This window comes from Rhizobium sp. 05L429 (assembly GCF_056397645.1).
Map to the genome: position 1 here is coordinate 1 of NZ_JBFTNV010000010.1, position 115,343 is coordinate 115,343.

Annotated in this window: 102 protein-coding genes and 10 pseudogenes (1 of these 112 running past the window's edge); 48 read left to right on the top strand and 64 right to left on the bottom strand. The window is 58.9% G+C overall.

Going from position 1 to position 115,343, the window contains the following annotated elements:
• Positions 1-149 precede the first annotated feature (149 nt).
• Positions 150-1,970, top strand: a complete 1,821-nt coding sequence (locus AC1DNW_RS12455) for a methyl-accepting chemotaxis protein (RefSeq protein WP_477852859.1) — start codon at positions 150-152, stop codon at positions 1,968-1,970.
• 111 nt (positions 1,971-2,081) lie between these two features.
• On the opposite strand, the gene AC1DNW_RS12460 is transcribed toward AC1DNW_RS12455, so the two are convergent.
• Positions 2,082-2,972, bottom strand: a complete 891-nt coding sequence (locus AC1DNW_RS12460; protein WP_477852861.1) for a LysR family transcriptional regulator — start codon at positions 2,970-2,972, stop codon at positions 2,082-2,084.
• Positions 2,973-3,068: 96 nt separating this feature from the next.
• On the opposite strand from AC1DNW_RS12460, the gene AC1DNW_RS12465 reads away from it, so the two are divergent.
• On the top strand, positions 3,069-3,326 hold the full coding sequence (locus tag AC1DNW_RS12465; RefSeq protein WP_477852862.1) for a helix-turn-helix domain-containing protein: 258 nt from the start codon (positions 3,069-3,071) through the stop codon (positions 3,324-3,326).
• 221 nt (positions 3,327-3,547) lie between these two features.
• On the opposite strand, the gene AC1DNW_RS12470 is transcribed toward AC1DNW_RS12465, so the two are convergent.
• Positions 3,548-3,805: a hypothetical protein gene (locus tag AC1DNW_RS12470; protein ID WP_477852864.1), complete on the bottom strand. Its 258-nt coding sequence runs from the start codon at positions 3,803-3,805 to the stop codon at positions 3,548-3,550.
• A gap of 83 nt (positions 3,806-3,888) precedes the next feature.
• Entirely contained in the window at positions 3,889-4,182 is a 294-nt protein-coding gene (locus AC1DNW_RS12475; protein ID WP_439019095.1) for an HdeA/HdeB family chaperone, read from the bottom strand.
• A gap of 465 nt (positions 4,183-4,647) precedes the next feature.
• On the opposite strand from AC1DNW_RS12475, the pseudogene AC1DNW_RS12480 reads away from it, so the two are divergent.
• The 3 genes and pseudogenes from AC1DNW_RS12480 to AC1DNW_RS12490 all read left to right on the top strand — a co-directional run.
• A pseudogene (locus tag AC1DNW_RS12480) lies at positions 4,648-4,765 on the top strand (non-homologous end joining protein Ku); the annotation flags it as partial.
• Between the two features lie 932 nt (positions 4,766-5,697).
• The gene (locus AC1DNW_RS12485) at positions 5,698-6,216 is read left to right on the top strand and encodes a hypothetical protein (protein ID WP_477852866.1); all 519 of its coding nucleotides are present in this window, start codon (positions 5,698-5,700) and stop codon (positions 6,214-6,216) included.
• Positions 6,212-6,337, top strand: a pseudogene (locus tag AC1DNW_RS12490) (hypothetical protein); the annotation flags it as partial. The gene AC1DNW_RS12485 and the pseudogene AC1DNW_RS12490, both read left to right, overlap by 5 nt.
• Positions 6,338-6,392: 55 nt before the next feature.
• Here AC1DNW_RS12490 and AC1DNW_RS12495 read toward each other — a convergent pair.
• A pseudogene (locus AC1DNW_RS12495) lies at positions 6,393-6,698 on the bottom strand (transposase); the annotation flags it as partial.
• A 562-nt stretch (positions 6,699-7,260) separates the two neighbouring features.
• On the opposite strand from AC1DNW_RS12495, the gene AC1DNW_RS12500 reads away from it, so the two are divergent.
• Together AC1DNW_RS12500 and AC1DNW_RS12505 are read left to right on the top strand one after the other, a co-directional pair.
• Positions 7,261-8,589: a DUF2254 domain-containing protein gene (locus AC1DNW_RS12500; RefSeq protein ID WP_477852867.1), complete on the top strand. Its 1,329-nt coding sequence runs from the start codon at positions 7,261-7,263 to the stop codon at positions 8,587-8,589.
• A 280-nt stretch (positions 8,590-8,869) separates the two neighbouring features.
• Positions 8,870-9,013: pseudogene (locus tag AC1DNW_RS12505) on the top strand (IS5/IS1182 family transposase); the annotation flags it as partial.
• Positions 9,014-9,460: 447 nt separating this feature from the next.
• Here the strand turns inward: AC1DNW_RS12505 and AC1DNW_RS12510 are convergent.
• Positions 9,461-9,690: pseudogene (locus AC1DNW_RS12510) on the bottom strand (DUF2171 domain-containing protein).
• Between the two features lie 461 nt (positions 9,691-10,151).
• Positions 10,152-11,339: an MFS transporter gene (locus tag AC1DNW_RS12515; protein WP_477852869.1), complete on the bottom strand. Its 1,188-nt coding sequence runs from the start codon at positions 11,337-11,339 to the stop codon at positions 10,152-10,154.
• A gap of 212 nt (positions 11,340-11,551) precedes the next feature.
• Between AC1DNW_RS12515 and AC1DNW_RS12520 the strand changes: the two genes are divergently transcribed.
• Together AC1DNW_RS12520 and AC1DNW_RS12525 are read left to right on the top strand one after the other, a co-directional pair.
• Positions 11,552-11,890: a hypothetical protein gene (locus AC1DNW_RS12520; RefSeq protein ID WP_477852871.1), complete on the top strand. Its 339-nt coding sequence runs from the start codon at positions 11,552-11,554 to the stop codon at positions 11,888-11,890.
• Positions 11,891-12,005: 115 nt separating this feature from the next.
• Positions 12,006-12,101, top strand: a pseudogene (locus AC1DNW_RS12525) (IS6 family transposase); the annotation flags it as partial.
• Positions 12,102-12,244: 143 nt separating this feature from the next.
• On the opposite strand, the gene AC1DNW_RS12530 reads toward AC1DNW_RS12525, so the two are convergent.
• Positions 12,245-12,829, bottom strand: a complete 585-nt coding sequence (locus tag AC1DNW_RS12530) for a hypothetical protein (protein WP_477852873.1) — start codon at positions 12,827-12,829, stop codon at positions 12,245-12,247.
• 152 nt (positions 12,830-12,981) lie between these two features.
• Positions 12,982-13,101, bottom strand: a complete 120-nt coding sequence (locus AC1DNW_RS12535; protein ID WP_024324033.1) for a hypothetical protein — start codon at positions 13,099-13,101, stop codon at positions 12,982-12,984.
• Between the two features lie 139 nt (positions 13,102-13,240).
• Between AC1DNW_RS12535 and AC1DNW_RS12540 the strand changes: the two genes are divergently transcribed.
• The 3 genes from AC1DNW_RS12540 (at position 13,241) to AC1DNW_RS12550 (ending at position 15,030) form a co-directional block, all read left to right on the top strand.
• Positions 13,241-14,023 carry a DeoR/GlpR family DNA-binding transcription regulator gene (locus tag AC1DNW_RS12540; RefSeq protein ID WP_477852874.1) on the top strand — a complete coding sequence of 261 codons (783 nt, stop codon included), beginning with the start codon at positions 13,241-13,243 and terminating at the stop codon, positions 14,021-14,023.
• A 210-nt stretch (positions 14,024-14,233) separates the two neighbouring features.
• Complete coding sequence (locus AC1DNW_RS12545) at positions 14,234-14,569, top strand: hypothetical protein (protein ID WP_477852875.1); 336 nt, start codon at positions 14,234-14,236, stop codon at positions 14,567-14,569.
• A gap of 14 nt (positions 14,570-14,583) precedes the next feature.
• Positions 14,584-15,030 carry a GNAT family N-acetyltransferase gene (locus tag AC1DNW_RS12550; RefSeq protein ID WP_477852877.1) on the top strand — a complete coding sequence of 149 codons (447 nt, stop codon included), beginning with the start codon at positions 14,584-14,586 and terminating at the stop codon, positions 15,028-15,030.
• Positions 15,031-15,524: 494 nt separating this feature from the next.
• Here AC1DNW_RS12550 and AC1DNW_RS12555 read toward each other — a convergent pair.
• Positions 15,525-16,094, bottom strand: a pseudogene (locus tag AC1DNW_RS12555) (SDR family NAD(P)-dependent oxidoreductase); the annotation flags it as partial.
• Positions 16,095-16,780: 686 nt separating this feature from the next.
• Complete coding sequence (locus AC1DNW_RS12560; protein WP_477852878.1) at positions 16,781-18,355, bottom strand: winged helix-turn-helix domain-containing protein; 1,575 nt, start codon at positions 18,353-18,355, stop codon at positions 16,781-16,783.
• Positions 18,356-18,474: 119 nt separating this feature from the next.
• On the opposite strand from AC1DNW_RS12560, the gene AC1DNW_RS12565 reads away from it, so the two are divergent.
• The 4 genes from AC1DNW_RS12565 (at position 18,475) to AC1DNW_RS12580 (ending at position 21,792) form a co-directional block, all read left to right on the top strand.
• On the top strand, positions 18,475-18,909 hold the full coding sequence (locus AC1DNW_RS12565; RefSeq protein WP_477853123.1) for a cupin domain-containing protein: 435 nt from the start codon (positions 18,475-18,477) through the stop codon (positions 18,907-18,909).
• A gap of 19 nt (positions 18,910-18,928) precedes the next feature.
• Positions 18,929-19,117: a hypothetical protein gene (locus tag AC1DNW_RS12570; RefSeq protein ID WP_477852880.1), complete on the top strand. Its 189-nt coding sequence runs from the start codon at positions 18,929-18,931 to the stop codon at positions 19,115-19,117.
• 208 nt (positions 19,118-19,325) lie between these two features.
• The gene (ilvD, locus tag AC1DNW_RS12575; protein WP_477852881.1) at positions 19,326-20,999 is read left to right on the top strand and encodes a dihydroxy-acid dehydratase; all 1,674 of its coding nucleotides are present in this window, start codon (positions 19,326-19,328) and stop codon (positions 20,997-20,999) included.
• A 283-nt stretch (positions 21,000-21,282) separates the two neighbouring features.
• Positions 21,283-21,792 (top strand): nitroreductase family protein, encoded by a 510-nt coding sequence (locus tag AC1DNW_RS12580; protein ID WP_477852883.1) that lies wholly within the window; start codon positions 21,283-21,285, stop codon positions 21,790-21,792.
• A gap of 104 nt (positions 21,793-21,896) precedes the next feature.
• On the opposite strand, the gene alaE is transcribed toward AC1DNW_RS12580, so the two are convergent.
• Together alaE and AC1DNW_RS12590 are read right to left on the bottom strand one after the other, a co-directional pair.
• Positions 21,897-22,340 (bottom strand): L-alanine exporter AlaE, encoded by a 444-nt coding sequence (gene alaE / locus AC1DNW_RS12585; RefSeq protein ID WP_477852885.1) that lies wholly within the window; start codon positions 22,338-22,340, stop codon positions 21,897-21,899.
• A gap of 132 nt (positions 22,341-22,472) precedes the next feature.
• The gene (locus tag AC1DNW_RS12590) at positions 22,473-23,930 is read right to left on the bottom strand and encodes an NAD-dependent succinate-semialdehyde dehydrogenase (protein WP_477852886.1); all 1,458 of its coding nucleotides are present in this window, start codon (positions 23,928-23,930) and stop codon (positions 22,473-22,475) included.
• A 168-nt stretch (positions 23,931-24,098) separates the two neighbouring features.
• Here AC1DNW_RS12590 and AC1DNW_RS12595 point away from each other — a divergent pair, with 168 nt between their 5' ends.
• A complete protein-coding gene (locus AC1DNW_RS12595; protein WP_477852888.1) occupies positions 24,099-25,610 on the top strand; it encodes an aminotransferase-like domain-containing protein in 1,512 nt (503 codons plus the stop codon).
• On the opposite strand, the gene AC1DNW_RS12600 is transcribed toward AC1DNW_RS12595, so the two are convergent.
• The 13 genes from AC1DNW_RS12600 to AC1DNW_RS12660 all read right to left on the bottom strand — a co-directional run bounded on the left by AC1DNW_RS12600 (position 25,567) and on the right by AC1DNW_RS12660 (position 39,695).
• A complete protein-coding gene (locus AC1DNW_RS12600) occupies positions 25,567-27,267 on the bottom strand; it encodes an IlvD/Edd family dehydratase (RefSeq protein WP_477853125.1) in 1,701 nt (566 codons plus the stop codon). The two genes, AC1DNW_RS12595 and AC1DNW_RS12600, sit on opposite strands and share 44 nt — an antisense overlap.
• A gap of 44 nt (positions 27,268-27,311) precedes the next feature.
• Positions 27,312-27,950, bottom strand: coding sequence for a class II aldolase/adducin family protein (locus tag AC1DNW_RS12605; RefSeq protein WP_477852890.1), 639 nt, complete (start codon positions 27,948-27,950; stop codon positions 27,312-27,314).
• Between the two features lie 76 nt (positions 27,951-28,026).
• On the bottom strand, positions 28,027-29,550 hold the full coding sequence (locus tag AC1DNW_RS12610; protein WP_477852892.1) for an amidohydrolase family protein: 1,524 nt from the start codon (positions 29,548-29,550) through the stop codon (positions 28,027-28,029).
• The gene (locus tag AC1DNW_RS12615; protein ID WP_477852894.1) at positions 29,547-30,587 is read right to left on the bottom strand and encodes a s-methyl-5-thioribose-1-phosphate isomerase; all 1,041 of its coding nucleotides are present in this window, start codon (positions 30,585-30,587) and stop codon (positions 29,547-29,549) included. The genes AC1DNW_RS12610 and AC1DNW_RS12615 overlap by 4 nt, the downstream gene beginning before the upstream one ends.
• A 44-nt stretch (positions 30,588-30,631) precedes the next feature.
• Entirely contained in the window at positions 30,632-31,462 is an 831-nt protein-coding gene (locus AC1DNW_RS12620) for a nucleoside phosphorylase (RefSeq protein ID WP_477852896.1), read from the bottom strand.
• A gap of 30 nt (positions 31,463-31,492) precedes the next feature.
• Positions 31,493-32,242 (bottom strand): ABC transporter permease, encoded by a 750-nt coding sequence (locus AC1DNW_RS12625; protein ID WP_477852898.1) that lies wholly within the window; start codon positions 32,240-32,242, stop codon positions 31,493-31,495.
• A complete protein-coding gene (locus tag AC1DNW_RS12630) occupies positions 32,239-33,021 on the bottom strand; it encodes an ABC transporter ATP-binding protein (protein ID WP_477852899.1) in 783 nt (260 codons plus the stop codon). The genes AC1DNW_RS12625 and AC1DNW_RS12630 overlap by 4 nt, the downstream gene beginning before the upstream one ends.
• A gap of 5 nt (positions 33,022-33,026) precedes the next feature.
• Positions 33,027-34,034 (bottom strand): ABC transporter substrate-binding protein, encoded by a 1,008-nt coding sequence (locus AC1DNW_RS12635; RefSeq protein ID WP_477852901.1) that lies wholly within the window; start codon positions 34,032-34,034, stop codon positions 33,027-33,029.
• 195 nt (positions 34,035-34,229) lie between these two features.
• Entirely contained in the window at positions 34,230-35,051 is an 822-nt protein-coding gene (locus AC1DNW_RS12640) for a carbohydrate ABC transporter permease (RefSeq protein WP_477852902.1), read from the bottom strand.
• A gap of 3 nt (positions 35,052-35,054) precedes the next feature.
• Entirely contained in the window at positions 35,055-35,921 is an 867-nt protein-coding gene (locus AC1DNW_RS12645; RefSeq protein ID WP_477852903.1) for a carbohydrate ABC transporter permease, read from the bottom strand.
• 56 nt (positions 35,922-35,977) lie between these two features.
• Positions 35,978-37,309, bottom strand: a complete 1,332-nt coding sequence (locus AC1DNW_RS12650) for an extracellular solute-binding protein (protein ID WP_477852904.1) — start codon at positions 37,307-37,309, stop codon at positions 35,978-35,980.
• Between the two features lie 50 nt (positions 37,310-37,359).
• Complete coding sequence (locus AC1DNW_RS12655; protein ID WP_477852905.1) at positions 37,360-38,877, bottom strand: putative N-acetylmannosamine-6-phosphate 2-epimerase; 1,518 nt, start codon at positions 38,875-38,877, stop codon at positions 37,360-37,362.
• A gap of 68 nt (positions 38,878-38,945) precedes the next feature.
• Entirely contained in the window at positions 38,946-39,695 is a 750-nt protein-coding gene (locus AC1DNW_RS12660; protein WP_113300473.1) for a GntR family transcriptional regulator, read from the bottom strand.
• A 188-nt stretch (positions 39,696-39,883) separates the two neighbouring features.
• On the opposite strand from AC1DNW_RS12660, the gene AC1DNW_RS12665 reads away from it, so the two are divergent.
• Genes AC1DNW_RS12665 through AC1DNW_RS12700 form a run of 8 tightly spaced genes read left to right on the top strand, consistent with a single transcriptional unit; the run spans position 39,884 to position 47,991 of the window.
• A complete protein-coding gene (locus tag AC1DNW_RS12665; RefSeq protein WP_477852908.1) occupies positions 39,884-40,627 on the top strand; it encodes a FadR/GntR family transcriptional regulator in 744 nt (247 codons plus the stop codon).
• The gene (locus AC1DNW_RS12670) at positions 40,611-42,209 is read left to right on the top strand and encodes an ABC transporter substrate-binding protein (RefSeq protein ID WP_477852910.1); all 1,599 of its coding nucleotides are present in this window, start codon (positions 40,611-40,613) and stop codon (positions 42,207-42,209) included. Before AC1DNW_RS12665 ends, AC1DNW_RS12670 begins: the two co-directional genes overlap by 17 nt.
• 54 nt (positions 42,210-42,263) lie before the next feature.
• Positions 42,264-43,223 (top strand): ABC transporter permease, encoded by a 960-nt coding sequence (locus AC1DNW_RS12675; RefSeq protein ID WP_477852912.1) that lies wholly within the window; start codon positions 42,264-42,266, stop codon positions 43,221-43,223.
• A gap of 1 nt (position 43,224) precedes the next feature.
• Positions 43,225-44,103: an ABC transporter permease gene (locus AC1DNW_RS12680; protein ID WP_477852913.1), complete on the top strand. Its 879-nt coding sequence runs from the start codon at positions 43,225-43,227 to the stop codon at positions 44,101-44,103.
• A 19-nt stretch (positions 44,104-44,122) separates the two neighbouring features.
• A complete protein-coding gene (locus AC1DNW_RS12685) occupies positions 44,123-45,040 on the top strand; it encodes a dihydrodipicolinate synthase family protein (protein WP_477852915.1) in 918 nt (305 codons plus the stop codon).
• 8 nt (positions 45,041-45,048) lie between these two features.
• Complete coding sequence (locus tag AC1DNW_RS12690) at positions 45,049-46,065, top strand: ABC transporter ATP-binding protein (protein ID WP_477852916.1); 1,017 nt, start codon at positions 45,049-45,051, stop codon at positions 46,063-46,065.
• On the top strand, positions 46,066-47,019 hold the full coding sequence (locus tag AC1DNW_RS12695) for an ABC transporter ATP-binding protein (RefSeq protein WP_477852918.1): 954 nt from the start codon (positions 46,066-46,068) through the stop codon (positions 47,017-47,019).
• A 24-nt stretch (positions 47,020-47,043) separates the two neighbouring features.
• Positions 47,044-47,991, top strand: coding sequence for a dihydrodipicolinate synthase family protein (locus AC1DNW_RS12700; protein ID WP_477852920.1), 948 nt, complete (start codon positions 47,044-47,046; stop codon positions 47,989-47,991).
• A gap of 69 nt (positions 47,992-48,060) precedes the next feature.
• Here the strand turns inward: AC1DNW_RS12700 and AC1DNW_RS12705 are convergent, their stop codons facing one another.
• Positions 48,061-48,354: a type II toxin-antitoxin system RelE/ParE family toxin gene (locus tag AC1DNW_RS12705; RefSeq protein ID WP_477852922.1), complete on the bottom strand. Its 294-nt coding sequence runs from the start codon at positions 48,352-48,354 to the stop codon at positions 48,061-48,063.
• Complete coding sequence (locus AC1DNW_RS12710) at positions 48,354-48,608, bottom strand: type II toxin-antitoxin system ParD family antitoxin (RefSeq protein WP_477852923.1); 255 nt, start codon at positions 48,606-48,608, stop codon at positions 48,354-48,356. Before AC1DNW_RS12710 ends, AC1DNW_RS12705 begins: the two co-directional genes overlap by 1 nt.
• Before the next feature lie 500 nt (positions 48,609-49,108).
• Here AC1DNW_RS12710 and AC1DNW_RS12715 point away from each other — a divergent pair, with 500 nt between their 5' ends.
• Positions 49,109-49,855, top strand: a complete 747-nt coding sequence (locus AC1DNW_RS12715) for an SDR family NAD(P)-dependent oxidoreductase (protein ID WP_477853126.1) — start codon at positions 49,109-49,111, stop codon at positions 49,853-49,855.
• Positions 49,856-49,910: 55 nt separating this feature from the next.
• Here AC1DNW_RS12715 and AC1DNW_RS12720 read toward each other — a convergent pair.
• The 7 genes and pseudogenes from AC1DNW_RS12720 to AC1DNW_RS12750 form a co-directional block, all read right to left on the bottom strand.
• Positions 49,911-50,502: pseudogene (locus AC1DNW_RS12720) on the bottom strand (LysR family substrate-binding domain-containing protein); the annotation flags it as partial.
• Positions 50,503-50,537: 35 nt separating this feature from the next.
• Positions 50,538-51,506, bottom strand: coding sequence for a cyclase family protein (locus tag AC1DNW_RS12725; RefSeq protein ID WP_477852925.1), 969 nt, complete (start codon positions 51,504-51,506; stop codon positions 50,538-50,540).
• A gap of 222 nt (positions 51,507-51,728) precedes the next feature.
• Positions 51,729-51,959: pseudogene (locus AC1DNW_RS12730) on the bottom strand (LysR substrate-binding domain-containing protein); the annotation flags it as partial.
• 58 nt (positions 51,960-52,017) lie between these two features.
• Positions 52,018-53,148 (bottom strand): NAD(P)/FAD-dependent oxidoreductase, encoded by a 1,131-nt coding sequence (locus tag AC1DNW_RS12735; protein WP_477852927.1) that lies wholly within the window; start codon positions 53,146-53,148, stop codon positions 52,018-52,020.
• Between the two features lie 41 nt (positions 53,149-53,189).
• Entirely contained in the window at positions 53,190-54,197 is a 1,008-nt protein-coding gene (locus AC1DNW_RS12740; RefSeq protein WP_477852928.1) for a Gfo/Idh/MocA family protein, read from the bottom strand.
• 18 nt (positions 54,198-54,215) lie between these two features.
• On the bottom strand, positions 54,216-55,724 hold the full coding sequence (locus AC1DNW_RS12745; protein ID WP_113334948.1) for an amino acid ABC transporter permease/ATP-binding protein: 1,509 nt from the start codon (positions 55,722-55,724) through the stop codon (positions 54,216-54,218).
• Positions 55,725-55,784: 60 nt separating this feature from the next.
• Positions 55,785-56,618: an ABC transporter substrate-binding protein gene (locus tag AC1DNW_RS12750; RefSeq protein ID WP_477852930.1), complete on the bottom strand. Its 834-nt coding sequence runs from the start codon at positions 56,616-56,618 to the stop codon at positions 55,785-55,787.
• A 226-nt stretch (positions 56,619-56,844) separates the two neighbouring features.
• Between AC1DNW_RS12750 and AC1DNW_RS12755 the strand changes: the two genes are divergently transcribed.
• Positions 56,845-57,930, top strand: a complete 1,086-nt coding sequence (locus AC1DNW_RS12755) for a LacI family DNA-binding transcriptional regulator (RefSeq protein ID WP_477853128.1) — start codon at positions 56,845-56,847, stop codon at positions 57,928-57,930.
• Positions 57,931-58,015: 85 nt separating this feature from the next.
• Here AC1DNW_RS12755 and AC1DNW_RS12760 read toward each other — a convergent pair whose 3' ends face one another.
• The 6 genes from AC1DNW_RS12760 to AC1DNW_RS12785 are packed head-to-tail and all read right to left on the bottom strand — an operon-like array spanning position 58,016 to position 64,001.
• Complete coding sequence (locus tag AC1DNW_RS12760; protein ID WP_477852932.1) at positions 58,016-58,690, bottom strand: flavin reductase family protein; 675 nt, start codon at positions 58,688-58,690, stop codon at positions 58,016-58,018.
• Position 58,691: 1 nt separating this feature from the next.
• Positions 58,692-60,116, bottom strand: coding sequence for a M24 family metallopeptidase (locus AC1DNW_RS12765; RefSeq protein WP_477852934.1), 1,425 nt, complete (start codon positions 60,114-60,116; stop codon positions 58,692-58,694).
• Positions 60,117-60,149: 33 nt separating this feature from the next.
• A complete protein-coding gene (locus tag AC1DNW_RS12770) occupies positions 60,150-60,968 on the bottom strand; it encodes an ABC transporter permease (protein WP_477852936.1) in 819 nt (272 codons plus the stop codon).
• Positions 60,961-61,788, bottom strand: a complete 828-nt coding sequence (locus AC1DNW_RS12775; protein WP_477852937.1) for an ABC transporter permease — start codon at positions 61,786-61,788, stop codon at positions 60,961-60,963. The genes AC1DNW_RS12770 and AC1DNW_RS12775 overlap by 8 nt, the downstream gene beginning before the upstream one ends.
• 10 nt (positions 61,789-61,798) lie before the next feature.
• Positions 61,799-62,842, bottom strand: coding sequence for an ABC transporter substrate-binding protein (locus AC1DNW_RS12780; RefSeq protein ID WP_477852938.1), 1,044 nt, complete (start codon positions 62,840-62,842; stop codon positions 61,799-61,801).
• A 46-nt stretch (positions 62,843-62,888) separates the two neighbouring features.
• Positions 62,889-64,001 (bottom strand): ABC transporter ATP-binding protein, encoded by a 1,113-nt coding sequence (locus tag AC1DNW_RS12785; protein WP_477852940.1) that lies wholly within the window; start codon positions 63,999-64,001, stop codon positions 62,889-62,891.
• A gap of 577 nt (positions 64,002-64,578) precedes the next feature.
• Here AC1DNW_RS12785 and AC1DNW_RS12790 point away from each other — a divergent pair.
• From AC1DNW_RS12790 to AC1DNW_RS12805, 4 genes are all read left to right on the top strand, one after another.
• A complete protein-coding gene (locus tag AC1DNW_RS12790) occupies positions 64,579-65,508 on the top strand; it encodes an ABC transporter substrate-binding protein (protein WP_477852941.1) in 930 nt (309 codons plus the stop codon).
• Positions 65,509-65,512: 4 nt separating this feature from the next.
• Positions 65,513-66,388: an amino acid ABC transporter permease gene (locus tag AC1DNW_RS12795; protein WP_477852942.1), complete on the top strand. Its 876-nt coding sequence runs from the start codon at positions 65,513-65,515 to the stop codon at positions 66,386-66,388.
• Between the two features lie 68 nt (positions 66,389-66,456).
• Complete coding sequence (locus AC1DNW_RS12800) at positions 66,457-67,587, top strand: sugar phosphate isomerase/epimerase family protein (protein WP_477852944.1); 1,131 nt, start codon at positions 66,457-66,459, stop codon at positions 67,585-67,587.
• A gap of 153 nt (positions 67,588-67,740) precedes the next feature.
• Positions 67,741-68,484: a GntR family transcriptional regulator gene (locus AC1DNW_RS12805; protein ID WP_477853130.1), complete on the top strand. Its 744-nt coding sequence runs from the start codon at positions 67,741-67,743 to the stop codon at positions 68,482-68,484.
• A 943-nt stretch (positions 68,485-69,427) separates the two neighbouring features.
• Here AC1DNW_RS12805 and AC1DNW_RS12810 read toward each other — a convergent pair.
• The 8 genes from AC1DNW_RS12810 to AC1DNW_RS12845 form a co-directional block, all read right to left on the bottom strand.
• On the bottom strand, positions 69,428-70,177 hold the full coding sequence (locus AC1DNW_RS12810; RefSeq protein ID WP_477852945.1) for an ATP-binding cassette domain-containing protein: 750 nt from the start codon (positions 70,175-70,177) through the stop codon (positions 69,428-69,430).
• Positions 70,174-71,244: an ABC transporter permease gene (locus AC1DNW_RS12815; protein WP_115038270.1), complete on the bottom strand. Its 1,071-nt coding sequence runs from the start codon at positions 71,242-71,244 to the stop codon at positions 70,174-70,176. Before AC1DNW_RS12815 ends, AC1DNW_RS12810 begins: the two co-directional genes overlap by 4 nt.
• Positions 71,245-71,349: 105 nt before the next feature.
• Positions 71,350-72,309, bottom strand: coding sequence for a sugar ABC transporter substrate-binding protein (locus AC1DNW_RS12820; RefSeq protein WP_477852947.1), 960 nt, complete (start codon positions 72,307-72,309; stop codon positions 71,350-71,352).
• Between the two features lie 47 nt (positions 72,310-72,356).
• Positions 72,357-73,961 (bottom strand): ribulokinase, encoded by a 1,605-nt coding sequence (locus tag AC1DNW_RS12825; protein WP_477852949.1) that lies wholly within the window; start codon positions 73,959-73,961, stop codon positions 72,357-72,359.
• Between the two features lie 4 nt (positions 73,962-73,965).
• Positions 73,966-75,972 carry a transketolase gene (tkt, locus tag AC1DNW_RS12830; RefSeq protein WP_477853138.1) on the bottom strand — a complete coding sequence of 669 codons (2,007 nt, stop codon included), beginning with the start codon at positions 75,970-75,972 and terminating at the stop codon, positions 73,966-73,968.
• A gap of 58 nt (positions 75,973-76,030) precedes the next feature.
• Entirely contained in the window at positions 76,031-76,816 is a 786-nt protein-coding gene (locus AC1DNW_RS12835) for a sugar ABC transporter ATP-binding protein (protein ID WP_113334940.1), read from the bottom strand.
• A complete protein-coding gene (locus tag AC1DNW_RS12840; protein ID WP_477852950.1) occupies positions 76,813-77,895 on the bottom strand; it encodes an ABC transporter permease in 1,083 nt (360 codons plus the stop codon). Before AC1DNW_RS12840 ends, AC1DNW_RS12835 begins: the two co-directional genes overlap by 4 nt.
• Before the next feature lie 148 nt (positions 77,896-78,043).
• Complete coding sequence (locus AC1DNW_RS12845) at positions 78,044-79,108, bottom strand: substrate-binding domain-containing protein (RefSeq protein ID WP_477852952.1); 1,065 nt, start codon at positions 79,106-79,108, stop codon at positions 78,044-78,046.
• A gap of 375 nt (positions 79,109-79,483) precedes the next feature.
• Here AC1DNW_RS12845 and AC1DNW_RS12850 point away from each other — a divergent pair, with 375 nt between their 5' ends.
• Positions 79,484-80,614 carry an ROK family protein gene (locus tag AC1DNW_RS12850; protein ID WP_477852953.1) on the top strand — a complete coding sequence of 377 codons (1,131 nt, stop codon included), beginning with the start codon at positions 79,484-79,486 and terminating at the stop codon, positions 80,612-80,614.
• A gap of 823 nt (positions 80,615-81,437) precedes the next feature.
• On the opposite strand, the gene AC1DNW_RS12855 is transcribed toward AC1DNW_RS12850, so the two are convergent.
• Together AC1DNW_RS12855 and AC1DNW_RS12860 are read right to left on the bottom strand one after the other, a co-directional pair.
• Positions 81,438-81,602 carry a hypothetical protein gene (locus AC1DNW_RS12855; protein WP_477852954.1) on the bottom strand — a complete coding sequence of 55 codons (165 nt, stop codon included), beginning with the start codon at positions 81,600-81,602 and terminating at the stop codon, positions 81,438-81,440.
• A 151-nt stretch (positions 81,603-81,753) separates the two neighbouring features.
• Complete coding sequence (locus AC1DNW_RS12860; protein ID WP_477852955.1) at positions 81,754-82,644, bottom strand: LysR family transcriptional regulator; 891 nt, start codon at positions 82,642-82,644, stop codon at positions 81,754-81,756.
• Positions 82,645-82,763: 119 nt separating this feature from the next.
• Between AC1DNW_RS12860 and AC1DNW_RS12865 the strand changes: the two genes are divergently transcribed.
• Positions 82,764-83,027, top strand: a complete 264-nt coding sequence (locus AC1DNW_RS12865) for a helix-turn-helix domain-containing protein (RefSeq protein WP_477852957.1) — start codon at positions 82,764-82,766, stop codon at positions 83,025-83,027.
• A gap of 191 nt (positions 83,028-83,218) precedes the next feature.
• The gene (locus tag AC1DNW_RS12870) at positions 83,219-84,109 is read left to right on the top strand and encodes a TIR domain-containing protein (RefSeq protein ID WP_477852958.1); all 891 of its coding nucleotides are present in this window, start codon (positions 83,219-83,221) and stop codon (positions 84,107-84,109) included.
• Between the two features lie 9 nt (positions 84,110-84,118).
• Here AC1DNW_RS12870 and AC1DNW_RS12875 read toward each other — a convergent pair whose 3' ends face one another.
• The 3 genes from AC1DNW_RS12875 to AC1DNW_RS12885 all read right to left on the bottom strand — a co-directional run bounded on the left by AC1DNW_RS12875 (position 84,119) and on the right by AC1DNW_RS12885 (position 86,434).
• On the bottom strand, positions 84,119-84,982 hold the full coding sequence (locus AC1DNW_RS12875; protein ID WP_477852960.1) for a pPIWI-associating nuclease domain-containing protein: 864 nt from the start codon (positions 84,980-84,982) through the stop codon (positions 84,119-84,121).
• A gap of 143 nt (positions 84,983-85,125) precedes the next feature.
• A complete protein-coding gene (locus tag AC1DNW_RS12880; RefSeq protein ID WP_477852961.1) occupies positions 85,126-86,085 on the bottom strand; it encodes an ImmA/IrrE family metallo-endopeptidase in 960 nt (319 codons plus the stop codon).
• A gap of 4 nt (positions 86,086-86,089) precedes the next feature.
• Complete coding sequence (locus tag AC1DNW_RS12885) at positions 86,090-86,434, bottom strand: helix-turn-helix domain-containing protein (RefSeq protein ID WP_477852963.1); 345 nt, start codon at positions 86,432-86,434, stop codon at positions 86,090-86,092.
• Between the two features lie 230 nt (positions 86,435-86,664).
• Between AC1DNW_RS12885 and AC1DNW_RS12890 the strand changes: the two genes are divergently transcribed.
• The 3 genes from AC1DNW_RS12890 (at position 86,665) to AC1DNW_RS12900 (ending at position 89,155) form a co-directional block, all read left to right on the top strand.
• The gene (locus AC1DNW_RS12890) at positions 86,665-87,417 is read left to right on the top strand and encodes a multiubiquitin domain-containing protein (protein WP_477852965.1); all 753 of its coding nucleotides are present in this window, start codon (positions 86,665-86,667) and stop codon (positions 87,415-87,417) included.
• Entirely contained in the window at positions 87,339-88,814 is a 1,476-nt protein-coding gene (locus tag AC1DNW_RS12895; protein WP_477852966.1) for a HesA/MoeB/ThiF family protein, read from the top strand. Before AC1DNW_RS12890 ends, AC1DNW_RS12895 begins: the two co-directional genes overlap by 79 nt.
• A gap of 89 nt (positions 88,815-88,903) precedes the next feature.
• Complete coding sequence (locus AC1DNW_RS12900) at positions 88,904-89,155, top strand: ubiquitination-like system serine protease family protein (protein WP_477853140.1); 252 nt, start codon at positions 88,904-88,906, stop codon at positions 89,153-89,155.
• 6 nt (positions 89,156-89,161) lie between these two features.
• Here the strand turns inward: AC1DNW_RS12900 and AC1DNW_RS12905 are convergent, their stop codons facing one another.
• The 5 genes from AC1DNW_RS12905 to AC1DNW_RS12925 form a co-directional block, all read right to left on the bottom strand.
• Entirely contained in the window at positions 89,162-91,384 is a 2,223-nt protein-coding gene (locus AC1DNW_RS12905) for a S8 family peptidase (protein ID WP_477852968.1), read from the bottom strand.
• A complete protein-coding gene (locus AC1DNW_RS12910) occupies positions 91,384-92,508 on the bottom strand; it encodes an AAA family ATPase (protein ID WP_477852970.1) in 1,125 nt (374 codons plus the stop codon). Before AC1DNW_RS12910 ends, AC1DNW_RS12905 begins: the two co-directional genes overlap by 1 nt.
• 332 nt (positions 92,509-92,840) lie before the next feature.
• Entirely contained in the window at positions 92,841-93,977 is a 1,137-nt protein-coding gene (locus AC1DNW_RS12915; RefSeq protein ID WP_477852971.1) for an RHE_PE00001 family protein, read from the bottom strand.
• A 157-nt stretch (positions 93,978-94,134) separates the two neighbouring features.
• The gene (locus tag AC1DNW_RS12920) at positions 94,135-94,653 is read right to left on the bottom strand and encodes a hypothetical protein (protein WP_477852973.1); all 519 of its coding nucleotides are present in this window, start codon (positions 94,651-94,653) and stop codon (positions 94,135-94,137) included.
• Positions 94,650-98,090 carry a tetratricopeptide repeat protein gene (locus AC1DNW_RS12925; protein WP_477852975.1) on the bottom strand — a complete coding sequence of 1,147 codons (3,441 nt, stop codon included), beginning with the start codon at positions 98,088-98,090 and terminating at the stop codon, positions 94,650-94,652. Before AC1DNW_RS12925 ends, AC1DNW_RS12920 begins: the two co-directional genes overlap by 4 nt.
• Positions 98,091-98,581: 491 nt before the next feature.
• Between AC1DNW_RS12925 and AC1DNW_RS12930 the strand changes: the two genes are divergently transcribed.
• Genes AC1DNW_RS12930 through AC1DNW_RS12950 form a run of 5 tightly spaced genes read left to right on the top strand, consistent with a single transcriptional unit; the run spans position 98,582 to position 101,740 of the window.
• Positions 98,582-99,796: a Nal1-like putative serine protease gene (locus tag AC1DNW_RS12930; protein WP_477852976.1), complete on the top strand. Its 1,215-nt coding sequence runs from the start codon at positions 98,582-98,584 to the stop codon at positions 99,794-99,796.
• Between the two features lie 33 nt (positions 99,797-99,829).
• Positions 99,830-100,780, top strand: coding sequence for a hypothetical protein (locus AC1DNW_RS12935; RefSeq protein ID WP_477852978.1), 951 nt, complete (start codon positions 99,830-99,832; stop codon positions 100,778-100,780).
• Between the two features lie 34 nt (positions 100,781-100,814).
• Entirely contained in the window at positions 100,815-101,180 is a 366-nt protein-coding gene (locus AC1DNW_RS12940) for a hypothetical protein (protein WP_477852980.1), read from the top strand.
• On the top strand, positions 101,177-101,332 hold the full coding sequence (locus AC1DNW_RS12945) for a hypothetical protein (RefSeq protein ID WP_477852981.1): 156 nt from the start codon (positions 101,177-101,179) through the stop codon (positions 101,330-101,332). The genes AC1DNW_RS12940 and AC1DNW_RS12945 overlap by 4 nt, the downstream gene beginning before the upstream one ends.
• A 36-nt stretch (positions 101,333-101,368) precedes the next feature.
• Positions 101,369-101,740, top strand: a complete 372-nt coding sequence (locus tag AC1DNW_RS12950) for a hypothetical protein (protein ID WP_477852982.1) — start codon at positions 101,369-101,371, stop codon at positions 101,738-101,740.
• 72 nt (positions 101,741-101,812) lie between these two features.
• Here the strand turns inward: AC1DNW_RS12950 and AC1DNW_RS12955 are convergent, their stop codons facing one another.
• From AC1DNW_RS12955 to AC1DNW_RS12980, 6 genes are all read right to left on the bottom strand, one after another.
• Positions 101,813-102,862 (bottom strand): phospholipase D-like domain-containing protein, encoded by a 1,050-nt coding sequence (locus AC1DNW_RS12955; RefSeq protein WP_477852984.1) that lies wholly within the window; start codon positions 102,860-102,862, stop codon positions 101,813-101,815.
• Positions 102,863-103,130: 268 nt separating this feature from the next.
• Positions 103,131-104,411, bottom strand: a complete 1,281-nt coding sequence (gene repC / locus AC1DNW_RS12960) for a plasmid replication protein RepC (RefSeq protein ID WP_477853142.1) — start codon at positions 104,409-104,411, stop codon at positions 103,131-103,133.
• Between the two features lie 155 nt (positions 104,412-104,566).
• Positions 104,567-105,574: a plasmid partitioning protein RepB gene (gene repB, locus AC1DNW_RS12965; protein WP_477852985.1), complete on the bottom strand. Its 1,008-nt coding sequence runs from the start codon at positions 105,572-105,574 to the stop codon at positions 104,567-104,569.
• A gap of 4 nt (positions 105,575-105,578) precedes the next feature.
• Complete coding sequence (gene repA / locus AC1DNW_RS12970) at positions 105,579-106,772, bottom strand: plasmid partitioning protein RepA (protein ID WP_477852986.1); 1,194 nt, start codon at positions 106,770-106,772, stop codon at positions 105,579-105,581.
• 667 nt (positions 106,773-107,439) lie between these two features.
• Complete coding sequence (locus tag AC1DNW_RS12975) at positions 107,440-107,748, bottom strand: hypothetical protein (RefSeq protein WP_477852988.1); 309 nt, start codon at positions 107,746-107,748, stop codon at positions 107,440-107,442.
• A gap of 407 nt (positions 107,749-108,155) precedes the next feature.
• Complete coding sequence (locus AC1DNW_RS12980) at positions 108,156-109,235, bottom strand: nucleotidyltransferase family protein (protein ID WP_477852990.1); 1,080 nt, start codon at positions 109,233-109,235, stop codon at positions 108,156-108,158.
• 1,230 nt (positions 109,236-110,465) lie between these two features.
• On the opposite strand from AC1DNW_RS12980, the gene AC1DNW_RS12985 reads away from it, so the two are divergent.
• From AC1DNW_RS12985 to trbJ, 6 genes and pseudogenes are all read left to right on the top strand, one after another.
• Positions 110,466-111,092, top strand: a complete 627-nt coding sequence (locus tag AC1DNW_RS12985; protein WP_477852991.1) for an acyl-homoserine-lactone synthase — start codon at positions 110,466-110,468, stop codon at positions 111,090-111,092.
• A gap of 10 nt (positions 111,093-111,102) precedes the next feature.
• A complete protein-coding gene (gene trbB / locus AC1DNW_RS12990; protein ID WP_477852993.1) occupies positions 111,103-112,062 on the top strand; it encodes a P-type conjugative transfer ATPase TrbB in 960 nt (319 codons plus the stop codon).
• Positions 112,052-112,285 (top strand): annotated as a pseudogene (locus AC1DNW_RS12995) (TrbC/VirB2 family protein); the annotation flags it as partial. The gene trbB and the pseudogene AC1DNW_RS12995, both read left to right, overlap by 11 nt.
• Before the next feature lie 133 nt (positions 112,286-112,418).
• On the top strand, positions 112,419-112,718 hold the full coding sequence (locus AC1DNW_RS13000) for a conjugal transfer protein TrbD (protein WP_477853144.1): 300 nt from the start codon (positions 112,419-112,421) through the stop codon (positions 112,716-112,718).
• Positions 112,719-112,726: 8 nt separating this feature from the next.
• Positions 112,727-115,156, top strand: a complete 2,430-nt coding sequence (locus AC1DNW_RS13005; RefSeq protein WP_477853146.1) for a conjugal transfer protein TrbE — start codon at positions 112,727-112,729, stop codon at positions 115,154-115,156.
• 7 nt (positions 115,157-115,163) lie between these two features.
• Positions 115,164-115,343, top strand: partial view of a P-type conjugative transfer protein TrbJ gene (gene trbJ / locus AC1DNW_RS13010; RefSeq protein ID WP_477853148.1) — the 5' portion only. 594 nt of this gene lie beyond the right edge of the window; 180 of the gene's 774 nt are visible here — the first part of the coding sequence; it begins with the start codon at positions 115,164-115,166; the stop codon falls past the right edge of the window.

The following is a 115,343-nucleotide window of genomic DNA, read 5'->3' on the forward strand; positions in this document are numbered from 1 at the left end:
GACGCCGGACTGCAGGACAATGCCCTTAACCTCGGACAGGAGCTGCTGACCTGCAGGACAATGCCCTTAACCTCGGACAGGAGCTGCTGACGGCGCTGGAAACCGGCTCGACAGCAATCGAAGCCCGAATCCGCGAAAGCGATCCGTCGATGACGGCAATGATCCAGATCCGCTCATTGGCGTGGTCAACGCGTGCGCTTGCGGGGGCAGCGAACCTCCAGCTCAATATCACGCTTGGCGCAGGCGTGACGATGACAGCTGCTGAGCTCGGCAAGATCCAGCTCAACGATTATGCCGTAGCCTTTGCCTGGAAGCAGGTCAGCGTCCTCGTGAACCACAAGGACACGCTTCAAATCATAAAGGACGCCTACCAGGCTACACAGACCGGCTATTTCGGGGGCGATTTTGCTCCCATGCGCGCGGCACTTCTCGAAACATTTTCTGCAGGCCAAAAGGCGCCGATGACCCTCGACGTTTGGCGGCCGATGGGCAATGACGCCCTTCTCTTCATCACCAATACTGCGGCCGCTGCAGCGGACGGCATGGTGGCTGCAGCCGCTGCCAGTCAGTCTCAGGCATTCGCCCAGTTCATTCTCTATACGCTGATCTTCCTCATCGCTGCTACCGTCAGTGTTGTCGGCATCTGCGTCATCATCTTCCGCGTCACCAAGCCGATCGGCGTCATCACGCAGTCGATGGCGGCCTTGGCGCAGGGCGATCTGAAGATCGAGGTGGCCGGTATCGCTCGCCGTGACGAAATCGGCGAAATGGCTCGCTCCGTCGAGGTCTTCCAGCAGGCTGCTATCCGCAATAAGGCACTAGAAGAGCAAACGGCAGAGGCACGGGTTTCCGCAGAGCGCGAGCGTATCGAGATGCAGCGGCGCGCCGAGGCCGAAGCCGAAGAACGYTTGATACAGGCAACAGGCTCGCTCGCTGCAGGCCTGCGCCGTCTCGCAACCGGCGACCTCGTCTGTGAAATCGATACGGCTCTCGCGYCGCAGTTCGAGGCACTCCGTCACGACTTCAATACATCGGTCAAGCAGCTTCGCGACGCCATGCGGGGCGTCGGTCAGGCTGCGTCATTGGTCAGCAGCGGCAGCGTCGAGATCTCGCAAGCGTCCGACAAYCTCTCCAAGCGGACTGAACAGCAAGCCGCTTCGCTCGAGGAAACSGCCGCTGCACTGGAGGAGGTCACAGCCAATGTGCGATCGACCTCCCAGCGKGCCGGAGACGCCCGCGATCTCGTGCGCGGTGCCCGSTCTCGCGCGGAAAACTCAAGCCAGGTCGTTAACAATGCGGTCAGCGCCATGGGCAAGATCGAGCAGTCTTCCAGGCAGATCAGCCAGATTATCGGCGTCATCGACGAAATCGCTTTCCAGACCAATCTGCTGGCCTTGAATGCCGGGGTGGAAGCTGCACGTGCCGGTGAAGCCGGCAAGGGYTTTGCCGTCGTCGCTCAGGAAGTGCGCGAGCTGGCGCAGCGCTCCGCCGGTGCCGCGAAGGAGATTAAAAGCCTGATCGGCAATTCAGAGGTYGCTGTCAGCGAGGGCGTACGCCTGGTCAACGACACCGGCGAAGGCCTTACCGCAATTGCAGAACTCGTGCAGCAGATCAACCARCACATGGACGCTATCGCTACTGCCGCCCAAGAGCAGTCYATGGGATTGTCGGAGATCAACAGCGCAGTCAATCATATGGACCAGGCGACGCAGCAGAACGCCGCAATGGTCGAGCAGATGAACGCCGCCGGCACAGGTCTCGCGCAGGAAAGCAGCCGTCTGGGCGAATTGCTYGGCACTTTCCAGACCGGCGATGGAGGAACAGCGMCCGCCGGACACCGTGCGTTGGGTCCTTCCAGGACATTGGCGCCAGCCCCGGYTAGAGCGTCAGCGCCTGTCTCTCGCCCGGCGGCTGCCGCACGTGGCAATGCAGCGCTCAACAAGCTGCAGCAGGAATGGTCGGAATTCTGATCAGAGCCAAAACCGCGCCAGCCCGGGCAGTGATGCCCGGGCTGTGTTCGTTTCAGCAAGCGCCATAGTGGCGKATCCGCCGCTCTCGTATTCGCCTTAAGTAAATTCTCTTCACCTGCCCGGCCGTACCAGTGACCTTGCGATATCGATGATGTCGTCTCGTGCTGCGGTCGGGTCTTCCCTGTTCCAGGCGACACCGAGCCCGATCTTGAAGTCGATCCCCCTCACCTTCTTCAGCTCGAAGCCGCGGTTCGGCAGATCCTGCGTCCATTCCGGCACGAAGCCGATGCCGAGGCCGGCCGAAACCAGCGACACCAGCGAGAAGGTGTCGTCGCAGGTGTAGGCGACATTGTCCGTCAGATCATGCTCCTCGAACTTCTCCGCGAAATAGCGCTCGCTGTAGGAAAGGTTCTGACGGGAAAAGGAGATGATCTTCTCACCTCGCAGATCCTCAAGATCGATCTCGCTCTTCAATGAGAGCGAGCTCTCCTTGGCGACGGCCAGCAGATAGCGCTCATGGGCAATCGAGAAGAAGCGCAAGGAGCCGATATTCTCCACCGGCCGGATGAAGCCGAGATTGATGCGGCCTGCCTCGATATGACGGATGATGTCATCGGTGGTGCCGCTTTCGATATGCATGCGGATATCGGGATATTTGCGGGCAATGCGCGCAAGGAACGCCGGCAGCACGCCGATCGTGGCGGGATAGACGGTGCCGATCGCAATCCTCTTTGTCGTCTTGCCGGCCACCGAGCGGGCGATCTCTCTCGACAGGTCGACCTCGCTCAAGACCCGGACAGACCGCTCGTAGAAAGCCGCCCCTGCCCTCGTCAGCTCCACCCGCCGGGTCGATCGGATGAAGAGCTGCACGCCGAGTTCCTTCTCGAGCGCCATGACCTGGTTCGACAAAGCCGGTTGGGCGATATGCACCTTGGCTGCAGCCCGACCGAAATGGAGTTCCTCGGCCACTGCAACGAAATAGGATAGCTGGCGTAGTTCCATGGATACTCACCGATCAAATAGCGATATCGCGATATTACCCATTTCCGTATAGAGTAGCCAGTTATTTAATTCCAAACGTAATGGTCGTGTGTGCGCATGAAGCCACGTGATCTGCTAGCTTGGAATGTGCGGAAGTTGAGGGTCGCTCGCGGCCTCTCGCAGGAGCGCCTTGCGCTCGAAGCAAACCTAGAGCGTGTCTCGATCTCACAGATCGAACGGAAGCAAATCAACCTCGGCATTGACTCACTGGGAAAGATCGCTGGCGTCCTCGAATGCAAAGTTTGCGAGCTTCTTGCGGAACCTGCTGAAGGGGAACAGCCTCCTGCAAATCTGCGTCCTGGCCGTCGGGGTTAGTAACGCTCACCGAATAGATTGGCCGCCTTGAACGGATCTGAACCGCCGCCTCTCTGATTGCGAACCACTTTAAGTTTGGCGCTTTGATATTACTGAGCTTTTGAGGCTATCTCGACATGCAGACCGTGCATCAACGGCGTTTACTATCACTTTGACAAGGACGGCTATGCGCAGAGCCGCAGCCCGGCGTTCCGCGTCGTCGATACGCGTGACTTCAAACCTTAGTATTTGATGTCTCGTCCTGTTTGACGTCCTTTTTGCTTGGTGGCGCGTTTATCCTGCCGGCATGCAGCATTGCTTTGGTCATTGGCCGCGCGGCAGTCCTGCTTTGTATCCCGCGCGCCCTGGCGGGTGTCTTGGCGGACATCACGCGCAGATTTGCGCTGCTGTCCCTGCTCTGTCGCGACGGACATTACTGGCATGCCCAAGAGGAATATTGCAGCCATCGAGGCAGCGGTGAAAGACTTGAGTCCGAACATGGTCCGTCTCCCGTTGAGAGGCCATAACTATAGCCTTGATGCTCTCAGTGGCGGCGTGAATGCCGCCACTGTCACAGGTTCTGCTACATTTTAGAGACCGCTTCCATGGCGTCTGCCAGCGTAGAGCCGGTGTTGCTCTTGCAATAGGCGGCGACCTTCTCCGCGTTGGCGTGAGCCTTTTCGCCGTCGATCATCGCACTGCCAGCTTTTCCGTGAACGTACCCGTTCACCCACATGGCCACGCCGATGGTTTTGGCGGCAGACATGTCGCCAACTTCCTTACAGGTAACCTTTGACATGTCCACTTCCGCGGCCAAKGCCTGGCCTGCCAAGCCAAGACCTGCAAATGCTATTGCGATTGAAACTAGGCGCATCATAGTCGTCCTCCCAAACACCCTTGCCCCTTACCAGAGCGAGGGTTCGTGTGTGCAGTGATATGTTTGGAAACCACAAGGGGCCGCGGTCAACTCTGATCGCGGCAGGTCGCAATTTAGAAACAACTAATAATAGCACGATACGTTGAAGGATACACGTAGTTTTTAATATGCGAAGGATGCCTCGCCTTCTCGGTAAACCACGCGGCCTGCTCAGGCGCCACCGAACGGTGCAAGCACTACCGTGATGGCGACCCGCCACGGTCAGCAAAGGTGGCGAGATCTTGTTCACGATGCGCAAGAAAATATCGATGAGACCTTTCAAAGGTTTGTTCTTCTCTGGCGTGCTGGCCCGCCCAGAAGGCGAGGTCGCGCTCTCGGAGGATTGGAAAGCTCGAAGTGCCCGGTGCTGCAATTCTTAAGGCAAGGCGCCCGGTTCGTTTGCGGCATTAACTGCACCGGCGCGGGAAGAAGGCTGCGAAGGGCAAGGCCGAAGATGCCATTCCCGTCTTCCAACGTCGTGAACATCATGGACGCGCTGCGCAAGTCGGTAGAGGCCGACCTCAAGAGTAAAAGGGCTTCATGACGGGCCACCCAGTTGTGCGAGCGGAAGTGCATCGTCGCAACAAACAAGAAACGCTCTTCGCAGGGCTCGGCCTTAGGGGAAATTTCGGCTCTTCACCTTCAACGTATCAATGTGAAGATCCCGCACATATCCCGAGCGGGAGACTATGCCGAGCCTGTTTCCTAAAGCACGCGATTTTCCGATAAATCCTGACAGCAAGCTCGGTATATTTTTCAACTGCCACGCCCTAAGAGCCGTCACCGATCTCCGCGAACGCGCTTCCCTGAGGTGCTCCCCGATTATGGCTTAGCAGGAGATGGGATTTTCCGGGGCTATAAGCGCCTCATCACGCTCCTCTCCGTCGGCGATGTGGCGAGAATGCGCCTCAAGGAGGCGTACAGCGTGCGGACTTGTTCGAACAAGTTTCATGCTTTCTCCCCGTAGCCGGATATCGGCTTGATACCCTCGGCGCCAAGATGGCCCACATGATCGAGAACATCGGCGCAACAATAGACATCTTCGGATTGCTGAACTGAATGCGTTCAGTCGCGACCGTGCAAAGCCAAGGCGAAAGATGCCGCGATGCAGCGCAAGTTTACTCGGACCCAGAAGTCCTAGTGAAATCGCGACCATGACCGAACGCTTATGCGAGGTGGCAAATTCCAAAAGTTTGGAGATACTTTCTTTTTAGGATAGTCTAATATTTTATCTTTCTTATTTGTCGATTACATATACGATTGCGTTCGGACGCGATGATTGGAATGGAGGTTCCAAATATCCAGATCCGCCATCGGCGGTATGCCAATCGGTCAGAGAGTGCCCGAAGGATTTCACGACCGCCTTGCATTTGGATATTTTACTGACGCCGATTTTTTCGGGTCATCCCGTTGGGTCACGCAGATCATTGCGGCGGCCACAGAACAATTCAGCCTGCACACCAAAAGGGGATATCAATGAGAAGCTTCGTGACACTTATCGCGACAATGTCAGTGGCGCTTTCGTTTGCGATGGCAGCCTACGGACAAAATCCCGTTCCCAGCGCCAGTGATGTGCTCGTCAAATACGGGGAGGTTGAGGACTGGACCGTCTATACCAATCAAACCCGCGGAGATTGCCTCATCGTGCGCGACTTCGGTTCAGGTTCGGTGCAGATGGGCGTTACCGCAAATCAGGACGTCGGATATCTCGGCGTGTTCTCGAAGGCTGATATCGGCCTTCAGAACGGGACCAAATCGGAAATCTTCGTCTCCATCGCCGGCCATCTCTATAGTGGTGTCGCCACCAGCACCCATGGAGAACTCAAGGGCGGATATTCGGGCGGCTACATCCTGACGAACAGCCCGGAATTCAAACGCGCCGTCGCGAAGAAATATGAAATGATCGTGTTTCCGGAAACCAAGGGAACCTTCGTCGTCGATCTGAAGGGAACTTACAAGGCAATGGAACTGGGCCGGAAGTGCCTCAAGCATTGACCTTGATGTAGAAAGACCTGTCCGTAAACTCGGGAGACTACGTCGTGTTGCCGCCTACCCCGGCAGCGGCAAGACCCGCGTGATCCTCGCAAAGCTTCTTGGGCTTGCAGATACCGTCGACAAATCCCCCCGATTTATCGGTTGCATAACCTACACAAATGCGGCCGTGGATGAGATTGAATCCTGTAGAGGGCTGCGTGCGCCCCGATCACGAGGAGTTTGCGCAGGTGCCGGTTGCCCATTTTGGAAATGGAACCCAGCCTTGGTTTGCCACCGGTCGAATGCTGCGTGGGGACAAGGCCCAACCAGGCTGCGAACTCACGTCCGCCTTAGAACAGCTTTGGGTCTGAGACGCTGGCCGAAAGGCAAGTAGCGATGACGGGGCCAATTCCGGGAACGGTCGCAAGCCGAATACTGACATCGTTGTTGCGATGGGCGGCAAGGAGCGCCTTGTCTAGCTTTGCAATCTGCCCCTCGATCTCTGTCCGTCAGGTGGATTTCAAAGAGCCGTACGAGCCCGATGGTTAGCTCCCACCCCCAATTGCCATTCTTTTTCAATGGCTTCTGCACCAGTGGATGACTTGGCCGGACAAGCGCCTCCGCCATCGCGTTCTGAGAATGCAACCTTGGTTTCGAGCCACAAGATTAGTTGCCGMACTTCTTGCCGTGTGAGCAATACTGCAGTCACGTCCACTTCCGCCGGCAGCCCACTCTTGGTATCGACGACATTGAAAAGGCCGTAAGCTGCCGGGACGCAGACGTATCTAGGTTTTTTTTCGATTGTGACATCGCTCGCCCCTGGGTTTTCCACCTTCAAATATGTGGACCGCTACGTTTGTTCGTGGAAATTTTGCCGACCCGATAGTCGCTCGGAGCTCGGTTTTCTCTGAAGGCTATCAGCCCCGCGTGCAACGGGCATTGAGCGAGATCAAAATAAGAACTCCCCGTTCTTGATCGCTATCAATGCAAGACACTCGCGATTTTGGTTGATTGTAGGAGGGCAAGATCCCTCCGATCGGAGATTCCAGCAGAAGAGTTCACCTGATGCGTTGGAACCAATGGTACAGCTTCAATAGCTACATCCGATCCTCGCTGTGGATCGTTCCATTTATCGCTCTCGTGCTTTACGTCGGTGCAATCCGTTACGCGTACCTGTTCGATGCCTGGATCCTGTGGGCAGATGTTTGGCCTTGGGGCGTCGAGGGAACCCAACGCATGTTGGAGACGATCATCACAATGACGCTAACCTTTGTTGTATTTACCTTTGGTTCGCTACTTGTGGCAATTCAGGTCGCGGGAGGTCAGTTAACACCCAGGATCATCCCAACGGCGCTTCTGAGCGATAATGCCATCCGGTTTACGGTCGGCCTTTTCATATTCACGCTGCTTTTTGCAACGGGGGCCCTCGCAAGGCTCGTCACCACCGTTCCACACGGCATATCCGGAATTGCCGGGATGCTGGGCTTTTGTTCCATTGCCGCGTTTCTTTACCTTATCGACTATGCCGCGCGCCTGCTGCGACCGGTCAGCATCATCCTGAAGGTAGGTGAAAAGGGCCATCGCGTCATCAAAGATGTTTACCGCCAGGGTGCTAAGCATGAAGATACGCATGGAGGCGTTTTCGTTCTGTCTGACGTGCCCGACCGCATCGTGTACCACAAGGCGAATCCGGCGATCGTGGTGGCCGTCAATCTGAACGCCCTCGTCGCGCTCGGCGAGGATAAGAACTGCGTTATCGAGCTTGTCCCAAGAGTGGGTGACTTCGTCGGGACGGACGAGGCGCTGTTTCGGCTGTTTGGCCCAACACTGCCACGCGACCGGGCGCTGAAGGCCCTTGTGGCCTTCGGACCAGAGCGAACCCTCGAGCAGGATTCGACATTTGCTTTTCGAATCATTGTGGATATCGCCATCAAGGCTCTCTCAAAGGCGATCAACGATCCAACGACGGCAGTTCTCGCCATAGACCAGCTTCAGCGCCTTCTCTGCTTTGTCGGCAGTAGGCAGCTTCTCGGGGAGGAAATTCGCAGCAAGTCAGGAAAGTTGCGGCTTCTCCGCAAGACACCGAACTGGGAGGACTTCGTAGAGCTGACCTTCAGCGAGATACGATTGTATGGCGCGGAAAACTTCCAGATCGCGCGGCGATTGCGCGCCGTGATCGAATACGCCCTGCAAGTATTGCCGGATGACCGACATCGAGCGCTGCTTAACGAACTAGACCTGCTCGACCGGATGCTGGAGCAAATCTACGTCCTTCCGGAGGACCTGATACTTGCACGAACACCAGACACCCAAGGCTTGGGTGGCGCGGGCGGGAGGTCGAATCTTGCCACCGCCGGTCTCGATCCGCCTTTGCGCCATACGTCGAGCCATTAGGAGCACTGCCCCTATCGACTCGGCGGAGGTGCCAAGTTTGGATAGGGGGTGTTTTGGCAACGTCCACGCATGAATCGACAATGAAAAGTCGTCACGGCTGAAAACAAAGGTAACCGGTGTTCTAGCCCCACGTTGTCCTGTCCTTCCTGATCTGTGATCGCTTTTCCATGGACGAGCAACGGGAGTTTCTCCATGGAGAGAGCATTGGTGCAGGGATCGAATTTCAACGGTTACCGCCTATGAGTGTTTGGTCGCAAGCAGCGGGATTGATCTGCATACCATGCCGCATAAGCACAATTCCGCCCGCCGCCATCACATCGGCAAAATGAACTTCAAGGTGACGAACTGGGCGGAGTACGAGGCAGGCCTTCGCCCGCGGGGCAGCCTGACGCTTTGGATGAGCGCGGAAGCTCTGTCGTTATGGCAGGTGTGCATGCAAGTCCTCCTGTATAGATCGTTGGCGACATAGAGGTCGACAGTCAATTGTCGATATGCCCGACTTGATCATCCTTCGTTCGACCGGGATGCATCGCTTTTAGCTGTCTGCTGGTCGCTCATAGAATGGTAACGGGCCTGCGACTCTTCGGTTTCCATTTTCACGCGAAGGTCCTCTGAAGAAAAGCGAGTGCCTTCTGAGTCACCAGGACGCGGATGGTCGTTATTGCCCGCATAAGCAGGTTTTGGATCTCGGAATTCGAGAGGCGATCGACCTCGTTGGCGGCCCGCACGAGTTCGGAAACAAAGGATGGAACACTCCAAGGAAACCGATTTAGCCAGAGAGTTCAACCCTTAGCATGGACGCTGGGCAGTCTCGACTATGGGAGGGATCATTCCGCAGAAGGAGCCGCCTCATCAGCGGCTCCCAACCCAATCAATTGATCGACGACCACTGACTACGGACGTCGTCCGCGCTCTTGGTCAGATGAACGTGTTCATCGATGTGATCCACCCAATCCAAAGGAATTAGATGATGCTGACCATCGTCGGAATCAGACTTTGTGAGCTTAATCCGAGACGAGCCGTCCATATGGTCGACGGTGCCAACGTGGGTGCCGTCTGCGCCGATTCCATATGTTCGCGAACCTGTTCTGCAGAAATCATTGGAAATTCTCCTTTGCTAGAATGCGAGAAGGCAACGTCCGCGTTGCCGACTTGGTTCCCTGCCACCATGATTAGGGTGCTGTTGTTGAAGCCTCCGAGGGCGCTCGCTTCTGGAGCCACCTGAGAACACGAATTTCATCGTCGTCCATCCACCTTAGCAGACGCTCGCTCTTTGATTTGAGCTTGAAAATGTCTCGCAGCAGCCCGGCTTCGAAATCCTCGAAAACTGCCGGATGTATGTATGACGAACGCAGACGGATCGCGTGTTGACCAGCGTGGCGGCCAAATGATGTCTTCTACCAGACGCGACATACCAGGTGAGCATTTGGACGGCTTCGTTTCCGAATTCGTCAGCATGCCCAGCCATTTTATCCGGCACCTGCAGTGGCGACACCTAACGCCTTGAGCGCCTTTCCGTTGATAGATTTGTCGCGCAATTCCTTACTTTCGAAAGCTGAAACTCAGGCTGCGCGGCGTCGTCCCACCACCAAGATCATCGCGCCCAACCCGCATAGTGCCGCGCATAACGCGAACAGTGACCAATACCCGAATGCATTGGCCCAAAGCCCGGTGCCGAGCCCCGAAAGGAGGAACCCGACACTAATCGTGTTGCCGAACAGAGCAGAGGCGATTCCAGCCCGGCCGGGAAGAAGGTCTTGCATAAAGGCCATGCCGGCGATGCTTATTAATCCGATCCCGGCGGCCCTTGGGATTTGACCCAGATAGAGCGACGCCAGTGTCGGCCATGCGAGTGCCATAACGAAGTAGGCGGCGAAAAGAGCAAACCCTGCGAGGAGCAGCTCTTGCCTGTCTGACAGTTTTGGCCAGAGCACGAAGGCGGCCATGACCACGACTTCCAATCCCGCACAGAGACTAAATAGGAAACCGACGTCTTGTCCGGTCCCGAGCTCTTTCGCCACGACGATCGCCATTGCATTCGACCCCATGAACATCGCAGTGTGAAAAGCCGACAGGGCGACGGCAGCTGGCGCGGCACGGTAAAAGACTTCCGATGTCAGCTTAGCGCGTTCCTCGGCATTGACGACCGCTCGCATGCGGGTGAAGAAAACGATGGCCAATGACAGTCCAGCTAGCGAGGCCGCTCCCAGGAATACGCCTGGAAAACCTGTCTGAGACACCAGGACCGCGCCGAGAGCCGGGCCGACTGTCCAGCTGAGCGACGAGACCAGCCGAAGGATCGCCATTCCGCGCGATATTGTCGAGCCCCCGAACTCGTCCAGTCGGCCTTTGGCCACCGCGAACAAGATGCTGAACGATGCCGCGCCAAGCCCAAGGAGAATGCCCGCGTTTACGACCAACATCCAAGTCTCTGTAAGCCACGCGCAAAGACTAAATCCGATGCATTTCGAAAGAAGCGAAGTGAGGAGCGGCCAGATGACGGGTTGGCGGTCGAGGAGATGCCCGAAGAAGCTCGTGACGGCAATTCCAGTCGCCGCTGGAATCGTCAGAAACGCGCCAAGCTCCAGCGGCGACATCCCAATTACTTGGACTGCAAGGAGCGCGATGTAGCTTCCGGCCATCGCCTCCGCGAGCATCGCCAAGAGGATCGCAAAGAATACAGCACCGAAGGTCGGCACGCGAAAAGGCGAAACCCCGGATGCTTTCACATGCTCGCCATTCTGCTTCATGTGTTCCCCTGACGCCTGTGGCTCCTGACGAACTTCAGCATGATAATCCGAGCAACGGACAATTGTTCACCCTGAACTCGCACTGCATAGGAGCTCAGAGCTCGTTCTCGATACGCTGGAAGCCTGGTGGTCTTCCGCCTTCGGGGACCTAACGTGCTTGCTCATGCGTTCCAAACGACCATATCCTTGCGGAATCGAAGAGGACGTGATCCATGACCACCGCAACAATAGCCCGAGTGTGGCGCGGCCGAACCCGACGGGAAATTGCTGACGAATACGAACAATATCTGAAGCCTGAGGGCACCCCGCGCCTGTTGCAAAATACCCTTGGTGTTCAGCTCTTAAGGGAGGATCTCGATACTGAGACGTGGTTCGCGACGACATCGTATTGGCCGGATATCGAATCCATGACGGCATTCACGAAAGGCAATCCTACCAAGATGCACCACCTCAAGAGAGATGCCGAATATCTGATCGAGCCGCCGGAGGGGATCGCCATACATACGATTCTTATTGATCGGCATCCGTCAGGCAGAAACGAACGAAACTAACTGTTCCAGGCGTCGCTCTGCGGCACCGCGTCCAGGACGACATCGTAAGCCCGGCATTTCGCAGCATATTTCTTCGGCGATCAGGGACGTGGGCTGCAGGCAGACTGCTGGGTTCATTCCCCGCCACGATATTCCATCCGCCCACCATCGAGAACTGCGAGCCACCGCCATACAATTATGGTCCGATATCGCTCGCCTTGACGCCAACTGAACGAAGGCGACACGCCCGCTTTAATGCCTGAGCGCGTTAACTTTACGATGCCCATCCGGCAGACTGGCAACCCAGCGGCCTGATCAGTGTCCGCCCTCAAGGGCGCACTCCAAACGGCGTCCAATAGGCAGGCCGAAACGCACTCAGACTGTGTTCATTTCTCGAAGTTCTGTAATGAATTGCTGCGGCCTCAGCCAGATGCTGGGCGTCTTGTAGCCCATGTGGCGCGCGATCTCGCCAACCCAGTTGTTGCAATTGTCGACCGACGCTTGCCAGAAATGGGAGTTCGCTTGCTGCTCGCGGATAAAAGCGACAACGCCGCTGTATTCGTCGTCCGTGAGCATCACCCGCCAGCTTGCCGACCTGTACTGCTCTTCCAGATCGCCGTCGGTCTGCCCGGTCGTGGCCGGAACCGGTATGAAATGTCCCATGACGTAGGGCGCGGCATCCGGCGAGGCAGGGGCAAGGCCAGCAACCTCGGGATCGATCATATTTCCGTTCGCGTCCACACGCCCGAAAACGACGTAAGTATGCCCATAGGTCAGTGCGTAACGCGAGCGAAACTCGATGAAGTGGGTGTCGGCATTGGCCTGAGCCGTGCCGGTGGTTTTCTGGCCGCGGCTATTGGTCGTGAAACGTGGTTGGGGACTTTTATCTTCCGTCTGGCACGAAGATATCGCAAATACCGACAGGATAACGAGCGGCAGACGGGCTCTTCCAAGCGTCATTCCTAGGCTCCATACTGCGAGCCCTGGCAATTGCCGGGCCTGAAAATGCTCATATGCCAGTCTTGCGTCGAAAGTCGAAAAACGAGCCAAGCATGGCGACGCTGTGTGGAGAAGGGCAGCATCGCCCTTCTCCACATTCTAAACACTGCTGGTTACTTGTAGACCGCCTCGGCTGGCGGCGGAGCTTTTCCCTTGCCCTTGCCGATCGTCCCGCAGGCGCTCAGGTTGGCGACTGCGAACATTGCAATGATCAAGACTAGAATTCTGCTCATCAAGAAGTCCCCTATCCTTAAATTCGCACACGTTGTGGTCGGCGACGAATCAGATAGTAGTGATTACTTATATAAGTAACTAGTGCAGAAAGGTCACAGACCAAGCGGATCGTTGTCCCCCTTGGTAAGCGTGCATCAGATGACCAAGGCCTGCGTCCCCACGCTGACGAGCGAAAGAAAAGCCCTTATCCTTGAGACCCTTGGAACCACAGGCCGCGTGGTCGCGAAAGAGCTCAGCCTGACGCTGGGCCTGTCGGAAGATACGATCCGTCGCGACCTTCGCGAGCTTGCCTCGGAAGGTCTGCTTCAACGGGTCCATGGTKGGGCTCTGCCCGCATCCAAAGCACTCGCTGATCTTCCAAGCCGGAGGAAAATTTCTGTCGAGGACAAGACGGCAATCGCAAAGGCGGCGGCAGCGACGGTTAGGAATGGCCAGATCATATTCCTGGATGGCGGAACAAGCACCGTTGCGGTGGCCCGCGCTCTTCCTATGCAACTCCATGCGACCGTTGTCACGCACAGCCCCGATATAGTGGTCGCGCTGTCCGACCACCCGGGCATCGAGGTCGAGCTCGTCGGCGGCCGCATCTACAAGCACTCCAATGTCGCGGTAGGGGCCGTCGCGAGTGAGGGTATCTCCCACATCCGCGCCGACATTTTTTTCATGGGCGTAACCGGCATCCATCCTGACCATGGACTGACGACGGGCGACAGAGAAGAGGCGGCGATCAAACGCGCCATTAGTCGCCAGTCGGCGGAAACGATTGTACTCGCATCCAAGGAGAAACTCGGCGCGGTCTCCGCTTATGACATCATCGGTCTCGATCAAATCGACGGGCTGATCGTGGAGAAGAGCTGCCCGAATGATCTCGTGGAGCCCTACAAATCTCTCGGGATCTCGATCACGCGCGCTCAAGCTTGAGCGGACCGGCCACGGCGTCGGCGCCGCCCCTACCGTGCCCTGCCTTATTCAGACCAGAGCGAACTATGACGTCCAACTTTGAAATGAGTGAAGCCCTTGTCTCGAAATATACTCTTCCTTTTCGCATTTTCTGCCTCTTCGCTCGCCGGCTGCCAGAGCGCACCGCCAGCCTCGCCGATAGGCTATGACGGCACCACCAAAGATGGGGTAATGACCGCCAGGCCGTTGACGGATGCCGAGATGGCCAAGGCGATGAAATCGGCACAGCGTGCAAGTGACATGGCGCCAGCTATCGCGGCCGCAAATACCTTCGGAGGACTGGATCCAACCGGTATGACCCAAATGGCGGTAACTGCGGAAACCACGCGACGCATGAAGGATTCCCAGCAGTACGTACCTGGCATGATGGCAGCAAACGTCCAGCGGTTGGAAGCGTTTTGCAGGACAAGCCCCAAATTCGACGCCTGCATCGAGTTTCGGAAGACCAAGGCCGAAATGAAAGCGCGCGGTCAGCGCATGCCGGACGGGTCCGTACCCCAGCCATGAAGAGGCCGGAAACGATGGTCCGCGTTCGCAAAGCAAACACAACAGATATTCCGGCGATGAGCCGGGTGCTGACGGCCTCGATCACGTCCCTTTGCACTGAGGATCACGGAAACGACCCACGCCGCCTGCGTCAATGGACGCAAAACAAGTCTGAAGCAGGCATTGGTAAGATGATGGATAATCCTGCCCAAACGGTCTGGGTCGCAGAAGTCAGCGGCGAAATCGCGGCGGTGGGGGCAGTCGCAGGCGACAGCATCGTCCTCAACTACGTGGCTCCCGAGTACCGCCTTCTGGGGGTGAGCAAGGCACTATTGGCCACTATGGAAGACTCGCTCCGCAATGCCGGCATACCGCTGGGAAAGCTGGTAAGCACCAGAACTGCTTTACGCTTCTACCTCGCTTACGGCTGGTTAGAGTTGGGACCTGGCGCCGGCGGAATCCGAATGCAAAAGGTGCTGTGAGGAGCACTAGCACCAAATGCGGTTTAGTCGCATCGAACGAGCGTTCAAGTTCTTCGGCCGCTCGCTTCGGGCGGGTCTCGGGTCATCTGCCGGGGCGACGAGCGTTATTGCGAAGGCGCGGTCGATGAACCGCGCCACGTTGATCCCAAGGTGGTCGACGCCGAAGCTCTGCGCGGGCCGGTAGTGGGTGATTTTCAACCCGGTCGACTACGTCTACAAACTCTCGCCTTGATTGGACTCGAACCGTCGACCCCCTTCGCTTGGGGGCAGTCGCGCGGTCGGTCCATCGCTCTCAAGCAGTTCCGGGCGAAGCTCGGCAACATCTTCGAGATTTCGTTTTCGACCTAACCGAAATTCTAATTTATGCACGCCTTCGCGGAGGTCCGCTCAGCTCTTCTGACGAGGCTCCCTGTCGAGTTCGATCCCTGCGACCGAGAACTTGAAATGAGGGCTTTGATCGAATGCGCGCCCCCCTGTGGATGGCAGTCATTTTTCTAGAAGTCGCTGGAGACCGAGACATCTCGCCATCGCTTAATAATGTCTGCATCGCCAAGATGCTTCGCCTCTATCGCGGCAACAGTGTCGCTGCCGAACGGCATGCGAACAGGAGGCTGGGCGACATCGGGGAATGCCACGACCTGCTGAGCGAACTTTTCCGGGTCGCCTGGCTGGTTGTGATTCAGCGAGGACGCATGCTCGCGAACCGCGCCGGCGGTCGCATCGTAGTCGCGAATCCTGTTGCCGCTTGACGACAGCGAGCTGGGGTCGAGGAAGTCCGTCCGAAAGTAGCCGGGCTCGATCACCGTCACATGGATTCCGAGGTGTTCCAGTTCCGCATGGAGCGCCTCCGACAGCCCTTCGACTGCGAACTTCGTGGAGCAGTAGACACCGAATCCTGCGCCAGCGCGGTAGCCTCCGATCGATGAGATGTTGAGGATGCGACCCGACCTCCGCGCCCGCATCTGCGGGAGGACGGCACGTGTCACCGTCAGCAGGCCGAAGACGTTCGTTCGATAGAGACGTTCGACCTCCTCTGCCGAGGCTTCCTCGACCGCGCCAATGAGGTCGCCGAGATGATGCGCTCCTTCGAGGTCATGGCGCAGCCCTTCATGGCGATACCGCAAGCGGTCGGCGTCAGCGCGGAAAAGGAGCTTGCCGCCGGCTTGGTCGCCGATTTCGTCAGAGCGCAGAAAGCGAACGGGTTAGTACGCCAGTCCCTCGTGAGGAGCGGACATGCAGATGTCACCGTCCCCGCGTGATCGTTCAATCCCTCGCTTGTTCTCGTGAACCCGTGCGCACCACATAATCTAGGAAGCCGCTACCTGTATGCGGAGTGGTGAAGATGGCGTCGCGTTTCCGATCGTACTTTCGAGATAGCGAGCGGGATTTTCAGATGATGGAGACGCTTGGTACCCAGGAGGAGCCGGAATCGCGTACGAAATGACGGAACCTGCTCAAATCGGAAAGACAATTGGGTAGGGGTTTATGTGGCCGGCGGCGGGGTCACGGCGTGATGCGGGCCCTCCGTGAGGATGGAGGTCCCGCTGCCAAGCGGCTCGTCGTTGTCGCACATGAATTGACCAAAGAGACGAACGGCAGCAAAGGGGCCGGAAGCGGACTGGCCGCTTCTGGCATCGGAAAAGCGATAGCAGACATTCAACGATCCGGATCGAGGTCTCGAGCTAACCCGCTTCGGTCATTGCCGCTGCTCGGCAGCAACGTCGCGAGAGGATGGAAAGCGGCTGTTTGACTAGTCTGCAGGAAAGATGGCATTACGACCTGAACCGGTCGTTTGATGTTCCGCCTCTCGCAGCAGGCCCTCGAGGCGGGTCGCCCATTCCTTGTTGCCATCTCTGAACGGACCAAGCGCATCGCCGGCAGGCTCCGGGAGATCGTCTGCAGCGGTGGAAAAGCGGCGAGCCTCCTGACCATGTCCCAAGGCCGTGTGGCAGCAAGCCTGAATGCGGAGCAGCGCCGGCCAGTCAGGCCGCGCCTTTAGCGCCGCACGCCCCGTGTCAAGCGCGCCCTCGACGTCGCCCGAAAAGAAATGCGCAAGGATCAAGAGACTGAACCAGACCGCATTCTGCGGATCATGGGGGTTGAGTTCGAGGCCGCGAGCCAGCGGCTTTCGCGCGCCGGCCGCATCGCCCACGAAAAGACGGACCATGCCGAGGACGAGATACCCCAGGGCGAAGCTCGGACCGAGTTCGATGGACCGCTCGGCTGCGAGGATCGCCTGGTCAGCCCTGCCTGTGTAGGCCGACACAATCGCCAGCGCATAGTGCGCATACGGATTCCGGGCGTCGAGATATATCGCCCGCAAGGCCGCATCGAGTCCTTCCTTCCCGTCCGCGGCGGGATTTTCTGTCCAGCCATAGGCGATGAGGCCCGCGTTGACCCGCGCCCGCCAGATCTGCGCCTCTGGAAGCATGGGATCGAGCTCCGCGGCCTCTCGGAAAAATCGCCTTGCGAGAAGATGGGTTGGCTGCGTTACCTTGTGAAAATTGAATGTACCTTGCCGTACAAGGTCCCAGGCGGTCACGTTGCCGGTGTGCGGAGCAACCTGGAGTCCATGCCGCAACAAGAGCTCGGGCTCGACCGCCGCTGCGATCCGCTCGGCGATGGCGTCCTGCACCGCAAATACCTCTGCCACCTGAAGATCGTAATGTTCGGACCAGATGGTGGCGCCCTTCAGTGCGTCGGCGAGATAAACCGATACCCGCATCCGATCACCGGTATGCCGGATGGCTCCATCCACCAGAAAATCAACGCCAAGTTCGTGGGCGATAGACTTCGGATCCCTCGGGCCATTCCTCCTTGCAAAACTCGCCGCACGTGACGCGACGCGGAACCATCGGAACCGGGCGAGCGCCATGATCAGGTCGTCGGCGATACCGTCGGCCAGATATTGTCTCTCGGTATCGCCGCCGAGATTCTCGAAAGGCAGTACCGCAATCGCGGGGCTGGATCTCGCCTCCGCATGCTCTTCGCTACCGGGTCCGCCGGTCCGGCTCTCCACCGGACCGGAAAATCTGTATCCGACCCGTGGGACCGTGATGATCCACTCGCCGCCGTCCGATGCCGGGCCGAGCAGCTTGCGAAGGGCTGCAATCTGAACGGAAAGATTACTCTCCTCGACTGCCAGCCCCGGCCATATGGCGTCCATCAGCGCCGACTTGGCAACGACACGCCCATCTGCCGCGAGCAAAACGGCAAGCAGCGACGCGCCGCGCCCGCCAATGGCGACAGGCCTGTTGTCACGGAGAAGGCATCCGTTCTCGGTAACGAACTCGAAGGGGCCGAATACAAGGTGCCGGGTGTTCATGATTTGGGAATGATACGCCCGATTTCGAAGTTTTCGGAATTTTTCGGCCCCGTTTCAGGACTCGCGCCGGCTCCGCGCGCAGATTCCGCTCCATGCGGGCAGTCGAAGGGGTGGAAACGATGAAGTACAAAGCAATACAGCCGAAAAATGCTGATGCATTCACCGCGAAAATCGTACGCGGCGGTGACAGCTATGTCGCAGCCCAAGGATCCGTCTATCGCTCGGGAGTCTCGGCGGAGAGCGTCGGATCCAGCATGCTCTGGCTCGGGATAGTCTCGCTGCCCGCAGGGAGACGAACCAGCGCCCATCGCCATCAGGGACACGAGACGGCCCTGCTTATGACCGCAGGCAAAGCGATCGAGATCTGGTCGGGGGCCGAGCTCGAACGGTGCGAAAAGGTCCTCCCCGGCGACTACCTGTTCATTCCAGCCGGCGTTCCGCACGTGGCTGTCAATCGCAGCACGGAAAACGCCGAGTTCCTCGCTGCCCGCAACGACCCCGCAGCAAACGAGAGCGTCGTGATGATGCCGGAGCTCGACGATATCGTACCCTAATCAGGTTGGGGAGTGCGCTATGGCCATCATCGAACAACGTCTGACCGCTACGGGTCTGGAACTGCCCGAGCCTTTTGAAAGTTCGCGAGGGGCTGCGTATGCCTTTCGCCTGGGTCCGGGTGCGCGTCACCTGCGCCTACATTTCGGGTCACGTCGCGTGCAACCAGGGTGGGATATTGCCCCCCTCTGCAAGGTCGATTTCGCCTGAGCAGGGTTTACACGTCAGCGCTCCTAGTTGCCCCTCGCTCATCGCGCGAGCCCCAAGCGGGCTGTCGGAAACCTCGATCGGGTTACGGCTTGGCTGCGCGCCTTAGCAATGGTGAATGTTGCTCCAGATTTCAATGAGACCCCGCTGGTGACGATCTTGTGGTATGACTGCGTCGTCAGTTCGCGTGGACTGGGGCCGGAGGCATGCGATGCCCTTCAATGATCGATCAAAGCAYATTACCGAAGGGGTGGCTCGCTCACCCAATCGTGCCATGTATTATGCGCTGGGCTATGAGAAAGCCGATTTCGAAAAGCCGATGATCGGCATTGCCAACGGCCACTCCACGATCACGCCCTGCAATGCAGGTTTACAACCGTTAGCGGATGCGGCGATCGCGGCGATCAGGGCGGCAGGAGCCAATCCCCAGGTTTTCGGTACGCCGACGATTTCGGATGGCATGTCCATGGGCACTGAGGGCATGAAGTACTCGCTGGTGTCCCGCGAGGTTATTGCCGATTGTGTCGAGACCGTCGTTCGGGGGCAATGGATGGATGGGGTACTCGTCATCGGTGGCTGCGACAAGAACATGCCAGGCGGAATGATGGGGATACTCCGGGCTAATGTTCCGGCAATCTATGTTTACGGCGGCACGATCAAGCCGGGCAGATGGAAAGGCGAAGAGCTTTCCGTGGTTTCTTCCTTCGAGGCGGTCGGTGCGTTCATGGCCGGAAAAATCAGCCAGGAAGATTTTGACGGGATCGAGCGGAATGCCTGTCCTTCGACGGGTTCTTGTGGGGGCATGTTTACGGCCAACACCATGAGCTCGTCATTCGAGGCGCTGGGCATGTCTCTGCTTTATTCCTCGAACATGGCCAATCCGGATCAAGAGAAAACCGACAGTGCGGCTTCATCCGCCAAAGTGCTGGTCGAAGCCGTGAAGAAAGGCATCAAACCTCGCGATATCGTCACGCGCCATGCTATCGAAAATGCGGTGGCTCTGATCATGGCAACCGGAGGCTCCACCAATGCCGTTCTGCATTACCTCGCGATCGCCCACGCCGCCGAGGTCGAATGGTCTCTGGACGACTTCGAGCGCGTTCGCCGTAAGGTTCCGGTCATCTGCGATCTCAAGCCGTCCGGAAAATACATGGCAGTCGACTTGCATCAGGCGGGAGGCATTCCCCAGGTGCTGAAACTCTTGCTCAATGCCAAGCTCCTGCATGGGGACTGCCTGACCATCACTGGTCGCACGATCGCAGAAGAACTGGAGACCGTGCCGGACCGCCCGAGGGTAGGAAAGAATGTCATCAGGACCCCGGATGCGCCGCTCTATAGCGAAGGCCATCTCGCGATCCTCAAAGGCAATCTGGCGGAAAACGGGGCGGTCGCCAAGATCACCGGCCTGAAGAAGCTGGCGATCACCGGCCCGGCACGTGTATTCGAAGACGAGCAATCAGCGATGGATGCCATTCTGTCCGACAAGATCAAGCCGGGTGACATACTCGTCCTCCGCTACCTCGGACCAAAGGGGGGACCCGGCATGCCGGAAATGCTCGCCCCGACAGCGGCGATCATCGGCCGCGGCCTTGGCGATAGCGTGGGGCTGATCACGGATGGACGGTTCTCCGGCGGCACCTGGGGCATGGTCGTCGGCCACGTCACCCCGGAGGCTTTTGTCGGAGGCACGATTGCGCTGGTTCACGAAGGTGACCCGATTACCATCGATGCGCATCGCAAGCTGCTGCAGCTCGATCTGCCAGATGCAGAAATCTCACGGCGCCGTGCCGAATGGAAACAACCAGAACCCCGATATACCGCAGGCGTGCTGGCTAAATTTGCCGCTCTTGCCAGACCGGCCAATGAAGGAGCTGTGACAGGGTAGCATCAGGGATCGCACCCTGGCTGTTGGTGATTCAGAGATGCAGTCTTGGCGATCGTGACCCAGGTAGCGGACGTTGCCTGGCAGCTTCAGCCCCCAAAGCGGAACCTGCGCGCCGGCTTTGTTGAAGTTGCCCTCCGGCGACCACGGAGGGGTGGGGGACACATAATGCCTGATCTGCAATTAGGGGAACTGTCTCGCGATCAGAGTCGCTTGGCCATCCAGCGGTGTGGCTGCACCGCGTCCTCGTAATCGACATCGCTGATCTGCGTATAGCCCTGCTTGGATGCCCGAGCAGGATCTGCTGACGATCCTCGAAGCTGGTCACTGGGCGCCTTCCTCGTTTAACCATCAGCCCTGGCGGTTCGTCTACGCGCTGCGTGGTTCGGAGCAATGGGATATATTCTTGCGTCTGCTGATCGAGTTTAACCGGAGTTGGGTGAAGTCCKCCGCCGCTCTGTTATATGTCGTTTCGCGTACTCATTCCGGCGCGCTGGGTTCGGCCGAACAGACGCCGATTTACAGCCACTCCTTCGACGCCGACGCTGCGTGGGCTTTGGTCGCATTGCAAGCTCATCTGTCTGGCTATGAAGCGCACGGCATGACCGGCGTTGATTTCGACGACGCGCCAGAAGTCCTCGGCGTTCCAGACGGTTTCCGCGTCGAATGCGCCGTCGCCATCGGCAAGATCGGCGACAAGAGCCAGCTGCCCGAGGGGTTGCGTGAACGCGAAGTACCAAGCCCGCGCAAGCCGCTCGCGAATGTGGCGTTCAATGGGACTTTTGTAGCGAAGTAAGGCAAGTACTCGCTTCTCTCTTCAGGGACAAGGTGCTCCTGAGTGGGTCTAATGGGGGGCGGTGCGTCCGACCGCATGTCCGGACGCCGAGGCGGCTCGCCTCATCAGTCTGCGAGTTCTGGGGCCGTCTCTTTCAGCCGAAAGACCCGCCGCACGGAGTTCAGGAACACGCCATACGGACGGCCCAATGACACCATCATGATCGCGGCTGCGAAGGCCCCGAAGACGAGATCGAGACCTTGTGCGCCACTGAAGAAAATGATGCTGGCATACACCGGAGTTTGGAAGGACAAAAGCGCGGCGCTATCCCATAGGGACTGGGAAAAGGGGTTATCGTTTGCGCGTCGCATCAGAAAGTCTCGCCACAGCCCGTAAGGCCGGCCGCTCGGTATCATGACGGCGGTTCCGAGCAGGCGTGCGTGAAGAACCTGCTCCCAGGTCATACCGACCACATAACGTTCGTTCACGACGCCCGTGACCGTGAAGAAAATGAACAACGCCAGAGTATCAGCGGCAAAGGATCGAGCAGCCTGTAGCTTATTGGTCATTACATGTGGTCCCTGCGGTCCCCCGCCATGGGAAGGTCCGCTCTTGTTGCTGAGGACATGTGCGAGCGCGACATCGTTGATCAGGTCAATTTTGGGGAACGACGCGCCGTCAGTGAAGATCCCTGGCGCATCCTAGGGTTCCAAACCGCCGATGCAGGTGTACTTGACATCAAAATAGTCACTGAGGCCCTGCCAGCCGCCTTCGCGGCCGAGACCCGATTCCTTCATTCCGCCAAAGGGTGCTTMCACCGTGGTTATCAGGCTCTCATTGATCCCCACCATGCCGTATTCCAAACGTTCGGCGACACGATAGGCCCTGGCCAAGTTTTGAGTGTAGAAATATCCTGCCAGCCCAAATTCCGTATCATTGGCAAGCGCGATTGCTTCTTCTTCTTCCGTGAAGCGGAAGACCGGCGCAACAGGGCCAAAAATCTCCTCCTTCATGACGCGCATATCGACGCGAGCGTCTCGAACGACTGTGGGTTCGAAGAACAGGCCGCCCATCGAATGGCGGTGACCGCCTGTCGCAACCGTTGCGCCCTTTGTCGTGGCGTCCTGCAGCAATTCCTCGACTTTGCGCACGGCGTGTTCATCGATCAGCGGTCCCTGTTCCACTCCAGGCTCCGTCCCCGATCCAACCCGAAGACGTGAGACCTTTGAGGCAAAACGGTCGATGAACGCATCGTAGATGCCCGACTGAACGATAATGCGGTTCGTGCAAACGCAGGTTTGACCCGCATTGCGGAACTTGGAAAAAAGGGCCCCTTCGACGGCGCGGTCGAGATCGGCGTCATCGAACACGATGAAAGGGGCATTCCCGCCGAGCTCCATCGACACTTTCTTGACAGTCGAAGCTGCCTTCTCCAGCAGGATCTTTCCAACGGCTGTTGAACCCGTGAAAGTGATCTTCTTCACCAACGGATGGCTGCACAGTTCATCGCCGATCGGACCCGGTGCTCCAGTGACGATGTTTACGACACCTGCCGGAATGCCAACTAGCTCGGCCAAGACGCCCCAGGCGAGCGCTGAGTATGGTGTCTGCGACGCTGGCTTCACAACGGTTGTGCATCCGGCGGCGATTGCCGGCGCGACCTTTCTTGCAAGCATCGACGACGGAAAATTCCACGGTGTGATCGCCGCGACAACGCCCACCGGCTGCAAGGTCACTGTGATCCGTCGGCGCCTCCACGGGCTTGGAACAACTTCGCCGTAAGCTCGACGCGCCTCTTCGGCATACCATTTCACATAAGCTGCCGACTGCGCGACCTCGGTCAACGCTTCGGCAAGTGGCTTGCCTTGCTCTGCCGTCAGGATTTGCGCGAGCACATCCCGGTTGTCCATCAGGGCATCATGGAGCTTGTTCAGCATGGTGGCGCGCTCAAGCGCCGTCGTCTCCCTGAAGGTCCCAAACGCCGTGTGAGCTGCTTCGATTGCGCGCTTAGTTTCTGTCGCACCGGCGTCGGGCACGTGGCCGATCGCCTTGCCGGTAGCCGGGTTAGTCACTTCGAAAACTGCGCCAGAGTCGGAGCCGATCCATTCGCCCCCGATGAAATTGGCTTCGCGTTTAAACGTGCTGATATCTCTTTGCATCGCTCTTCCTGTCGGCTTCGATAATGCTCGTCCGGCGGCAAACTCAGGATGGATCGCATTTTTTATGCGGTTCGCTCGCCATCACTGGCAGCATCAAATATTCCGCTTGCCAAGTTTGAAAGATCCAGTTCCTAATGAAATAGGAACCAGTCCGGGGGAGTGTTCATCGTGACCAACACCGCGCCACGCGCTGCCGACCCACTGCTGGTTTGGGAGCATCTGCTTGCCAAGCCCGTCAAGAGCCGCGGCTCGCTCACGATGCAGTTGGTCGCCTCCATGATCGATGCCATTGACACCAAGCAGATACCGGAGGGCGTGCGCTTGCCCTCCAGTCGTGCCATCGCCGACTTACTGAACATCGGCCGCAACACGGCGATTGCCGCCATCAATGCCCTCGTTGAACAGGGGTACCTGGTAACCAGGGATCGTTCCGGAATTTTCGTGGCAAGCAGCGGCGCGGCACCAAGGACTCCCGCCGGCGACGAGCCTATCGAAGCGTTCGATTGGAGTGCACGGCTTGGTCTGACGGAGACTGCAAACAGCTCAGCAAGTAGTGCCGAACCCGCGGCGATGGCCTATAATTTCAAATATGGCCAGTTTGATCTGAGCACATTCCCGACCAACCACTGGCGGCAGTGCGAGCGCAGTGCATCCGGCGTCACCGAGATCGCCGAATGGGGCCGTGATGCCTTCGACAGAGACGATTTCAGTCTTGTCGAGAGCTTGCGCCGGCATGTGCTGCCCAATCACGGGATTTGGGCAGAACTTGACGAGATCCTGGTGACCCTCGGCGGACAGGAGGGCCGCTATCTCGTGGCCCAGCTTCTCAGCAAGAACGGCGTGACCGTGGGCTATGAAAATCCGGGGCTGCCCGACATCAAGGCGATCCTCGCGACGACATCCGCACGGCAGGTCCCCCTGCCCGTCGACGAGGATGGGGTCTGTCTTTCAGCGGAACTCAAACAATGTGATGTCGCCTTCGTCATGCCTGGACACCACTGCCCGACAACGGCTGTCATGTCGACTGAACGTCGCAAAGCTCTCCTTGAGCTTGCAAAGCGCAGGGACATGGTCCTGGTCGAAGATACCTATGAAACGGAGCTGCTCAGCTACGGGAAAACCGCGCCTTCCGTGAAGAGCATCGACACCGAAGGCCGCGTCATTCACATCGGCAGCCTCTCGAAATCAGTGGCGCCTGGACTTCGCGTCGGCTTCGTTGTTGCCTCGCCGCTCGTCATCCGAGAACTCCGTTCGATCCGACGGCTCGTGCATCGCCACCCGCCTGGCAACATCCAGCGTGCGGTGGCGATGTTCATCGATCGCGGCTATTACCACTCCTATATTCGCCAGATCTCCAAAACGAGCGCTGACCGCGCCAGCATCTTTGCGCGTTCCGTCGCCCGCTGGCTGCCGGATGCAAAGGTAAGCCATTGCCAAGGGGCGGCGTCGTTCTGGATCGAACTGCCGAGCGAGATCGACGCCACGGCGCTATGCGCAGACATGGCGATGCAGAGCGTGTTGATCGAATCCGGCGAGCGGTTTTTCTTCGACCAGAGCCGGCGGAACTACCTGCGGATGGCCGTGTCACAGATACCGACGGAGAAGATAGATCCGGGAATTGAAAAGGTCGCCCGGTCTATTCGCCGCGCCTACGGCGTGGCCTGGCGCGCAGGAAGTTGAAGTCGCAGCCGTCTTCGGCCTGCAGCACTTCATCGAAGTAAAGCTTGGCATAGCCGCGCTCGACATGGACATGGGAGGGAGCCGACCAACTTGAACGACGATCGTCGAGTTCGGCGCCGTTAACCAGAAGCTCAATGCTCCCCTTCTCCACGTCAAGATGGATGAGGTCACCGTCTCGTACCAGCCCAAGTGGCCCTCCGACGGCGGCTTCAGGGGAAATGTGCAGGACGATCGCGCCAAATGCCGTCCCGCTCATGCGGGCGTCGGAAATTCTGACCATGTCCTTGACGCCGGCTGCGGCCAGCTTGCGAGGGATCGGGATATAACCCGCCTCCGGCATGCCCGGCGCGCCCTTCGGGCCTGCGTTCTGCAATACAAGGACATCATCGGCATTGACATCGAGGTCAGGCGCATCGATCCGGTCAGCCATATCCGCCAGTGACGTGAAGACGACCGCGCGTCCAGTATGTTTCAAGAGACCAGGGCTGGCCGCCGCCTGTTTGATGACTGCGCCATTTGGGGCAAGGTTGCCGCGTAGCAGCCGGATGCCGCCGCCAGAATGGATCGGATTGTCCACGGGGCGGACGACGTCGTTGGGAAAGGGCGCCGGCTGGTCCTTGAGGTTGTCTCCAAGTGTTTTGCCGCTGATGGTCAGGCACTCCTTGTCGATGAGGTGATCGATCTCGCGCAGGATGGCGGTCAGGCCGCCCGCTTTGAACAGATCCTCCATGTAGTGCTGGCCCGATGGCTTGAGGTCGACAAGCACCGGCGTTTCCGTTCCAAGCCGGTCCAATTCGCGAAGATCAAGATCGAAGCCAAGCCGGCCGGCAATTGCTGCAAGATGGACGACCCCATTCGTGGACCCGCCAACCGCCTGCAGGACGCGTAACGCGTTGGTCATCGATCGTTTCGTCATTACCTGCGATGGGCGCAGTTCTTCCGCGGCAAGCGCGACAGCACGCTCCCCGGTTGCTTCGGCATGGCGCAGCCGATCGGCGTGGACGGCCGGGATCGCCGCCCCCCCAGGCAGCATCATGCCCATCGCTTCGCTGACAAGCGCCATGGTGCTTGCCGTTCCCATCACCATGCAGGTCCCAGGACCAGGCGCGAGCTTGTTGCTGATATCCTCGATCTCGGCTTCGTCGATCGTCCCGGCGCGGTGTTGGCCCCACAGGCGCCGGCAGTCGGTGCAAGCGCCGAGGCGCTCGCCCTTGTGGCTGCCGGTTATCATCGGACCGGTCACGGTGAGGATAGCCGGCAGGTCGACGCTGGCTGCGCCCATGAGCAGCGCTGGGACAGTCTTGTCGCATCCGCCGATCAGGACGACGGCGTCCATCGGCTGGGCGCGCACCATTTCCTCCACGTCCATCGCCATGAGGTTGCGCAAGAACATGCTGGTCGGGTTCGAGAAGGCCTCATGAATGGAGACGACCGGGAACTCTACCGGCAGGCCGCCGGCGAGCATTACCCCGCGTTTGATCGCCTCGATGATGTCCGGCACGGATCGATGGCAGGCGTTATATCCGGAAAACGTATTGGTGATGCCGATGATCGGCCGCTGCAGGGCGCTGTCTGTATAACCCATCGCCTTGATGAAGGCCTTGCGCAGGAAGAGCGAAAAACCCGCATCGCCATAGTTCGCAAGACCGCGTTTCATTCCCTTCGGTTCGTCGGACACTTTAAGCTCCTTACCCGCCTGCGTCAGGCTATCTGGTATGTCTTGTACCGGTCGATTGCGATGTCGATCTCGTGCGGCTGCATCATCACCACCTCGCCGGCTTGCCTTGCCTGGATGTACTGCCGGCACAAGATCTCCAGTCGAAGCGCCAGATTGAATGTCTTGCGGAGTGACGAGCCGTGGCTGATCATGCCGTGGTTACCGAGCAGGCAGGAGTTTCTGCCCTGAAGTGCTTCGACCGCAGCCAGACCGAGCTCGGGTGAACCATAAGTGACGTAAGGGGTGCATTTCACGTTGCTGCCACCGAAAGCCGCTATCATGTAGTGGAACGGCGGAAGCGGCTTGTTCGTGCATGAGACCGCGACGCAATTGTCGGAATGGGTGTGAACGACCGCTTGCGTAGCGGGTGCTGAGGCATAGATCGCCGCATGCATCGACCACTCGCTCGATGGTTTGCCGCCCTCAGGGCAGGTTCCATCAAAATTGCAGAAGATGAAGTGTTCGGGCGCGATCTTGTCTGCCGACGCACCGGTCGGCGAAATCAACATGCCATCGCCATGACGCACGCTGATATTGCCCGACGCCAGGAAGATCAGGCCTGATCGGTCCAGTTCCTTGTAGACTTCGGTAAGTTCTTGTCGTTTCTCCTGCTCGGATGCCATCTGAGTTCCTCCTTGAAATAAGACGCGACGAAACGATCGCCGGTGGCGTCGCTCGAAAAACGGTTTTGACGTGTCGTCAGGCTGGAGCGCAGCCGAACGTGTGGGGATTTGGCCCGGCCGTCTGGCCGCAAGCCGGGCAGCGATGGGCAGAGAAAATACCAGCCTGCCACGCTGCATAAGCGGGGTGCAGGCTTTCGACGTCGCCAAGCCGCACGAGCGCGGCCTGCCGCAATTCCTCGGCATAGGTGCGCGCCGCGGTCGTGACCGCCCTCTCATCGAACGCGGTAATCACGCCGTTGCGTAGCAGCCAGCGGCCGTCGACCATGAGCGAATTGACGTTGCGCGGGTCGGCGTGCGAGACCAGAGCGTTGATCGTCAGAGGCGCCGTCGCCAATCCGTAGCTCTCGAAATCCAGGACAAGCACGTCGGCGGCACGGCCAGGCTCTAGCGCCCCAAGCGCCCGTTTGCTCCCAAGGGCACCGGCACCAACGGTCGTTGCCGATGCAAGTACGTCCTCGGGCCTGATCCATGTTTCGTAGTCGGATCCGGGATCGCGACCCGATACGAGCATGTGGCGCATGATCTCAAAGAGATCATGCCGACCTCCGGTATTCGAGCAGTCCGTTCCCAATGCGATCTTCACGCCCGCCTTGAGGTCATCTCTGACCCGCTTGCGACCGGAACCAAGCATCGCGTTGCTGAGCGGGTTGAAAGACACCGTGGAACCTGCCGCCGCGATGCGCTCTCGGTCACGGTCATCGATCCAGATTCCGTGGGCCAACGAGAGGCGTTCGTGCAGCAGCCCTGCATCCGCGAGAGCCTTGGTCAATCCCTGCGGCCAGAGCTCAGACGCAGCTTTGGCTTGCGGCAGCGTTTCCAGAAAATGTGTGTGACTGCCGATATCGAGATCGTCCTGTAGATCTTTCCAGAGATCCCATAGCTCCTGCGAGCACCGTTGGGGTGCGTTCGGACCCGCAAGAAGGGAGATACGTCCATCGCCATCGGAGCCGATCAGGTCGGCGATCCGTTCATAGGCTGCACGGATCTCCTGCGGCCGCTTCGGCGCGAGCGGTGCGATCTTTTGCACGACGTCCCTGTCGAGGGGGATATCGAGGATGTCCTCGTCCCAAAGATCCACGAAGAACGGGGCAAAGGCGACCCGCAGCCCCGACTGGACATGGGCATCGATCGCTGAAGCTGCCCGGTGGGTTTGCGGAAAATGGTCAATGAACCCCCCGATGCCGTTGCGGATCATCTCTATATCGGTCAGGAGCGCCGCGTAATGGACCGCCTCCTGCGTCGAGCCGCGGCCGTAATTGATCGCGTAATAGGACCAGAGCTCCAGGGGAAGCGAATTCTCGGTGCCTCTCAACAAGGTCGAGTTTGAGTGGACATGGCAGTCCACCAGTGGCGGMAGGAGAAGCTTGCCGCCAACATCGACCACTTCATCGGAACTTTGAGCCGCAGCCTCCGCGTCTGTTGGCGTGAAGACGGCCTCGATCTCAACTCCCTTGATCAGGAGACCGCCTTCTTGGATCTTTGCGCCTGGCCCGCTCCACACGGTGCCGCCCTTTAGGCAAAGGCGCTTTTGCCGTATCATCGGGGAACCGCCGGCTCGGCGAAACGATCGCKGATCATCGCCGGAGCATAAACGCCGACGGCCGTGGCAATGGCCGAAACGAGTCTGGGCGGGGTGACGTCGAAAGCGGGATACCAGCCCCTTGCAAGCGGGGTCGCGGTGCGCATTCCCAAGCAATGCAACGTTTCGTTGCCATCGCGTTCTTCCATCCGCACATCCGAGGGCGTTGACGCTTTCGCATCGGGGAAGCGCACCATTGCCACAAAGGGAAGGCTGAAATTGTTTGCGGCAATCGCCAGCTGCAGGGTCCCGACCTTGTTGATCACGTGACCAGAGAGCGTAACGCGATCTGCCGCCGTCATCAGCTTGTTGACGAGGCCCTGATCCATCGCATGGGCGGCCATGTTGTCGGTGATGACCGTAGCCTCGATCCCCATTTCGGCCACGCTATGGGCCGTCAGCCGAGAGCCCTGCAGATAGGGGCGTGTCTCCGTGCAATAAACTTTGATCTTCTTCCCCGCTTGCAACGCTGATGCCAGCGCATCGACGATCCCGGATTCTCCCCAGCAATGCGTGAGGATCGAATCGCCGTCGTCGATCATCTTCGCGGCATTCTCGCCGAGATCACGGCTATATTGGTGCTGGCGGGCCCAGGCCTGGCGAGCCATTTCCTCCATCGTTTGTCCGAGATCGGGCTGCCCAACGACCGCCTCGGCTTCCCTCAGAAGAAGACCGATCACATCGCGGATGTTATTGTTGGTGGGCCGCGTCTTGAGAAGTCGGGCGGCCGCATGCGACAATAAGCTTTTTCGGTCCTCCACGTTGGCGAGCTTCGCTGCCTCGCGCGCCGCCAGCACGAATCCCGCACTCGCTGCGAAGAATGGGCCGCTGCTTTGCGTCACCATCTGTTCGATGGCCACGGCAACATCTTCGTAAGTCCGGCAGTCGACATACTCGGTCTTCAAAGGAAACACGCGACGGTCGAGGATCCTTACGAATTCGTCTTCAAGCAACACGCTTTTGGTTATAAGCGTCGGCATAGTGATCGGCATGACCATCACCATCTCCCTATCCAGTAATGTTCGTTAAGTACTTCGCGCGATTACAAATCGCTGCTGATGATATTTCGGCGTTCGGAGGCTTTGGCCTTCTTGTCCCAGTTTGTCAGGCGCAGGATAGCTTCCGCCGCAGTTTCGCACGCTCTTGCAACGCCGCCATTCTCACCCCACACACCGGTGATGCGGTTGGCAATGACGGAACAAATCGACCCGGCGCGGAAGCCATGCAGCCTCGAAAGGGTCAGCAATGCAGCTGTCTCCATCTCGAAGTTCAGCACGCCTGCGCGCTTCATCTCTTCCAGGATCCTTTCGCCCTCAAGCGACATAAAGTCGTTATACGCGGGCCTGCCTTGGCCTGCAAAGAAGGATCCGCTTGTTGCACCCGTCCCAACCCGGTAGGAAAATCCTTTATCCACGGCTGCATCAACAAGCGAGAAGGTGACTTCATGCGAAGCGGCCGCGGGATATTCATTGCGCACGTAAAAGTGCGTTGTTCCGTCTAACCGCACCGACGCATCGTTGATGATCAGCGAACYGGGTGCAATGTCTTCGCGAAGCGTGCCACAGGTCCCAACGCGAATGAAGGTGTCGATACCAAGAAGAAAGAGATCGCCAAGAATGATGTCCAGCGACGGAGCGCCCATCATCGTCGATACCGCACCGATGCGCGCGCCCTTATAGACACCTGACGCTGCGCGGTATCCTCTTGGAAGGCTGATAACTTTGGCTTCGTCCCACTGGCTTGCCATGAGGTCGACACGGTCGGGGTCGCCTGGAAGCAGCACATAACGCGGAAGATCCAAAGTCTTGAGAGCGGTAATTCGGCGGCGATCGCCAGAGTTTGCGGTAGCAATTTCAGGATTCGGTTTGTTCATGGTCTTGTCCATTGATTGAGTGGCCAGGCCTCAGGTCGCGCGCCACTTGACGACATACTTTTCAAGCAGCGTGACCGCTCCGAAGAGAGATAGCGCCAATGCCGACGACACTGCGATTGATGCGTAGAGGATCTCGGTGCGGTAATCGAAGGTGGACTGGATGATCAGCATACCGATGCCCCTCTCGGCACCGACCCATTCGCTGACAATTGCGCCGATCACGCAGCTGGTTGCTGCAATCTTAAGGGCGGTGAACACGAATGGCAGAGAGCGGGGCAGACGGAGGCGGAAGAAGATTTCGGTTCGGCTTGCAGACAAGATCTTCATCAATTCCATCTCAGAGTGAGAGACCGATTCCAGGCCGCGCAGAGTATTCACTAGCGTCGGAAACATGCAGATGATGGCAGCGATCGCGACCTTTGATGTCATGGTCAAGCCGAAGACAAGGATCAGCACGGGAGACAGCGCGATGATCGGAATCGTGTTGAACAGAACGACCACAGGGAAATAGATGCTGCGGATCAAGCGACTGTGCACGAACATGGTTGCGAGGAGAAAGCCGATGGTGTTACCGACCGCGAAACCCGCCAATGCCTCAGCAGCAGTTGGACGAATGTTGTCCCAAAGCAGGGCCTTTTGATCCCAAAGAGCGTGAGCCACGGTTAAGGGATCGGGAGCAATAAACGGCTTTACCTCGAAGCCGGTGATGATTGCCTGCCAAAGGGCGATGAGGGAAATCAGGCCGATCAGCGGCCATGCCCATGTCAATGAGTTCTTCAATGATGATCTCCTGAGCCATGTGCCTTTTCCAGGACGGTGCGGAGGCGCGAGGTAATCTGGAAAAATTCAGTTGAAGTGCGATCAATGGTGTTGTTCGGCTTGCAATCGTCAAGATCGATTTCTTCGACGATTCTGCCCGGATGAGCACCCATGACCACCACGGTTTCGCCGAGCAGTGCGGCCTCCGTCAGGCTATGTGTGACGAAAACAACCGTTGTGCCGGTTTCCCGCCAGATCTTGAGAAGCTCATCGTTCAAGCCATCGCGGGTGATCTCGTCCAATGCCCCGAACGGTTCGTCCATCAAAAGAATTTCGGGCTGCGTTACCAATGCCCGCGCGATTGCCACACGCTGGCGCTGTCCCCCCGAAAGTTGCCAAGGGTATGCATTTTCACGGCCTTTCAGGCCGACCATGGCGAGGAGCTCGCGCGGATCGCGGGAGGGCCTCTTCAAGCGCGACCAGCCGCCGACCTGAAGCGGCAATGACACGTTTTCAAGAGCCGTACGCCAGGGAAGAAGAGTTGACTCCTGGAATACGAATGAGAACCGCCGCTTCTGGCGGGCCTCTTTCGGACTTGCGCCGAACACCTCGATTTTGCCGTTCGTGCTATCGAGGAGGTCTGCGATGTTGCGCAACAGGGTGGATTTTCCACAGCCTGACGGCCCGATCAGCACGATGAACCGACCTGCGTCAGCGTTCAAGGTGACGTCTTGGAAAGCGCAGACCTGTCCAAAAGACATCGAGAGGTCTGCGATGTCTATCGCTTGCTTGGTTGTCATGTTTTTCAGCCTAGTTTCGCCCGCGTGTCTGCGGTGCGCTCGAGGATCTCCCAGGTCACGCATTCATCAAGAACGGGGACCTTGCCCGGGAATTTTCCGATCTCACGGAAGAGATCCACCTGCTTTTGCAATTGTTCGCGAGAGTGCCAGCCCCAGCCATGTTCCCTGGTGGTCTCATCGAACGACAGCGAGGCGATGAGGTCGACGGTCTGATACTCGACCTGTCGATCGAGTGCCGGGTATGCGTCGCACATGATATCCACTGCAGCGCGGCGGTTCTCGTAGGCCCAGGCCCAGCCCTTTGAGAGGGCGCGAACGAACTTCACCAGGTTTTCTTTCTGCGCAGGATAAGCCTCCGCCGACGTGAAATAGGAGTTGGCATAATTCGGCGCGCCGATTTTGGCGGGGATCAAGGTGATGATGTCCGGACCCAGAACAGACAATGCCTTTGTGTTCGTGAGGAAACCTGTGACGGCATCGACTTGTCCCGCCAGGAGGGGCGTCATATCAGCGCCCATAGTCACTACTTTGACGCTGTTCCGGTCCAATTTGTTCTGGGCCATGATCAGATCGAGCAGATAGCGACCGTTAGGATTGATCGCGACTGTCTTGCCCACCAGATCTTTTGCCGTGCGGATCGGAGACTTCGGAAGCGAAACATAGGCGTATGGCGAATACCGGAAACCGCTCGCAAACAGCATCAACGGACGTCCGGCCTCGAATGCCGTAAAAAACTGCGCCGTCGACGAAAGCTCGCCCATCTGAGCCTGGCCAGCCAGGACAGGAGGTACTGTCTGGGCATTCGGCCCGCCAGGACCGAAGGTCACATCGAGCCCCTCGTCCTTAAAGAAGCCCTTCTTCTGGGCGACGATATCCCCGAGCTGGCCGTTTCCGATCAGCCAGTCATACTGGATGCGGACACCAACGTCCGATGCCTGCGCGTTTCCAAATGAAACGAATGTCCCGCCGATGGTAGTTGCCGCGGCAGTTTTCAKAAAGCTTCTTCTGTTCATGACAACGATCTCCCAGTTGGTGTGACAGCCGGACTTTTCGATCCCCTTGTTGGCTGACGCGATCGTTGTAATGTTCATTTCTCGGCTGGCATAGAACCAGTCTGTTCAAATTTCAGAACCAGTTTACAGCGAATGGCTCGGTGGTTTGGCGTCTCCAAATCTGTTGCGCCTGCTTTGCGACGTCTTTGAGCAAGCCTAGCCTTTGATAGCCCCCGCCGTCATCGAACCCGAAATCTGTCGATACATCAGCAGGCCAAGGAAGACTGGAGGCAAGGCGCCGAGGACCATGACCGCAGACGCTGTGCCCCACTGGACGCCGCCGCCGCTTGCCGCAAAGAAGAACGATGCACCGACCGTCATCGGAACAGCCTTGTTCGTCGTCAGCATCAAACCGAAGAGGAACTCGTTCCAGGCGGTGATGAAGCCGAAGATGAAAGTCGTCACCAGTGCAGGCCGCACAACCGGCCGGATGATGCTGAGCATGATCTGCCACGAACTCGCCCCGTCTACCCTCGCCGCCTCGTCCAGTTCGAGCGGAACGTCGGAAATCGCATTGACGAGGATGACGAGCGCCAGCGGCGTGTTGACGATGGTCAGGATCAGGCCGAGACCAAGCTGAGTGTCGAGCAGGCCCAGAAACTGGTACATCATATAAAGCGGGATTGCGAAAATGATGAGCGGTACGGCGCGCAGATTAATGACGATCGGCAGCAGCGTGTGTTTGCCCACCTCGCTCCTTGCAATCGCATAGGCCGCCGGAAAGGCGAGCAGGATCGCAAGTCCGGTGCCGATCAGGGAAGCGACGGTACTGTTCCAGAGGTAGGAATAGATGTTGAAACGATCGGTCTGTGTCAAAACCCGCAGGTAATTTTCAAAGGTCGGCTGGTTGACCCATAAACCGGGATTGATTGAAAGTTCGCGCGCGCTTTTGAACGACGTGACGAGCGTGACGATGACGGGAAAATTCATTGCGAGAGCGGCGACAGCAAAGACGATCCAGCGGAGCGCGTTCATCATGGCTTATTTCCCCCTGCGGCGGGCAAGCCAGTTGAGGCCATAKAGTACGGCCAGCGACGTCAGGAAGAGGACAACGGAAGCCGCAACCGCCTTGCCGATCGCGCCCTCCTTGAAGAACGCCTGATAGATGTAGATCGACAATGATGTCGTCGAGCCGCCTGCACCGCTGCCGGTCAGCGCATATACGTTGTCGAAGACGCGAAAGCCGTCGATGAAACGGATGAAGAAGGCGATCACCAGCGTCGGCAGCATCAGCGGCAATTCGACGAACCAGAGAACCTTGATGGCCGAGGCACCGTCGAGCGCGGCGGCTTCCCGCACGTCGATCGGCACTGCGACATAGGCCATGTAAAAGAGCAGAAAGGCGAATGGTGTCCATTGCAGTGTTTCGACCACGATCAGCGTCCAGAACGCATKAGCGACATCGAGGAAAGCCGGACTGTCGCCGAACCACGCGAAGAGATAATAGGGCACCGGCCCGGCAAATTCGTGCAGAACGAGCCGGTACATTAGGCCGATCATGGCAGGCGCTACCATCAGCGGCAGCATAAGTGGCGCCATCAATACAGATCGCTTGGAAAGAAGAGGCGCCAGGAAGATCGCTAGAAACAGCCCGAGCAGGCATTCGATAAGCGCCGTGAGAATGCCGAAGCGCAGGGAAAAGGACGTGGCGCGCCAGAAATCTCGGTCGGAAAGCACGGCAAGGTAATTGCCGAAGCCGCTCAGCGTCGGACTTCGCAGGGTCTGGAAGTCGACGGTCGAGACCGAATAGATGAGATTGATGACTGCAGGAAAGCCGAGAAACAGCAACAGGAACCCCACGAGCGGCGTGAGATAGGCCCTTGCCTCGGCACGTTTTATGATAGCCATTTCGATCCGCCGGATGGGCCGGACGCCTTGCAATGCGGCAAGGCGTCCGGCGGGTATCACTTCTTCAGGAGGTCCTGCATTCCGGCCTTGGTGTGAGCCAGCGCATCGTCGAGGTTCTGCTGACCTGACCAATAGCCGGTGAACTCCTTCGCCTGCAGTTCATAGACGGAGAGTGCGTTGGCCGACGTCGCACCGTTCATCACGTAGCCGTATTTGCTGGCGAACTCGCCGAGCTTGACGAGATCCGGTCGTTCCTTGGCCACTTTCGCCACCACGTCAGGCGCAAGGGCTGGAGAACCGCCCTGTCGGGCATAGAGCAAGGCCGCATCCTCGGTCGCCAGCCATTTCAGGAATTTGACTGCGCCGTCCTTGTTCTTTGCGTTCTTGTTCAGGCCGAGGCCGAGGCCGTGAATATGATCGGCGCGACCATCCGGCCCGGACGGCGGTGCTACGATGCCGGTGACTTCAGCAACGGCAGGGTTTTTCTCCGCACTGGTGAGATCTGCGGCAGCAGCGTTCCACTGAAGTGCTGTTGCGGCCTGCCCGGAACCGAAGGCCGCATTTGTCTCGGCATATTCGTAACTCAACGAATCCTTAGGCGAAGCGCCAGCGTCGTAAAGCTTCTTGTAGAGTTCGAGACCGGTCTTGTAAGCGTTGGAATCGACAGTGACATTGCCCTCCTCATCGGTCCAGTTTCCACCGTAGGAGCGTGGCACGGACTGAAACACCATCATGTTGAAAAGCAGGTTCTTCATCTGCAAGACGGTGCCGTAACGGACGGGGCTTTCGGAATTCACCTGCTTGGAGAAATAGAGAGCCGTCGCCGCCCAGTCGTCCMACGTCCAGCTGTCTGGATCCTTCGGCTGCAATTCCTTGCCGAGATACTGCTTGGCGATTTCTGCATACTTCTTCTTGGCCGCATCGTCCTTCATCAGCGCGTTGATCAGATCTTTGCGATAATACATGAAGTGCAGCGACAGGTCCGTCGGCACGCCGTACTGCTTACCGTCGAACTGCATCGTCTTCAGAACGGAATCGCCGAACGTCTTCGCAGCGCCATCGCCGAGATCGACAGGCTCCATGTAGGGCGCGTAGCGGCCGATCGAGTAGGTGGCAACGAGGTTGATGTCAAACGCGGTCGATCCCGCTGCCATGTCGGCCTGCAACTTGTCGAAGAAACCTTCTCGATTGAAGAACAGGAGCTCGACCTTGTCGGCGTCGCTGATGCCGGCTGTTTTATTGTAGGCTTCGACGGTTGCGCGGAGCGCCGTTTCTTCCGAGCCGCCGGGCCAGCCGAGAACGGTCACAGTCGCATTCGAGGTTCCTGGTAGAGCAACGCTTGCCAGAAGCAGGGCAAGCGCGGATAAGGTCTTTCTTTTCAATGTCATCGTAGTTCCCTCTTTTTTGTTAGGTTAGGATCGATGTCTTCCGGAATTCATCAGTTACCCAGCACTGCAAGGCTCGCCACGCCAATGATGCCTGCACGGTTACCGAGCTTGGCGGGCACGAGAGAAGGCGTCAGCCTGATATCGACACCCACGAAGCAATCACGCATGCGATCGAGATAACCCACTGCAAGGCCGATACCGCCGCCGATGACGATACGTTTCGGATCGAGCATCATCTGGATGTCACGGCAGAGCGTAGCCGCACGAAATGCCGATTGCGAGACGATCGTGGCAGCCCAAGCCTCGCCTTTGTTGGCATGTTCGAAAACCTCGGCGGCAGTTCCCGGATGCCCTGCTTTTGAGGCCTCGACTGCCATCCACCGGCCGGACGTCTGATCTTCAAGTGGCGATTGCCCCGCGGACGGACCGCGGATCAGCCCGAAATGGCCGGCGAGCCCAGTCAATGGGCGACCATTGATGATAATGCCGCCGCCGATGCCGGTCGAGATGGTGAGGAATACCAGATCCCCACCCTCGCCGGCACCGAACCGGTACTCTCCCCAAGCCGCCGCCTGTGCGTCGTTGATCGCAAAAGCCGGTTTGCCGAAAGCAATCCTTGCCTTGTCAACCAGTGGGTATCGGTCGGGAATCCCGAGCGTTGCCGGATTGAGCGCAGACCAGCAACCGTCTTGGATGAAGCCGGTAACCGCAATGCCGACGCGGGAATAGCGATCGGCCCATGATCGAGCAGAGCTGGCGATCGCGGCAAGCCATGTATCGGGACCAGCCTCCCGTGCTGTCGGCACCGTCATTTCATCCAGCACTTCGCTGCCTCTGACCAGCGCTGCCATCGTCTTCGTGCCGCCGATATCGATGGCAAGGGTCGTTTGCGTACCGTCGGCATCATAGGCCGTAGCAACGGCATCGCGGAACCACGACGTGACGTGCTCGGTGCGCGTGATCGCCGAGCCCACGACCACGGCGAAAGCCCCCGCCTCGGCTGCGCTTGCTGCCTGCTCAGGCGTGCGGATGCGGCCCTCGGCAATGACATAGGGCGTGAGCGTGCGCATCGCGGTGATCAGGTCGATATCCGGATCGATCGGTTCAGGCCCACCGACATAGCCGGAAAGCGTCGTGCCGACGAAGTCGACCCCGGCCGCCAAGGCGTTCCGCGCATCTTCAAGGCTCGAGCAGTCGGCCATTGTCAGCTTGCCGCGTGCTCTGACCGCCTTCACCAGAGCCTCGATGGACGCCGGCCGCACACGATCCGTGGCGTCGAAGGCGACGATGTCGGCGCCGGCATCGACCAGCGCTTCGGCATCGGCAACGAAGGGCGTGATCCGCACGGGACTGTCATCGAGATCGCGCTTGACGATACCGATGATCGGCACGTTCACGGCGGGACGTACAGCTTTTACATAGCCGACAGATTCGATCCGCAATGCCTTTGCACCGGCATCGACGGCGGCTCTCGCAAATCCGATGACGAAGTCAGCGGTGTCCGTCGGCCCGCCGGGAACCGGCTGGCAGGAAACGATAAGGCTTTTCTTGATGTCGTCGCGCTGCAATCGTGACACTCCCTTTCAGCATCACGATAATTGGAAAGTACCAGATTACAACCAGTTTATAACTGGTATCATCGCGTCAGCTCGAACACGAAGTCGTAAACGTCGCCCTTGTAGCGGCTCTCGCAATATTCGACGATCTGACCGTCGCCAAGGAAGCAGCGGCGCTCCGTCATCAGCAGAGGTGCCCCGGCATCGCAATCGAGATATTGCGCATCCTCCGCCGAGGCCGCCCGCGAGCGCATGCGCTGAACGGCGCGCTGGGGAAGAAAACCGCGCGCCTCCAGCGCTTGGTAGAGGGAGTCGCCGACCAGATTCGCCGAAGGGATAAAGCGGACCGGGACAGTCGATATCTCGACCGCTATAGGCACGCCATCGGCCGTGCGAATGCGCTTCATGCGTAGGATGTTGCTGTTTCCAGCAACCCCGAGTGCCATCATTTCCGTGGGAGAAGGCCGGCTTATCTGCTTGGAAAGCCAAATACATCCGGGAGTGAGCCCACGTGCAATTATGTCTTCCGAGAAGCTGGTAAGCGTGGAAAGAGACTTTTCGACACGCGATCCGACCTCGGTCTTGAAGCCGTGGCGGCGATTGAGGAAGCCCTCTTCCTCAAGCAGCGCCAATGCCTTGCGTATCGTGACGCGCGAGAGCGACAGCGTCTCCGCAAGCACGCGCTCTCCCGGCAAAACGGCACCGGCCTTGAGCGTATTTGAGAGGATCGCAGTTTCCATAGCCAATTTCAGCCGCTTGTAGAGCGGCAGATCGGATGCCGATGCCTGTAATTCCCTGCCGATCACGTCGATAAGTTCATCCGTAGCCATGACTTTTCCGGTGCCCTCAAATTTTTCTGCGGAAGCCGTCTGGATCTATACTGGTATTAAAGTGCGAGGGCAATTCCCTGGCTGCCGATCGGATTCAAGCCGGAAATTCGAACTTGCCCATTTGACAGATATCCTACAAGTGGATATGTGGATTTCATCTTATCGGCGAAGCGAAGAGAAGATCAGGCATGGCGTTGAAATCGATGAAGCCGCTGACACGCKCACCGCTGCTGCATGTATCCGTGCAGGAAAGCCTACGCGCTTACATCCATGACAACGGCCTGGCACCAGGGACGCTGCTGCCGGCCGAGGGAGAACTTGCCACCCAGCTCGGCGTGAGCCGCAATTCGCTGCGCGAAGGCATCAAAGCGCTGGAATCGCTCGGTGTGCTGGAGACGCGGCGCGGTGTTGGCATCTTCGTGAAGGCCTTCTCCTTCGAGCCGCTTCTGGACAACCTCGCCTACGGCCTTGGCGGGGCATTGCGACAGATCGAGGAAGTGATCGAAATCCGCCGCACACTTGAGGTGGGCTTGATCGGCAAGACGATCGAGAGGATCGGCGAGGAAGACATCGCCGAGTTGCGTGCGGCCGTCAATCGTATGCGCACGCATGCCGAGCGCGGCGAAACTTTCGCCGAGGACGATCAGCTGTTCCACCGGCTGCTGTTTCGCTGCCAGGACAATGAAACCCTTGTGCGGCTGATCGATGTCTTCTGGCTCGCCTTCTACAAGGCGTCGGATTTCGTCAACCTCGACAATGCCGATCCAATGGCGACCTGGCGTGATCATGCCGCGATCGTCGATGCGATCGAGGCAAAGGATCTGGAGGAGGCGCGCAGGCGTCTGGATCGTCACTACGAGGGGATTGCCCGGGTGATTGCCAACAACAAGACAAGTTCAAACGTGGGAGGAACACATGAAAAGACTGTCTAGATTATCCATTATCGCGCTTGGCGCCATGCTGTCGACGGTTGCCGTGCCGGCTCTAGTCGTTTCGGGTGTCGTAACCCGGGCCGAGGCCGCCACTCTGTCCGGCGGCTTCGATGTCGGTCCCGGCGGCTTCCAGGGCAACTTCAATCCGCTTGCCGCGACCTCCGGCTTCACCTGGCTCAGCGTCTACTATGAGCCGCTGGTCACCTATGACCAGAAGCTGCAAAAGGTCGTCGGTGCGCTGGCAAGCTCCTACGAGGTCAGCCCGGATCAGATGACCTATACGTTCAAGCTGGCAGATGCCAAATGGCATGACGGCAAGCCCTTCACCGCCAAGGACGCGAAATTCACGATGGGCCTTGCGATGGATGCGAAAACCGGCTCGGTTCTCGCTGCGCGGCTGAAGGCCGTATCGTCCGTCGAAGCGCCGGATGACCACACTGTCGTCATCAAGCTCAGCGCACCGAGCGGCAGTCTGCTCGATACGATGACCAAGGTGATGATGCTGCCGGAGCACGCGCTCTCCTCGATACCGGCCGACCAGCTGGCGAAAAGCACATGGTGGTCCACCACTCCGATCGGCACAGGCCCGTTCAAGTTCACCAAATATGTCTCGGATCAGTATGTCGAACTTGCCGCCAATACCGATTATCGCGGTGGCAAGCCCGCACTGGAACGCGTCATCAATCGCTATTTCGCCAACCCGGCCGCAGCGATTGCGGCGCTGAGATCCGGCGAAATCCAGTTCACCTATGTCGATTCCAACGACGTTCCGACCTTCAAGGACAACAAGGACTTCAACGTCATCGAAGGCGACTCTTTCGTCGTCAACTATCTCGGCTTCAACCACGATTCTCCGATCTGGAAGGATGTGCGGGTCCGCAAGGCGGTGATGTATGCGATCAATCGCGATGCCATCATCCAGAGCCTTTACGGCGGCGCAGCCAAGCCCGCCAACTGCGCTTATGTCGCCGAACAGTTGATCCCGCAGGGCATCGACGCTTATGCCTACGATCCGGAAAAGGCCAAGCAGCTTCTGACTGAAGCGGGCTGGGAGCAGATCAACGGCGGCAAGCCGCTCACGCTTCTGACCTATTACACCACACCGCTTGCAACCAACGTGCTTGCCGCTGTCCAGGCGATGCTCGCCCAGGTCGGCATCAACATCGTGCCCCGCGCCGTTGATACACCGACCTATAACAGCATCGTACTCAACCCGAAGCCGGATGTTGCCCAGTTTCAGATGGTTTACGCCGGGCTGCAGAACGGGCCGGATGCGGGAAGCATCAATGTCGGCCTCAATGAGAGCCAGATCCCTCCGGCCGGACCGAACGTCGCCAGGGTTCGCATGCCCGAMCTCAGCAAGGCGCTCGATACCGCACTTGCCGAGCCGGACAGCGCAAAGCGGGCTGCCGCCTATCAGGACGTCTGCAAGGTCATGAACACGAACCTTCCCTGGGCGACGCTCTGGGTGGCAAACCGCTACGGTGTCGTCTCGGCCAAGGTGAAKGATTTCGTCTGGACGCCCGCGCCGGGTGGCGGCCCGTATCAGGCCGATCCGCAGAAATGGTCGATCGCCCAATAGGCGATTCCGCAAAGCTAAAGGGTGGCTTCGGCCACCCTGACAGACGGATTTACGATGCTCCGATACAGCCTCAAACGCCTGATTATAGGAATAGGCATGCTCATCGCCTTGAGCATGCTGATCTTCCTGATGCTGCGCCTGGCGCCAGGCGATCCGATCGATGCCTATATCGATCCGAACATACCGATGTCGCCATCAGACCTTGCCGATCTGCGTAGCAGGCTCGGGCTCGATCAGCCTTTGCCCCTTCAGTATCTCGGCTGGTTGCAGCAAGCGTTGATGGGCAATCTCGGTTATTCGATCAAGCGTCTCGATCAGCCGGTTCTAGGTCTTGTTGTGTCGCGGATTGGTCCGACAGTGCTATTGATGGGCACCGCACTCGCCTTCGCTATCGTCGCCGGCATCGCCTTTGGCGTAATCAGCGCTGTCCGCCGTAATTCTTTCGCCGATCTCTCGCTGTCTGTGGTCGCGCTCGCCGGCATATCGAGCCCTGCATTTCTCAGTGCACTGATCGGCCTTTATATTTTCTCAGTGCGGCTGCACTGGATGCCTTCAGGAGGCATGCTGACGCCGGGCGAGGAATTCTCCGTGGGCGATCTCCTTCACCACCTGATCCTGCCGGCCGCACTTCTGTCCGTCGCGCAAGCTGCGTTGATCATGCGCTACATGCGCGCCTCGCTGCTCGAAGTCCTCAATCAGGACTACGTCCGTACGGCGCGCGCCAAGGGCGTTCACAAGTTCTGGGTGGTGACCAAACATGCCTTGCGCAATGCGCTTCTTCCGATCGTCACGTTGGTCGGTTCCACCATCGGCCTTGCAATAGGCGGCGCCATTTTCATCGAGAGTGTCTTCAATTGGCCAGGCATGGGGCTTCTGCTGGTCGATGCCGTGCAGACCCGCGATTATCCGGTCATCATGGGGGCAACGCTCATCATCGGCGCTTGCGTCATCGTCGTCAATCTTCTGACCGACATCACTTATGCGATCGTCGATCCGCGCATCAAGGTGGGCTGACATGCTGGCACGCTCTCCGCAATCCCGCAGCCCAGGGCCACTTGCCCGCGCCTTCGGACGCTTCCTGCACAATCGCGCCGCCGTTGCCGGCGTCTGCATCGCAGTTCCCATGCTGCTGTTGATCCTCTCCTACCCGCTGTGGTGGACTTTCCGACCGAATGACATCGATCTTTTGGCGATGAACAGCGGTCCGACGAAGACGCACTGGTTCGGAACCGACGGCGTCGGCCGCGACGTCTTTGCGCGGGTGCTGGAAGGCGGCAGGATTTCGCTCCTGGTTGCCGTCGCATCGACGGCTCTTTCCGCGGTCATCGGCTTTCTTTTCGGAGCCATCTCGGCGCTTGCCGGACGCTGGGCCGATGCAGCTTCCATGCGCTTCGTCGATCTGGTGATGACCCTGCCGCCCGTCATCTTTCTGCTTGTGCTTGCTTCGATTGCAGGCACCGGCATCTGGCCGACGGTTGTCGTCATCTCGCTTCTCTCATGGCCGTTGCTTGCACGCATGATCCGCTCCCGACTGCTGGAATTGCGCGAGCGTGACTTCGTCATGGCCGCGCGCGGCATGGGTGCCGGCATCGGCCACCTGCTCTTCCGCCATGGCCTGCCGAACTCGATCGATATCCTTGTGGTCTACGCAACGCTGCAGATCGCCAATGCCATCCTGCTCGAGGCTGGCCTGTCCTTCCTCGGCCTGGGCATCGCGCCGCCGGCGGCAAGCTGGGGCAACATGCTGAATGCGGCCCGTTCGACGGCCGTGCTCGAACAATATCCGTGGCAATGGCTCTTCCCCGGCGCCGCGCTGATCCTTGCCGTGCTTGCGATCAACTTCATTGGCGATGGCCTCAGAGATGCCTTCGACCCACGTGCCGAACTGAACTGACAATCGAAAGAAAGAGAAAATGACCAAATTCAAGGGTGTTGTTCCCCCCGTCGTCACGCCGCTCAATCCGGATCTCACTGTCGACTACCCCTCCTATACACGGGTGCTGGAACATCTGATCGATGCCGGCTGCCACGGAGTCTTCGTGCTGGGTTCGACGAGCGAAGTCATCTTCCATGACGAAAAGACCCGGCGCGAAATCATCGAGCATTCCGCCAAGGTGGTGAACGGGCGCGTGCCGCTAATCGTCGGCGTCATCGATCCGACCACGGATCGTGTCATCGCCCATTCGAAGGTCGCAAAGGCGGCCGGCGCCGATGCGGTCGTGGTGACCGCACCCTTCTACACCGTCACCAGCCAGTCCGAGATCCTCGATCACTTCCGCTATATTCGCGACGCGGTGGACGTTCCGCTGGTTGCCTACGACATTCCCGTCTGCGTGAACGTCAAGCTGCAGCGCCAGACGGTCGTGACCCTTGCCAAAGAAGGCGCGATCATTGGTCTCAAGGATTCCAGCGGCGACGACGGCAACTTCCGTTACGCGCTCCTGGACCTCGCCGAACACAAGGACATCTTCCTGATGACCGGCTCCGAGATCGTCGTCGACAATGCTCTCCTGATGGGTGCGCACGGCGTCGTTCCCGGTATCGCCAATGTCGATCCCCACGGCTACGTCCGCCTTTGGGATGCCGCCCAGCGTGGCGACTGGGTCGCCGCCAAGAAGGAGCAGGAGCGGCTTTGCCGTCTCTTCGAAATCGTCTGGGTCGCGCAGGGCCGTGTGAGCGGCGGCGCATCCGGCATCGGTGCCTTCAAGGCCGCCATGCGCAGCCTGGGCATCATCGAGTCTGCCGTGATGCCGCGACCGCGCGCTGCTCTGAACGATGCCGAAACCGCGCGGATCGACGGGATCCTGCGCGCGACCGGCCTTCTGAACTGAGCGAGCAGATGGAACAGACCGCCGAACCCGTACTCGACATCAAGGGATTGCGAACGATCTTCCGCGTCCGCGGCAGCGAGATCACGGCGGTCAACGATATCGACTTGACGGTCGCCGCCGGCGAGACACTTGCGCTTGTCGGCGAATCCGGCTCCGGCAAGTCGGTGACCAGCCTCTCGGTGATGCGGCTGCTCACCCGCAATATCGGCGTGATTGCCGCCGGCAGCATCCGTCTGACCACACGCTCGGGCGCGGTCCAGGATCTTGTGTCCCTCGACGAGGAGAGCATGCGCAGGATCAGGGGCGACGACATCGGGATGGTGTTCCAGGAGCCGATGTCGAGCCTCAATCCCGTCTTCACGATCGGCGATCAGATTTCCGAACCGATCCGTATCCATCGCGGTGCAAGCCGCAAGGCCGCGATGGATGCCGCCGTCACGCTGCTTGAAAGCGTCGGCATCCCGGACGCCAGGCGCCGCGCCGGCCAATATCCGCACGAACTTTCCGGCGGCATGCGCCAACGCGCCACGATCGCCATGGCGCTGGCCTGCGATCCGGCGCTTTTGATTGCCGACGAACCGACCACGGCGCTCGACGTGACGATCCAGGCGCAGATTCTCGATCTGCTTCTCAAGCTGCAGCGCGAGCGTGGCATGGCGATGCTGTTCGTCACTCACAATCTCGGCGTCGTCGCCGAAATCGCCCATCGCGTCGCGGTGATGTATGCCGGACGGATCGTCGAAGAAGGACCGGTCGGCGAGGTTTTCCGCAATCCGAAGCATCCCTATACGATGGGCCTGCTCGCTTCCATGCCGCGCCTTGGCGACGCGTCGCGGATGAAACAGGCCGGTGAAAAGCTCTCTGCCATTCCCGGCATGGTTCCGAGCCTGATGAACATGCCGAGCGGGTGTGCCTTTGCCCCGCGTTGCAAATTCGCGGTCGATGCCTGTCGCGCCGCGGTTCCCGCACTTGAAGAGATCAATTCGCAGCATCGCAGCCGCTGCATCAGATGGCAGGAGATCTAGATGAGCGAACCACTGCTCTCTGTCCGCGACCTCTCGAAACATTATACTTCCCGCGGCACGCGGCTGAATATTCTGCAGGGCATCTCCTTCGATATCGGCAAGGGTGAAGTCGTCGGGCTTGTCGGCGAATCCGGCAGCGGAAAGACCACGATCGGGCGTTCCGTGCTTCGGCTGGTCGAACCGTCTTCAGGCAGCGTCCGCTTCGACGGGAAGGAGCTGACTGACCTTTCGGCTTCGGCGCTGAGACGGCAACGGCCACGCATGCAGTATATTTTCCAGGACCCCTTCGCCAGCCTGTCACCACGGATGACGATCGGCGAAATCCTTACGGAAGGCTTGAAGATCCAGGGGATCGGATCGGCACGCGACAGGCTTGAACGAGCCCAAGCCGCCTTGGCCCAGGTCGAGTTGCCAGCCGATGCGATCAACCGGTATGCGCATGAGTTTTCCGGCGGGCAGCGCCAGCGCATCGGAATTGCCCGCGCCTTGACCTTGTCGCCCGAATTCATTGTGGCCGATGAACCGGTCTCCGCGCTCGACGTCTCGATCCAGGCGCAGGTGATCAACCTTCTCCGCGAATTGCAGCAACGGCTCGGCCTGACCATGCTGTTCATCTCGCATGACCTCGCCGTCGTCGAATACATTTGCGACCGGGTGATCGTGCTCTATCTCGGCCGTATCATGGAGATCGCGCCGAGCGCAGACCTTTATGCGAGACCGCAGCATCCCTATACGCGCGCCCTGCTCTCGGCCATTCCGTCACCCGATCCGGATGCCAGGCGCGACCGGCAGATCCTCAAAGGCGATATTCCAAGTCCGGCCAACCCGCCGAGCGGTTGCGTCTTTCGCACGCGCTGTCCGAGTGCGCTCGATGCCTGCGCGGGCGCGGTTCCGCAACTGCGCGAAGTCGCGCCCGGCCAGTTCAAGGCCTGCATTCGCGACGATCTCAACTGAACTGAAGTCACAGGGAAACAAGAGATGAACGCGAAGACGTCGCATCCGGCCGTGCGCGGAAACTGGGCGAGCCTGCTTCTGCCGATTGCGGCCGACGACAGCATCGAATTCGACAAGCTGAGTGAGGAGATCGATATCCTCATCGAGGCCGGCGTCGACGGCATTTATTCGAACGGCACCGCCGGCGAATTCCACAATCAGACCGAGGAGGAGTTCGACAGGATACAAGCGTTGCTAGCCGAGCGCTGCGGCGCATCCTCGACGCCATTCGTGATTGGCGCCTGCCAGCCGGACCCGCTGATCATGCTCAACCGCGTCCGGCGCGCTTCTGAGTTCGATACCCTAGCCATTCAGGTAATATTGCCGGACTGGTGGCCGCTCACCGATGCCGAGGCGATCGATTTTCTGAGCCGTGCTGCGGAAATTGCCGATGGCATCCCGCTCATTCTCTACAATCCGCCACACGCAAAACGCGTCCTCACGCCCAAGGAACTGGGCGCCGTCTGCGCGGCAGTGCCCGGTATTGCCGGCATCAAGCTCGCCGATGGCGACAGCTCATGGTATGCCGAAGTCCGCCAACATCTGTCGGGGCTATCGCTCTTCGTTCCCGGCCATCATCTCGCAACCGGCACGAAGGAGGGTGTGGCGGCAGGCTCGTTTTCTAATGTCGCCTGCCTCAGTCCCCGTGGCGCGCAGACGTGGACGGCTTCAATGCGCGACGATATCGACGCCGCTCTCGATCTTGAGCGGCGGATCTGTGCGTTCATGGACAGGCACATCGTTCCTTTCCGCCAGAACCATGGGTATTCGAACGCCGCGCTCGACAAATTGCTGAGCGCGATCGGCAATTGGGGACCCGTGGGGACTCGTCTGCGGTTTCCTTACCGATCGATCGACGCCTCGGAAGCCGTGAGGTTGCGAAGCATTGCAATGTCTGAGCTCCCCGAGCTGTTTTACTGGTTCACAGTTTGAGGCGCGTTGGCGGTCTTGATCGGATTCGCACTCGCGACCAGCACGTTATGAATTCGGCGAAGGCATTGATTAGAAAGTGTCTCCCGCCCAATCTTCATGGCCGTGCCGGATACGGATCACGAATATGCTCCCGTCTTCAATGATGCGATACACCACAAGGTGTGCCTTGAACGGATGGATCCTGACAGGAGGAGAAATCTCATAGCGTTCGCGAGCCATTCTTGGGTTGGTGGCGATGAGTTCGAGCAAGGCAAAAAGCTCATCGTGATATCGCCTGGCAACGAGTACTCCGAAGATGCGGATGCCTTCTTCTGCAATGGAAACAACGTCCTCTTCCGCTTGGATCGAAAGGGTGAATGGCATCAAGCGCTTCCACGGTCGATCTCGGCTCGAGCGGTGGCTTCAGCAAACAATTCGTCCCTTGACCGGCTCCCAACGCCGCTTCTAATCMCGTCGTCGACAAAGCGCTGCATMTCGGCAATCTTATCCGTACGGGCTTGGTCTCTACGGATCAGGTCCCTGACATAATCGCTCGCGTTTGAGTATCGACCCGTCTTGGCCTGTGCTTCGACCCAGTCTTTCATGGGCGCTGGCAGAGATACATTCATCGTCGCCATTGGAGTCTCCTTGTTGCCTCAAGATAGTTGCTGATGGCAAAGTTTGTCAAACTGATGGTGAGGTTTCAATTCACGCTCTTGAGAAGGTTCGATCCAACGCTCAGCCATTATCAAGGCTTCTGGCCTGAAACGCGCCAACACGCACGTCAGTTTTTCCAATCCGCACCACGCGCGTCCCGGACAGTCGCCGCGATTTCCTCGACCGGCCGCAGAGGATCTCAGCTTTCACGCATCACGCACACTATTCTGATTTCGTTGATGAGGGGCAACGCTTTCTCTCGAGCATGTCGGCGGTCCCCTCCCTCCCGACAACTCGATGAATGCTTTCCGGGGGAAGGTCGAGTTTGCGCTGGCGAGATGTCGCCAGATCGCTAGGATCGTGACACATCCGCTTTGACTGCGGTTTTCCTGCCAGGTTCTGATTTCAAGGCAGGGACCGAAATGAGGTTTGTTCTGTTCAATTCGGCGGGTGTATTCAGAACGTGCTGGAGGAGCGCTTTATGAATTCGATTGACTTGAAAGACAGGGTGACCGTCGTCACCGGCGGCGCACAGGGGATAGGTTATGCCATCGCCGAAAGGGTGATCCAGTCCGGCGGGAAAGTTGCTCTCTGGGATTCAAATGGCAGTCGTTTGGCCGATAGTGCCAGGACACTCGGACCGAATGCCCGCGCATTCGAGGTCGACGTAACAGATTTCGAGCTCATCGGCAGCGCGGCGTCGGCGACAGAGGAGGTCTTCGGAAGGATCGATTGCCTGGTGAATTCGGCGGGGATTACGGGAAAGGTCAAACCGACGATCKAATACGATGTCTCGGAGTGGCGCAGTGTCGTAGACGTTTGCCTGACGGGCACATTCAACTGCTGCCGCCACGTTGTGCCGGTCATGTTGAAACGCAATTACGGTCGGATCGTCAATATCTCATCTGTGGCCGGAAAAGAGGGCAACCCGAATATCGCGGCCTATAGTGCTGCCAAAGCAGGCGTGCTTGGCTTCACCAAGTCTTTAGGCAAAGAGCTTGCGAAGACCGGAATTGCCGTCAACGCCATTACGCCCGCCACAGCGAAGACGCCGATACTCGATGGCCTTACACCGGAATTCATTGAATACATGCTGGTCAGGATTCCGCGAGATCGCTTCGCCGAACTCACGGAGATCGCGGCGATGACGGTATGGCTCCTGTCGGAGGAAAACTCGTTCACGACGGCGTCCACATTCGATCTTAGCGGCGGAAGAACGACTTACTAAGTGCATCGGTTGCCACCACGCGGCACTGCGATCGGCTGAAAGCCCTTGCGTTCCATCACCTACCAGGCCGTGCAAGCGACCGAGCGATATCGATGATATCGTCACGGCCGGCGGTCGGATCCTCCCGATTCCAGGCGATCCCGAGCCCGATCTTGAAATCGACACCCCTCACCGTCTTCAGTTCGAAACCGCGGTTCGGCAGATCCTGAGTCCATTCCGGCACGAAGCCGATGCCAAGACCGGCCGAGACCAGAGACACGAGCGAGAAGGTATCGTCGCAGGTGTAGGCGACATTGTCGGTCAGATCATGCTCCTCGAACTTTTCCGCAAAATAGCGCTCGCTGTAGGAAAGGTTCTGACGGGAAAAGGAGAGATTTTCTCCGATCGCAGATCCTCCAGATCGATCTCGCTCTTTGCAGACAATGCACTCTCCTTGGCGGCCGCCAGCAGATAGCGCTCATGGGCAATCGAGAAGAAGCGCAGCGAGCGATATTCTCCACCGGCCTGATGAAGCCGAGATTGATGCGGCCTGCCTCGATATGGCGGATGATGTCGTCGGTGGTGCCGCTTTCGATATGCATGCGGATATCGGGGTATTTGCGGGTAATGCGCAACAGGAAGGCCGGCAGCACGCCGATCGTGGCGGGATCTGCAATTTCGCGTCGCGTTTGGTCCGCTGCGCTCAGGTCAGTGGCATCGCCACTGGTCGCATCGGTGTGCCCGTCGCTCCGCGCAATTTGATGCATGCGCCGAAGAAGGCAAATTCGTAGAGCTTCTCGCCGGCAAGTTCCTCGAGGTAAGCCATTTCCAGGATGGGAACACCTGCTTCCGCCAGCAGATAGGTGTGTACGGGAAAGAAGTTCAATTCATGCGCCGAGGGCGTCTGTTCGAGTGTCAGGTTGTCGGCGCCGATCATGATGGCACCGTGCTTGGCAATAAACTCGGCTCCCTCGCGGTTGAGGCCAGGTGTATTTCTGGTGAAGGCGAGGTCGGGCCATAACAGCATCTGGCCAGTGCGAAGCAAAACGACATCGCCTGGCAGAATTGCTAGGCCCTGCTTCTTAAGGCAGTCCACGATGTCGGATTTGCCGATTGGATGGCTCGGCGGCAGTGTATCGACACCATACATAGCCGCGATATCGAGAAGAATGCCGCGTGCAAAAATCGGCGGATATTTTTCCGGGCCGCAAACATCCCAGGCACGGCTGCCGAGGTGATCACGCGCCGTGAAGCCATTGAAGATCTCGCCATTGTAGCCGAAGTGGTTGAACGTATCGATATGGGTGCCGCAATGGGTGTACATCGAGATGCTGTCGCCGGAATAGGCGACAAGCTCGTTTTGTTCGCGCGTCACGCCCATCGTGTTGGCGACGATTTCGCCCTGCGGCGTGTGGGTCATCCATATCTGATAAGGCTGGTCGCCGGCGCCGAACCAGCCGGGCATGCCGACGAAATGGTCGACCGAGAGGTCAAAGACCTTCGAGGCATCGGTGCGGCCGATGATCGCCGAGCGCGACCGTGCGTCGATCAGGTTGAGCATGCCGATTTCGTCATCGCTGCCGTAGGGGCTCTTCGTCACCTTATGAAATTCGGCATTGTAAGCGATGATCTTGCTTTTCGTCGCCTCGTCGACATAGCATGCCATGCACATTGCAACTCTCCTTGTTCGCGTTCGCAGCCGCGGGAGCGACCGCCTTCAGATCGTTTCGCCGCGAATGATCGGCTCGGCGCCAAGCGCCACCGACAGCAGCTGTTCATCAGTCCGCGCCAGCCCCGACAACAGGAAGCCGACGGGCAGTTGGCCTCTATCGTCGGTCAGGTCATGCTCCTCGAATTTTTCCGCGAAACAGCGCTCGCTGTAGGAGAAATTCTAGCGGGAAAACGAGATGATCTTCTCGGAGCGCAGATCCTCGAGATCGATCTCGCTCTTCAAGGCCAGCGGGCTGTCCCTAGCGACGGCCAGCAGGTAACGCTCATGGGCAATCGCGAAGAAGCGTAAGGAGCCGATATTCTCCACCGGCGGGATCAAGCGGAGATTGATGCGGCCTGCCTCGATATGGCGGATGATGTCATCGGTGGTGCCGCTTTCGATATGCAGGCGGATACCTTTGCAAGATCCTGCGGGGATCGGGCGTTGCTTCTCGCTCGACGCCGCCTTGACTTCAACGCATTGAGAAACGCTCAGGTCGGAAGGTCGCCAGCATGGGATGCTCGGTATCCGTCACAAGCTCGAACGCGAGCAACTCACCTACGATGAGACCGAGTGTTGCGCCGCTATGGCTGAACGCCACGTAATAGCCTGGGATAGCCTTGATAGCCCCAATCACTGGCTCCCCGTCGCCAGGGATGGGCTTGCCACCAACGCCGATAGAAGCGACCTCGAGTTGCGGATTGCCTTCCATCACCTTCGAAGCTTCTGCCAGAAGCTCTGCAACCACGCTATCGTCGATATCATAGCTGCCGTCTGCGCGCACTGTCACGCCCTCGTCGGCCGCCCAGTCGGCATCCAGCGAGAAGGTGCCGCCTGGCGCTGGGCGAACAGCGACGCGCGGTGTATTCAGAACAGCGCGCAGTGGATGGGCGAGCGGCCGGGTCTGCACAAGAAGGGCGATGGGGGTCCCATCTGAGATGATCAGCCCGCTTTCCGCAGCCATCTTCGGCACGGCTGGGCCGGTCGCGAGCACAACAGCATCCGCTTGATGGCGGAAACCATTTCTAGTTTCCGCGCCAATCGGACGACCACCGTCAATCACGACCCGCGCAGCCCCTTGATCCGTCACCAGAACGCCCCCGAGCGCAACAAACTCCTCAAGAAGGACACCAATCAGCGTCGGAAGATCGACCCAACCTTCGCCGGGATTGAAGATTGCGCCCTGCGGGGTGATTGCGCCCGCGTCGACACCTGGTACGATGCGAGCGACTTCGGCTGCGGAAAGCCTCTGCGCGTCATAGGCAAGCGAAACCTCGTGGCGATAGGCTGCTTCGATCTCGTTGCGCTCGTCGTGCGCGTCCCAGGTCAGTCCCCCATCAAAACGAAGCCATTCCGCATCGGGATTTTGCGCGGCGAGCGTGCGATAACGGTCGATGCCGGCCATACGCAGCTGATGATATGGCTCAGAGCGCATGCGCGCCGAGTTCAGCCAGGAGAGCGAGCGGCCGGATGCGCCGTTGGCGGGCGAGCCGTCATTGAGGATCGTGACCTTGATGCCGCGCCGCGCAAGTTGCACGCCCGTTGAGACGCCGAAGATACCGGCACCGATGATGGCGGTCGAAGAGATGGTGTTGTTGGTCATGGTTGGCTTTCAACTGATTGTTATATGGATGGGTGAAGCGGTCAGGGCTCTTCCCAGTGGCCGCTGGCGGCGGAGCGGAAAAGCGCGTCGATCGCCTTCATGTTCGCGATTGCATCGCCAAGCCCGGTCTCGACAGGCTTGCCGGAGAGAACGGCTTCAGCAAATGCGTCGACCTGTTCGCGATATTGGTCGATTGGCGCGATTGCGATCTCCTCACGACCGCCCCCGGCCAGATCGCGGCCATCGTCGAAGATAAGGATCGTCGGCTCATCGCCCGGTGCGTTGAAGGGAATCGGGATTTCCAGACGCCCGCGCGTTCCAAGCACCGTAACCTTCTGCGTGAGAGCGAGCTGTGTGGAACAGGTGAAGGCAAGCTGCCTTCCCTCCGGGAAGGCCAGCAGCCCGCTCGTCAGGCGGTCCGTGCCAAAGACGGGATCGCGCTCCATGAGCGCAATCGCCCGAACCGGTTCCGCGTCGAACAGGAAACGCGCCGTGTTGATGGCATAACACCCGACATCGAACAGACCGCCGCCACCAATTTCAGCCTGGTTTCGTACGTTCCCGGGGTCGTCGAGATAATAGGAGAAGATCGTCTGGATAACCCGCACTTCGCCGAGGCGTCCCCCGGCGATCAACGCGCGTGCCGTCTTCCATTGTGGATGGTGGCGCACCATGAAGGCCTCTGCGACCGGCAGGCCGGCCGCCTTTTGTGCCGTCGCCAGTGCTATCGCCTGCGCGGCATCAAGCGCGATCGGCTTCTCGCAGAGCACTGGTTTTCCATGCTCCAGCGCCTTGATCGTCAGTGGCACATGCAGATGATTGGGCAAAGGATTGTAGATCGCATCTATTTCCGGATCGGCAAGCAGATCCTCGTAGCTGCCATAGGACTTGGCGATGTCGAAGCGCGCCGCCATCTCTTTGGCCTTGTCGGCATCGCGCGAAGCGATTGCTGCGACGCGCCCCAGGCGACTGGACTGGATGGCGGGAATGACCGCCTTGGCAGCGATGCCCGCGCAACCGAGCACGCCCCATCGTATCGTTCGTGTCATTTTTTCTTCTCCCGACGCTTAGAGCACTTCCGCAAGGAAGCGCTGGAGACGCGGGCTCTGCGGGTTGTCGAATATTGCCTCTGGCGTGCCTGCTTCCACCACGCGTCCCTCGTCCATGAAGACGACCTGATCGGCGACCCTGCGGGCAAACCCCATTTCGTGCGTAACAACGACCATGGTCATGCCGCGCATGCCGAGTTCGGCCATGAGGTTGAGGACGCCCTTGACCAATTCCGGATCGAGTGCACTCGTCACCTCATCGAACAGGATGACTTCCGGTTCCATGGCAAGCGCACGGGCAATGGCGACGCGCTGCTGCTGGCCGCCGGACAGACCGCCCGGACGATGGTGCTGGCGGCTGGCAAGGCCGACATCGGCAAGCCTTGCCTTGGCGATGCGTTCTGCCTCGGCTGCCGGCAGGCCTTTGATTTTCGTCAGTGACAGCATGACGTTTTCCAGCGCCGTGTGATCCGGAAAGAGGTTGAAATGCTGGAAGACCATGCCGACCCGGCGGCGCAGCGTTTCCGGCCTCATGGAGAGAATGCTCTCACCGTCGATGAGAATATCGCCGCTCTTGGGCTCGACCAGACGGTTGAGCCCACGCAACAGGGTGGATTTGCCAGAACCGGACGGGCCGATGATGCAGGTGACGCTGCCCGGCTTTACCGAAAGGTCGACTCCCTTCAGCACGTCAAGGTCGCCGTAGGCCATACCGAGACGGCGCACATCGAGGCTGCCGCCCTTGAACGAGACATCGGTCGCGCGAGCGGCACTGTCGAGTTCACTGACTTCCTCCAGCCCACTGGTGATGACAAAGGGGCGCGGCTTGCCAATCCGCAGGCGATTGTCGATCGCGTTGACGACATGGGTGAGTGGCACTGTGACGATGAGATAAAACACACCCGCCAGCAGAAGCGGTGAAAGGTTGCCGGTCACCACCGCCTGGTCCTGTCCTACGCGAAAGATCTCGCGCTCGGAGGCCAGAAGCCCAAGGAAATAGACAAGGCTTGAATCCTTAACGTTGCCGATGAATTGGTTGACGAGGGCCGGCAGGACGCGTCGCACGCCCTGCGGCACGACGATAAGCCGCATGCCCTGGCCGTAGCTCATCGATAGCGCCCGGCAAGCCTCCATCTGGCCGCGATCGACGCTCTGGATACCAGAGCGGAAAATTTCGCCGATATAGGCGCCGGCAATCAGGCTCAGCGCCAGGATGCCAAGCGGGTAAGGCGACGGACCGAAGAGTTCGCGGCCAATGCGGGCAAAGCCCTGGCCTATCAGGAGAATTGTGACGATGGCGGGAAGGCCGCGAAAAATATCGGTATAAAGACGAGCGGGGATGCGCAGCCAGGGCGAGCGGGAAATGCCCATGATCGCGAGCACCATGCCGATGGCGACGCCAAGCACCGTCGAGGTCGCAGCCAGGATCAGCGTATTCTTCAGACCGACCGTGATCATCGTCGGCAGCACTTCAGCCATGGCATCCCAGTCGAGGAAGCTGCGGCGCAGGTTTTCAAGCCAGTCCATTCGGAAATCCCTTGAAAGAAAGGCCGGTCCGACCAGTGAAGGCCGGACCGGAAGGCGGCATTACTGCTTGGGAAGATATGCCTGCGGCATCGGTGTACCGGGGAACCATTTTTCGTGCAGCTTTTTCCAGGTGCCATCCTGCATCGCTTCTTTCAGGCCCTTGTTCAGCGCCTCGCGCAACGCATCGTTACCCTTGCGGATGACGAAACCGGCGGGCGCATCGAAGCTTGGAATGTTGACCGCAATCTTCAGAGCGGGATAGCGGGCGGAGTAGTCCTTCGCAGCCTCGAAATCGAGGAAGTGGGCGTCCACCGTGCCGTTATTAAGCGCGGAAACGGCAGAGTTATTGTCCGGGAACTTGACGAGATCTGTGCCGGCAAAGTTCTTCTCGGCATAGATTTCCTGCAATGTGCCCTGCACGACGCCGAGACGCTTGCCCTTGAGGCCGGACGCGTCGGTAATACCAGCCTCGGGAGACAAGACGCTCAGGAAACCAGCCAGGTAACCGTCGGAGAAATCAACGGTCTCCTTGCGCTTGTCCGTCGTGCCAATCGCAGCGGCTGCGACATCGAAGCGGCCGTTGGCGACGGAGGGCATCAGGGCCGAGAACTCCTGGCCGGTGAAGACCACCTGCACCTTCTTAAAGCCGAGGCGTTCGGCGACGTTGAGGAAAAGCTCGATGTCGAAACCGGTAAAGTTTCCGTCCGCGGTTGTGAACGCATAGGGCTTGGCATCGCCCATCGTGCCGACACTGATCGTGGCGGCATCGATGAGGCCAAGCGGATTGTCGGCAAGTGCCGGCGTCACTGCGCCAGCAAGGGCACCGAGCGTGACCGCGATCGAGGTCGCGCGAATTTTGGCAAAGGCGGATGTGAAGGCTTGAGTAAGTTGCATTGCATTTGTCTCCTCTGGCGGCGTTGGTCTGCGATAATTTTGAGGCGCATAGGCCCCATCCGGACGGCGGCATGATCTCACCCACCCGGCCCCAGCAGTTCGCATGTCGGAAGTCTTTTTATGTTTGAGACCGGTCTCAATAGCGAAGAGACCGGTCTCTTTTGTTATTAGCAATTGTTATATTCGCATTTGCCACTCGTCAAGTTCTCTTGTAAGCCTACCGGTTATGGACAAAAGCGCGCCAAAATCGGTTTCCGTCACAGTCGCCGACGTCGCGCTCAAGGCCGGCGTCTCGAAGGCAACGGCTGCACGCGTGCTGGGCGGCTACGGAACGGTCAGCGACCGGGTGCGCGAGACCGTCACAGCCGCGGCTCGCTTACTCGATTACCGACCGAACGAGCTTGCTCGCAGCATGACGACGGGACGCTCCGGCACGATCGGAGTGGTAGTGGGTGATATCGAGAATCCCTTCTTCAGCCTCGCGGTGCGCGGCATCTCCGATGTCGCCCGGCGGGCGGGATTCACTGTCATTCTCATCAATTCCGGTGAAGATGTTGACGCGGAAAGAGCGGCCATGCGCACTCTGCTTGCCAAGCGTGTCGATGGCGTCATCGTCTCGCCGGCAAATGACCATGATGTCGAGCACCTGCATGAGGCTATCCGCTCCGGGTTGCCCCTCGTGTTGCTCGACCGCGCAAGCGACACACTCGATGTCGACACCGTGATTGCTGACGACCGGCATKCCGCCGAGAACATCACGCGTCGCCTGATTGCGCTCGGCCACCGGCGCATCGCCTATCTTACCGCCTGCGACACGCCGGACCATAGCTTCCGTGCGGTGGAAGACATCAATACCGGCTCGGTGCGCAGGCGCATCGAAGGCTATCTCGGTGTCTGCCATGAGGCTGGCTTGATCAACATGGATAAATGGGTCCAGGTTGGTGCTATGACGCCAAGTAAGACGCACCGCATCGTCAGCGAAATGCTACAATCGGCGCAACGTCCGACGGCGATCATTGCATCGGACAGTATTATTGCCCTGGAGGTGTTCAAGGTTCACCGTCAGCTGGGGCTTAGCATCCCAGACGACGTGTCGCTAATTTCGTTTCACGATGCGGACTGGACGTCGGTAACGACGCCCCCTGTTACCGTCGTGCGTCAGCCGGTCTACGATCTCGGAGCAAAAGCAGCCGAACTGTTGGTCGATCGATTAAGTCGCGAAGGTCAGTCTGCCCGCAAGGTAGTTCTGAAAACGGAGTTCGTTGAACGCGCTTCCACGGCAAAGTGCGTTGATCGCGTTGACTGCTCTTGAAGGGGTGTGAACCTTCGACCCTGCAATCAGTCACTCTCTTCGAGCCCTATGTCTCTGAATCTGCAGCGGTGGGATAGGCTTCCTCTCATTCGGCAGCCGTCTTCGACACGCTCTTTCGGCCTTCCCACTCCTGTGGCGTTAGCGTCTTGATGTCGAACTGGTCACGCGTACGGGCATACGTGTGGCCACCCATGCGGCCGACGGCATCCATCATCTGCTGGTCGATATGCAGGTTCGACGCATTGACCGCGTCGCTGYGGACGAAGACGCCAACGACCTCACCGAGGATGATCTCCCGGGCCGGCCCGACCTGCAGCGTCGTGTGACGGCGGCATTCCAAGGCTGCCGGGGCTGCAAGGATTCGCGGACTGCGGACCATCTGGCCGGGCACGGTCGCAAGGCCTGCCTCCTCCATCTCATTTACCTCGGGGCCGAACTTGATGGCGCAGACCTCCATCTGGTCGACCAGCGCATTGTCACAGATGTGGACGGTGAACTCGCCGGTCTCGCGGATATTGCGGGCGGTGTCCTTGAAGCGCATGTCGGCGTAGTTCTCGACGCCGATGGCGACGATGGCCGGATCGTGGGTCAGGACGTTGAAGAAGCTGAAAGGGCCGGCGTTCGGCTGGCCGTCCTTGCTGACGGTCGTCACCAGCGCGATCGGGCGCGGGATCACCGTGCCGATCAGGATCTTGTAGCGCTCGCGCTCGCTGAGGTTGGCAAAGTCGAAATGGGTGTGGCCAGGGGTCGTATTGGTCATATCAGGCCTCGGCAGCAATGCGGTGGAGTTCAAGCGGGGTGTGGCGGGAGAGGTTCTCGAACCCATCCTTGGTGACGACATACATGTCGCCGACATTGCAGCCGGCAGAAAGAGGCTCCAGCCATTGCGTATGGAGCACGAAGACCATGCCTTCTTCCATCCGGTCATAATTATGCGAGGAGATGTTGAAGCTGTTTTGCCCACCGGCCATGCCGACGGAGTGGCCGAGATTGGGATTATGCGGCCCGTGGGTCGCCGGGTAGACATGCATGAGCTTGCGACCCTGCGCCTCCCAGTCGATGTTCTTCACATACTGGCGCGGGATGAGGCGGGCGCTGCCGTCGTCCAACGGAGCCCAGTTGTAGGGCATGGTGCGCGCCTCGGGCGAGGCCAGCATGCCGCGCTCGATCATCGGCTCGAAGGCGGCGTTGTTGACGTCACGCATCAGGGCGCCGGGGCGGATCAGTTTCTCGGCCCGCTTGACGCCTTCGGTACAAGCCTCGAGCACCTCCTCCTGCCGCTGGGTGATCCCGCCGATTGCGATCATGCGAGCGGTCTGGGCGGTGTAGCCGCGATAGGTGACGTTGGAGACATAGAGATTGATCAGGTCACTTGGCCGCACGACGTGGCCGTAAGGCTTGCCGCAATGGGTGCCGAACTCGTTGATGCCGATCTGGTAGCCGTCGCCGGTCTCGCCGCCATAGGTGAGCTGCGCCTGGGTGAAGGCGGCGTAGATCTCGTGGTCGGTCACACCGGGCCTAGCGACATGATAGGCCGCCTGGGTGGCGATGCTGATGAGCTGGGCTGCGGCGCGGAACATGGTGATCTCGCGCGGCGAGCGGACCTTCTGCATCCGGTCGAGAATGGCATTATCGGCGACGAATTTCGTCTTCGGCATCAATTCGTCGAGTGCCGCCCAGAAGATCAGCGACGTCCGGTCGCCGATGCGGCCGATCTGGGCCTTGGCGAGCCCCATGCCGGCGAGGAGTTCGGCGCATTTCTCGGCCGTCTTGACGATGCTATCGCCCGGACGGTCGGCATATTCGCGGCCGATCGGGCCGATCTGCCAGATATCCTCGACCAGAACAGGCTCGCCGCCCGGCGGCAGAAGAACGGATTGCGTGAAGAAGGACAAGAGCGTCAGCGGCTTGTCGCTGTCGGTCGGGATGATCAGAACGCCTTCGCGCATCCAGTCGCAGATGTAGCGCAGGTAGTAGTTCGACGTGTGGAACCAGCCGACGCTGCCGGTATGGACGAGCAGCGCATCATGTCCGGCTTCGACGGCCTGACGGCGGATGCGGCGCAGGCGATCCTCGAATTCCTCGACCGGCAGCGGCAGCGGCGCATCGAAATTGAAATCCGGCTGGAAATCGGCCAGCAGTGAACCGACACGGTAGGAGCCAGACTTGGTTGCGCTAGGGGTCATGGGTGTTTCCTTCCAGATTGTTCTTGAGATTGGTCAGGCCTGCCGCGGCGCAAGAACGCGCCTTGCGACAAGCATGACGATTAGGGTGAGGCCGATGAGGATGCCCGAGATCGCGGCGACGCGAACGTCGAGCGATTCCTCGATCAGCGCGAACATGCGCAGCGGCAGGACGGTGGTTTCGGCATCCGCGAGGAAGAGCGATATCGAGACATTGTCCAGCGACTGGATGAAGACCAGAAATGCGCCGGCGAGAATGCCCGGCATCAGGAGCGGCAGTGTCACCCGGCGAAGCGTGGTGAACCACGATGCGCCCATCACGGTCGATGCCTCGGCGAGCGAAGGGTTGAGTCCTTGCGCGACGACGGAGGCTGCGCGGTACATCAGCGGCCCGAAGACAACGACATGGCCGGTCACGGTCAACCAAAGCGAGGGCTGGAGCCCGATGAAATTGGCGACGATCAGGGCCGCCAGACCGTAGACGAGGCTGGGCAGCACCAGCGGCGACAGAAGCAGAGGCTCGATCGCGCCGACCGCGCCCTTGCGCATCCGGCTCATGCCGATGGTCGCCGGCACTGCAAAGAGCAGCGAACCCAGAACCGCAAGTCCGGCGATCTTGAGCGAGTTGAAGGCGGCTGCATGTTCCGTCGCCGAACGGACGGGATCGAGAAGCGCTTCGTACCAGCGAAGCGAAAAGCCTTCGGGCGGGTATTTCAGGGTCTGGCCTGAGGTGAAAGACATTGTCAGAGCAATCACGATCGGCGCGACGAGATAGATCACGGCGAAGGTGCCGAAACCGAAGACGAAGAGCTTATAGAGCAGACCGGGGATCGGGCTTTCGTGACGATTAGCCATGGCCGACAAGCCTCCTGTGACGGGAAATGATCGTCATTGCGACGAGCAGGCAACCGGTGGAGAGCAGCAGGACGACGGCGATCGCCGATGCCAGCGGCCAGTCGAACAGCGTGCCGACCTCGCGGTAAATCAATTGCGGAACGTAGACGTTGCGCGCGCCACCGATGACGGCCTGCGTGACGAAGGAACTGCTGGTGCTTGCAAAGACCAGGATCCAGCCGGCCAGCAGTCCGGGCAGCATCAGCGGGATCAGCACGGTCACGAAGATGCGCCAGGGACCGGCACCGGAGACCTGCGCGGCTTCGGTATATTGCACCGGCGTGCGTGACAGGATGGCGACGAGCGGCAGGATGATCAATGGCAGGTCGATCTGGCACATGGCCATGACGAGACCGAGTTCGGTGAACATCAGGGTCATCGGCCGGCCGATTAGCCCGAGCCCAAGCAGTGCTTCGCTGATCGGCCCCTGCCGCCCGAGAATGACGATCCAGGCGAAGGTGCGCACCACATTGCTGGTCAGCATCGGGACGAGCGTCAGGAAGATGATGACCTGACGCCCCGTCCTGCCGCTGTGCCAGTAGAGAAGCGCGATCGGCACGCCGAGCAGCGTCGTGGCGGCAACGGTTAATAGACCGAGCCGTGCCGTGTTGAGGAGGACGCGGAAATTGAACGCGTCCCCGAAGAACCTGATGTAATTACCCAGCGTGGCGCCGTCCGGCCCCGTGAAGCTGAAACCGACGAGAACGGCGAGCGGCGTCGCAAAGAACGCCACCGACAGCAACAGCATCGGGATAACGTATGGAAAACCGCCCGCCTTCATCGTGCTCTCCTCAGCCTGCGACGAGAGCGTCGAACTGGCGGATCCAGTCGGCGCGGTTCTTGTTGATGGCGACCCAGTCCGGATAGACCATGTTGCCGAGCTGCTCACGCGTCACATAGGCTTCGATCTCGGGCGTCAGCGCGACGTCCTTGTTGGTCGGGAACATCTCGGTCGGCGGCAGCTTCAGCTTGTCCTGCGCTGCCTTGGAAATGGCGGCGTCCATATAGGCATAGGCCGCATCGAGGTTCTTTGCGCCCTTGGTCAGGTGGATGTTGACCGGGGCTGCCGGCGCGCCGGTTTCCGGAGCGACATACTCAGCCTTGAGACCCATCGACTTCAGGCGGGCGACATTGCCGGTCGAGCACATGAAGACCGCGATTTCGCCCTGCTGGAACAGCGTCATCTGGTGGTTGGTGCTGTCGACCACGCCCTTCAACTGTTCCGGATGCTGCTTGAACACCTTGAAGACCGCGTCCATGTCGTTGGGGCCGGAGCCAAAGATCTTCGCCATCTCCGTATAGGCCATGACGGCGGTGTTGGAGCCGAAACCGGTCCAGGAGACGAGGCCGCTATAGGCCGGATTCTCGAACAGGTCGCGATAGCCCTTTGGGCGCGGCACGAGATCTGGGTTATAGGCGATGCCGTTGACCTCGATCGTCACGGTCGGACCGTATTCACCCTGGAAGGCAGGATCGAGCATGCCCCAGTTCTTCAGACGGCTCGGATCGATCTTTTGGATGATGTCGTTCTCGATAGCGACAGCCATCTGGCCAGGCGACATCAGCAGCGTGTCGTAGGGCGGGTTGCCGGGGCTCGCCATGACCTTCGCGAGCTGATCCTGCGCCATCGACGGGGCGATGGTCAGGCCGTAGCCGGCTTCCTTGACGAGCGGGCCCAGAACGCTGCGATAGCCGTCTTCCCAGTTTCCGGGAAAGGTCGCGGCGATCGCGGTTTCGCCTGCCGCCGCGCGGGCAGCGAAGGGCATTGCGGAGGCTGCGGCGACGCCGGCAGCGAGAAGGCCGAAATGGCGGCGGGTCATTTTGAAGTCGTTCATGCTGTACCTCTGTTGGTTGTTGTTGATGTCATTCTGTTGTTGGCATTCACTGGATGCTTTCCGGTTCGGCCGGAAATGCGTGACACCTGCGGGTGTCGATCTCTGCGAAAAGCTGGGCACCGATATCGGGAATGGCGGTGCCGGGACCGCGAACCTCGGAAGCGCGCAGGCCCGTGCCGTCGTTCAGCACAAGGTCGTGGATCAGCGTCGGGCCGAGCGGCACGGCAACGGTGACGCGCGCGGCAAGCGCATTCATGCCGGGCTGCGTCATCAGACGGACCTCTTCGGGCCGGAAGGTGATCGTGACGACGGAACCGGTGGTGAAGCTCAGGCGGCGCGGCAGGACGAGGTTTTCGCCGCTCTTCAGAGCGATGACCGTGCTGCCTTCGCCGAGTTCGGCAACAGTGCCATGAAGAACGTTGGTCTGGCCGATGAAGGTGTTGACGAACAGGGTCTTCGGCCTGTCGTAGACGGCCATCGGCGTGTCGATCTGCTCGACATTGCCCTTATTCATCAAGACCAGGCGGCTGGCGAGGCTCTGTGCCTCCTCCTGGTCGTGGGTGACGATCAGCGTGGTGATGCCGAGTGTCTTCTGCAGATGCAGGAGCTCGACCTGCAGGTCGAAGCGCAGTGCCCTGTCGAGAGCACCAAAGGGTTCGTCGAGAAGCAGGAGCGACGGACGGCCCGCGATGGCGCGGGCGACCGCGACACGCTGCTGCTGGCCACCGGAGAGTTCGCGGGGCAGGCGGTTGCTGTAGCCATCGAGCCGGACAAGCGAGAGCATCTCATCGACCCGCGCGTTTCGCTCCCCGCGCGGCACTTTCTGGCAGGCCAGCGGATAGGCGATGTTTTCCGCAACGGTCAGATGCGGGAACAGCGCATAGTTCTGAAAGACCATGCCGATGCCGCGTGCACGGGCCGAGACATCTGCAAGGTCGTCGTCGCCGAGCACGATCCTGCCCGCCTTTGGCTGGATAAGGCCGGCGATTGCCCTCAGCACCGTCGACTTGCCGCAGCCGCTCGGCCCCAAAAGCGCGACGATCTCGCCGGCCTCGATATCGAAGGATATGTCGCTGACGGCATTCTGCCCGCCATAGCTATGGGTGACGCCCCGAACACTGAGCCGCTTGCGATCGGTAGTCTTTGCGATGTCCAGCATGTGGCTTCCCTGATCTTGCGTGGTGGCAGTGATCGCTCCGACGCCGGAGCATGTTCATGAAAAGGGAACTGCAAAGGCCGTGCCAGATTCAGATTCCATTGATGGAGACCAATTCAACCGACTGATTAAATGTCTCTTTTTATGATTTCTAAACTTTCGAAACTTTCTTATAATAAATTTCCGACATTTATTTCGGAAATTTATTTGTCTAAAGTTTTATCATAAAGGTTCGATGTGGTGCAGAATTCTGCACATTTATCGGCCGGATATCTGCAGCATCTGGGGAGAAACAGGCAATTTCCCCGGCCAACAGCATCGTGATAAGAATAGACATGAGGGAAACGGCGAGACTTGAGGCGGTTCTCGCCCAGAAAATCGACGCAAGGGCGATTTTTTAATCATTGTTATTTCGAACAATTATGCGAAGTAATGTACGAACCTTTATTCGTAAAAATACTGAGGAAGGTTTATTCGTTCATATTCAATCGCTTGATGCCTCTAACACAAAACTGGCACGGTGATTGCTTGGTATCTCCTGAAAATTCACGCACAGCAAAAAAATCGAAAAGGGGATCCAATGAAAAACGTGCCGACAGTTCTGAAGACCGGCATCGCCACGGCACTCATCACCCTCATATCACTTTCCGCCCATGCAGCGGAGAGCGCGGCCGAGAAGATGGAAGTGGCTGACGTCAGCAAGCTCCCAGGCGTGGTGCTGAACCAAAAGCTGGCGGATGGTCTTCCCGCGTCCATCAAGGCATCCGGCACGCTGAAGGTCGCAACGGATTTGACGCCGCCGATCAGCTTCCACGGTGACGACGGCAAGCTTGTCGGTATCGACGCCGATATCGCCGCGGCCCTCGGCGTGATCCTCGGCCTCAATGTCCAGATGACGGATGTCGGCGCCGGCGCCGCCATCGTTCCCGCAATCCTCTCCAAGCGCTTCGACATGACGATTTCAGGCATTAACGACGACGTCGAACTGGAAAAGCAGGTCGATGTGATCGACTACATGTACGATGCCACCACCATCATGACGATCAAGGACAATCCGCTCGGCATCAAGAGCATGGAAGATCTTTGCGGCAAGAAGGTCGCCGTTCCGGTCGGCACCTTCCAGGGCAAGATGGTCGAGGCCGCTTCGGCGAAGTGCAAGACGCCGATCGACATCATGGCGATCCCGAAGATGCCCGACGTGCTGCAGGCGGTGCGCACCGGCCGTGCCGACGCCACCGTCAACGGCTACGCGACCAGCGTTTACACGACCGAACACCAGACCGGCAACGGCAAGGGTCTGCAGGCGCTTCCCGATATCCGTCTTGCGGTCGGCTATCTCGGCATGCTGACGGCAAAGGACAATCCGGAGCTCCGCGACACCGTCGTCGCCGCCCTGCAGCAGATGGTCGACAGCGGCGCATACGAGACGATCATGAAGAAGTGGAGCCTCGGCCCGCTCGCGGTGAAGACCGTCAAGGTCAACGACGCCGCCAGCATGCCGGCGGAGTGAACCCATGACGCTGTTCACCACGCAGACAACGACAATGAGCCTGCCGCCACCGGCCATGCGGTCGATCAAGTGGGGACAGTTCGCTACCGGTGCCAGCGCGATCCTCGCGCTGGTGCTTCTCGGCAGCGTTGTCGCGCAGAGCCAAAGCGTGCAGTGGTCGGAGATTCCGCGCTACCTCGTGAATCCCTCTATCCTGCGCGGGGTGCTTCTGACGCTGGAGCTGACAGCCGGCGCTATGGTTTTCGGCATCGGCCTTGGCTGCCTGCTTGCCGTCATGGCGACATCGACGAACATCGTGCTGAAGGCGATCGCCGCAGGCTTCGTCTGGTGGTTTCGCGGCGTGCCGCTGATCGTGCAGATCTTCCTGTGGTTCAATATCGCGCTCTTCATTCCGCAGGTCGGGGTGGGACACTACAGCATCTCGATCAACGACCTCGTCACACCGGCGCTCGCCGGCTTTCTGGCGCTCGGGCTGCATGAAGCCGCCAACATGTCGGAGATCATCCGCGGCGGCCTGCTCGCCATCGGCCGCGGGCAGCGGGAGGCTGCAACGGCACTCGGGCTGAAGCCACGGCAAACATTCCGCACGATCATCCTGCCACAGGCGGCGCGCCTCATCGTGCCTCCGACCGGCAACCAGGCGATCGGCATGCTGAAGGCGAGCGCCATCGTCTCTGTCATCGGCATGCAGGACCTGCTGACACAGGCGCAGGTCATCTACGCCCGCAACTTCCTGGTGATCGAACTGCTGTTCGTCGCCTCCATCTGGTACCTCGCGATCACCACGGTGGCGTCGATCGGGCAGCACTATCTCGAGAAAAGCCTCCAGCCCAAATACCGCAGCGGCGGCGGCAGGTCCCGCACGGGCAAACGCGGTTGAGGACAGACCAACAACAAAGCGCGTCGCCAGAGCAGCGGCGCCTGTCAGGAAACGACAAGGAAYACATCATGAAGCTTGGCATTGACAATATCAAACTGCCGGAATCGAAGAAGCGTGGCCCGCTCGGCAGCCTCGACCACGTCAAGGAGCTCGGGCTTTCCGGTATCTTCTTTTCGACGGCGCTGGACATGAGTCCGACGCTCGACATCGGCGAAATGCGCGACATCAGGGCGAAGGCAGACGAGCTCGGTCTCTACCTGGAAAGCGGCGTCGGCAAGATCAATCCCTATTGCAGTGCCGAGGAGCCTGCTCTTCGTGCCGCCGGCGACGGCGACATCATCTTAGCCTTCATGCGGATGATCGAAGCGAGCGCTGCCATCGGCTGCTTCGAGCTCTGGGTCGCGCCCGGCAACTTCAAGTCCGAATATCGCGGCCGGCTGGCCAACGATCGTTTCCGCACCGACATCACCTGGGAAGACCAACTCACGGGCATCGAGAAGGTTCTGAAGAAGCTTGCACCTGTTGCCCGCGCGCATGGCGCGCATCTGAACATCGAGACCCATGACGAGATCACCTCCTTCGAGATCCTGCGGCTGATCGAGAAGGTCGGTCCGGATTGCGTCGGCACCGTCTTCGACACCGCCAATGGCCTGCAGCGCGCCGAGCACCCAGCCTTCGCGGCAAGGCGCCTCGCGCCCTTCGTTCGCCAGACGCATATCAAGGACGCCTATGTCGGCCGCGCGCCCGGCGGCCTCGACTTCCAGACCCGCCCGGTCGGCGGCGGTATCGTCGACTTCGAGACGATCCTGCCGATCCTCGCCGAAGCCAACCCCGCGCTCAACCTCTCGCTGGAGGTCGCAGCCTCCGTCGCCGACAAGCCGCGCAAGGCCTATCCGCGCCAGTGCATCCAGATCCACGATCCGATCTGGCGCGCGGGCCATCCCGATCTGACAGCCGAAGAATTCGACGCCTATATGGCGTTAGTCGATGCGTACGAGACACGCGTCACATCCGGCGAGGTTCCGGACTGGGAGGCCTACGAAGCCAGCCAGTACGGCTATCCGAGCTACGATCATCAGTCCTACGGCTTCGACGAGGCGATCGCGTTCATCAAGCAGTCGGCACGTCACATCGAAACGATCTGCAAGGAAAAGGGCATTGCCCTAAACGCTACGACGGCAAACAAGCAGGCAGCGTGATCGCCTGAAATGACGGCGGCTTCGGCCGCCCGACTTCACAAGCTTATGGTGGAAACATCGAGTTGCGCACAAACATTCTTATAGAAAAAATTACAGCGCGCAGATATCGGTTACGGCACGGTCCGAAGACCGTGATATAGCTTGGAGAGGATGATGAAGAGAACGCGCCGTCAAAGCCAGAAATCGCCCGCAACCGCTAACGGCGCGGCAGAGACAGCAGACAATGACGATGTGTCCGAGCGCATTCGCAATACGTTGGCGGCGGCGATCGGCGAAGGCGCCCTCACGCCGGGTACCAAGATCCTTGAAGAAGCAATCGCGGAGCATTTCGGGGTTAGCCGCACCGTCGTTCGCGGCGCGCTCGGCGTACTCGAAAGCGATCATCTTCTCGAGCGAAAGAGAAACCGCGGCACCTTCGTTGCAGAACCGAGCATCGAGCAGGCAAAGAGCCTGTTCGAAGCACGTCGGAAGCTAGAGCGGCTGCTGCTTGAACTTGTTGTCACGCGAGCGACAAGAGAACAACTCGATGCGCTGGAGCGCCTGACGGACGAGGAAGAGCACATCCATCACCACGGCGACGAGAAGTCGAAGACGGTGCTCTCGGGCAAATTCCACATCGTCCTCGCCGATCTTGCCGGAAATCCTGTACTGACGGAAATGCTGTCCAAGATCGTCGCGCGCCTTTCGCTCGTCATGTCCCTCTACGAAGAAGACCGCAAAGACGACTGTGGTGCTGACCACCACCGCATGATCGTTGCGGCGTTGAAGGCGAAGGACCTGACCAAGGCACAGGACTTGATGGATCACCATCTCGCGGACATCGAGGGGCGCGTGCGCCTCACAGAGGGCCAGGGCGATCGGCATACGTTTCTAGCAGTGTTGGAGAACTTCTCATGAGCTTATCAGCTCGGAGCCGGGCAGTAGCGCTTCCTTCATAGCGCAAGCGCCTGTGCCGCTCTTGAGGAGAATCGATGCTAAAATTTTATGCCGCTGCTTGATCGATGGCGGCCCAAGGCTCCTATCGAATGCCAAATCGCTCATAGTTGCCCGAAGGTCCTCGTTAAAGCAGGCGAAAATGCTGGCGATCACGCCGACACGCGATCATGGTGTTGCCGCGGGCTCAAAATGAAGTTCGTACATCTGCGCAGTTTGCCGGTTCTAATGACGAGATGCGTGGCTCGAGGAACCGCGAAGCGGGGTCTGCACGCGGAGGTTTCCCCACTCGCTAAGTCGCCGCCTCCTGTACGACTGGAAGGTTGAGCAAACCCACTTCAGCCCTCACCAGCCTCAGAAAATCTCGCACAACAGACTTCTCGGCCGCGGCGGGAGCGTAGATCGCGCCGGATGCTTGGATACCTCCGGGATCACCTACGTTTATATCGACGATCCCGAGCGCGTTGAAAAGGTCGCGGAACCCACTGGATGCCGCCATTAAATGCGACGAACCGCGTAGCCCTCGGACACCAATGCGCCGGCGAGTGCGGCAGCGAGGTCGTCACGCGACACATAAACCACCCGCTCGGCCCCTGAGGACATTCCCTGAACGGGCCCCTTCTCTCGCTGGCAAGTTGGGCGCGAAGCCAGCAGGCCTGTATCGAAAGCGCGCGTAAAATAGATGACGAGCGGTCGGGAGAATAACGAGTTGCTCAATAAACGCTTGTGAGCGCGGTACAATGGGCGCGACTTCGGATGATGTTCTGGCCGAAATCAAGGACCAAACACCTGGCGTTATCCGCGGGGCGCAGCCTCTTGTCAATTTGAACATCCGACCCACCCAGCGTGACCGACGGCACAGTGCTCTCTGAGCACCCGCCAAAAATCTCCAAGAGCAAGCGGCGCCTCAGTTGGCTCCCATGATCATCCCGATCAGTTCCGGAACCGACTCCTTCTTTGGCACTACCGAGCCTGCAATCCGCCCCTGCCGCATGACAACGGCCCTGTCAGCCACTTGGACCACGTGGTCCATGTTGTGGCTGATTAGAATTACCGAAACGCCGCGCTCCGGAAGCGACTTGATCAAGCGGAGCACCTGAGCTGATTCACGTACACCGAGTGCGGCGGTAGGCTCATCCAAGATGACCACCTTGCTCGCGAACGCCACCGCTCGAGCGACGGCAACCGCTTGACGCTGTCCGCCGGACATCAGCCCGATCTCCTGACCAGGATTCAACGCCTTGATCCCGAGGTTGTTTGCAGCGCCGACCCAACCGGTTGCCTCCCGAGTCTTATTCAGGAAGCCAAAGGGCCCCATCCAACTCGGCCATGTCTTCTCGCGACCGATGTAGAAATTGGAGGAGACATTCAGATTGTCCAAAACGGCGAGATTCTGAAACACTGTTTCTATGCCGGCACGACGCGCATCGCCCGCCGAACTCAGCGAAAGCTTCTCGCCAGCTAGGTGGATCTCGCCTTCATCGAGCTGCATGACGCCGCTGATCGCGCGAACCAATGTAGTCTTCCCAGCTCCGTTGTCGCCGAGGAGAGCGAGGATCTCGCCTTTGTGGAGGGTTAGGTCCACACCGCCCAGGGCAGTGACGAAGCCGTAGGATTTCACGGCGTTGCGCACCTCTAAAACGACGTTGCTGTTCATCGCATTGCCCTCGCCGCACGTGCACGGAGTTTTTCTTCGAAGTATCGACGGAGGACGTCGAGTTCGAGCGCCAAGAGGATGGAAGCGCCAATGGCGATGGCTTCCCAGAACGGAGAGACACTCATCAGGTTGAGACCGTTGCGGATGACCCCGATGATTAGAGCGCCGATCAGGGCGTTGACAATATGGCCCCGACCGCCAAAGAGGCTGGCCCCGCCGATGATCACCGCAGTAACGGCGTCCAGTTCCATTCCCACACCCGCGAGCGGCGAAGCGGCATCCGTCCGGCCGGCATAGATCAACCCGGCAATGCCTGCGGTCATGCCCGACAGCATGTAGCAGCTCATGATGACCCGGTCCCGCGGAACCCCCAACCATCCCGCAACATCTGGGTTACCGCCAACGGCATAAATCCACCGGCCCCAAAGCGTCCTGAGCGTCAGAACCGCGAGCACCAGCGTAACGAACGCAACGAGTATCGCAGGGACCGGAACGCCCCCAATCGACCCATTGCCAGCGGCTTGCACGAGAGGAGCCATCCCGATGTGCTCGGTGCCGCCGCTCAGAAGAAGCGCCATGCCTCTACCGATACCCAGCGTCGCGACGGTGACAATCAAAGGCTGTGGAATTCCACCCTTCACGATCATGAAGCCGTTGAACAGTCCGAAGAGTGCACCTGCCGAAAGGAAGACCACGACATGGAGTAGACCGTTGTCGATGCCGGAATCCATCATCAAACCGGACAGCACCACCGTCAGACCAAGGACGCTACCTACCGAAACATCGACCCCCCGCACGATGATGACAAGCAGCTGCCCTAGCGCCAGTGTTGCGATCATCGTTGTCTGCGTCAGGAGGTTCTGGAGATTCCGAACCGTTAGGAAATACTCATTGAGGAAGCTCATTATGATTATGAGCGCGATTAGGATCACCGCCGGTCCCGTTCTCAGGATACGCAGCCCCAATCGAATACCGGGTGCTTTCAAAGCTTCGGAGCTGTCCAGCTCCGGCGTAGTCGGTTGGGCATTCGCCGCACCTGCCACGTTATCTGTGTTGGTGGATGACATGATCGAAACCTTCTGACGTCGGCTGCCGAGCCGAAATCGGCTGAAATTATGACTTTGCGCCCCTGAGCGTCGCCCTGGGGCGCAGTCTCACGCTGGTGCCGTGAATTACTTAGCGGCGAGCTTCGCCTTGAGGTCCTTCACGTAAGCCTCGGCGTTGTCCTTGGTCAGCGGTGTGGCGACAGGCACGACGGTTACCGGCTCAACGGCTTCGTTCTTGGCGACCTTGACGGCGGTATCGATCGCGGTCGAGCCAATAGCTTCGAAAGGATACGGCACGGTGTATTTCCAGTTGCCATCAGACGCGACCGCCTCTGCACCATACAGCTGACCGCCGATCGACCCCAAAGGCACCTTGCTGCCGCTGGATTTGAGCGCTTGGAGGGAACCCTGTGCGGACACGTCGAACACGTTGAAGATACCGCCCAGATCAGGCGAAGACGTCAACATGTTTTCGGTGATCGTCCGCGCGCTGGCGGGATCGCACTTGGCATCGGCGTCCATAACGACGTTGTACTTCTTCGACTCCGTTGCCTTCTTGAAGCCATTGATAAAGGCATCGGTGTCCGGATTGCCAAGCAGGCACCGGATGATGCCGATCTTCGCCCCTTCGGGTACAATCTGGGCAAACAAATCGCCGGCCTTACCCGATGCGCCAGGAATGTCGTAGAGCACGTCGGAGGCGTGTCCCTTCAACTCGGGTAGACCGGTGTCAAAACCGACGACCTTTATGCCCTGCGCCTCTGCCTTCTTCAGCGCTGGGTAGAGCTGTGCGGCCGCACCGCCATGGTTGATGGCGATTACGTTGTAGTTTTCTGTMATCGCCTTTTCGATGGCGGTGATGAAGTAGTTGGCATTGGTGCGATCTGGACCAGCAACGATGTCGATCTGGACGTCCGGGAATTTCTTCGCCTCCGTCTCCGAAGCCTTGTGCATTCGAACGAACGACTGGTCACCCAGGTACGGATAGATCACAAGCACCTTGGGCTTGTCCGCCGCATATGCGGTAGTGCTCAGCATAGATGCGGCTAGCCCCAGCAGAATGCCGGCTTTCACTGTCAGTTTCATTGGTTCCTCCACTTCCCGTTACGATCGATGTCGCTCCAATCTGAAGCTCACTGTGCCGCCTCGACCTCCTGCGGCTTTCGCTGCCGATACTGTCTGTCCCGGGCATCGAACATGTGAAGCGAGCGCATAGCCCGCCGTAACTCTTCATCCGCAGCTAGGCGTCTGTATTCGGCGTAAAGCTCCTGATAATCCGCCAAGCGATCCTGGTTCGGCTCGAACCTCTGGTGGCTGCGTGCCCCAAGTTGCTCAGCGCCCTCGGCAAACGAGCCGACAATCCCAGCCGCGACGGCACCGTGGATTGCGGCACCGAGCGCAGTCGGGTTTTCAACGTCGGGGACCTCAATAGTCCGCCCCAAAACGTCCGCCATTGTTTGGACGAGAAACGGGTTGTTGCGTGTGAGACCGCTCGTCATGATCACGCGCCGGACAGGAACGCCCGCAGCGAGGGCCAAGTCCAGGATGGTTTTGGTTCCGTAGCAAAGAGCTTCGATCAGGGCCCGATAAATCCCCGCAGCCGTCGATTTGAGGCTCAGGCCAACGAGTAGTCCGGAAAGGGCCGAATCCGCGAGCGGGATGCGGTTGCCGGCAAACCAGTCGAGAGCCATGACGCCGCCTTCGCCCGGGCCGAGCGCTTGGGCGGCTTCGTTGTAAGAGGCGAAGTTTTTTGAGAGGTCGGGGTCGCGTGGAAACGTCTTGACGTACCATGCCAGCATATCACCGAAGGCCGCCTGCCCCGCCTCGTAGCACCATAGGTTCGGCAGAACAGCACCAAATGCCGCTCCCTCAAGACCGGTCGGCAAGCCTCGTCCCTCGTCGTCCAGGATAAGGAATCCGGCAGAAGTTCCGAGCGCGCCAACGAACACACCCGGGGCGACGGCACCGACAGCAGGCAGAACAACGTGACTGTCGATCACTGCGACGGAAACAATGGCATCGCCCAGGAGGCCGGTGCGTTGACGCCACTCAGCTGTCAAAACGCCTGCCGCGCTACCGACCTGCGAAGGCGGAGACAGCCGCCGAGTTAGCCCGGGCACGACATCTTGCGGGTAGCCTGACGCTGCGGAGAATTGCGCCTTGTAAGAGGCGAAGTCCAAGCTTCGCATTTCGTTACCGGTAAGCTGCCATACGAGCCAGTCGCCCGCCTCGATGAAACGGTCCGTCTCGTCCCAGATTCCGGGTGCCTCGGAACTCAGCTGAGCCGCCTTCGCGATCAACCATTCTCCAGATAGCTTGCCACCAAAGTTTTTGAGATACTCCCCGCCGCCAGCGTTGATCGCATCCGCCTGAGACTGGGCCGAGTGCTTCCACAGCTTCACATAGGCGTGTGGGTCTTCCGGGTTGAGTTCAGCGAGGGCCGTCCCATCCGCTCTCGCGGGCATTGGTGACGAAGCTGTAAAGTCGATACCAATTCCGTCAATGGTCTTTCCGCTTCCTAGCGCGGAAAGAATTTGTTCGGCGGCCTCCGTGTAGTCAGAGGGAACCTGTAAAACGAAATTCGCGGGCAAGGCATGGCCCATAAGGGAGGTCGTCAAAATCCCATTGGTGTAGGGGTGGACGTGATGTCCCTCCTGTGCGCCGGTCCGGGAATTCACCAGGATACCGCGGGCTGACTCCGACCCGAAATCCATGCCGATGAGATAGGTGTCGGCCATGCCGTTATCCTTTTCTCGCTTCGAGCATCGTTCTGACACCATCAACGACAGCCTTTGCAGTGATGTTGAAGTGTTCGAAAAGCACCTCGGCGGGGGCGGACTCTCCGAAAGTGTCGATACCGACGACGGCTCCGTCGAGACCGACGTACTTGCGCCAGTAGTCCGTCACTCCGGCCTCGACAGCGAGGCGCGGCAGGCCGCGCGGGAGGACGATGTCCTTGTAGGCGTTCTCCTGGCGGTCGAAGGCGAAGGTTGAGGGCATCGATACGACGCGGACGTGAATGCCTTCCGCGGCGAGCCGCGTCTGGGCTTCGATGGCCAGTCCAACTTCAGAGCCCGTCGCGATAACGACCGCAGCAAGTGCTCCCCCCTCCTGCTTGAGGATGTATCCGCCGCGCCGAATGGCCGCCAGTTTGTCGGCGTCGCGGGTCTGGAAGGGAAGGTTCTGTCTTGAGAGGATCAGACTGGTTGGATTGGAGACATTCTCGATCGCGACCTGCCAGGCGACAAGCGTTTCCGCTGTGTCGCAGGGCCGCCAGACGTCCATGTTCGGCATTAGCCGCAACGTCGCAAGCTGCTCGATCGGCTGGTGGGTTGGGCCGTCCTGCCCCAGTGCGATAGAGTCATGCGTAAATACATGGATAGCGCCGACCTTCATCAGCGCCGCCATCCGCAAAGCATTGCGGGCATACTCGGAGAACATCAGGAAGGTGCCGCCGTACGGACGTACACCACCATGGCGCAACATCCCGTTCATGATCGCGGCCATGCCGAATTCGCGAACACCGTAATAGACGTAGTTGCCAGAACCGGACTGGCCAAGCGCACGCGTTCCGCTCCACATCGTTAGGTTGGAACTTGCCAGGTCGGCCGATCCCCCAACCAGTTCGGGAACCAGCGGCGCGACAAGCTCCAGAACGTTCTGACTCGCCTTTCGGGTCGCTATCGTTTCAGCTTTCGCGACTACGGCCTCGAGGCCCTCTTCCATCTTCGCGGCAAATTCCGCCGGCAGCTCGCCGCTCATCCGGCGGTCGAACTCGGCTGCAAGCACTGGGTACTCGGACCGGTACCGGTCGAAAACCTGCACCCATTTTGCTTCTCGTGACGCTCCTGCAGCAGTGGCGTTGAATGCCTCGTACACCGTTGCTGGGATGTCGAAAGGCTCGTCATTCCAGCCCAATACCGCCCGGGTAAGTGCGACCTCGGCAGCACCGAGCGGGGAACCGTGGCTATCGTGGCTATCAGCCTTGTTGGGCGACCCCTTGCCGATCGTGGTGCGGCAGCAAATCAGGGTCGGTCGGTCGGTCTCCGCCTTCGCCTCGGCAATTGCACGATCAACGGCTTCGACGTCGTGACCGTCGATCCCGCGGATCACGTGCCAGCCATAGGCTTCGAAACGCTTGGGAGTATCATCGGAGAACCATCCGCCGACATGACCATCGATGGAGATGCCATTGTCATCGTACACTGCGATGAGTTTCCCAAGGCGCAGCGTACCTGCGAGTGAACAAGCCTCGTGACTGATCCCCTCCATCAAGCAGCCGTCGCCCAGGAAAACGTAAGTATGGTGATCGACGATGTTAAGTTCGCTCCGGTTGAACTCAGACGCCAAAAGCCGTTCGGCGATGGCCATCCCGACCGCGTTAGCTACACCCTGCCCCAGTGGACCAGTCGTCGTTTCCACGCCAGGGGTGTAACCGAATTCCGGGTGCCCTGGTGTCCGGCTATGCAGTTGCCTGAATGCCTTGAGGTCCTTGACGGTAACCTCGTAGCCGGTCAGATGAAGGAGGCTGTACAAGAGCATCGAGCCATGACCATTCGACAGAACAAAGCGGTCGCGGTTCACCCAGTTAGGGTTGGCCGGATTGTGCTGAAGATGACGCGTCCAGAGTGCAACCCCGATTTCCGCCATGCCCATCGGCATACCAGGGTGACCTGATTTGGCTGCCTCCACGGCATCCATTGAAAGCGCTCTGATGGCGTTGGCGAGTGTGGCGTTGCTGTGAGACATATTTTCCATGACTTTATTCATGCGGGAATAAGGGCTGACCTAAGCCACCGGTTGTGGCTTAGGCCGTTGCTTGGGCAAAATCGGCCGCGGTCGCCGCCCCGGTCATTATCGCTACGGCGTCGGACATCGTGACGACCCGTGGATTGACCACGGCAGCACGCCTTCCAAGCCTGTGAATGTGGATGCGGTCGGCGATCTCGAAGACGTGGGGCATGTTGTGGCTAATGAGGACGATCGACAGTCCCCGCTCACGAACGCCCTGGATCATGTCCAGAACCTTCCGCGACTCCTTTACACCGAGCGCCGCAGTTGGTTCGTCCAGGATGATCACCCGTCCACCGAACGCACAGGCCCTCGCAACAGCGATACCCTGGCGCTGGCCACCCGAGAGCGTCTCCACGCTTTGATGGATGTCCTGAACAGTCATCAATCCCAGGTTTGAGAGATGACGCCGTGCTTCAGCTGCCATCTTTGCTCGATCGAGTAACCGGAACATCGAACCGCGCATGCCGCCGACCCGCATTTCCCGTCCGAGAAAGAGGTTATCGGCGATGGAGAGTGCCGGCGACAGCGCGAGGTTCTGGAATACCGTTTCGATACCGGCTGCTCGCGCGTCCATAGGGGACTTAAAGGCAGTCAGCTTGCCGTCCAGCCTGATTTCCCCGGCGTCCGGGATGACCGCGCCGGCGAGCGCTTTGATCAAGGTCGACTTGCCAGCCCCGTTGTCCCCGATAACCGCAAGGATTTCCCCCCGGCGCAGTTCGAAGTCGGCGCCGTTAAGCGCGACGACATTGCCGTAGGTCTTGGTGAGGCCACGACCTTCAAGAGCGAGTCCCTGGCTCATGCCGCAACCCTCCGAATCCACTGATCAACGCCGACGGCGGCTACGATTAGAATTCCGACGGAGAACTCCTGCCAAAGCGCATCGAGCCCAGCGAGTGCGAGACCGTTGCGAAACACACCAACGATGAGTGCCCCGATCAGGGTTCCGACGATCGTCCCGCGACCACCGAAGAGGGAAGTTCCGCCGATGACCGTTGCCGTGATGGAGTCAAGGTTTGCAGTCGAGCCTGAGGTGGGGCTGATAGCGCCCACGCGTCCGATCAGTGCCCAAGCGCCGATAGCCGAGATAAGACCAGCGCATCCGTATACCGCGAGCAACACGCGCCGTGTATTGATACCGGCAAGTCGAGCAGCATCGGGGTCATCACCGGTGGCGTAGACGTGCCGACCGAACGCTGTGCGGTTGAGTACGTACCAAGCGCCGGCAGCAAGAGCGATCATAAGGACGGTCCCCATGGTGATGCGCGCTCCGCCGATTTGAACGGCTGCGCCCATCCACTGCAGGATCGGAGCAGCCTCGGCTACTTCCTGCCCGCGGATTGTCTGGCTGCCGGAGTACCATAGGTTCAGCGCACCGAAGACGCTCCAACTGCCCAGGGTAACGATGAAGGGAGGTAGGCGGACGTAGGTGACAAGCACGCCGTTGATCAGGCCGCAGAGAAGCCCGGCTGCTAGTCCGATAAGGAAAGCGAGTTCAGGTGGCAAACCGGCGACGATTGCGAGGCGACCCATCATGGTCGATGTCAGAACCATGATAGCCCCAACAGACAGGTCGATACCGGCGGTTAGGATGACGATCGTTTGCGCGATGCCGATTATACCGATGATCGTAACCTGCTGCAGAATGAGCGACAGATTGAAGGGCTGGAAGAACCGTCCGCCAACGACCACCGAGAAGACAATGACGCTGGCGGCCAAGACGATGAAGGGCACCATCGTTGGGTTGCTGTGAAGAAACCGCTGCAGCCGACCGAGGGGGCTATTGCGCTTGTTTTCGAATACAGCGACCGCATCGTCACTTTCTGAAAGACGTGCTTCGAAGCTGGCCGACGTCGCCGCCACCTTGTTTGAATCTGTCATGAGGATACACCCTATTTGGGCTCGCTATGAAGCTGCTGACGCTGGTCCCGCTGATCGACGGCGGGACCAGGTAGCGAGCTGCTCGAAAGCGAGCGGAGTTAGGTTGACGACAGTGTCCGGGCGCAAAGCACCCGGAGCACCAACGGGATCAACCCCAGCATGCTTTCAAGGCCTCATCGGACGTGATCGAGTCGACGCCGGGTACCGGTTTGTCGGTCACGAGCGTGACACCTGTGTTGAAGAAGGGAAGACCTGGGCTGGCCTCTGGCTTCTTGCCGGATTTCACGTATTCCACGATAGCCTCGACACCGAGCGAAGCCATCTTCAACGGATACTGCATCGATGTCGCACCGATCACGCCTGCCTTGACGTTCTTCACGCCCGGGCAACCGCCGTCGACTGACGTAATGAGCACTGACCCCTCTTTTCCGGTTGCCTTGAGCGCTTCGTAAGCACCGGCAGCGGTCGGCTCGTTGATCGTGTAAACGACCGACAGGTCGTTATCCTTCTGGAGAAGCGTCTCCATGCCCGTACGGCCACCCTCTTCCGATCCCTGGCCCCACTGATGGCCAACGATGCGGTTGTCGTCTTCATCGAGGTAGCGCGAGACATCCTTTGGATMGATGCCAAAGCCCTTCATGAAGCCCTGATCTCGGGCAACGTCGACAGTCGGCTGGTTCTCCAAAGCATCCAGGAATGCCACCTTCGCTTTGGTGGGATCTGCAACGCTTTTTGCAGCCCAAGCACCGATCAATTCGCCCGCCTTGAAGTTATCCGTTGCAAAAGTGGCATCGGCAGCGTTAGCCGGCTCGAGCGGGGTGTCGAGAGCGATAACAAGAATGCCCGCCTTGCGAGCCTGCTCGACGGCGGAAACCAGGGCCTTCGTGTCACTGGGAACTACGAGAATACCCTTCGCGCCCGCGGAGATCAGGTTCTCGACGGCGGCCACCTGGCTGTCGTTGTCACCGTCGAACTTCCCGGCAAAGCTTTGAACCTTCACTCCACCGAGTTCCGCCGCTTTCGAGGTCGCACCCTCACGAATCTTGGCGAAGAACGGGTTAGCGTCCGTTTTGGTAATGACGCCGATGAGGATGTCCTCGGCAAGGACGCTCCCTGGCAAGCCAGCAATGCCAGCGCCGACGAGAAGTGCAGCTAGGCCCAAGCGCCGTGACGAGACGCTGTTGTGCAAGGCGTTTTTAAGCTGACGGATCATTTAAGTACCTCCCAGATTGACGAACCGAGACCCCACCTCCGAGGCCAATCGGTCTAAACGTGAACGTTAATGAACCGCCTTTTGCTCTCTGTCAATCATATCGCCCAGGTCTTTTGTATAATTTTATACGTAATTAGCGACTATTAAGTTGATTTTGGTCCGCGGTTTTGGAAAAATCTTCGTGCCGGCCTCGTCACGCGGCGCAAGAAATGTAAGAAAATGAGCATTCATGACTGACAGGATCCATCCATGCCCAGCACCAACCAAACCCACGGGAAAACCAGGCAGAGCGGTGCGGGCGACGTCAGCTCCGACAAAGCAAGCGGACAGATTCTCTCACTTGTAGGATCTGGCAGAGCCCGATCGCGGAGCCTGTTGACCGAACTGTCGGGCCTCTCTCGTGCGACAGTTCATCAGAAGCTGGGGAATCTGATCGATGCCGGGCTGATCAGAGAAACGGAGGAAACGCTTCCAAGCGGGGGCCGCCCGACTCGGGCGTTGGACCTGAACAGGGATTTCGCGGTCGTACTATGTGCCGACATTGGCGAACAGCATATTCGGGTGGCACTTACCGACCTTCGCCCGGCGATATTGGCGGAAATTTCCGAAACGTTCGATATCCTTCGCGGCCCGACGATCGCCCTTGAGTGGATCGAAGAGCAGTTTGAAGCGCTTCTCGCTGCCACCGGTAGAGCTACGAGCGATGTGATTGGAATCGGTATCGGCCTTCCAGCACCCGTGGACTACGCCAATGGCCGTGTTGTAGGACCGTCGGTCCTGGTCGGATGGGATAATTTCGACATCCGTGGGCATCTTGGCCAAAGATTTGGCGTGCCGGTCTATGCAGAGAACGATGTGAATCTTCTCGCTCTCAGTGACCATCGGCTACGCCGTTCGACTGTCAGCGAAATGGTTTTCGTGAAGATTGGTACGGGCATCGGGAGTGGAATTATCACTGAAGGCCGGCTCTACCGCGGGGCTCAGGGTGCCGCTGGTGATATCGGACATATACAGTTTGCTCGGGAGCCAGCGCCCCTATGTCGATGTGGGAAGGTCGGCTGTGTTGAGGCGCGGGCGGCAGGTTGGGCGATTGCTCGTGAACTTCGTGATGAAGGGATCGAGGCTCGAAACGCACGAGATGTAACCCAGCTAGTGCGGGCGGGCCAGCCATTAGCTATCCATCTGGTCCGTGAGTCCGGACGCATCCTTGGCGAGGTCATGACCAGCCTTGTAAGCATCCTGAACCCAGAGACGATCGTAATCGGCGGCACGCTAGCAATATTGGACGATCATCTCCTCGCCGGCGTTCGGGAACTTGTCTACAAACGTTCGCTGCCACTTGCTACCAGAGAACTGGACATAGTCATCTCGCCTCCGGACCCTGATGCCGGGATTGTCGGCGCGGCGTTCCTCGTCATTGAGGAACAAATGAAAGAGGCGAACGTAGACGGCGTAATAACGCGCCACAGCCAGCGACTCTCTAAGCGCTCTTCGCTTGTGTCATAGTAAATCGCGTTTTCTGCAGGCGTCGCAACTGACGGGACTGAGGTCATTCGCTTATTGCGCGAAGAACGCAATCTGGTCACCGTTCGCGCTCGCGGTGACCCTGATCTCGATGAGCGTGACGAAGGTCAATCTCATGGGTATCGGGTCAGAGCGAACCGTATGTGATGGGTAAGCGTTAAAGGAGGTATGCCCCAGGTCCTTCGTCGAAATCCTGCACTAAGACGAACAAGAGTTAACGACCGGAATGAGAGCGCTAGGGCGGCCGTGGTCACAATTTGCACCCGGGTGCACGAGCTGCCCTTTGGTCGGAGGAAGACCGAAGCCGAAACGCCCTCGTCAGCTTGAGCAGCGAAGGCGATCTACGAGGTGCTGATTGACACCATCGGTGGGACCAACATTGCTGCTCTTCTGCGGTGAAGCAACCAATTCGCCAAGAAATGACTTCGCATCATCTAGCGAGTTATCATTCGGCACGTCGGAGTCAAAGGCGTCTGCGACCTAGCGCACGTTTGCATTGTCGATCTCAAGATGTTCCATAAACCCCGCTTCGTAGCGATGATAAAGACAATGCAGCGCATCGGAGCTTCCGGCATAGGCCGCGCCAGGGCGCGAGAAAGCGGGAATTCGCGTCACGCGCGGGCGGGAAGAAGGGCAGCCGCAGGAGCGTCAGCAAAGCGGTCCGAAGGAGACGCGGGACCGACTGCCCCGCGACCGCGTGTTCCGCTTTCGGGCCGATCGCCCATAGCCGTCACCGCGCCACTTATTGCCGGCCACTCCCGACCCACGCCTCGCCTTCCCTTTCGGGCAGGCGCCGTTTTCCGCGTCAATGCTTTCGTTGGTGGTTGCCACGCGTCGCCCTCAAAAGGCTCTCGGCCTCGAGGATTGCCTCGTCGATGCGTTCGACCACTCTGCCAAGCACCGGGTTTGTCTCGGCAATCGGTCTGGCAGATTTCAAACACTGAAGAATGAAATCCACTCGATTCGACATGTCATCTCCATGCGCATGGAAACCTGATTGGAGTGTAGCATTTCGGCTCATGGCGGTTACCCTATGCTTTCGATGGTGCCATCGGGATCATCTCCTGCTAATTGGGCATGCCAGTGGCAAAACGCATCATCTGCGGAAATCTCCCTCATACTCACCTGCCCGGCCGCACCAGCGACCGCGCGATATCGATGATGTCGTCGCGACCAGCGGTCGGATCCTCCCTGTTCCAGGCGACACCCAGCCCGACCTTGAAGTCGATCCCCCTCACCTTCTTCAACTCGAAGCCGCGGTTCGGCAGATCCTGCGTCCATTCCGGCACGAAGCCGATGCCAAGACCGGCCGAGACCAGCGACACCAGCGAGAAAGTGTCGTCGCAGGTATAGGCGACATTGTCGCTCAGATCATGCTCCTCGAACTTCTCCGCGAAATAGCGCTCGCTGTAGGAGAGGTTCTGCCGGGAAAAGGAGATGATCTTCTCGGAGCGCAGATCCTCGAGATCGATCTCGCTCTTCAATGAAAGCGGGCTCTGCTTTGCCACTGCCAGCAGATAGCGCTCATGGGCAATCGAAAAGAAGCGCAAGGAGCCGATGTTCTCCACCGGCCTGATGAAGCCGAGATTGATGCGGCCTGCCTCGATATGGCGGATGATGTCATCGGTGGTGCCGCTTTCGATATGCATGCGTATATCGGGATACTTCCTCACAATGCGCGACAGGAAGGACGGCAGCACGCCGATCGTGGCGGGATAGACCGTGCCGATCGCAATCCTCTTCGTCGTCTTGCCGGCAACCGAGCGGGCGATCTCCCTCGACAGGTCGACTTCGCTCAGGATCCGAACAGACCGCTCGTAGAAGGCCGCCCCTGCCCGCGTCAGTTCTACCCGCCTGGTCGAACGGATGAAGAGCTGCACGCCGAGTTCCTTCTCCAGCGCCATCACCTGGTTCGACAGAGCCGGCTGGGCGATATGCACCTTGGCCGCAGCACGACCGAAATGCAGCTCCTCGGCCACCGCAACGAAGTAGGATAGCTGGCGTAGTTCCACAGGACCTCCCCACCCTGCCCGCGCGGACAGTGTTCAAACGTCGCCAAGGCTACGACGATATGGTAATATGTCGGTTATATCCCATGGATTAATGCAATGCAAGATGGTGCCCATGAGCTATGGACACTCGAGCGCGCATAGCCTGGAATTTACGAAACCTCCGATCTCTGCGGAATATCACGCAAGAGAACCTTGCGGTTGACGCTCAGGTCGACAGAACCGTCATAAGCGATTTAGAGAGAGGCAAGCATAACGCCTCGGTTGACCTTTTGGATCGGCTGGCTGGCGCGTTGTCTGTCGATATTTCGGATTTCTTCGCCGAACCTTCGACCGACGATCAGCCAAAACCAATGAAGGCGGGACGAAAACCCAAGCAGAGCTGAAGTCCAAGGTTTTTTGTCACCGGCTGGAATGGCCGCCTTGAAGGGGTGTGAACCTGCAACCCCGTGATTGACCAGCTTTTATTGGCACTAAATTTTCCAGTCCAGGCAACTACTTGCTCTCCGGAATGGCGCCATTGACACCAATACATGACTCGATGTGGTAATGTCGTCATCAAGGTTGGAGAAGCAGAATGAACGACGTCACTCAGATCCGTAAGATGCCGCCCTTTCCATCGAGAGGTTTACTTATCGCATCCGCGAATATGTTGAAGTTCGTCGGACACTCCGGCTTCGAAGCGCTTCGATTGGAATGGGATCTGCAAGATACCGACGCTGGAACGGGAAATGGTTTGATGGCTAGGGCGACATCGCTCGCGACTTATGCTCTCAAAAATCCGGAGCTGCGAACTCCCGACGGCAATTATCTTCAGTCCGAGATTGTGGCTAAAGCCGGCGAGATCTACCGCAATAGTTGGATGACTAACTTAAGCGAGAAAGAACGATCCGCTTTTAAAACTGCGTCTGCGAACGCAGGCTCGATGAACGACGTATCAGAGTCTGGGGTCGTGGTGGTCTCAACTAGCGATCCGCATTCTTCCACCGCGACCGCCGCCCCAACGATATCTCCTCAAAGCAGTCCCTTGAAACGTAAGATATTCGTTGTTCATGGGCATGACGAAGGGGCGCGGGAGACCGTAGCTCGATTTCTAGAAAAATTGGAATTCGAAGTAATTATCCTTCACGAGCAGGCTAATCGCGGGCGCACAGTCATGGAAAAAATAGAAGCGCATGGTGATGTGGGTTTCGCTGTCGTACTTCTAACACCTGATGATGAAGGTCGAAAGGTGAATGGAACATTCAAATTCCGAGCTCGTCAAAACGTCATGCTCGAATTGGGCTATTTCATCGGCCGTCTCGGGCGGTCAAACGTCTGCGCCCTAACACGCGGTGACGTTGAGCTACCATCGGATTTCGCTGGTATGGTTTATCAACCTATGGAAGACGGTTGGCGGGCGGCGGTAGCACGGGAGTTAGCCGATGCGGGCTTCGAAATTAACTGGGAAAAAGTTTCCAGATCGTAAGCCGAGATATCACTCATAGAAAGCGCTGTTGTCGACAGAGACGACGACGCTGTCTCGTAATATACGCTGTGGCTCGATTACTCGCGCTTTCATGCTTGCAGTATACGGATAGGAGTCGGACAGAACGGCTCCCATGTCATTTCGGATATCCGACCTGGAGCCATATTGAAGCTCGACATAAACGGTACCCGCGACGGCCAGTTCTATGAATTCGTCATCGACGAACCTAATTGTGTAGTCGTCGATTTCATGTCCATCGACGGAGGTATGCGTTGATAGCTCATCAAGTTCCTGCAAGGTCTCCGATAGAAATGTGTCGAGAACCGTGTCGAAAACTTCCGTCCTTAACGAKCGATGCACTTCTTCCCGGCAAGTTCGAGCAGCGTCATAGATATCCAACAAGCCATCAAGCGAGTCATCCACCAGTACACGAATCTCCTCATCGTCATCGAGGATGGTTTCTTCCCGCACATGCGTTGAACGATTGAGCCTTTCGATTGTCTTCAGCAGTGGTCGCGCGATCTCGCTAAGGTCAAGTTTCAGAACCTTTTCTACGAAGTCTGTCGGCAAAGCGCCTTGCACTATGTAGGTGACCCGCTGCATCCGCGTCGGGCCTTTGGTATCTTTGACGAGCTCGTACCAGCGACAGGCTGTCACCCGTTGATCAGGGGCCATTGAATGAAGCACGTGACCTGTGAGCTCACGCATGGCTGCCGCACATAGGTTGCCCCGAATTGGATTTTCGCTCTCGCCGACGAGAAAGGCACCCTCAAGCACGGTCTTCATGAAATGATCATCGGGGTGTTCGGCGGCGAGCGACTCTCCCTTTGCACGTATTTCCGACCATTCTGGGACTCTGTAGTGCATAGCCATCGAACCTATCAACTCTTTCTCGGTGCCTCAAAGCATCCTGTGTAAAGCGGTGGATAGCCGCCTTTAAGAAGCCGAGCTGTGCCCATCGGGAGACAAACCCAGGTCAGGAGAACGGAATCCACAGGCGCGCGCCCTCGTAGCGTTCAGAATTTTTGCTGCGTCACAATTTGCACGATCCGATTCGACGGAAAAGGCACGACGATTGATTTCTTCAGCTCTGCTGTCGCGTGGATGAGGATGAAGCTATTGAAAGGCGTTGCAAAGCCCTCGGCGATGAATTCAACGACATCGCCGTTCCTGTCTTCAAGTCGCAGGGCTCCAGGACGCGACATGCGGCGGCCTCCAAGCGGAATAAACTCCGCAAGTGGGCTCAACCGATCAACATGATCAGGCAACTTCAGCTCACCAAAGCGCTTATGAAAAAGCGGTGAGAGTTCGACGCGTCGAAGTTCGGAACGCATCCCGAGAACGGGGCTTATCTCTACGGGATTGAGGACAATCACGGCGCATGCTCGATCGCTTCGCCTGACATATTCCCTCATGGAGGCGTAAGCGGATGCGCCAAATTTTTTGCTCAACGCAAGCGGCACTTTTATGCTGAACGCACTATCCGCTGCCATTTCCGCAAATCGGCCATCCTGGAACAGAACGACACTCGCGAAAATGTTGGCCTCACGCTCAAACTGGTCGGAGACATCGGGGGACAGCGACTTATCGCAATCCTGGATCCAGCGAAAAAGCTTAGACTGATGTKGGATGTGCTTGTGACCCGCTTCGTGAAGCTTGAGAAAATTTTGCTTGGATTCGGCAACGGTGGTATCGACATGGATGAGGTCTTCCTGGACATCGAAGATCCCCCTCACCTTTTCGATCGCCGATTTAACAAGGTTTGCCGCCCGCTCGCCAAACTCGCGAGCATGACGCAGAAGCGAACGGGGATCGAACGCGCTCATCTGAGCGACGCGAAGTTTCGCGGCGCCGAGCAGATCTGGGACCGGCGTAGGTAGCCGGTCCCATGCGCTTGCCTTGTTCAACAGATCGGTCGCCKCGCGATGGATTGCTGCATACTCGCTCGGAGTGAGCGAACTGTCGTCAGGCTTCAATTGGTCAATCCTTCTTAGAACGCAGATACCCAAGATATTTCAGCAGCTCGGCTTCCTCGTTCTGCGTTAAATTCAATTCAGCGAAAGTCGCCGCCCTCCCATGGCGCTCAACATCGGTACGCGTCGTCGTAATATAACCTGCCAACTCCATCAGTTTGTCGTAGTCCACGCCATAAAGGTTTGCGAGGGAATAAAGGATGTTTGGGGACGGCTTCTGAATTTTTCCGTTCTCAATCTGACTTAGATAAGCATTTGAGACTTCTTTGTTTGTCGCCTCTTCGACTCCGCGAAGAGTTAGCTTTCTATCTGTGCGGATTGACCCGAGATATTCTCCAAGGGTGACTTTCACAACTCTCCTCTTTCAACGACAGCACTTCGCGCGCCAGCACTGCCCGTGGATTTCGCGGCGCAAGCCATTTTACCCCGTATGCTTGATAAGTCAAGCATGCGTGCTTTGTGCTAATTTTTTCAAGCATGCTATTTTTTTGCTTGACATACTTAGCACGCTTGAACCATGATGCAGTCACTGACCAGCCGCGGTGGATTGGTCAGCCAAACAACAAGCCCACGAGGTTAGAAATGCAGAGCATCGGAAATGAAGGCGTGGTTTCCCGCATCGAGGAACTTCTCGAAGAAATCCTTGATGAGATTGTCGAACTGGAAGCTTATGCGAAGGAAGGCAAGCGCCCTCCCCTGGCAAAGGCTTACCGCTTCAAGATCAACGACAACTCTTTCGTTTGGGACAAGCCGCACATCACTGGTCGCGAGGTCCTGTTCCTCGCCGGCCTCACGCCGCCCGAGAACTATACGCTCCGCGTAAAGCTCGCCGGCCACAAGCCGCAGAAGGTTGATCTCGACCAGAAGATCGACCTTCGTCATCCGGGCACCGAAAAGTTCCGCGCAATCCGCAAGGAACAGACCGATGGTGAAGTACAGGGGCGGCGCGATGCGCCGCTCCTGGACGCCGATATGGCTTTCTTGGAGGCTTACGGGCACCGTTTCGATATCGTCAAGGATGGCTCGACGTGGGCAATTCTCCATGATTTCCCGGTCCCTTCGTGCTTCAACTATAAAAGCGTGTCGCTCGCGATCCGCCTTGAACAGGGTTACCCCATGACCCCGCTCGACATGCTCTACGTCTACCCGAAGCTTGCTCGCATTGATGGGCGCGAAATCCCGCAGACGCAGGTCGAGCAGCCGATCGAGGACAAGATCTTCCAGCGCTGGTCGCGTCACCGTTCTGGTCAGAACCAGTGGGTGCCGGGCGTCGACTGCCTGGAGACCCACGTCTTCCTCATCGAGGAAATCTTCGAACAGGAGGCTTCGCGATGAACGTGACCCTCAGCATGTCGGTCGACCAGCATGCATTGCTGCAAGGCCATCTCTTCCCTGGTGACGGTCTCGAGGCCGCCGCCCTCCTGCTCTGCGGAGGAAGTAGTCATCTAGGCCGCTACCGCCTTTCCGTTCGGGACGTGATCTTGCTCGATCATGAGAAGTGCAAAAGGCTTGATGACCGCATTTCCTGGCCAACTGACCTGATTGTTCCTCATCTCGATCATGCAGAGGAGCTCGCACTTACCGTGCTGAAGGTCCATTGCCACCCCGGAAACTTCCCCCAATTCTCGGAGGTCGACGATGTCGGAGATCGCGAGCTTCTGCCGATCGTTAGATCGTGGGTTGGGGCTGACGTTCCGCATGGCAGCGTCGTCATGCAATCGTGCGGCCGGCTCTTTGGCCGCTACCTCTGGAAGGGCGACGAAATGAGCCCGATAGACATGATCAGCGTTGCTGGACCGGACATTCGGCTTTTCCCCGCAACCGCTCACGATCACTCTTCGTCGTTCGGACGATCTCAGGACCAGGCGTTCGGCGAAGGTACAACGGCGACGCTCGCAAGACTGCGCGCAGGTATCGTGGGTATTTCYGGAACTGGCAGCCCCCTGCTTGAACAGCTCATTCGCCTGGGCTTCGGTGAAATCGTCATCATCGACCCTGATACCGTCGAGGATCGCAATTTGAACCGGATCCTGAACAGCACCGTCGCCGATGCCCGCATGGGTAGGCACAAGGTGGACGTGGCTGAAGCAGCGGCGATAGCGACGGAGCTCCCGACCCGGATCATCAAGGTGCCATCAACTCTGATGTTGCCGGCGGCGATTCATGCGCTCTCTGTGTGCGACGTCATTTTCGGCTGCGTCGATACGCATACCGGGCGCTTCGCGATGAACCTTGTATCGACCTATCATATCATCCCTTACTTCGACATCGGCGTCATGCTCGATGCCACCGGCGACGGCGAAGCCGCAGGCCGAATTCAGGACATTCTCGGCACGATCCACTATATCGTTCCCGGGCGTTCGAGCCTGATTTCTCGTGACGTCATCTCGCTGCGGACAGTCGCGCAGGAAGGTCTTGCAAACTCCGATCCGGAAGCAGAGGCACAGCAGGTGCGCGACAAGTATTTCCGCGGCTTGAACGTCAGCCGTCCTGCAGTGATCAGCATCAACATGTTCGCCGCAGCCTTGGCGGTGAACGACTTCCTCGCAAGGATTCACCCCTATCGCCAGATGTCGAACGGTGATGTCGCATCCGTGGAATTCAGCCTCGGACAGCTGCGGTTGACGGCAGACGAGGAGCAAGAGGACTGTGTTCTTCTTCATCCGTGGATCGGCCACGGAAAGATTTCGCCGCTTCTTGGCTTGCCAGAACTTTCGGAGCCGCACTCATGACGTGGATTTTGGATGCTGGTCACTATCTCGCCGGAAAGATTCGCGAGCTGCTACGCCGCCCATATCGCGGCGTAATTCGCGAGGGGAGCATGCCACGGTTCCTAGCGCCAAAGACCCTCTACATCTTGAATGAGGATGGAGAACCCTGGCAGGCAACGATGATATGCCCATGCGGCTGCGGCGCCGTCCTGGAGATGAATCTCGTCCATGACGAAAAAGCTGTCTGGCGCGCAAAGGTAGAAAAGGATGGAACGGGCACGCTCCACCCTTCTGTCTGGCGGCAAGTCGGCTGCCGCTCCCATTTTTTCATTCGGAACGGAAAAATCCGGTGGTGTGATTGATCGATGTCACCGGCGGATCGGAATCTCAACGACCGGACGCATCGGCTCGAGCTGCGTCTGATACCGCCGAACGATCTGGTCGTAGAGATCCGCGACGCGCTTTGCCTTGACGCTAACCACCAGTGCATAACGCAATTCGTCTTCCGGTTCGAAATCTCGGCTCTCGAGACGGGCGTTATAGTGAATGTCGAAAGCCGGGTTGCGCAGGCTTTTACCGAGAAACCCGACAGAGCCGTGGAGCGTATTTTCCCATTTCCAGGCGTCACGCCGAAGATCGCCTTCCGTCAGTCCTTTCTGGGCCTTTCCAAAAAAGCTCTGGGTATCTGCATGCAGTTTCTTGTCTTCTTTTCGCTTTGTATCCTTAGGTCTGAACGCAATTTCCAGCCCGGCACGCGTGTAGTTGCCCGGATGATGGGGATCCGTCAGGGTCTTGTAACAGATCGTCGCCGTTATCTGGACCTTGCCAGCCATTTCGTCGACCGGGACGGGGATCGGGGCTCTCACGTAGTTACGGGCAGAAATGGTCCCCTGATAGATGACCCGGACTGTGTCGTCGTCGCACAATAGAATATCGTCCATCGTTCTGGCGACCCGCCCCCGACCGACCTCTTCAGCAGAAATCGATGACTCTTCCGCCGTATGGACGAGCAATGCCCGCACCGCGAGCATGTCGACATTCGCGCCAAGATGGGCCTTAACGCCGGCGGCCACCCGTAACAGGCTTGGCGATGCGAAGGACGTTCCACCAGTCACTTCGAGCTGCGGCCTACCGTCCAGACTTGCAACCAAGAACGGACGCTGTAGCGAGCCGCCGAAGTCGACAAGGTCAGGCTTGATAAGACCTGGGCTTCGGCCGGGGCCAACGGAGCTGTAGGGCGCGCGTGCCCAAGTGGCGTCTGGACTGTCGGCTGCGCCGACGGCCATCGCGTTTACACAGTCTGAAGGCACCTGGATCCTGTTGAAGCCAAGTGCCGCATCAAGCTCCCCGTCATTTCCGACGGCGATCGTCGCCAAAGTATCATTTCTTGCGAAGCGGTCGTCGAGCACCGCTGTCCACGCGTGAACGTCATCGTCTTCGATAGGAAGATGTGGACCGAGGCTGATGTTGACGAGATCGAACTGCCGATTGAGAAGTGTCTGATCGATCCGATAGAGCACCTCATAAAGCCCTTCCGGATCCTGGCTGGGGTCAGTGTCCAGAACACGAAAATGCTCAACCGGAGCGTAGGGCCTCGATAGCGGTTTGGTCGGGTCGATATGTCCGAACAGGAACGCCGATGTGACATGCACACCATGACGGCGAAGATCCTCATGCGAGCTGCCCACGCCAGTGGTATCGATCGGCGTCGTCCAGGCTGTCAGCGGATGATTGTCTGGCACACCGCCGTCAAAGATCGCGACCCTGATCCCCGGATCCAATGCCGCTTCCGAAGGATATTGAATCTGAGGCGAAGGTGTCGCGGCAGCTCGAATTGTCGGCCGGAGCACACGAAGGGTCGGCATCTGTCGAAGTGCACGGACCGCGGTAAAGGTCGCGATCTCCTCGGCGCGCTCGCATGGTGCGGTCAGCTCGACAAAGCAAAGGCCACCMGCATAAAATCGGTTGTCCATGGGAGCGTCGATCCCAAGTTCCGCAAGGTAGGTCCGAAACGCGCGAATAATTTTCTGCTCGCCGAGAAGCTCGTCCGTGTGCAGGACTGCCTCAAACGTCACCTTGCCTCTATCCGGTAGATGCCCCTTCAGCTTGTCATCGGCGTCAGGAGCACCGATCTCCTCAATGGAGATGATCCCGTTTGTCGCTGCGGACAAGTTGTTCCACTGAGGAAGCGCAGAGCTCCAGCTGCGCAAAGACGCTCGCGACCCCATTACGAAGATTTCGGTGGTCAAGGTTTCTTCTGAGGGACGTCCAAGCGATCGCTTTTGCGGCGTAATCGATCGCGTACGGCTCCCAACGGCCTCGACGCCAACCTGCTGGAACAGTTCCTTAGGATAAAACGACTTGGCAATGTACTCCGGGTTGAGGACAACCGACAAAACGGCCTTGTCGTCTGGGCAAGCTGCAGCCGGTAACCTATCCACCAGGGAGACGGCGCGGGTCAGCATCGGCGCCAGACGCGACCGAGATTCGGAAAACGTATAGGGATGCTGTTTGGGCGCGCCACCCCTAACGCCTGTCACAGAAGAGACTAGGCGCTCGCCTTTTCCCAGAAGAAAGTTCTGTCTCGCCATCAGGCACCCTTCCGTTTGCGCGAGCTCGCCTCAACCTGCGAATGGCTCCGCACGGTGTCTCGAGCGACGCCGGTCAATTTTTGCACGCTCCGCTGGGAAAGCCCGCCGTCAACCAACATTGTTGCAAGATTGATGCGCTCCGACTTCGAAAGCTGATCGGGTGAAATCAACGCCTGCAAATGAGTATCGAGCGAATCTCCCGAGATAGCAGCTGCCCTGCGCGCTTGGTCAACCGATTGCTTGATGTCGCTGAACGATTGACCGTGAAGTGCAACCGAAAGGACTTTCGCCCAATGGTCGGCCTTGTCGTCGTACGGTCGAAGCAGGTCATTGACGAGTTCGTGAATTGCCGGTCGCTCAGGCATCGGGAACTCAACCTTCATCTCGAAGCGCCGCCAGACGGCAGGATCAAGCAAATCCGGGTGATTGGTGGCGGCTAGCAAAAGCCCGGTCGCCGGCCAATCATCAACCTGCTGCAAAAGTACGGTAACAAGCCGCTTAAGCTCGCCGACCTCGTCCCGGTCGTCGCGACGTTTTGCGATGGCATCGAGTTCATCAAGCAAGAGGACGCAGTCAGCCTGCTTGGCATAATCGAGGACCTGGCGCAGGTTTGCGCCGGTTCGGCCAAGATAGCTGCTCATGACCGCAGCAAGGTCGAGAATCATAAGCGGCTTGCCAAGCCGCTTAGCGAGCCATCGCGCAGCGAGTGTCTTGCCAACTCCCGGCGGGCCGACAAAAAGAGCGGTTCTAGTCGGATCTAGCCCCGCAGCGTCTAGGGCTTCAAGACGGCCACGCTCCGAGACCAGTTGGTCAAGCGCCACCGATACCTTTGGAGCGAGCACTGGAGGATAGTCGAGTTCGATCGCTTCCTCGATTTTGAGCAGGTGAAGGCGCGAATCGGAATCCACTGGCATTGGCACTTCAGCCATCCGGCGGAGTGGGGTCTCCTTCGAAGGAGCCTCTCGAAGAAGCGCAGTTAGCGAGTGGGAAAGCTCAGGCTTGTCTGCACGCGTCTTGCGCGCGATGCGCTGCACTAGCATCTGGATATCCTGAGCCCGGCCCGCAAGTGCCAAGCGTGCAAGGCTGATAATGTCGGAGTCAAGATCCGCTTTTGCCGTCGTCATGTGTGGATATCCTCGTATGCCAATTTGCAGTTTCACTTAAAGTGGAAGAGAATTCAATAATAAACCGTAAATTTCTTCCACTCGATTGCTAACAATCTGCTTTTCATGATCTTTATAATGGACTACATCGCAAGCCGGTGACGATGTTTTGGCGGAGGGGGCCACCAGATGGCCAGTGGCTGGAACCGGAGAGCTATGTAGCGTCTCCGCGAAAGGGCTCGCATCTGCCGACACCCTCACATCTCAAGCATTTCCGCGGCGGCGCATCGCACCGCAGCCCTTCGCAAGCATGTCAATCATTCCTCTCCGGTCCGACATTCGTGAGGGACTGCCTATATCACTGCCCATGCCCGAAACCTCCCCCTTCCCGTCATCTCCCTCAAGCCCAGCTCCAATAAAATCCGCCGCGCCGCCTGCGGCGTCACCTCAAGCGTCTTCGCGACCATGCCAGCCGACACCAGCGGTTTTGCCATGACCAGCTCGACCAGCTCCGGCAGCTTTGACGATGTCCGGCGATTGAAAAGTTTGCGCTCCAACAGTTGTCGCGCCAACGCCAGCCGATCATGCTCCTTCAACCCGAACTCGGTGGCCGCGATCAAGGCGTGAGCGTTGGCCAGCAGCAGGGTTTCCCGATCGCGATGCCGGCGCCGATCGACAGGAATGGTTTTCAGGCCGAGATTGATCGCCGCGAGATGCGCGCCGGTAGTAATCCCGTCCTGGCGCAGGATCGACGCGCAAAACAGCCGGCCTAGCCAGGGCGCGTGCTGCAGCACCGAAATCTGCCCCCACGCATCGAGGGCGACGATCGCTTGCAACATCGCCGGCAGGTCATGCCCTTGTCGCAACACGCCGTGCCATTCCTCCAGCCGCTCGTCCTCGTCCCAATCGAGATCATAGACAATCGGATTCTTTTCGGCTGCCCGGTCGGGCTTCTCGGCTTGCGCGATGGCCACCTCAGCGCGAGCGAGCACCGCATCGATTGCGGCAAACTCAGCGTCGAGTAGGCCGGCGCCATCATCGCCCTGTTCCTCCTCCCCTCCTCCGGCCGCATCGACAGCCGAACCGACGTGTTCTTGCGAAGTAGCGCTGACCGCACCGACTGAGGCCGCAGACGAACTCTGGCCACGCAGGCTGCGGAGGCCTTCCGCAGAAAGCGCCCAGCCGGGTGGCTGCATGGCAATTCGCCGGCGGGTTTTCAGGACGTCGCGGGCGATCGTCAGCTCGTGGGTGGGGGCACGGATATCCTTGGTGGCGTCGTGGAGGACGAGGTCATCGAGGTGGACGAGTTCCCCATCGATCCACAGCGAGGCGCAGGCATCGGCAAAATGGGATCGCTCGAGAAAGCCCGCGCCGACCGGTGAGCGGGCGATGCGCTCGTCGAGACGGGCGAGTGCGATGCCGGCGTCTGAAATCGGCCGCAGCAGGCTCTGGATGGGCAATCTAGCAAGATCGTAAGGCATTGAAATCATGGTAAACACTTCATTAAACCGAAGCTATTTCCTATATTGATTCCGCCATCCCTGACGATCTTGKGTAATGCGCATCACCATCGATAAGGAACAGGTACCGTTAGTGATCGATTTGAAGGCGCAAGATTGAAGAGAGAGACTCAGGTGCTTGATCACCCTACTTTTTACCCTTGCCCACTTTACCCTTGCCCACTCCGGAAAACAGACCAAGAAACGCCCTGACTGGTTGGCTGAAATCGGCAAATCCGCTCTCACTCTTGATTTCTTCGAATGTCCCATCCTTGCGTTGCCTGATGGTCCATTTCACATTCGTGGGCTTGTTAGGGCCGAATGTGTAGATTGCATACAGAGCAACGAGCGTAATTGCTCCAATTTCCAACATCGGCATCTGACGATCCGCGTCCGAAATTGCTTCGGACACCAGTTGCTCGGTCTCCGGTTGCTGCGCAGCGTGGGCGATCCACAGCAGCGCTATCTCGTTGACTAGCTCTGGATGGAGGCGAAGCGTTTCGAGCGCCTCATCTATCGCGGCCGTGTCATCCGCGGCGGCCTTCAAGTTGGACATCATTTCGTCGGGAGACAAATCGCCTGACGCTTCAAAGACGGTCGTATCCAGAACCTGAAGGATCGTCTCAGGCGTCGCACCCTTTTTGTTGAGTTCATCAGCAATATTCATTCCCAAGCTCCTTCAATGACAAAAGCGTGAGCCTGCCAAGCCGGCACACCCCGGTTGATTGCGGCTGCGGCGGCGCCGCCTACCGCCTTGTTCAATGGCTTCCCGGCCACGAAGCCCGCCATCGCTTCGTCCAGAACGGGCAAAGCCATTTCTGCGTCGATCTTCCAGCGCGGTGCCACCACCGCGCTTGTGCCGGCATGGCTTAAAAGCGTCGCAAAGCTCGTCCGTTCGTCGAGTCCGCCAATGGAAACGACACCTGACGAACAAGCGCCGAGGAAAACCGTTCGCGGGGCAACCGACTGGTTCTTGAGTGCGGCGCGCCCAAATCGGTGCGCGCGATTCGATGCGACAAGAGCCGACAGGGTATAGCCGGGCGGTGGTCTCCCCTCGTGGTCGACAAGGAGGGCGACTTCACGATCCTCTTTCCAGACTTGTCCATGGCAGAGCACTTTCAGAACGTTGGCCGTCGCAAGCATATTGCTGAGCGTCGCAGCATCGCCACCGCCGGGTTCATTGCGATCGGAGGCCAGCCCGTATCGAATGGCCAATTGTTCGGCAGCTCTCGCCGAGGTCTCCAGGGCCTCGCGGACCGCAATCGTTTCGTTCGACCTCGGAGCGTGGAGAACACCAAGACGTGGCGATTTCGCTGCCCTACCATTTGCGGCCACCGCTGCTTCAATTGCCAGCCAATCCGAAGCGTATGACACCGTCCATTCCGGTGAGAGTGCGATGTGAAACGGCAAGGGCGTCAGCTGCGGATGATCGATAATCACGACATGCCCGCCACCTGGAAGATAGTTTTCAGCAACCAGCCGCAGCCAGTGCCGCACGTTATCCCAGCCAGGAACATCGAACGGCTCGCCCGCGCGCGAATTTCGCCATTTGGGCATGCGAGCGCCGATCAAATCAGCAGTACCGACGATATCGATATCCTGTGTGTAATAAAGATAGCCCACGCTTGCATCGCCAGGTTTTAACAGCGATACAAGCCCGATCATGTCGTCATCTCTGAGATCGCACCATTCTAAAACCATGAATGTAGCCTGATCGGGGCTCATGGCTTCAGCCGCAGCGGAACGAAAACCCACCGCGCTTTCATCACCCTCAAATTTCATCTGGGCGCGATGATGCGCGTTCCGGCGTACTTCGGCGACAAGCTGATCGGCGTTCGGACCGAGTCCTTTTTCAAAGACCGTTGCCGCCAATCGCTCGAATGGTCCTTCAAGCGGTGACAACAGGTCCATTGTCAATGCATCGACCGCGATGCCGCCCGCCTGCTGCGCTAGCGCCGCGATGATCGCGTCGAGCATCTCCACGAACTGTCCCGGATCCCTTTCGATCTCAAGGATTGCCATTTCGATGGCCGTTCGCGTGGGGGGCCATCGTCCAATAAGCGCGCTCGCTTGTGCATCCTTCAGCCAGAGTGACTCGGCTTCCGGAAGGCCGAAGTCATGCGCCAACACCGCCGCAGCATGCCAGACGCTTTGCGCCTGCAGCTGGTTTCCAGCAGCAGCGAAGGCCTCAGCCGAGCGTTTCAATCGGTCGACCAGCTGAATTGCGCTGTCCCTGGAACTCTCTATATCGCCCTTTCTGATTGCCGTTGCGCGCATGATTCCAGATAATCCCGGGAGCGCCGCATCAGGCACCTCGTCGAGGGATGGCACCCGACGCAACAGCTCGTCAGCTCGCTTAAATTGCCTGAGATACATTCGGGCCGTGATTTCGCTCACCAGCAGCGCCGCCCGCGCGCCGCGCGTATCGATCCCGCCTGCCGTTTTTCGAGCTTCGGCAAATACGTCCGCGGCTTCCGCTATGCGCCCCATCTGAGCGAAGGTCGCCGCCAGAGACTGCAAAGCATACCAACGCCCCTCTTGGGGGGCTAGCTCCAATGCCGTCTGGATGAATCCAACCGCCTCTCTGAATTGCCCAGTCTCCCGCAACAGAATGCCGACATTCAGGAGCGCGGTTGCCTTATGCTGATCTGGAGCGTCGGCGTCGCTGAGCGTGACGGCCAGCGTGGCGCGTGCCACGTCAAGCGCGCGCGTCCGTTCACCGGCAAGGCGAAGCGCGTTACTCCTCTCGGTCCACAGACATCGCTTGTCGTGCTTGTTGAGGGTTTCCTCCCAAGGTGCTGGGTCTCGCCCGATTCGTTCGAGTGCGAGCTCTGGCGCACCGAGCAGCTTTAGACGTTCGCCCAGCCAGGTGAGTAAATCCGCACGCTCGGACGCACTTTCCAATTCGGGTTTAAGCAGATCGAAGAGGTGTGCGATTTCCGAAGCGTCGGAATACCAAGATGGCTGCCAGACGTGAATTAATGCACTCCATGGCAGGTCCGGATTCTTCGAATGTTGGGCGCGGACAAATTTAGCGAGCTCTTCCGGTGTCCGATCAGTTGCTTCGGCTCCACCACGCTTTTCGCTAACGACGCTTATTCTCAGCCCTTCCTTCATAACTGCGTTCAACAAATCTCCATGCCCAAGTTCGTCGATCGCCAGTTCGAGCGCCTTCATCTCCTTGCTGCGTTCTTTTTCGTCTTCCACCGTCACTAGGGACGCAAGGATGCGGGCAACAGCATTCCAAGCGTGTTCATAGCTTATTGTCGACCGGATACGCTTCGGGGATAATAAGAAGCGGCCTGAGGCCCCCTCTCCCCCTCTATGAGCGGCGCAACGAACCATCAGATATTCGCTGGCCCACGCACCCGCATTCGGATTATCTTCACCGAGCATCGCGAAGAGCGATGCTTCCACGGCTTTGAAGTGGAACCGCATCCAACGATCGATTTTTTCGTCCTCAACGAATTTACGAAGCTCTGCCAATCTTTCGATCAACTGGTCGGAGATGAAGGCAACGGAACCACAGCTGTCGATCAGACGTAGCAGGAATGCCTCGAGGGGGATTTCCTTCGTCAGTGCCGAAAGACCAAGCGACCAACTCGTCATGAGATGAAGGATTAAGTCCTTCATCACCTCGATCGTATGCTCTTGATCATTGATGCTGCCATCCAGTTCGCGCGTGTGAATGCCTAGCCCGGGCACGACGCCACTGGCACCGGCAAACAAAGAGCTCATGATCTCGCCCTGAAGCTCCTTCCAGTTGGCAAGATTATCTTGGGCAGAGGATGGATCGAAGCTTTGAAATGGATATCGTCTCGCCGTCGCTTTTATCTTCGCAGCGAAGACGCTCTTGAAATGATTAAGGTCACTGACATGCTCAGGGGCAAGCGAGCAACCTAACCCCCAGACGAGCGCAGCCACCGCTTCGCGCCCACGCTCCTCTGGATCGAAGCCTCGATCGAGGATAAGGAGACGATCGTCCACAATAAATAATCCGACGAGGCTTGGAGTGATAGATGCCGTCGCCCCGCAGTTAGGGCAATCGAGGGCGTCGAACTCACCGAGAAAAAGATCGAAAACGTCGGTGACCTTGCACGCCATAACAAGCTTCCATTGGAGCTTGTCCGGCGCACGCTTCCTGCAATTTTCAGCCTGACAGAAAACGACCATTCGGCTTGCCCTCGTTGACGTTGTACATCGCAAAGGTCTGGCGTTCGGGCATGCAACTCAAAAGACGCATTGTGCCTTTGATTTGCAGGCCATCAACCATGGATAGTGGTGTATTGCTTGCACATAATCAAGCCTCCATATCCCACTTGATTATCAATGTATTTCAGATGCGGATAAAATTACCCATTTGAGCTAGAAAGCCCGATTTTTACTTAATAGCAGCATGCCTCGATACTTTGTCTTCCAGCTTAAACTGCTTTAAGTATCGGTAGGCTACTTTGCACGATTAGCCCGGTCCTGGGCGTCTGGGCATTCGCCGCACACGCAAAGTGACATAACGCGAAATATTTACAACACAAAACCTAGGCGAGATCTTGACTGCGTGATAACTATATTGCGCAAGGCATCTGGAGGGCTGGGAGATGCTTAAGGAATTTCCGCCGAAGCGGGACTATTCGTCATTATCCGTGCGCGATCTCATTGAGGCGCGCGACGCTTATCACCTACATCTAATGCATCTGTCGAACGTGACCGCGATCGGTCGATATCGCATCCACGAGAATGACTGGTATGCGACGCACCCACCGAGCGAGCAGAAGCCGGCCGGCACCAGGACCGTCAAGGACGCCAAGACGCTCTACAATACCGTCGTCAGGCCCTGGTCCTGGCCATGCGTACTCGTATTCGTCGAACAATGGGTCGATCGCAAGGAGTTCTCGAAGCAGCCCGATCAGATGGTGCCAAGGGCCTTGTTTCTGTCTGACGGACGCGTCATTCCGACCTGCGTCATCGAGGTTACGCGCCAGGACGAACCGGCCGCGCGCGATGACGCACCAAACTTCCCGAACAGTTTCATTGGTGGCGGCTTCCTGCTGTCGACGCGCGTCCAGGGCCAGTATCACTATGGCTCCGTCGGTTGTCTGGTCAGCGACGGGCGCAAGACCTACGCTTTGACCAATCAGCACGTTGCGGGTCAGGAGGGCGAGGAGGTTTCGTCCATCCTTCGCGGCGAACGCGTCCGGGTCGGCACGACAGCGGCGATCGGCGCCCGAAAGCTGCCGTTCGAGACTGCCTATCCCGGGTGGCCGGGCAGGCGCGCGGTGTCGAATATCGACGTCGGCCTCATCGAGATCGACGACCTCTCCGTCTGGACGACACAGATTGCCGGTCTCGGACCTGTCGGGACGCCGATCGACCTCCATGCCGACAACATCACGGTCGATCTGATCGACTGCCCGGTCGAAGCCTATGGCGGCGCCTCAGGACCGTTGACCGGCCGGATCAGCGGACTTTTCTATCGCTACAAATCCATTGGCGGGACCGACTATATCTCCGATGTCCTCGTTATGCCGGACAAGGACCTGACCACCAGGCCGGGGGATTCGGGTACCCTGTGGTGTCTGCGTGATCCGGATGCGGAGCGACTCGATACGCTGAGACCGCTTGCTCTTCAATGGGGCGGCCATGTCTTCGTCGATGAAGGACGGTCAACTGTTGCGCAAGGTCTTGCATTGGGCACCTTCCTGAGCACGATATGCCGGGAACTTGATGTCGACGGTGTCCGCGGACTGAATACCGGGCTGCCCAACTACTGGGGCGATCTCGGGCACTATACGATCGGCGCCAAGGCCTKCTAGCTCTTCAGCCACAACCAGTCCCTGTCGGCCCTCATGATGGCCAATATCGACCGGATCTCCTACGGCGATGACAATCTGGAACATAAGTCCTTCACCACGACGACGAAGCGCCGCTTTTCACCGCTGGCGGACGTGCCCGACAAGGTCTGGAAACAGCCGGATCACTCTGCTCACCGCAACAGCGAAAATTCCAACCATTTCGCCGACATGGACAAGCCGGACGCAACGGGCGCAACATTGCTGTCAATCACGCTTGGAGCAGGCGGCAAGACAGATCCGGCCAAGATCACCACGCAAGTGTTCTCCGCATATTACACGGCAATCCATGACCGGTCGCGCGGTCTCCTGCCGTTCCGGGTCTGGCAACTCTATAAACTGATGGTCGAGGCGGCGCACAACCGCGACGCGGCGCGTTTCGTCGCCGCCGGCGGTGTCATGGCCCATTATGTCGGCGACAGCTGCCAGCCCCTGCACATCTCGTACAAATACGATGGCGACCCCGACCGCCCCAACCCCAAGGGCAAGGGTCATTATGGCGACGGCGTCCATTCCGCCTACGAATCGAAGATGTTGCGCGCCCATGCCGGCGAGGTTCTCTCGCGCCTCAATCAAGATCTGGGTATTGCGCCCGGCAAGCTTGGAACGCATGGCTTCACGTCCTTTTGCCGCTCGGGCCACGACGCCGCTGTGGCGACGGTCGATGTCATGCGCCGGGCCTTTTCGACGATTTCGGTCGATGCCATCATCGAGACCTATGTGAAGGACGAGGATGCGCTGTGGAGCAAGTTCGCGACCCCGACGATCGACCTTCTCGGTGTGGGCTCCCGTGCACTCGCGATGATCTGGGAAAGCGCCTGGATCGAGGGCGGAGCCGGCATTACCGACCTTGGGTCTGTCGATGAAAACGATCTGATTACGATCTACGAGGATCCGACATGGGCGCCGTCGGTGGGTCTGAAAGATATCGATCAATATCTGGGTTGAGAAGGGATCAACCATGTACGCGGGAAGACTACTGGTGACGGTTCTGCTGACCTGTCTAGCCGCAGGAGATGCGGCGGCAAAATGCTGGTGGGATAAGTCCCTTCAGCAGATCGTTTGCGAGGGGGACGGCGTCCCATCCACCGGTTCTACGGGCACGAACTTGTTGCCGGCGCCTCCTAACCTTTTTGCGGACGTCGAGATACCTGCCGACCTCGGGCGTGTCGATCGCGAGCTCCTGCGCAGAGCGCTAGAGCAAAGGCGCGTGGGGCTGGAGCAATTCCGTCTTCAAGTCGAGCAAGCCCCGAAGGACGCTCTCATCGGGGCGGAATACAGGAATTCGATCGAGCTGTATGAAACGGGAATTGAGCGATACCGCAACGCCCTGTCGGACATCAAATGAGTAGGCTCGGCGAGCATGTTTGGTCGAATTTAATCTTCCTTGGCGGCGCGTTTTTTTATGGCATAGTCTACGGCCTGGCGCCGTTCCTGTTCATCGCGCTCGTCCTGCTGCCGACGAAGTGGTTCACGTCGCTGAGGAAGGTCTATTTTTAACTTCTTGCCTTTTCCTCGATCGGTGCGTTTCTTGGCATGTTCACCGGGGCAAGCAAGGAGCCCGTCGTCGCGGCGATGCTGCCGGCGACGATCACCCTCATTTCGGGTCTGACGGTCTATTTTTTTGAGAAGAAGCAGGACCAGCGTAAGGATCTCGATATCGCCACGCTGCCCGCGCTGCTCTGCGGGCTGGTCGTCTTCGCATCCTTCGGCGCCTATTATGCCGCCAACCTGCGTGCACTCTCACTGAGAAACGAGGCGCAGCTGGACGCCAAAAGCGAGGCGGACAAGCTCGAACACAGCGAGATCGCCATCAAGCTCAATCGCGCGAAATTGTGCCGGCAGGAGTTTTCCGATGACCCGGAAATGAAGGGTGCCTGCGTTGACCTCCTGAAACTGCCGAAATAGAGAGCGCGAATTCCTGCCGCGGCGTTATGTCGCCGGCGCGCGGATGATTGGTCGAGTTGGACGAAGTAATAATCAGTCGCTCTGCCGGACATATGTCGTCAGGTCCCGCCTCAACGCCTGTAGTGGAATGACGTTACGAGTTTGGAGCGGCGTCCAGCCATCCGAATGCCGATGCGTCCGGCCGAACGTACCAGAGAGAAGCAGGTCCTTCTTTAACTGCTCGCGATCGACTTCGAAGATCGCAAAGCTATTTGGATCATCCACGACCGATTCGTCCTTCCACTTCAGACAGGCCTTCTCGATCGCCGCATCGCGATCACGCACCAGCCAAATGCAGTCGCCGTTTCGATCCAGCATCCGGCGATYGATACCGCGCTTCGAGACGAGCTCGGCAAACTCCTCCAAAATGGAAAAGAATAGCGGCTGGCCAACCGGGAGCACGATATCGGTCGTATATGTCGGCTCGTCCCGACCATGAGGATAGCGATTGCCGCCGCCAGTCAAATCCAGAAAATCCCGTGTGATCGCATCGTCGTCGTTGCTATCCAGAGAGAGCAGCTCCCCTTCAAGGGTTACGTTGAATTGCGCCTCGAGATATTGCATGCGGTGGCGCATGGCGCGTCGGCCGGATATGGCGACTACAGAGTCGTGACGCGTCCAATCGGAGTTTGGATTTCGCGACGCTGACAACCAGTTGAAAGAACCGTCAACGAAGATCTTATTGTCGACAACAAGCGACTTGTTGTGCGCGCCACGCAGGCGATGGACCGTAACCCCCAATTTTCGAAGAAGCCGGATACCCCTTGAAAACGATCGCTCGTATTTCTCATGGAGATCTTTCACCGGCGAATCGGGGCCGACCCGCATAAGATTGTACTCATAGTCTGTATAGAAGTGGATCCTGGCTCTCTCTGCCGCCCCCTTCAGCTCCCTCCACATTGTCGAAAGCGCCCAATCCGAAATCCAGGGAGACGAAATGATCACTTCCTCTTCTGCGTTCTCCAAGCAGTAGGCCAGAAATTCAGACAGGTTTTGCGGTCCAGCAACGAAGGTGCTGGAACACTCGCAGGTGCATTCAACGAGTACATGTTGGCAGGCGCGGCAATGAAATTCTTTTCCCATTGATCAATCCAATATTCGTAGAACACATTGGCCTCGCCTATCCGCATTCGGTTGAAAAAGGACAAAGATCGCCACTCTGTCGCCGTCCTTTCCTCTTTCGCATCCATCTTCTGGTTTCAGAACCCTTTGAAATCATGGTAAACAGCAATTAAGCGGAAGCGATACGAGAATTTACTTCCGCCACTACTCGCGCCGATAAGAACCGCCTCATTTTCCGCAACGCGTTGATTCAAGCGCCGCGAGCGGTCAATTGGTTATGAAAAAATCCTCATCCCGCTCGACTGGCCGCCCCGCCATTGGCGCGCAACAACGCCATCAGCATGGGACCGAGCGCAAATTCGCCACGCTCCGCACGTCGCGTCAGGTCGCGCAGATAACCGCCGGCCGAGTTGATGTGCCCTCCCCTCTCCAAGATGCAGGCAATCACGGTGGCGGCATTTTCCGGCCCCATGGTCTCGCAGGCGTCCTGGTAGGCCGATGGACTGACCCCCAGCATCGAGCGGACGGTGACCGCGGCGGCCATGAGGTCCCGCCAGCTGGTCACCACGCCACCAGCGCAATAGTCGGCAATTTGCGGGCAGGCCTGCAGGACGAGCCCGAGGGGGAAGGATTTCAGGTCGCCGTGAGCGCCTCCCCTCCCCTTTCCGCTCGTCTGACCTTCAACTGGCTCCCTTCGACCTCTCGTTTCGGCATGCGGGTCAGGTTCACCCTCGGCCTTCGCGCCCAGCTTCGTTTCGAAGCTAGGTTCAAGTTCAAAAATAGAGTCGGGGTTTGAATTCTGTATATGCCGCTCAGTTTGATTGGCATTGCCGCTTGATTTTCTCGAATCCAGCAGGTTTTCCAACTGGTTGACCACATCCTCGCGCAATTGCTCCATGTCTTCGAGCGCTTCCTCGAGTTCCGGGGCGCCAGGATTGCGGGAAAGAGCGCCAACAATACCTTGCTGATAGATTGCCACGGCCTCCCAATCTCCAGCGAGGTTCTCCTCAAGCGCCGTCTCGACAAGCTTCGAAATATCGCGCCGGCAGAGCGTCAGGCGTTCGCGCAGCCGCTGCAGATGCACCCGATCGGCGACGACCTGGGCAGCCAGTGCCTCGATCTCTTCGCTGCGGGCAAGCAAGGGGGCAAGCGAGAAGCCGAAAGCATCCTCGACCGATCCCGACCTGTCCTTGTGCGCATAGCGTTTGCCGTTCGGGCTGTCCTTGCGGACCAGCAGTCCGGCGCCGATCAGCGCTGCCAGATGCCGGCGGATCGTCTGCTCGGCCATGCCGTGGGCGCGCAGGGACAGCTGCATGTTCGAAGGGAACACCACAAGCCMGTTTTCTTCCGAGAGCCCGTCCTTCGGATAGAAGCTGAGCAAAGCGTTCATGACGGCCAGCGCCCTATCGGACACGCCAAGAAGCGGCCGTGCTTCGCAGAGCGCCCGATACAATTTCCATTTGTMGACCGATTTTTCCGGTTCGATCTGGCGCGATGCCACCTGGCTTGAAAACATGCCAAGCGTCATCGGCCGCCGCCCAAAGGGCGTCGTCACACGTCCACTCTCMATTTTCTTTCACCCTCTGTCAGGCAAAAGAAAGCCGCTCGCCAAACTGACGCTCAAAGACTCTTGACTGCGATTCGTGGAAATGCGATTCTCAAGTTGCTACAGATGAGAGAGGCTTCCACGACGGTGTCGTTTGGGGGCCTTTTTCTTTTGCTTTCCTAAGCTCCTCTGTCCTGTTGGTATTCCGCATAGAGGCTTTTGAGCCTCTCCTGCACGAATGCGTCGAAACCGGGCGCTGCCTTGCTATCGAAGACGAAGGTCGCGGTCGCTGGCGTGCGCTTGAACTTCACCGGCAGATCGGCGATCTGGGTGGATGTCGTACCGGCCTTCGCACCTGTCGGTTTTTTCGTCGCCTGGGCGAAGGCCTGATGGAACCGGTCATTGCTCGAGAGGCTGCGTATGTAGTCCGCGGACAACGAGATGACGAGCGCGTCAATGTCAGCGCTTTCCAGATGCTCGCCGAATTCCAGCCACCGCCGGCGGCCGATCTCCGGAGCCGAACCGATCGCACTGATCAGAGCAAACGGCACCTGGCGCGTGATGATGCGCATTTTCGAGAGCGCTGCCCTGTCGACGTTGAGCGCGGCCGTCACGACATCGCTGCCAAAGCCCCTCTCCTCCAGCCGATGCGCAAAGAGCGCCCGCTCGATATAGGACAGATCGGTGCGGGCATTGTTTTCCAGGCCCTGGCTGACGACAAGCTGATCGTCGGTCAAGACCCGCACGATCGCCTTGACATTGATCCCGAGGGCCTTCGTCGCGGCAAGACGGCGATGACCGAACGCGACCTGATAGCGTCCCCTGGCTTCAGGATGTGGGCGCACCAGGATCGGCACCTGCTGGCCATGCTCGCGGATCTGTTCGGTCAACTGCGCAAGTTCGGCGGCGTCGACTTCAAGCCGGTCGGCGACGAAGGAGGCGTCGATCAGCGCGGTGTCGAGTTCGACGACCGTCTGGCCTTCGGCCAGCTGACGTTCGAGATCATTGGCACGCTCCACCTTCTCGGTGATATTGCCAAGCGTCTTGGTAATGCCGCCGACGGGACCTGAGCTGCGCGTCTGCGGGATGAAGCCGGCGATGGGACGGCTGTCGCGTGGCGAAACCGGCGACGGTTCCGGGCGGGCTTCGTTCGGGTTAGAGACCTGGATGAGGTTCTTGCGGGTCATTCAGCTATCTCCTACCCCAGGTCGAGCGGATATGGGCCTCGATCTCGCCATTGACGAGGTTCATCGATTCCAGTGCCCGGTCATAGGTCCCGCGGATAAACTGCGAGCGGTCGACTTCGTAGAGCGTCTGCTTGGTGACGCCAGCGTCCGAGATTGCCGTCGACTTCAGCATCGAATTCTGCAGCATGCGGTTGCCGAAGATCGCGCGCATGAACCCGGTCATCTGGCTCTGCGGCCCATCATTGGGTTCGAAGCGTGTCACGAGATAACGCATCCAATCGTAGCTCGTGCGCCCGCCTGCCCTTTCCACAACCGACATCAGCTCGCTGGTCATCGTCAGGAACTGCGACATGGACATAACGTCCAGCATCTGGGGATGGACGGTAATCAGCACGGACGTCGCCGCACAGAGAGCCGACATCGTCAGAAAGCCGAGCTGCGGCGGGCAATCGATCACGACGACGTCGTAAAGACTTTCGATATCGGTCAGCGCCTGACCGATCCGGGCGAAGAACAGGGATTCGGCCGTTCCGCCCGCCATCGCCTTCGGCGTCTCATGCTCGAATTCCATCAGTTCGAGATTGCCGGGAATGATGTGAAGATTCGGCGTATAGGTCGAGCGCACGACCTCTGAGATCGGCACCGGACTGTCGTAGCGAATGGCGCCGTAGATCGTTTCCCCCTCCCCGACATCGAGCTCGGGCTGGTGGCCGAAGAGCGCGGAGAGCGAGGCCTGCGGATCGAGATCAATCGCAAGGACGCGATAGCCGCGAAGTGCCAGATATTGTGCGAGATGGGCGGCGGTCGTTGTCTTGCCCGACCCGCCTTTGAAGTTCATGACCGAGACGATCTGCAGCTTTTCAGCGCCACGCCGGCCCGGCACATATTTTGGCGTGCCGTTGCGCTCGTCGAGCGCCTGACGGATGCGGTTCATGTCCTCGGCGTCGTATAGACGCCTGCCGTTGGCAAGCGGATCCGGGCCGTGGCCCTCCTTGGCAATCTGGCGAAGATAGCCTTCGCCAATGCCGATGAAGGAGGCGGCTTCTGCTGGAGCAAATAGCCGCATCATCTTCTGTGACAGGGGCGGGAAAATTTTTGCTTGGTGCTGCTGGAGCTGATAGGCGAGCTCCTGAGCGTCCGTTGCCAGAAGCGACGGAAGGTGCTCTTGATCGTCTTTCAGAACTGGATTCGCTAGCATTGTGGTTTCCAACCTAATTGCGCAATTTTCAAGGAGAGGGCTTCAACTGCGCAGTTATATTATCGCGCGATTCGTTACCGATTTACAAACGCTTAACCATAAGCCTATCCACAGGGTCTTTCGACTTCGCTTTTCCTGCCAACGAGGCTCCCTCTCAACCCACTTCGCATCGCTCAGGGCACCCAAGATCGACGTCGCGACACGCAGGCCAAGAGATTCAATAGTGATCTGACCACTTGTCTTCTGCGCAGTTCACGGCATGAATCGATAATAAGCGAAAGCCCGTCGGCACTCATCCCCGCGGATGTGAGGGGGCGCCTCATAGTATCGGTGATCGCTGGTATCAGCGATGTAGTCCGCGGACTACCGGCGATAACGACACTGTCAATGCGCCAGCGGATATCCCTAGTTGAGTCGGCCGCGCTCGTCAGGCATATCCCGCCTCGAACCTGGCGCGTGCCCACACGCATCGTCAGCAGTGTAGGCGGTGGTGAGCCCTAAAGGGACGAACATGTTTGCCGCTCGTTCCTGATGATCCTGAAGTCACCCTTGTTCGGAACTCCATCCCGATCCGCAACCTGAGCCACCGAGCCGGCCTACAGATCACGGACATCAGACTGGGCGCGACCAGGAGGTCGTACGATGGTTCGGCGAGAAGGATGTCGGATTAGATTCGATGCGCAACTTCCACGCCATCCGCACAGCAGTTTTTCATCGCCCGGCGACTGGCCGAAACCGATCCTGACAGCGGAGTGCAATATTCGCTGGATTCCCCTTTGTCGGATTGCCGATCACGCGCTGCTCTGCGCGATTTCACACTAGATAGCGGGGAGGGGAGGTCGGCGGGCACGGCGTTCGAAAGGCTCAAGACGATATGGGCATCGGCGCAGCCGATGTCTGGCATCTCCATTGCATCGCTATTGCCAATGTTCTGTGACGGATTGTCGGCGCTGTCAGTCCCGACAGGGGCGGCCATCGCTCCAAGTCCTGCGAGGAGATTCGCGTGGATGCGTTGGGCAGCCGACGGTTTGCAGCAGTATCTGCAGATTGGCTCCCGCCCCAGCAATCGAGCGGCGATCAATGACAGTTGAGCCAAGAAGAATGTGCCGAGAGAATGGGGATGATGTTGGTTCCATTGCCCACGGGCCCCACCGTCCAGAGAGCGGCTGGATGACCAGGACCTCCCTTTGGCGCATGGCATCGACCCCGGTGCCCAACAGCACCGTGGCAATCAATCCCAATATCCCTGCCGATGTTGCCGACTGCAATGGGCCGTTAAGAGCAGCAGCGCAGCTTGCCTATTCCTCGTGCGCTTCTGGACGACGGGCGCGGTTCTCGACGTTGTGTTCGACAATTGGAGCAGCCACGATACGGTTGTCGGTTCTAATGCTTTGCCGTTGCCAATTCGTCCGTGGCGATACCGAGCGCGGCCGCGAACGCTTGCCGACCAGCGTCGGGCATCGCGTCGAGCCCGGCACGAAGGCCGTCCTGCCATGATTTCCCTCTCTCCCATGCTTCCTCATAGGCATCGGCCAGAATATCGCCTTGCCGCGTTTCCACGAGCGCCTGCGCGAGCAAGGAGGCCTGATGGAGGTCCTTGTCGCGCTTGGCACGACCGAGCGCGTCCGTAAGCCGTCTGGATGAGACAATGAGCTTGTGAACCGCATATCGCTCAGGGGTGGGAACGATCACGCTCACGCCTTCCCTGTGAAGCAACACGGACCTGACAGGCTCGTAGATCAGGTAATCCAGAAACCGCAAATCTTCTGCCGACGCACCGCCAAGGGCAGGCATGAGGGAGGGCTTTCCCGTGTACTCGTCCGATCCCCGATTTCCCGTCAGGAATTCGACCCGGTAGCCCTTTCCGTTTTTGAAAGCCGCCACCTTGGCCGTGTCCGCCTGGTGCGGGACGGCGCGGAATCCAGGATCGACCGACTGCAGGACTTCCAGTACGGGAGGCAGGCTGTCGCCCACCTCTGAAGAAATCGCGAAATCCTGCGCATAGTCTGCATCCCCCGTCTGCATGGCAGTCGAAGGCATTCGTATTCCGAGGAGGCCGGGATAGCAGCTGAAAGCAACCGAGCCGATCAGKACGGCGCGCAGGCGAAACAGGCCGGCCTCKGCCAGCGCCTTGGTGACGTCACCCGCGAATGGATCGGGGCCAGCCAGTCCGGCGCTGCGCCTGAGCGTACTGACGAGGCGTCGGCGCTCCTTGATATTGTCCTTGATTTCCTTGTGGTCGTTCACTCGCGCCGTGATGGCGTCGTCGGCCACCGGGCCGACATAGCGTCGCTTGTCGGGTCCGTCGGGCGTGGGAAGATCGAAGTACCAGTATTCCTTGCCCTTTACAGGAACCATCACGAAACGGCCCTCGATCGGGAAATCCGCCTCAAACTGCGCATCAAGCGAGCGCTGCACCAGCTCGGCAAACAGCGTACGGTATGAGAGATCAATCTGCTTCATGGGTTCTTCGTCACGTCCGCCAGTTATAATGTTTTGACGAAAACATTATAACCGCTCGCCTTCAAGTCAAGGAACCATCGAGTTTGCGGCGCGCGTCTCCATTATAATGTCCTGGTGCGGTCATTGTAACCCGTCAAAGCCTTGAGAATTATCTGCCTCTTCACGGAGATCAGAAGGGCTCCTGCCCGTGAGATCCGCCAGTACAAGGAGCCTCTTCCGGCCGCGGCCGATCACCGGTGACGCCAGCATCATCTCGGTTGGACGAGGACGTGATAAGCGCCCATGATGATGGTAGGGGCCGCCACGGCCTGCCGAAAGCCGACCGTAAACCCACGCCGGCCAGGCGCGAGTGATGGATATCGCCGAGTTTCGCCCCTCAAGCGGTTCTCGAAGCGCAACGTCGTTTCCGGTCTCGGCTGGCGCACCACGCTTCATCAGTCGGCCGATCCGTCATCCTTGCCCGGTCCGCCAAGGTCCTTGCGCCCTTACGGACACCATGCGGTTTTATCTGGATGGGGAAGAGCACACTAATCCTTTGCTGCCACGGCACATGCATCAAGGAGGCTTGTTCGGGCAGGCGCCCTGGACGTGACGAAGAGATCCGGTTGATCGATGATCGAAAAGTGCCGCACGCATGCCGGTTCCTTTTGGGAGACCGACAAGATCTCCAGCCAGGTTCCTGCGCGTCAATATCAGCGCCGGCAAATTGCCCCTTAGAATATTGAATTATTTTATGAATAGTGGGTTTTTGTCAGCTGACAAATCAATGGACGTGATCGGCGTTTTCACCTTGTCGGGATCACCCGATCAAAGTGCGCGTCAGGGTTCGCGGTTTGCCGAGGCGGTGATCACGTAAATCGATCTGTTTCATGTGGCCGGCATCCGAAATCGCTATCGACCTCAACATTGCGTCCTTCAGCATGCAGCCGAAGAACATCGTCTGCATGAGGACTGGCTTAAAAGTCCGACGGCATTGGAGCCCGGAACTCCCAGACGGAGCCATGTCAGCACGACCAACGGAAGTAATAGGCGATTTGACTTCGGCATGGAAAAATAGAACTACCAACTCATATAGTTAACGAACTGGAAAATTTGAAGTATCGATGGATCGTCTAGCAGAAGCCCCTCGGCGCCATCCGAGCGGACCAGTCCCCCTCACATCGGAGGGTCTGACAGGCGGCGGGCATCATGATTTGCTTATCCGCACCTCAACAGACGCGGAGAACGATCATGTTTGCGACGGCGATAACACCGGCAGAGGCAGCATCAGAATCCTATCTTCTCGACAGCATGTTTCGCCTCAGGGCGCGCGTCTTCAACGCAAGGCTCAAATGGCAGGTCACGGTTGAAGAGGGCAGGGAGCGTGACCGCTTCGATGCGCTCGAGCCCCATTACATCGTCATCATCGGAGAAGGGGGCGAGGTCGTCGCCTCGGCACGCTTGCTGCCGGCACTGGGTGCGACGATGCTTTCAGATGTGTTTCCTGAGCTGATTGGAAACAGATCCTTCCTGCCGCACGAGCGCATGGTCGAAAGTTCCAGATTCTGTGTTGATACGCAGGCGGAAGCAGCCCCTGGACCTTTCGGGCTGAGCCTTGCGACACTCTTCCTGTTTGCCGGCATCCTCGAATGGTGTGTGGCAACCGGCATGACGGAAATCGCAACGGTCACCGACCTGCGCTTCGAGCGTATCCTGAAGCGTGTCTCCTGGCCGCTTTCGCGCTATGGCGAGCCGCACTTGATCGGTGACGTGCGCAGCGTCGCCGGAAGCCTGCCGGTGTCACAGAGCCAGTTCGAGGCGATGCGGCCGCCCGGCTATTGTTCGCGTTTTACCCCCGGCCTTCGCTGCGCCGCGTAGGGGGTGAGCGATGGAAGCGCGATCTCTCCCGCGCCTGGTGCGCAAGCTCGAAGAGGCCCTCGGTCCGTCGCTCCTTGGCGCACTCACCGATCCCTCCGTCAACGAGATCATGCTCAATCCCGACGGACGCCTCTTCATCGAGCGCCTCGGATCCGGCATGTCTGCGGCAGGCGCAATGGCGGAGGGACCGGCCGAGATCATCATCGGTGCTGTCGCCCATGTTTTGAACAGGCAGGTCGATGCGGAGCATCCGATCGTCTCCGGGGAGCTGCCGATCGGCGGGCATCGTTTCGAGGGCCTGCTTCCGCCGATCGTCGCGTCTCCTGTTTTCTCGATCCGCCGGCACGTCACGCAACTCATTGCGCTCGACGACTATGTGGCATCGGGCATCATCACCGTAAGCCAAGCCGCCATCCTGCGGGACGCCGTCCGCTCAAGACGCAACGTGGTCGTCTCGGGCGGCACCGGTTCAGGCAAGACGACGCTGTCCAACGCGCTGCTGGCCGAAATTGCCTCCCATTGTCCGACTGATCGCCTTGTCATCCTGGAGGACACGAGCGAGCTTCGTTGCGTGGCTGCCAACGTGCTTGCGCTCAGGACAAGCGATCATGTCGACATGGCGCAGCTCCTGAAGAGCACCATGCGCCTGCGTCCGGATCGCATCATCGTCGGCGAAGTGCGCGACGGGGCAGCCCTCACGCTTCTGAAGGCCTGGAATACCGGACATCCTGGCGGTGTCACCACGCTGCACGCCAACACGGCGCGCTCGGCGCTCCAGCGCCTTGAACAACTGACCGGAGAGGTCAGCCGCCAGCCCATGCAGGCCGTGATCGGCGAGGCGATCGATCTGGTCGTCTCGATCGAGCGGACCCCGCACGGCCGGCGCGTCAGGGACCTGCTGCACGTCAACGGTTTTGCCGGCGGCACCTATCACATCGAACCACAAGCGGAGGAACGCCATGCCGCGTAGCTATCGTATCGCCCTGAGCGGGCTGGCCTTCCTGCTCTTTGCCGTCTTCAGCGAACCGGCCCTTGCCGGGTCGGCAGGCGGCCTGCCCTGGGAGGCGCCGCTCGAACAGATTCAGGAATCGATCACCGGCCCAGTCGCCKGTTTCATCGCCCTTGCCGCCGTTGCGGTGGCCGGCGGCATGCTGATCTTCGGCGGCGAACTCAACGATTTCGCCCGCCGGCTGATGTATGTCGTCCTCGTCGCCGGCGTCCTTCTTGGCGCAACCCAGATCGTCGCGCTGTTCCAAGCGACTGGGGCCTCGGTCGGCATGCCCGAAGCCGCCGCTGGGCTCGCGCAGGGGAGGGAAGGGGAGAATAATGGCTCCGACCATCTCAAACCTCGAGACCAACCGCATCCATCGCGCCCTGTCGCGGCCGAACCTGCTGATGGGGGCCGACCGCGAACTCGTCCTCGTCACCGGCCTTGCCGCCATCATTCTCATCTTCGTCGTTCTGACAGTCTACTCCGCCCTCATCGGCATCGCGATCTGGGTGGCGATCGTCGGCCTGCTGCGTCGGATGGCAAAAGCCGACCCGATGATGCGCCGGATCTATCTGCGTCACCTGCGCTACCGGTCTTACTATCGGGCGACGTCGACGCCCTGGCGACGCGTATGAGGCCGACAATGGTGTCGCTCAGTCTCTTCCGCCATACCGGCCCATCCTTTGCCGATCTGCTTCCCTACGCAGGCCTTGTTGCCGACGGTGTGCTGCTGTTGAAGGACGGGTCATTGATGGCCGGCTGGTATTTTGCCGGTCCGGATTTGGAAAGTGCCACCGACAGCGAACGCAATGAAGTGGCCCGACAGGTCAATCAGGTCCTGTCGCGGCTCGGCTCCGGCTGGATGATCCAGGTCGAAGCGATCCGCGTTCCGACGGCTGACTATGCCGCGCCGGCGCGTTCGCATTTTCCCGATCGCATTACCCGCGCGATCGACGAGGAACGCCGCCAGTACTTCGAGGCCGGACGCGGCCATTTCGAAAGCCATCATGCAATCGTCCTGACCTACAGGCCGGGCGCGCCCCGCCGTTCCTCGCTCGAGAAATATATCTACTCCGACAGGGACAGCCGGACGCAGACACATGCCGATATCGCGCTTGCCGCCTTCGAGGCGGCGACGCGCGAAATCGAGCAATATCTTTCGAACACGCTCTCCATGCGCAGAATGAAGACCCATGCGACAATCGCCGGCCAGAACCGGGCGCAATATGACGAACTCCTGCAGTTCGTGCGGTTCTGCCTGTCGGGCGACAATCATCCGGTCCGGCTGCCGGATATGCCGATGTATCTCGACTGCATCCTCACGGCCGAGCTGCAGCACGGCCTGACGCCGAAAGTCGATGATCGGTTCGTCGCCGTCGTTGCGATCGACGGACTGCCGGCCGAAAGCTGGCCCGGCATCCTCAACGGTCTCGACCTGATGCCGCTTGCCTATCGCTGGTCATCGCGCTTCATCTTCCTCGATGGGCAGGAAGCAAGAGACAGGCTGGAACGCACCCGAAAGAAGTGGCAGCAGAAGGTGCGGCCCTTCTTCGACCAGCTCTTCCAGACTGCCAGCCGGTCGATCGACCGGGACGCGCTGTCGATGGTGGCCGAAACCGAAGAGGCGATTGCCCAGGCCGCGTCCGACCTCATCGCCTATGGCTATTACACGCCGGTCATCGTGCTGTTTGACGACCGCGCCGAGAGCCTAGAGGCGAAGGCCGAAGACGTTCGCCGGCTGCTGCAGGCCGAAGGTTTTGGCGCCCGGATCGAAACGCTCAATGCCACCGACGCCTATCTCGGCAGTCTTCCCGGCAACTGGTACTCCAATGTCCGCGAACCGTTGATCACGACGCGCAATCTTTCCGACCTCGTCCCCCTGAATTCGGTTTGGACGGGCAATGCGACCGCCCCTTGCCCCTTTTATGAGGAAGGTGCCCCGCCGCTGATGCAGGTCGCATCCGGCTCGACGCCGTTCCGCCTCAACCTGCATGCCGACGATGTCGGTCACACGCTGGTCTTTGGCCCGACGGGTTCGGGAAAGTCGACACTGCTCGCGCTGATCGCCGCCCAGTTCCTGCGCTACAGGGATGCGCAGCTCTTCGTCTTCGACAAGGGCTCCTCCATGCTGCCGCTCACTCTTGCTGTCGGCGGCGATCATTACGAGATCGGCGGGGAAGGGGAGGGAAGTAACCTCAGCTTCTGTCCGCTTGCCGCCCTGTCTGGCGCCGGCGATCGCGCCTGGGCTAGCGAATGGATCGAGACGCTGGTCGGCCTCCAGGGGATTGTCGTTACCCCGGATCACCGCAATGCGATTGCACGGCAGATCGCTCTGATGGCCAATTCTTCCGGGCGCTCGCTATCGGACTTCGTCAGCGGCGTGCAGATGCGCGATCTGAAGGAGGCGCTTCGTCATTTTACGGTCGACGGACCGATGGGCCAGCTGATCGACGCCGAGCGCGACGGCCTGACGTTCGGGCATTTCCAAACCTTCGAGGTCGAGCATCTGATGAGCATGGGCGAGCGGACGCTGCTTCCGGTCCTCACCTATCTCTTCCGGCGTATCGAACAGCGCCTTTCCGGGGCGCCGAGCTTGATCATTCTCGACGAAGCCTGGTTGATGCTCGGCCATCCGGTCTTTCGCGAGAAGATCCGTGAATGGCTCAAAGTGCTGCGCAAGGCCAATTGCGCTGTCGTGCTCGCCACACAGTCGATTTCCGATGCCGAGCGATCGGGCATCATCGATGTGCTGAAGGAAAGCTGTCCGACAAAGATCTGCCTGCCGAACGGGTCAGCGCGGGAAACCGGCACGCGCGAATTCTACGAGCGGATCGGATTCAACGAGTGCCAGATCGAAATCGTCGCAACGGCGAGACCGAAGCGGGACTATTATGTCGTCTCTCCGGATGGCCGGCGGCTCTTCGACATGGCGCTTGGGCCGCTTGCGCTCGCCTTCGCGGGTGCTGCCGGCAAGGACGAGCTCAAGCGTATCGCCGCACTGCGCAAGGAGCATGGAAACGGCTGGCCATCGGTCTGGCTGAACGAGAGGGGAGTGTTCGATGTCACCGCCTAGAAACAGGATGATCGCAATCGGCCTCGCCGCACTGATGGCAGCAGCCGGACCCAACCGCGCAACAGCGGGGGCTGCGACCGGGGCGGCCACCGAATTCACCCAGCTCGCCAACAATGGCGAACTCATCAAGCTCCTCGAAAGTTCGGGCGTCCAGGTCGACAATCAGCTGACGCAGATCACGCAGCTT

What these genes read in the sequence shown, in the direction of transcription:
- AC1DNW_RS12460 (WP_477852861.1), bottom strand. Translation starts at nt 2,972, where the DNA reads ATGGAACTACGCCAGCTATCCTATTTCGTTGCAGTGGCCGAGGAACTC.
- AC1DNW_RS12465 (WP_477852862.1), top strand. Translation starts at nt 3,069, where the DNA reads ATGAAGCCACGTGATCTGCTAGCTTGGAATGTGCGGAAGTTGAGGGTC.
- AC1DNW_RS12470 (WP_477852864.1), bottom strand. Translation starts at nt 3,805, where the DNA reads ATGTTCGGACTCAAGTCTTTCACCGCTGCCTCGATGGCTGCAATATTC.
- AC1DNW_RS12485 (WP_477852866.1), top strand. Translation starts at nt 5,698, where the DNA reads ATGAGAAGCTTCGTGACACTTATCGCGACAATGTCAGTGGCGCTTTCG.
- AC1DNW_RS12500 (WP_477852867.1), top strand. Translation starts at nt 7,261, where the DNA reads ATGCGTTGGAACCAATGGTACAGCTTCAATAGCTACATCCGATCCTCG.
- AC1DNW_RS12515 (WP_477852869.1), bottom strand. Translation starts at nt 11,339, where the DNA reads ATGAAGCAGAATGGCGAGCATGTGAAAGCATCCGGGGTTTCGCCTTTT.
- AC1DNW_RS12520 (WP_477852871.1), top strand. Translation starts at nt 11,552, where the DNA reads ATGACCACCGCAACAATAGCCCGAGTGTGGCGCGGCCGAACCCGACGG.
- AC1DNW_RS12530 (WP_477852873.1), bottom strand. Translation starts at nt 12,829, where the DNA reads ATGACGCTTGGAAGAGCCCGTCTGCCGCTCGTTATCCTGTCGGTATTT.
- AC1DNW_RS12535 (WP_024324033.1), bottom strand. Translation starts at nt 13,101, where the DNA reads ATGAGCAGAATTCTAGTCTTGATCATTGCAATGTTCGCAGTCGCCAAC.
- AC1DNW_RS12545 (WP_477852875.1), top strand. Translation starts at nt 14,234, where the DNA reads ATGACCGCCAGGCCGTTGACGGATGCCGAGATGGCCAAGGCGATGAAA.
- AC1DNW_RS12550 (WP_477852877.1), top strand. Translation starts at nt 14,584, where the DNA reads ATGGTCCGCGTTCGCAAAGCAAACACAACAGATATTCCGGCGATGAGC.
- AC1DNW_RS12560 (WP_477852878.1), bottom strand. Translation starts at nt 18,355, where the DNA reads ATGAACACCCGGCACCTTGTATTCGGCCCCTTCGAGTTCGTTACCGAG.
- AC1DNW_RS12565 (WP_477853123.1), top strand. Translation starts at nt 18,475, where the DNA reads ATGAAGTACAAAGCAATACAGCCGAAAAATGCTGATGCATTCACCGCG.
- AC1DNW_RS12570 (WP_477852880.1), top strand. Translation starts at nt 18,929, where the DNA reads ATGGCCATCATCGAACAACGTCTGACCGCTACGGGTCTGGAACTGCCC.
- alaE (WP_477852885.1), bottom strand. Translation starts at nt 22,340, where the DNA reads ATGACCAATAAGCTACAGGCTGCTCGATCCTTTGCCGCTGATACTCTG.
- AC1DNW_RS12600 (WP_477853125.1), bottom strand. Translation starts at nt 27,267, where the DNA reads ATGAAACGCGGTCTTGCGAACTATGGCGATGCGGGTTTTTCGCTCTTC.
- AC1DNW_RS12605 (WP_477852890.1), bottom strand. Translation starts at nt 27,950, where the DNA reads ATGGCATCCGAGCAGGAGAAACGACAAGAACTTACCGAAGTCTACAAG.
- AC1DNW_RS12630 (WP_477852899.1), bottom strand. Translation starts at nt 33,021, where the DNA reads ATGACAACCAAGCAAGCGATAGACATCGCAGACCTCTCGATGTCTTTT.
- AC1DNW_RS12640 (WP_477852902.1), bottom strand. Translation starts at nt 35,051, where the DNA reads ATGATGAACGCGCTCCGCTGGATCGTCTTTGCTGTCGCCGCTCTCGCA.
- AC1DNW_RS12660 (WP_113300473.1), bottom strand. Translation starts at nt 39,695, where the DNA reads ATGGCTACGGATGAACTTATCGACGTGATCGGCAGGGAATTACAGGCA.
- AC1DNW_RS12675 (WP_477852912.1), top strand. Translation starts at nt 42,264, where the DNA reads ATGCTCCGATACAGCCTCAAACGCCTGATTATAGGAATAGGCATGCTC.
- AC1DNW_RS12680 (WP_477852913.1), top strand. Translation starts at nt 43,225, where the DNA reads ATGCTGGCACGCTCTCCGCAATCCCGCAGCCCAGGGCCACTTGCCCGC.
- AC1DNW_RS12685 (WP_477852915.1), top strand. Translation starts at nt 44,123, where the DNA reads ATGACCAAATTCAAGGGTGTTGTTCCCCCCGTCGTCACGCCGCTCAAT.
- AC1DNW_RS12690 (WP_477852916.1), top strand. Translation starts at nt 45,049, where the DNA reads ATGGAACAGACCGCCGAACCCGTACTCGACATCAAGGGATTGCGAACG.
- AC1DNW_RS12695 (WP_477852918.1), top strand. Translation starts at nt 46,066, where the DNA reads ATGAGCGAACCACTGCTCTCTGTCCGCGACCTCTCGAAACATTATACT.
- AC1DNW_RS12700 (WP_477852920.1), top strand. Translation starts at nt 47,044, where the DNA reads ATGAACGCGAAGACGTCGCATCCGGCCGTGCGCGGAAACTGGGCGAGC.
- AC1DNW_RS12705 (WP_477852922.1), bottom strand. Translation starts at nt 48,354, where the DNA reads ATGCCATTCACCCTTTCGATCCAAGCGGAAGAGGACGTTGTTTCCATT.
- AC1DNW_RS12725 (WP_477852925.1), bottom strand. Translation starts at nt 51,506, where the DNA reads ATGTGCATGGCATGCTATGTCGACGAGGCGACGAAAAGCAAGATCATC.
- AC1DNW_RS12735 (WP_477852927.1), bottom strand. Translation starts at nt 53,148, where the DNA reads ATGACCAACAACACCATCTCTTCGACCGCCATCATCGGTGCCGGTATC.
- AC1DNW_RS12740 (WP_477852928.1), bottom strand. Translation starts at nt 54,197, where the DNA reads ATGACACGAACGATACGATGGGGCGTGCTCGGTTGCGCGGGCATCGCT.
- AC1DNW_RS12745 (WP_113334948.1), bottom strand. Translation starts at nt 55,724, where the DNA reads ATGGACTGGCTTGAAAACCTGCGCCGCAGCTTCCTCGACTGGGATGCC.
- AC1DNW_RS12750 (WP_477852930.1), bottom strand. Translation starts at nt 56,618, where the DNA reads ATGCAACTTACTCAAGCCTTCACATCCGCCTTTGCCAAAATTCGCGCG.
- AC1DNW_RS12765 (WP_477852934.1), bottom strand. Translation starts at nt 60,116, where the DNA reads ATGACCCCTAGCGCAACCAAGTCTGGCTCCTACCGTGTCGGTTCACTG.
- AC1DNW_RS12770 (WP_477852936.1), bottom strand. Translation starts at nt 60,968, where the DNA reads ATGGCTAATCGTCACGAAAGCCCGATCCCCGGTCTGCTCTATAAGCTC.
- AC1DNW_RS12775 (WP_477852937.1), bottom strand. Translation starts at nt 61,788, where the DNA reads ATGAAGGCGGGCGGTTTTCCATACGTTATCCCGATGCTGTTGCTGTCG.
- AC1DNW_RS12780 (WP_477852938.1), bottom strand. Translation starts at nt 62,842, where the DNA reads ATGAACGACTTCAAAATGACCCGCCGCCATTTCGGCCTTCTCGCTGCC.
- AC1DNW_RS12785 (WP_477852940.1), bottom strand. Translation starts at nt 64,001, where the DNA reads ATGCTGGACATCGCAAAGACTACCGATCGCAAGCGGCTCAGTGTTCGG.
- AC1DNW_RS12790 (WP_477852941.1), top strand. Translation starts at nt 64,579, where the DNA reads ATGAAAAACGTGCCGACAGTTCTGAAGACCGGCATCGCCACGGCACTC.
- AC1DNW_RS12795 (WP_477852942.1), top strand. Translation starts at nt 65,513, where the DNA reads ATGACGCTGTTCACCACGCAGACAACGACAATGAGCCTGCCGCCACCG.
- AC1DNW_RS12800 (WP_477852944.1), top strand. Translation starts at nt 66,457, where the DNA reads ATGAAGCTTGGCATTGACAATATCAAACTGCCGGAATCGAAGAAGCGT.
- AC1DNW_RS12805 (WP_477853130.1), top strand. Translation starts at nt 67,741, where the DNA reads ATGAAGAGAACGCGCCGTCAAAGCCAGAAATCGCCCGCAACCGCTAAC.
- AC1DNW_RS12810 (WP_477852945.1), bottom strand. Translation starts at nt 70,177, where the DNA reads ATGAACAGCAACGTCGTTTTAGAGGTGCGCAACGCCGTGAAATCCTAC.
- AC1DNW_RS12815 (WP_115038270.1), bottom strand. Translation starts at nt 71,244, where the DNA reads ATGTCATCCACCAACACAGATAACGTGGCAGGTGCGGCGAATGCCCAA.
- AC1DNW_RS12825 (WP_477852949.1), bottom strand. Translation starts at nt 73,961, where the DNA reads ATGGCCGACACCTATCTCATCGGCATGGATTTCGGGTCGGAGTCAGCC.
- tkt (WP_477853138.1), bottom strand. Translation starts at nt 75,972, where the DNA reads ATGTCTCACAGCAACGCCACACTCGCCAACGCCATCAGAGCGCTTTCA.
- AC1DNW_RS12835 (WP_113334940.1), bottom strand. Translation starts at nt 76,816, where the DNA reads ATGAGCCAGGGACTCGCTCTTGAAGGTCGTGGCCTCACCAAGACCTAC.
- AC1DNW_RS12840 (WP_477852950.1), bottom strand. Translation starts at nt 77,895, where the DNA reads ATGACAGATTCAAACAAGGTGGCGGCGACGTCGGCCAGCTTCGAAGCA.
- AC1DNW_RS12855 (WP_477852954.1), bottom strand. Translation starts at nt 81,602, where the DNA reads ATGTCGAATCGAGTGGATTTCATTCTTCAGTGTTTGAAATCTGCCAGA.
- AC1DNW_RS12865 (WP_477852957.1), top strand. Translation starts at nt 82,764, where the DNA reads ATGGACACTCGAGCGCGCATAGCCTGGAATTTACGAAACCTCCGATCT.
- AC1DNW_RS12870 (WP_477852958.1), top strand. Translation starts at nt 83,219, where the DNA reads ATGAACGACGTCACTCAGATCCGTAAGATGCCGCCCTTTCCATCGAGA.
- AC1DNW_RS12890 (WP_477852965.1), top strand. Translation starts at nt 86,665, where the DNA reads ATGCAGAGCATCGGAAATGAAGGCGTGGTTTCCCGCATCGAGGAACTT.
- AC1DNW_RS12900 (WP_477853140.1), top strand. Translation starts at nt 88,904, where the DNA reads ATGCCACGGTTCCTAGCGCCAAAGACCCTCTACATCTTGAATGAGGAT.
- AC1DNW_RS12910 (WP_477852970.1), bottom strand. Translation starts at nt 92,508, where the DNA reads ATGACGACGGCAAAAGCGGATCTTGACTCCGACATTATCAGCCTTGCA.
- AC1DNW_RS12915 (WP_477852971.1), bottom strand. Translation starts at nt 93,977, where the DNA reads ATGATTTCAATGCCTTACGATCTTGCTAGATTGCCCATCCAGAGCCTG.
- AC1DNW_RS12920 (WP_477852973.1), bottom strand. Translation starts at nt 94,653, where the DNA reads ATGAATATTGCTGATGAACTCAACAAAAAGGGTGCGACGCCTGAGACG.
- AC1DNW_RS12925 (WP_477852975.1), bottom strand. Translation starts at nt 98,090, where the DNA reads ATGGCGTGCAAGGTCACCGACGTTTTCGATCTTTTTCTCGGTGAGTTC.
- AC1DNW_RS12935 (WP_477852978.1), top strand. Translation starts at nt 99,830, where the DNA reads ATGATGGCCAATATCGACCGGATCTCCTACGGCGATGACAATCTGGAA.
- AC1DNW_RS12945 (WP_477852981.1), top strand. Translation starts at nt 101,177, where the DNA reads ATGAGTAGGCTCGGCGAGCATGTTTGGTCGAATTTAATCTTCCTTGGC.
- AC1DNW_RS12950 (WP_477852982.1), top strand. Translation starts at nt 101,369, where the DNA reads ATGTTCACCGGGGCAAGCAAGGAGCCCGTCGTCGCGGCGATGCTGCCG.
- repB (WP_477852985.1), bottom strand. Translation starts at nt 105,574, where the DNA reads ATGACCCGCAAGAACCTCATCCAGGTCTCTAACCCGAACGAAGCCCGC.
- repA (WP_477852986.1), bottom strand. Translation starts at nt 106,772, where the DNA reads ATGCTAGCGAATCCAGTTCTGAAAGACGATCAAGAGCACCTTCCGTCG.
- AC1DNW_RS12975 (WP_477852988.1), bottom strand. Translation starts at nt 107,748, where the DNA reads ATGGCCGCCCCTGTCGGGACTGACAGCGCCGACAATCCGTCACAGAAC.
- AC1DNW_RS12985 (WP_477852991.1), top strand. Translation starts at nt 110,466, where the DNA reads ATGTTTGCGACGGCGATAACACCGGCAGAGGCAGCATCAGAATCCTAT.
- trbB (WP_477852993.1), top strand. Translation starts at nt 111,103, where the DNA reads ATGGAAGCGCGATCTCTCCCGCGCCTGGTGCGCAAGCTCGAAGAGGCC.
- AC1DNW_RS13000 (WP_477853144.1), top strand. Translation starts at nt 112,419, where the DNA reads ATGGCTCCGACCATCTCAAACCTCGAGACCAACCGCATCCATCGCGCC.
- AC1DNW_RS13005 (WP_477853146.1), top strand. Translation starts at nt 112,727, where the DNA reads ATGGTGTCGCTCAGTCTCTTCCGCCATACCGGCCCATCCTTTGCCGAT.